We start from the raw sequence: 114,013 nt of genomic DNA on the forward strand, positions 1-114,013 counted from the left end.
GTGATTCTCTACCAGCCGTTACGGTGGGAGAACATTGCACGGACTCGTGTGAGGCTCGTCCTTCATGTCGCATCGTTGGAGAGGCCATGCCGCACCGCGAAAGACCGGCCGGGGTTGCGCCGCAGCGCGGGCGACGCCAGAACCCGGCGCTGACGGCCGGGCCTGTCCGGGCACCCGTCTTCCCTCGCGCGGAACAAGGATTCGGCCGCCATGCTCATTCAGGCTGCCTACGCTGCCCTCAGGCAGGTATTGTCGCCGCCTCTGCGCGCCATCCTGTGGAAGTCGCTCGCCCTGACGATCGGGCTTCTCATCCTGATCTGGGCCGGCCTCACCAAGGCGATCGACTGGTTCCTGGCGAACCATCATCTCTCGGCGAGTTATCCGTTCCTGGATACCCTGGCGGTCTTCTTCGCCGGCGCCGGCCTGTTCATCGGCCTCGCCTATGTCATGCCGGCGGTCTCGATCCTGGTCGCGGGCTACTTCCTCGACGACGCGGCGGCCATCGTGGAGCGCACCGATTTTCCCGGTGACGCCCCGGGCACGGCACTGCCGATCGGCTCGGCGATGCTCTACGCCTTGCGCTTCGCGGGGCTCGCCCTGCTGGTCAACCTCGTGGCGCTGATCCTGTTCTTCGTGCCGGGCGTGAACCTCGTGGCGTTCTTCCTCGCCAACACCTACCTGCTCGGACGCGAGTATTTCGAACTCGCCGCCGGGCGCTTCCGGCCCATGGCGGAAGCGGGGGAGATGCGCCGGCATTTCGGAATGACCACCATGACAGCCGGCGCCATGCTGGCGGGGCTGATGGTGGTGCCCGTCCTCAACCTGCTGACGCCGCTCTTCGGTATCGCCCTCATGGTGCATGTCCATAAGGGATTGAGCCGGAAGGCTACCTTGACCGGACCGGATCCGCGTAAGCGGCTCGGATAATGCCCCGTTCAGGGCAGGTCGTCGCCAAAATCTGAGGTCGAGATCGGAGTTGTAGGGCCTGCCCTTGGCCGAAGGCTCTCGGCTACTCAATGTTCCGACCTGCCTCGTCGACCACACAGATGGCGGTCTCTTCAAGGGGGACGTAAAATCCGGGAAGGGTGCGTCATGGCTGACCTTTCCTGATGTTGTGGCGATGCAACCTCGCCCACGATCCCACATCTCGATAGGAGCAGCCGCCTTCAGCGGACCCGCGGCCGGACCCCAATCACCGCGTCTGTCTAAGTAATGGCTTCGCGCGTCGGGATTGGCATGGGAATTTTGACGGTCATGTCACTTGCCTTGGATTCACTTCCCGGCCTTCGCCAGCTTGAGGAAGTTGCCGATGGTGCAAAGCATCGCTCATGCGCCCCAGATCTTGTCGAGGCCTCGGGGTAGGAACCGGCGCGAGCCTCGGGTCTGCTCGATCTACCCAAACACGCGCTCGACCACCTGCTTCCTGCGGCCGCCCGCCGCTTCAACCGCGCGGTCATCGCACGCATCGGGGACGTCTTCGTCAGCTTCCGGCGACCGGCCCCATCCGTCTCTCCGTGACACGCCCGCCCCGGAGCCAGATAGGAGGTGATCCGCGGCTCCTGCAGCCCGACGAGGTTCGCCTCCTTGGCATCGCCCGCATCCTCAATCGTGCAGCGACGACAGGAACTGGCGCAGCTCGGGCGTCTTCGGAGCGCCGAACACCTCCGCGGGCGGGCCGATCTCGTGGACCAGCCCTTGATGCATGAAGATCACCCGGTCGGCGACCTTGCGAGCGAAGTTCATCTCGTGGGTGACCATCAGGAGGGTCATGCCCTCCTCGGCCAGCGATTCCACCACCCGAAGGACTTCGCCGACGAGTTCGGGGTCCAGCGCGCTGGTGATCTCGTCGCAGAGCATGATCGCCGGGTCCATGGCCAGCGCCCGGGCGATGGCCACGCGCTGCTGCTGCCCGCCGGAGAGTTTGTCCGGCATCGCGTCGAACTTCTCCGCCAGACCCACGCGGGCGAGGAGCTGGCGGGCGCGGGCCTCGTTCTCGGGGCCCCCGCGCTTCTTCACGAGGTGCGGCGCCAGCATGACGTTGCGCCCCACCGAGAGGTGCGGGAACAGGTTGAAGTTCTGGAAGATCATGCCGACGCCCTGGCGAAGCTCACGCATGGCCTTGGCGTTGTCGTAGAGCAGGTGCTTCCCGTCGACGATCAGCGAGCCGTGCTGGAACACCTCCAGGCCGTTGATGCAGCGCAGGAGCGTGCTCTTGCCGGAGCCGCTCTTGCCGATGATCGCCAGCACCTCGCCGCGCGCCACGTCGAGGTCGATGCCGCGCAGGACCTCGTGGGTGCCGTAGGATTTGCGCAATGCCGTGATCCGCAGGATCGGGGCGCCGACCCGGGTGTGGGGCGTACCGGCGAGGCCGCCCGTCGGCAGCGGCTCGGGAACGGCATTCATGCGAGTTTCCTTTCGAGGACACGGGCATAGAGGCTGATGGGAAAGCACAGGGCGAAGTACATCGCCGCCACGCAGGCATAGGTCAGCATCGGCTCGTAAGTGACGTTGGCGATCATGCCGCCGGCCTTCGTGAGTTCCACGAAGCCGATCACCGAGGCGAGCGCCGTACCCTTCACCACCTGGACCAGGAAGCCCACCGTGGGCGCTACCGCGATCCGCAAGGCCTGGGGCAGGATGATGTGGCGAAACTGCTGGCCGAAGCTCAGCGCCAGACTGGCGGAGGCTTCCCACTGCCCGCGCGGGATCGCGGCGACACAGCCGCGCCAGATCTCGGTCAGGTAGGCGGAGGCGTAGAGGGTCAGCGCCACGCAGGCCGCGAGCCAGGCGGAGGTGTTCACCCCCACCATCGCAAGGCCGAAATACAGAAGGAACAGCTGCATCAGCAGGGGCGTGCCCTGGAAGAGCTGCACATAGGCGCCCACGCCGCGCTCGAGGACGCGTCGTCCCGAGAGCCGCAGGAGCAGGAGGCCAAGGCCGACGACCGTGCCCCCGAGGAAGGCGATCAGGGAGAGCGCCACGGTCCAGCGCGCGGCGAGGAGCAGGTTACGGACGATGTCCCAGAGCGTGAATTCCGGCATGGCGACCTCCCTAACGGCCGAACAGGAAGCGCGGCCCGGCCCAGTTGAGCAGGTTGCGTACGAGGATCGCGAGGGCGAGGTAGATCAGGGTGCCGACGATGTAGGCTTCGAAGGCCCGGAAGTTCCGGCTCTGAATCAGGTTGGTGGCGTAGCTCAGTTCCTCCGTCGAGATCTGGCCGCAGACGGCCGATCCCAGCATGACGATGACGATCTGGCTCACCAGGGCAGGCCAGACCTTCTTGAGGGCCGGGGGCAGCACCACCCGGGTGAAGACCTGCGCCCGGGTCAAAGCGAGGCTCTCGGCGGCCTCGATCTGCCCGCGCGGCGTCGCCTCGATGCCGGAGCGCAGGATCTCGGTGGCGTAGGCCCCGAGGTTGACGGTCATGGCGAGGATCGAGGCCAGGGCTGGCGAGAGCCGGATGCCGAGTTCCGGCAGGCCGAAGAAGATGAAGAACAGCTGCACGATGAAGGGCGTGTTGCGGATCAGCTCGACATAGGCGCCGGCGAGCCAGCGCAGCGGACGCGGCCCGCTGGCCCGCGCCCAGGCGCAGAGAATGCCGATCATTCCCCCCAGCAGGGTGGCGACCGCCGTCAGGCCGATGGTCCAGGCCGCCCCCCGGACGAGCAGGGGCCACTGGGCGAGGATGCTCGCGAAGTCGAGTTGCAGCGGCATGGACGGTCGGGGACCCCGGCAGGCGGCGTGAGCGAGAGCCGGCCCAGCGGGACGGCCCTCGGCGGACGGGCGAGTTTCAGAGCGGCAGGTTCTCTAGGGCGGGTTTTACAGGGGGAGGTCGCCGGTCCCGCGCTTCAGCCATTTCTGCGAGAGGGCTTCGAGGGTGCCGTCCGCCTTGGCGGCCAGGACGATCTCGTTGACCTTCTTCAAGAGGGCGTCCTCGCCCTTGGCGATGCCGACGAAGCAGGGGCTGTCACGTAGCAGCAGCTTGTACTCGATGCCGAGATTAGGGCTCTTGCGGCTGAGCACGCCGATATTCGAGACGCTGGTGGCGATGACCTGGGTCTGCCCGGCCGCGAAGGCGGCGGTGGTGGCGGCCTGATCCTCGAAGCGCTGGATCTGGGTGGAGGCGGGGGCGACCTTGCCCAGCATCTCGTCCTCCATGGCGCCGCGCGTCACCGCCACGGACTTGCCCGCGAGGTCGTCGAAGCTCTTGATGGGAAGGGATTTCAGCGCGAACACGCCCTGGTAGAAGGGCGCGTAGGCAGCGCTGAAATCGATGATCTTCACCCGCTCCTCGTTCTTGCCGAGCGTCGAGACGATGAGGTCGATCTTCTTCGTCTGGAGGTAGGGGATGCGGTTGGCGCTCACCACCGGCACCAGTTCCACCGTGGCGCCGAGCTTGGCCCCGATGAGGTTGGCGACATCGATGTCGAGGCCGATCGGCTTCAGGTCGAGGCCGACGAAGCCGTAGGGCGGGTAATCGGCCGGCACGCCGATCTTCACGACCTTGGACTTCTCGATCTGCGCGAGCGCCTCCTGGGCCTGAACGCTCCCCATCGACAGCAGGGCGGAACTCAGGCCGAGGGCGAGGAGGAGGCTGCGTTTGGTCAGGGACATCGGCAAATCAAACTCTCTTGGGGGAAACGAGCTTTCTTGCAGAGACCGCCGCTGCGAAGGCCGCCGTGGGGCCTCGGCGATTGCGGGGGCCTCTGCATTCGCGAGGCCTGTGCAATTCTTGTGCACTTGGCAGCGCGGTCGGGGGACAGGGCGTGACGAACGTCAAGCCGCGAGCCCGGACACGTCCTTCGCCGCCGCCCCGGTCAGCGCCGTGAGCAGTAGGTCGACGCCGTCGAGGAGGTCGGCGGTGTCCATGGTCTCATGCGGGTTGTGCGATCCGTTGGCGTTGCGCACGAACACCATCGCGGCGGGCACGCCGGACCCGGCGAAGACCGCGGCGTCGTGACCCGCCCCGCTCGGGACGCGCTCCACCGGCGCCCCCCGCGCCGCGCCGGCCGCCTCCAGCCGTGCGATCCAGCCCGCATCCATGGCGGCTGGGGCCGAGGTGAGGGCCGCGTCGAAGTCGAAGCTGACGCCCCGGCTCGCGGCGATGCCCCGGCAGGCCTCCTGGAACAGCTGGTCGAACCGCGCCAGCGTGTCCGAATCCTGGCTTCGGATCTCGAAGCTGAACGTCACTTCGCCGGGGATGACCGAGACGGCGTGCGACTGCACGGATGTCGTGCAGATGCCCGCCGTCATCACGAGGTCGACGCCCATCTGGAGCAGCACGCGCCAATGCTCGTCCATGCTCGACAGGAGTTCGGCCACCGCGAGGAGCGCGTCCTTGCGCAGCCAGCGGGGCACCGCCCCGGAATGCCCGGCCTCGCCGACGCAGCGAATGCGGTGACGGCGGATGTTGCCGCGGATGCCCGTGACCACCGCCGAGGGCCAGCCCCGCGCGATCATCACCGGCCCCTGCTCGATATGGAGTTCGAGATAGGCGGCGATCTCGTGCGGCCGCAGCAACGCTTCGCCCCGCGAGACCGCGTCGACATCGACGCCGCTGCGGGCCATGGCCTCGCCGAGGGTGCCTCGGCCGGCGCGATGGGGCAGGGCCAGGGCCGAGGCGGGCAGCCGGCCGAGGAGGGCCAGCGAGCCCGTATAGGCCTTGCCGTACCAGGCGCTCTCCTCCCCGCGCAGGGCCAGGACCCGCAGGGGCGGCGCCAGTCCGGCCCGGCCGCGCAGGCGGTCGAGCACCAGCAGGCCGGCGACGACCCCGGCGAGACCGTCGAAATTGCCGCCCTGCGGCACCGAATCGAGGTGCGAGCCGATCACGACCGGCGGCTCGGAGCGCGCATCCTCGGGCAGGCGCAGCCAAAGGTTCTGGAAGCGATCGCGCTCTGCCGCGAGGCCGAGTTCGGCGGCGAAGCCCTCGATGGCCCGCATCGCCGCCTCTTCGCCCGGGCCGTAGGCCTCGCGGGTGACGCCGAGCCCGTCCCGCGAGAGGTCCGCCACGGCGTCGAGGATGCGGTTCGCCAGGTGCTGGGGCCGGCTCACGCGCCGACTCCGCCATGGGCGAGGGACCACGCGACCGGGTCCGCCGTGAAGGCGTCGAGCATCGCTCGGGCCTCCGCGCTGAGGTCCCCGGCCTCCCGCAGAGCGGCGAGGAGGTCGCGCCACGTCGTGAGGGCGTGGAGGGCCAGGGCATGCTCGGCCCAGCGCGCGGCGGAATCGGGATAGATCCCGTAATCAACCACGACGAGGACGTCGGCGATCGCGGTTCCGGCCTCGCGCAGAGTCCGGGACGCCGCGATCTTGGAGCGGCCGTCCGTGGTGACATCGTCGACGAGGAGAAGGCGGGCCTCGTGGGGCAGGCGTCCTTCCAGGCGGGCTTCCTGGCCCCAGCCCATCGGCTTCTTGCGCAGGTAGAGAAGCGGCAGGCGCAGTCGCTCGGCGATCCAGGCCGCGAAGGCGATGCCGGAACTCTCCGCCCCAATGATCGCGTTGACGCCGCTCTCGGCGACAGTCCCGGCGAGGCGCGCGGCTGCGTGATCCATCGCCAGGGTCCGCAGGGCCACATCCGACATCAGCAGGCGGGTGTCGACATAGACCGGGCTCGCCCAGCCGGAGGTGTAGATGAAGGGCTGGCCGGTGGTGAGGCGCACGGCACCGACCTGCACCAGCGCCTGGGCCACCCGCGCGGAGGACGCGGCCGGCTGGAAGGTTGAGGACATCGCGACGTTTTCCGGGAGTGTCGGGGGAAGCGAGGCCGCAACCTAGGCAGGGGCTCGGGGCCCGAGAAGTTCAATCTCCGGCGTCGAGGCATCGCATTCCGCGACGGCTCGGCCGACCGTCGGCCCGCGATGGCGCCGGTTTTGCCTGCCGACACGGCGAACTTCGCCAATTCGGAAAACCCCTTCGTGCCGTCGCCGCGCCACTTCCTTCGCCAGCTCGATCTCGGGACGCTGGAGCTGTTCGTGCTGATCTGCGAGACCGGCAGCATCGCGCGGGCGGCCGAGCGCGGGCAGATCGCGGCCTCCGCCCTGAGCCGCCGGGTCGCCGAACTCGAAGCGGTGATCGGCCATCCGCTGCTGGCCCGCCATGCCCGTGGCGTCCGGCCGACCTTCCTCGGCGATCAGCTGCGCCAGCACGCCTTGACGATCCTGCTGAACGTGGAGCAGTTGCGCAGCGACCTCTCCGAATTCGCCGGCGGGGTGCGTGGGCGCGTCCGCCTCAGCGCCAGCGCCTCGGCGGTGGAGCAGTTCCTGCCCGGCGATATGGCCCGCTTCGCGCGGACGCATCCCGACATCCGCATCGACCTGCGTCAGCGCAGCAGCCGCAGCGTGGCGCAGGACGTGATCGAGGGCGAGGCGGATCTCGGCATCTGCGGCGCCTGCGAGCCCGGCCTTCCCTTGTCGGCGCGGCCCTACCGCACCGAGCGCCTCGTCCTGGTGATGCCGCAAGGGCATGCGCTGGGTGTCCGCAGCCACGTGGCCTACGCCGAATCCCTGGATTTCGAGCAGGTCGGCATGCGCGGCAGCAGCACGGTGCAGATCCACCTCAACCGGGTCGCCCGCGAGGCGCGGCGCGCCCTGCGTCAGCGGGTCGAGGTCGACAGCCTTTCGGCCATGTGCCGGATGATCGAATGCGGCATGGGCATCGGCGTGATGGCCGAAGGTGCCTTCCAGGCCCTGGGCGAGCGCCACCTGCACGCGGCCGAGCTCACCGATGCCTGGGCGGTGAGCGCCCTCAACCTCTATGCCGTCGATTTCGCAGCCCTGTCGGGGCCGGCAATGCGGTTCGTCGAGGGGCTTCTCGCGCCGGAAGCCGTCCCCGATACCAAGCTTCAGTGAGCCATGATCCATGAGTCAGGCTCGCTGAGGCCCTGCGGACGAAAGCCCCCACGCGGCCGCGTGGGTAAACTGCAATAATTCAAGCTCACGAGACAAGTGTTGTTGTAAATTAGCTCACATTTGCTTTCGAGTTTTTCTCGCGACGAATGCATGCTGTGATATGATTTACAACAGGGCCTTTATAATTTGTAATCTGTAAAATATTAATTAACATTTGGCTGATAAGGGCGCCTTTTATAAGTACAGATACGATAATTAGTGCGTATGCCGGTTTTTTGACTAGAACAGTCTGATGATTCGCAGTAGGGAGGGGCGCCCAGAAGGCATGGTGCCGACGACCCCATGTCCCCCAGGGCCTCGCATTGCATTGGCTCCCGATGTGGAGCCTTCCACGAACCTGAACGAAGGGCGGCCTCGCGATGCGGCGGAGCCGTGGGGATGAGTCATGACGCTGCCGAACTCGACGACCGACGTGACCGGCCTGAACAAGGCGACCGGCATCATCACGACGGCGAGCCGTGCCGGCACGTTGAAGGCGGGCGACACCGTCACCTTCACGCTGGAGGCGGAAACGGCCGTCGCTGTCACCGGCGCGCCGCGGCTGACCCTGAGCAACGGCGCAACCGCCACCTATGCCGGCCTCGACGGGGAAGGACGCGCGACCTTCACCTATACGATCGCGGCCGGGGAGGACGACGCGAGCCTCACCGTCACCGGCCTCGATCTCAACGGCGGATCGCTGGACAGGCCCGGCCTGCTCGACTTCGCGACGGCACCGAACGTCACGGTCGGCGGCGCGCCAGCGAGTGTGACGGTCGCCGACGTGAACGAGGATGGCAAGCTCGATATCCTTACCGCCAACAACAGCAGCAACACGGTTTCGGTGCGGCTGGGCGACGGGGCCGGCGGCTTCAGCGGCACGACCGACCTAGCAGGTCGCTGAAGAAGTCGGTGGTCGGCATGTCCTGAAGATGATTCACTCTGTCCGAGGCAAGAGTGGGGTCGGGCGATGCGCGGGCGTGAGGATTGGTCGGAGAGCCTGTTCAGCTACGTCCGCCTGGAGGAACGCGTTCCGACCGACCATCCCTTGCGGCCGATCCGGGCGCTGGCGGACGAGGTTCTGGCCGGACTGAACGAGCGTTTCGAGGCGCTGTATTCGAGGACGGGGCGGCCCTCGATCCCGCCGGAGATGTTGCTGCGGGCGACGCTGCTGCAGGCCTTCTTCTCCGTGCGGTCCGAGCGGATGCTGATGGAGCAGATCGACTATAATCTGCTGTTCCGGTGGTTCGTCGGGTTGGAGATGGACGCCGCCGTCTGGCATCCGACGGTGTTCACGCACAACCGCGACCGGCTGCTGGAGGCGGATGTCGCCCGCGCCTTCCTGTCGGGGTTACTCGCGCTGAAGCCGGTCGAGCGGCTCCTGTCGAGCGACCACTTTTCCGTCGATGGCACGCTGATCGAGGCCTGGGCGAGCATGAAGAGCTTCCGGCCCAAGGACGGCTCGGGCGAACCGCCGGGACCGGGCCGCAACGGCGAACGCGACTTCCGCAAGGAGACGCGCTCGAACGAGACCCATGCCTCGACCACCGATCCGGATGCCCGGCTCTATCGCAAGAGCGCCGGCCAGGAGAGCTGGCTGTGCTTCATGGGCCATGCCCTCATGGAGAACCGCAACGGGCTCGTGGTGGACGCGACGCTGACCCATGCCACGGGGACCGCCGAGCGCGAGGCGGCGCTGACGATGCTCGACCGGCGTCCGCGCCGGCATCGGATCACCCTGGGGACGGACAAGGCCTACGATGGCCGGGCCTTCGTCGGCGACCTGCGGGCGCGCCGCGTCACGCCCCACATCGCCATCAACGGGGCGGTGTCCAAATCCGGCAAGCCGCGCAAAACGGCCATCGGTGGTCGCACCACGCACCATCCCGGCTACGCGATCAGCTTGGCGTTGCCGCAAGCGCGTGGAGGAGGTCCTCGGCTGGATCAAGGTCCAGGCGGGGCTGGCCAAGGTGAAGGTCCGGTCGAAGCTCAAGGTCGAGGCGGTCTTCACCTTCGCGGCCGTCGCCTACAACCTCGTGCGCCTGCCCAGGCTACTGGCCAAGGCGACGGGATGAGGGGAAAGCCCGGGGCCGGGGCCCACCTCCTGAAACGGAGAGGCCGCCGAAGGTGACGAACCAACCCCCCTCGAAGGCGCCGGTCGCCGCCAAAACAGCCGACATCATCCATGACAAGATCCAAATCAGACTTCTTCAGCGGCCTGCTAGAGCCATGCTCGATCAGCTTGGATCATAGGGATCGTATCCAGCGGCGATGAGATAGTTGCGGCATTCGTCTTGTCGGAAGGCAGAGAAAGCCTCTCGAATGGCAATGGTCAGGTCGTCGGCGGTTCGCGCTGCGGCGGTCCGGAGGAGGGCTTTCACTTTAGCGAAGGCCTGCTCGATGGGGTTGAAGTCGCTTCGCGGTCCTTCGGTTCTGGACTGTAGGGCGGGAGGTAGAGAACCCGTGCGCCGACCGCCTCGATGGCCTCCCGCACCCCGGCGACCTTATGGGCGTTCAGGTTGTCGAGGATGACGGTATCGCCGGGTTTGAGCACCGGAGCCAGGGTGTCGGTGACGTAGGCCCGGAACCGCATACCATTCGTGGCTCCATCGAAGACGGTTCTGGCGATCAGGCCCGTGGCCCGCAGGGCGGCGGTGATGGTGGTGGTCTTGTAGTGCCCGTGAGGCACGGCGATCCGGCAGCGCTGGCCGCGCGGCGCGCGACCGTAGCGGCGGGCCATCTTGGTCGTGGCGGCCGTCTCGTCGAGGAAGACCAGGCGATCCGGATCGAGATCGGGTTGACGCTCGAACCAGTCCTCGCGTGCGGCCTTCACATCCAGCCGCTCCTGCTCGGCCGCGTGGACAGCCCCTTTTTACGGGTGATGCCATGCGGGGCGAAGAAGCGTGACAGGCTGCTCGTGCTTGCCCGGACGCCTCGTTCCGAGAGCCTGTCGCGCAGTTCACGCAGGAAGGATTGCGGATGCTCTTCGTTGATCCGAAGGATCAGGGTCGCCTGCGCTTCCAGGCGCTGCAAGTTGCGGTCGCCGCCCATGGGCTTGGGCGCGATCCGCCCGTCCTGCCGGTAACGCTCGTGCCAACGGATCGCGCTGGCTGCCCCGCCCCCGAAGCGTTTGGCAGCCTGACGCCGCGATGCGCCCGCTTCAATCGCGGCGACCACACGCTCGCGCAGATCGACTGACAGGGCTGAAAGCATGGCAATCCCCCCTCATAAGCCCGTCCAGTGACTCACACGCCAGCCAGATCGCCTACCCCAAACGATTCAAACCGCCAGGGCACGGCTCTAGCCGTCGGCTCGGAGCCTCGCAACGCGACGGTGGCCGACGTGAACGGCGACAACCGGCTCGACATCCTCGTTGCGAATAACGACGGCAGAACCGTCTCGGTGCTGCTCAACACCTCGACCACCGCGCTGTCCTTCGACCCGGCCAGTGTCTCCAGCGCGACCATGGGCGCCGATACCGACCTGGCCATAGACGCCACCGCTCTGTCCCTGACCTTCACGTAGACCGCGCTCGCCGACGGCACCGAGGACATCGCCTACACGGTGACCGAGGTGCAGTTGCTCGAGGGCTGGGCCGATGCGGGCGCCGTGATGCTGACCGTGTCGGGCCTGATCTCGTCCAGCGGCACGGTCACGGCGAACCCGGACGGCTCCTTCACCATCACGCCGGCGGCGAACGCCACGGGTCCTGTAACGCTGACCTACGGCGTCAGCGACGGTACCAACGCCCCGGCCCCCGGGCTCCTCACTTAACGATGCACATTTCTACGGGATGAGCCGATTTCACCCAGGCGGAGGAGTTTAAGCCGTATGACGCTGCGGGTCGTCCCAGTGCGTCATCGTTAGTTATTTGAGATCGGACGTCCGCATTGTGGCTCCTTCGGTGGGGCTATGAAATATTCGAATACCAAATGAAAGTGTGTATTCTTATACAAACTGAAATATTCTTTGATTTTCATGCTAATCTGATGTCAGATCAGTCTGAGATAAGAATATCGGCTATGGCGCTACCTAAATTTAAAGCAATAAACCTCGATCTCGCCTTTTCCCTTGAGAGACACCTTGCCGATATGGTTGATCGCGCTGCCGTCATGCACGCGGGCTGAGGCTTCCTCGGAGAGATGAACGGAACATCCGTCGCCGAGCGAACACAGACGAGCGGCCACGTTCACCGTGTCGCCCCAGAGATCGAAGGTGAACTTCGACCGCCCGACGATGCCGCCAACGACGGCGCCGATGTGAATTCCAGCCCGGATTCGCCATCCGGTGGAGCCATCACCAGCGATGGACACCATGTCCTGCGCGCAGCGGATCGCCGCGGTCACCGGATCGGTATGGGGCGATAACAAATTGGCGGTTGCCATGAAGGCGTCGCCGATCGTCTTGATTTTCTCCATGCCGTGCTTGTGCGCCACGACCTCGAACGCTTCGGCCAGACGCTGAACTTCGGCCACGACGTCTTCGGGGCCTTTGCTGTGGCACCACGCCGTGAAGCCGACGAGATCGATGAAGAGCACTGCGACATCGTGAAAAAGCCGCGGCTTGACCTGGCCGGTGCTCATCAGCTCGCTCACCGCCGCGACGGGCAGGATAGCGTGCAGCAGGTCGTCCGCTCGTTTCTGCTGGAGCTTGATGGTTTCCAGATGGGCCACTTCCCGGTCGTGCAGCCGCTTCCTGTCGAGGCAGGCACGGATCCGCGCTTCGAGCAGTACCGGCTCGAAGGGCTTGGGAAGGTAATCTTCGGCCCCCATCTCGATACAGCGTACGACGCTGCTGATCTCTGTCAGCGCCGAGATCATGACCACCGGGGTATGACGGAGCCGGTCGTTCGACTTTATGCTGTCCAATACGGCGTAGCCGTCCAGTATTGGCATCATCACGTCGAGCAGGACCAAATCGAACGGTTCGGTATTCAGGAGATCGAGCGCAGCGCATCCGTTGGTGGCCCGAACGCTCTCGTGTCCGAGAAGCTCGAGCTCCTGCTCCAGCAGATCAAGGTTGAAGGCTTCATCGTCGACGATGAGGATGCGTGCGGGGTCCACAGGTCTCGTTATCTCCAGGTCGCAGCCGCTTCAGGACCGGCTGCGTTCAATCGAGCCATTGATGTAGCTTGGCGAAAAGCAGGTCTTCATCGACAGGCTTCGTCATGAAATCGTCGCACCCCGCCATCTTGGCCTTTTCCTCGTCGCCGCTCATCGCGTTGGCCGTGATCGCGATGACGGGAATGTTTCCCGTCGCCGGGTTGGCCTTGATCCGACGCGTCGCCTCCCAGCCGTCGATGACGGGCAGGGAAAGATCCATGAGGATGAGATCCGGGATATGACTCGCGGCCATCGCGACGCCCGCACCACCATCGACGGCGATCAACAGCGCGTAGTCGTCCTCGAGGAGCTGGGTCAGCAGATCGCGAATGAGAGTACCATCTTCGACAATGAGGATGGTCTTCATCGCGCGAAACCTTCGTAGTCTACGAAGAGAAAGCCGGGGCGCTGCCCGGTGCTAGCAAGCCCTGTTTTTGTCCGGCTCGATTTTCCGGTGAGGACTCGGCAAATCCTGCGCCGATCCATGGCTCGCCGCCAGCCGATGCCGCTGCGCCCAACCAGACTGTTCATCGAACGCATTCTCGCTTCCACGGCGCGGATCATTGGGCGATCTCGGCGCCCTGGGTTTCCAGTAACGGCAATACCCGCCTGACCTCTCGGATGAGTGCGTCGCGGTCGAGACCCTGCTTGTCGATGAGCCCGCGCACGCGTTCCCGAAGCATGCCATGGTCGGCTGCGTTCAAGGATGCCGCCGTCAAGACGGCAACGGGGATCGTGCGGGCAACGGGATCGGCCTGCAGGTGATCGAGGAAGGTGAGGCCGTCCATGCCCGGCATCAGGAGATCCAGGAGAATGACGCTCGGGCGCGCCTGCGAGATCCGTTCGAGGCCCGCGACGCCGTCGCGCGCCCATTCGATCGTGCAGCGCTCGGTATCCAGCAACTGCCGGACGAGGTCGACCACGTTCGGGTCGTCATCGATCACGAGGATGCGTTCGCTGTCGGGGGCCGCGCGCCCAAGGGCGCCGATCAGTGACTCGCGCTCGAATGGTTTGACGATGTAGTCGCTGGCACCGAGGTGGAAGCCGAGCTCCTTCTGGTCGACGATCGAGATCAGGATTACGGGAATCTCACGCGTCAGAGGGTCGGTCTTGAGCGCATGCAGGACCTGCCACCCATCCGTTCCCGGCATCATGATATCGAGCGTGATGGCGCGCGGCTGAAGCTCCCGTGCCTTCCTCAGGCCGTCCTCGCCATTGGGGGCGCCGATTACGTCGTAGCCCGCGTCGAGCAGATTTTCCCTGAGGAGGTAGACGACGTTCGGGTCGTCATCGATGGCGAGCACGGTCCTGGACGAGGTCCGATTTACGGCTTCGGTCACAGGCGCCCGAGGGCTGGGTTGAGGTTCGACGTTGCCGTCGATACGCCGCGGAATGGTGAGGGTGAAGGTCGAGCCCTTACCCTCGTGGCTGTCCACGCCCACGTCGCCGCCGAGCATCCGGGCCAGTCGGTGGCTGATGGCGAGGCCGAGCCCGGTTCCACTATGTGTTCGGCTTGCGGAATTATCGACCTGTTGGAATTCCTCAAAGATCAGGGTCAGCGCCCCGCTCGGGATGCCGATGCCCGTATCGATCACCGCGAGTGCGATCCGGTCCCCGACCGCGCGTGCGCGCAGGGTCACCGAACCGGTTTCAGTGAACTTGATGGCGTTGCTGAGAAGGTTGATCAGGATCTGCCTCAGCTTCTCCTGATCGGTGCTGATCGTCTCCGGCAGGCCCTCAAAATCTTTGACCAGTCGCACGCGCTCGCTTTTGACCAGGGGCTCGACCGTACGGAGACAGAGGTCGAGGGTGGATTCGAGCGAGAATTCCGATGTCTTCACTTCCATCCGGCCCGCTTCGACCTTGGCGAGATCGAGGATGGTGTTGATCAGGGAGAGCAGATGCTCGGAACTCAGCAGGATCTTTTCCAAGTTTTCGAACTGCTTGATGGGCAGCACGTCCTTGGCGCGACGCATGATGAGCCGCGTGAAGCCGATGATGGCGTTGAGCGGCGTCCGCAATTCGTGGCTCATGTTGGCCAGGAAGCTGCTCTTGGATCTGCTGGCGTTCTCTGCCGCGTCCTTGGCCTCCCGCAGGTTCTCCTCGGCACGTTTGCGCTCGATCACCCGGCCGAGCTGCGCGCCGATATTGGCCATGACGTTGAGGAGCGCCCGGTTCGGTGCCTGCGCGTCAGCCGCGAAGAACTCCAGCACCGCAACGACCTCACGACCGATCGTGACGGGGAACCCAAAAGCCGCCCGGAACCCCTCCGCAGCGGCGGCACCGGCATGGGAATGGTCGGATTCCGCATCGAGATCGAGGACCCACATCGCTTCGCTGGATGCCAACACGCGTCCCGGCAGCCCTATGCCGACAGGAAGCGGCGTCTCCGAAGTGACGGCCTGGAAGCGCGCAAAGCGCTCCGGCGTATCGCAATGCCAGATGCCGGACGACACCAGGGTTTCGCTGCCGTCATTGGCAAGCATGTAGGCGTGCCCGAGCGGCCATCCGGTATGTGCCGAGATCCGACCCAGGCAGATCGGCAAGGCATCCTCGACGTTGAGCGCCTCGTTGGCCGCGGCTGCCGTGACCTGCAGGAGCTCGACGAGAGTCGTCTGCTCCCGAAGTGCGAATTCCGCCTCCTTGCGCTCGGTGATGTCGCTCCAGGATTCGACGACCTCGACAGGTTCGCCATGCGGTCCGCTGATCAGGCGCTGCTCGTCCCTTACCCAGCGATAGATACCGTCCTTTCGCCGAAACCGGTACTCGACGACGTGGTGGCCATTCGCGAGAAGATGGGGGAACTCGGCCAGAACTCGGTCCCGGTCGTCGGGATGAAGCCGCTCGAGCCAGAAATCGGGGCCCTCGAGATACTCGCTCGGCTCGTAGCCGAGAAGGTCCCGGACATTCTCACTGATGAATGTCGGTGCGTTGCGGCCGCCCACCTCGAAGCTGCAGATCATCGACGGTGAGGCGGTCAGGAGATAGGACACCGGAGCTGAGCGTCGAAGCAGTATCATTCGCGCGCGCCACATCACCGATCTGCTGCATGCATCAGGGGAGCGGACGCGGATCTACATCCTGCAAGGGTACCTGTTCTTCCTGAACGCGCAGATGATCTTGCGCCAAGCTACCGCTGACGTGGAAGCGACCGCCGATTTCCGTTTCCTGATTCTGGATTTCCGTGAATGTGTCGGACTGGACAGTTCCGCGCTGCTTGTCTTCCGCAAGATCGGGCAGTTCGCCGAGCAGGCGCGCTTCGACGTTTTGCTGGTCAATCTCAGCCCAATCGCTCATCAACAGATCGAACGTGACGGACTTCTCGTAGAGCCGCGAATACGGATCTTTCGCACCCGCGATGCGGCCATGCGGGCAGCGGAGACGGCTCTCTTGTCAGCGGCCGGGACCAGCGACGAAGGTGAGGCGACATCGTTTGCTCAGCACCTTGCCGATAGGCTCGGCTGCACGGTCGGGGCTGGCGAACTGGAACCGTATCTTAGTCTCCGCACCCTGGCGGCCGGCGAGGCGCTGATGCGTCAGGGTGAGCCCGCTGACGCTTTTTATTTCCTCGAACACGGCCTCATTTCCATCCGCCTGGAGATGCCCGGCCGCTCCAACCATCGTTTGCGCACGACCACAGCCGGCACTGTCATCGGCGAAATCGGCTTGGCCCAGGGGGGGCGACGCACCGCCACGGCGATCGCCGAAAGCCCCTGCCGCACCGTCGGCATCGATCGGGCCGCTCTGGCCCGCATGGAGCGTGAACGCCCTCACCTGGCGCTGTACGTTCAACGTTTTCTCATTCTGGAACTGGCCGACAAGATCGTCGACACCAATCGGCTGCTCGAAGCGGAGCTCTCTTGAGTCAATCAGGGGTGCTCATGAGACTTAACCCTGTCATGATCCTGCGGCCCCAAACAGGTTCGCGCCGTGCGCAGGTCTTTCCGGCACCTTGTGCCTGGAAAGAAGGGAAGAGCTGACAACCGCTCCACGAACGAAGGGATCGCGTCCGTCGAGCCGCTCGCTCGGACACGCACTCTCTGGGTGCCGCTATTTCCAACGCAGCTTCGGGAGCCGTCGAAGGGACAAGATCGTCGGTGAGCGTCGAGGTTCGAGTAATTCGAGGTGTCCCGGCGGGCCGAGAAGCAAGCGGTGCTCTGACATGGCCGCGTCATCGGCCTCGATGTCATGAACCGTGACGGCGACCCGAACCGGCGCGCGCGCCCCCTCCTCGATGACCTCGCGTCCTGCCAGTATCCAGAGTACGGCAAACGCGATCAGGGAGAGCAGACCTATGAGGGTCGCGTTCCAGTTCGGCACTTCCTGCACCATCAGCACAACGAGGCCACCAACGGCGATTGCCGAAGCATATCCTCTGGTTGCGTGCGGATTCCTCGCCATGATTGATGATCGCCGAAAGAAATCGCTTTCTCGTGAAGCAATTTCATCAATTTGTTGCTGTCGCGAGCTGAATCAACAGCTTGAGTGCGGATGCCGAAAACGCACGCTGTCAAGTCCGTCACGATCGGAATGCCATGTCGATGGATATGGTGCATGCCGAGCAGATCGTCCGCCGTCGCCACCGAGCCGATTGTACACAGAAGCATCGTCGAGCGCTGTAGGTAGGCACGAGAGATGTTGCGCCGGCCGGTTCTCGACTCTTCCAGCCCGGTGCGAAACACCCTGAAGACTTCCAGCCGGATTTCTGCGCTCGCCTCGACACCCCTGTGTTGTGCAGCTTGAACGACTAAGTTTCGCTTCTGAGATCATCGCTGAGCACTTGAATAGACAGCGGGACCACTCTTGGCGATCTCGCGTATCGTCTTTACTGCGGCTGTAGATGTTCGGCCATGAAATCGACGAACGCACGTAGTCTGGGCGTGATCTGCCGGCTGGCCGGCCACAGGACATGGAACTGATCGGTCCCGGTCAACCACTCGTCCAGGATGGACACGAGACGGCCATCGGCGATTTCGTCGCGGATCGCGAAGGGCGGCAGACAGGCGATGCCCATTCCCGCGCTCGCCAGTTCGATCAGGGGGTCGACCGCTGTCGCGCTCATCCGCTCGGGCAGGACGGGCTTCCCCTGGCCTGAAGCACGCACAAAGGGCCAGGGCCGCAGCTTTCCAGTGTCCGGCGAACGCTGATGAAGACAGTGATGCTCGTGCAGGTCGTCAGGGGTGAGCGGCACTCCATATTGCGCCAAGTAGTTGGGTGACGCGACGATTTTCAGGCGGAACCGTCCAAGATGGCGGCTCATCAACAAGCTGTCAGAGGGGTGCCCGGTCCGAATGACGGCGTCGAACCCTTCCTCCACGACGTCCACCAGCCGGTCCGTGAAATCCAGGTCGAGTTGAACCTCGGGCCAAGTGCGCATGAAATGAGCCATCACCGGCGTCAGCAACATGCCGACCAGCGGGAGACTCACACGCAACCGGCCCCTCGGGGTTCGATTGGACCGGGCCAGCTCGGCTTCGGCCGCCTCGATCTCCTCGAAGATGCGGTGGCAGCGTTCCAGGAACAATCGTCCTTCTTCGGTCAGGGTCATGTTGCGCGTGTTGCGATGGAACAGCCGCGCATCCAGCCGTTGCTCGAGCCGTGCCACCGCCTTGCCGACTGCCGAGGCTGACAGGCCGAGCTTGCGGCCCGCCGCGACGAAGCTGCCGGTTTCAGCCGACTGCACGAAGGCATCGAACGCCGTGAGCTTGTCCATGTCGTCACGGTTAAGCGAATTTCCTTCCGCAGTCACCGGAACGCTGGCCCGTCTTTCCGCAACCGTCCGGTCGCTATCCCCTGGACCTCGCAAAACCAGGGAAGCGAACATGATCCCCGCCTTCACGATTCAGCCGAGCCCGACCACCTTCATCGTCAACGTAATTCACGTTCACCCTGGCAAGCAGGAAGACGCGTTCCGGCTCATCCAGGATGTCGTTCACTATGTGGCCGAGCGGAAGCCCGGATTTCTATGGAGTAACCTTGCCAGGAGCACCGATGGACTGACCGTCGTGAATATCGAGGCGATATCAGATCCGAAAGATGTTGAGATCTTCTTCTCCGATCCGGTGTTCATCGACAAGTTTCAGGCGCTCGAAACTGTTTCGTCCAGCGAGTTTCACACCTACACGGTGGGCGACCTTGTACTTCCGAGGGCTTCGGCATGACGGCGCGAGCCGATCGGCTGCCGATGGCCGGGCTATGTGCTCTGGCGGTCGCAGGCTTCGTCACGATCCTGACCGAGGCCCTGCCGGCCGGACTTCTTCCGCAGATCGGGGGATCGCTGGGGGTGAGCGAGGCCATGGCCGGCCAATGGATCAGTGTCTACGCCTTGGGATCGCTCCTCGCTGCGATACCTTTGACCGCGGCGACGCGAAGCTGGCGCCGACGACCGCTTCTGCTTGGCTCCATCGTCGGGTTCATGATCGCCAACCTGATAACGGCCCTGACCGGGAGTTTCGCCGTCGCGATGGCGGCGCGTTTTGTCGGCGGGGTATCCGCCGGCCTGCTATGGGCGCTCCTCGCTGGCTATGCGGTTCGCATGGCACCGCCCCGTCTCGCGGGGCGAGCCATGGCCGTGGCGATGGCAGGAACGCCCGTGGCACTTTCTATCGGGGTACCTGCCGGTACGTTTCTGGGCATGCTCGCCGGCTGGCGGCTCACCTTCGGCCTGCTCAGCTTCATCGCGCTGCTACTGGTTGGCTGGATCATCGCAAAAGTTCCGGATTTCCCTGGCGAACCTGAAACGCAACGCCCATCGCTGACTCAAGTCTTTGCAGTGCCGGGCGTGCGGCCGGTACTGGCGGTGACGCTCTGCTTCGTGCTGGCCCATAATCTCCTCTACACCTACATCGCGCCCATCCTGGCCGACTACCGCATGACCGACCGGATCGACGATGTTCTACTAGTCTTCGGGGGGGCCGCACTCGTCAGTATCGGACTGACGGGGGTGCTGATCGACAGATGGCTGCGGGCTTTGCTTTTCGCCGCGATCGGATTGTTTATCGTCGCGGCCTTCACGCTTGCCGTTACGAGTGGAGCGTCCCTCGCGATCTATGGCGCCGTATTGATCTGGGGTCTGGCATTCGGCGGGTCGGCGACGGTTCTCCAGACTGCATCGGCACGTACGGCAGGCCCAGCGGCCGATGTGGCGCAGGCGATGATCGTCACGGCTTGGAATATCGCCATTTTCGGCGGAGCCGTCCTGGGCGGGATCATCCTCGAAACCGCCGGACCGAGCCGCTTGTCGTGGGCTGGAATCGCCCTGCTGGCCGGAGCCGTCGCAGCGGCATCGTGCATGGTGACCAAGCTGGAGCCGAACACATGACGGCGCCATCTTGGTCGTTGGGTGTGCCCCTCTCAATCACGAAGGATCGTCGTGACTTTGCTGTTCAGCGTTCGTCGGCACGGCGAGAATGCCCAGCACGACCACGAGCATGTCCTCGACATGGCCGGACGTACTTTCCTGGAAGACACCGTCGATGTCACGATGGACGCGATCGTCAGACGGGACGATGTCGATAACGCAAGCCTGTATCGCCCACCGGTTAGATTTCTGAAGGAAACGCCAACGTCGTCAGTGCCGGCATGTTCTTGTGAACAAGATTAGCCGTCACAGTTATGTGCGGCGGAGGAGCCGGTTTTTTCCGGCCTTCTCGATCACTCGGATTCGGTGATTGCGGATGTGATGAATTCCATCCTGCTTCGGTGGTGATACTGGGGGGCAGATTGGCAAGTGGTATTACCTGCGGCCCATTCGACGGGAACCAATATTGAGGCTCGGAATTATTCCTCCCGACACCGATCTTGGAGGGACGCCCCATGAAGTTTACTGCGATCGCCGGCGCGGCAATGGTTCTTGCTTTCACGGCCGGGACTACTCTGGCTGCACCATGCAATACCGGTTCAACCACCGATAAGAGCTCCAAGTCCGATACCGGCAGCAAGAATCTCGCTGGTGGCGAGCAGCCTGCATCCCCAGGCACCGTCGGCGCGATGAACAATGTCGGTGCCAACCAGGGCCTCGGCGATAAGCCGGGTGCGGGCGCTGCCGCCACCAAGGGAAATGAGGAGCCCGGCAGCAAGAATCTCGCAGGTGGCCAGCAGCCTGCCGCCCCGGGCACCGTTGGCGCAATGAACAATGCCGGCGAGAATCAGGCCGTCGGCAAGAAGGGCGACGATTGCTGATCGTCCATCCGCGATAATACCGACATCAGACCCGCCCGGTTCGCGCCGTGGCGGGTTTTTTGGATTGTCACGTGGTGAAGCCTGATCGTGGTTCAACCCGTCTGTATCACGCCCGGCAATGCCACGGGGTCGCAAGTGGCCGGGATCCGGTGCCGGATCAGGTTCGCATGGTCTGCTCAGAGGGGCAGCATCCCGGTCGATGCGTGGACCCGACTGCCACCGAAGATGACCTGCTGCTGCAAAGGGGGGCGGGACAGGCCGTAGATGAGGCGTGGTTCGGCGAAGGCGCTGACAGTGTCGAGGGCGGCACGATGCTCAGGCGATAAAGTAAGGTCGAGGGCCGCTACGTTGTCCTTCACCTGCGCCGGCCGGCTCACGCCCATCAGGGTCGAGGCCACGCCCGGCTGGCCTACGACCCATGCCAGGGCGATCCGTGCCGGGGGCTGGCCGATCTCGCTAGCGATCTGGCGCACTGCGTCCACGATGTCCCAATTGCGTGGCGTGAACAGGCTGTCCCCGAAGGGGTTGGCGCCATCGAGACGTCTGTCTTTGGCCGTCCGCTCCTGTCCAGCCTTGGCCGTGTCCGTTGGTAGCCCCGAGCCACGCGGGGAGCCCGCCTCGACGGAAGCACGTTCGTACTTGCCCGTGAGCAGCCCGTAGGCGAGGGGAGACCAGGGCACCATCCCCATGCCGAACTCGGCACCGAGCGGGATGTGCTCGTCCTCGACCTCCCGGTTCACGAGCGAGTAGAAATACTGCAACCCGATCGGTCCCGGCAGGCCACGCACGGAAGCGAGCGTCGCGAGCTTGGCCGCGTACCAGGCAGGTGTATTCGACAAGCCCCAGTAGCGAATCTTGCCCGACCGAACGAGGCCGGCCATCGTCTCGAGCAGTTCCTCAGCCGGCGTGAGTCCGTCCCAGACGTGCAGCCAGTACAAGTCGACATAATCCGTTCCCAGGCGGCGAAGCGATCCGTCGATTGCGGCGTGGACATGCTTGGCACCGCAGCCACCCGCATGCGGTGCGTTCCCAGCGGCGAAACCCGACTTGGTGGAGAGAACGATTTGGTCGCGCAGGCCCCGCTCGGCGACGAAGCGGCCGAGCATCGTCTCGCTGGCGCCGCTCGCGTAGATGTCGGCTGTGTCGACGAAGTTGCCGCCTTGCGCGACATAGGCATCGAACACTGCGCGGCTGCCGTCTTCGTCGAGGCCCCAGCGTGCCGTGCCGAAGGTCATGGTGCCCAGCGCCAGGGGGCTCACGGCCAGGCCCGAGCGGCCGAGCGTCCGATAATGCGTCAGATCCATTGTTGCACCTCGCTAATCACCGAGATGAGGATAGGGTCGTGGCAACCCGGCGATTAGCTCCGCTGGTCGGCATGGGTTCGTGAGCGGAATGCATCAATGCGGCGCGGCGATCTCGACGATCTGGCGGCCTTCGTGGCCGTGGCGCGCGTCTGCAGCTTCACCCGCGCGGCGGCCGAACTCGGCCTTTCGCCCTCGGCCCTCAGCCACGCGATTCGTGGATTGGAGACGCGTCTCGGTGTTCGCCTTCTCGCACGCACGACGCGGAGCGTCGCCCCGACGCCAGCCGGCGACCGGCTCCTGCGCACGATCAACCCGGCGCTGGAAGAGATCGCTCGGGGACTCGCGGCGCTCGCCGACTGGCGGAGCGAGCCTTCGGGTACCATCCGGCTCACCACGTTTTCCTACGCCGCCCGCACGATCCTCGAACCGTCGCTTCCCCAATTCCTCCTCGACCATCCGGCGATCTCCGTCGAGGTTCTCGTCGACGACCGTCTCGCCGATCTGGTCGCTGCCGGCTTCGACGCAGGGATCCGCTTCGGCGAAGCCGTGGAAGGCGACATGGTGGCGGTGCGCGTCGGCCCCGATCTCCGCACGGTGGTCGTCGGCACGCCGGATTACTTCGCACGCCATCCTCGGCCCGAGACCCCGGCCGATCTGGAGCACCACAATTGCGTCAGCTACCGTCTTATCGGCGGAGGCGGTCTCCTGCCATGGGAGTTCGCTCGGGACCGACGCGACATACGCGTGCGCGCAGGCGGCCAGTTCATCGTCAATGATGGCGCGCTGGCAGCCTCCGCGATACGTGCGGGCGCGGGCCTCGGCTACATGCTGGAGACGGATGTCGTAGAGGATGTGGCGGCCGGCCGGTTGATCCAGGTGCTGGACGATTGGTGCCCGCCATTTCCAGGCTGTCATCTCTACTTTCCCAACCGCCAGATCTCGCCCGCGCTTCGGGCATTGGTCGATAGGTTGCGGTGGAAGAATTCCGAACCACGCGATCCAGCGGAATGAGGGCGGTGCTGCCACGTCGCAGCGCCGGCCGGGGTCGGCTACGCGTTCTGCGCGGACAGCACATGAGCGACGATCGCGTTGGCGTGACCGTGACCCATTCCGTGCTCTTCCTTCAGCATCGACACCAGTTCCATGTGCTTGGCGGGAAGTCGGTCTCTCACCAATTGTTGCCAGTCACCGATCGGGCGTCCGTACTTCTTCTCGATGGATGGAAAGTAAGACGCAGGTCCCTTGGTGGCCTCGGTAGACATGTGAGCGTTTTTCCCACGCATTGACCGGTATCAGCTTCACCAAAAATCGCCTGGATCGCAACCTCTTCGCATGAGTCGGCGCGGCGGCGGGACCGCAAATGCCGGTACGGATTGCCCGGAGCCCGTCGGATTCAGTGCCGGGCGTCCGATGGGGACCATGCACTGGTCCTGCCACGGGACCGCCCTCGGCATCCAAGACGGCACGAATCCTCATGCGATCCTTATAAGATCGTCCTCGCGTCCCTCTCGAACCCTAATGCGGTTCCGAGCCACATCGGAGGGCGAGCGCGACCGGTCACGGCACCGGCGCGCCGAACCGAAACGGACGCTCCATGCTCGATCTCACCTTCATTGCCCTGGGCCTCGGCTTCTTCGGCCTGGCCGCCGGCTACGCCGGCCTCTGCGAACGCCTCTGAGGCCCCCGCCATGACCCTCGACCTGATGCTGGGCGCCCTCGTGACCCTAGGGCTGCTCGGATACCTCACCTACGCCCTCGTCCGCCCCGAGCGGTTCTGAAGGAATTCCCCGATGAGTCTCAACGGCTGGTTCCAGATCGCGCTGTTCTGCGCGGTCGTCGTCGCGCTTGCCCGTCCGCTTGGCGGCTACATGTCCCGTGTCTTCACGGGCGAGCGTACGCTGCTCTCGCCCGTGCTCTCACCCGTCGAGCGCGGACTCTACCGCGTCGCCGGCATCGATGCCGAGCAGGAGCAACACTGGCTGGCCTACGCGTCGGCAATGCTCGCCTTTCACGTCCTCGGCTTCCTGACCCTCTACGCGCTGCTGCGCGTCCAGGCGCTGCTGCCGTTCAACCCGGACGGACAAGCCGGCGTCGCGCCGGACCTCGCCTTCAACACCGCGACGAGCTTCGTCACCAACACCAACTGGCAATCCTATGGTGGCGAGACGACGCTGTCGTACCTCACGCAGATGCTGGGCCTGACGCACCAGAACTTCCTTTCGGCCGCCACCGGTATCGCGCTCGCCGTCGCGCTCGTGCGTGGCTTTTCACGGGCCTCGGCGAAAACCGTGGGCTCGTTCTGGGTCGATTTGACCCGCACGACCCTCTACCTGCTGCTCCCGCTCTGCATGGTGCTGACGCTGTTCTACGTCTGGCAGGGCATCCCCCAGACGCTTTCCGGCGCCGTCGAGGCGACCACTCTGGAGGGCGCGAAGCAGACCCTCGCGGTCGGCCCCGTGGCCAGCCAGGTCGCCATCAAGATGCTGGGCACCAATGGCGGCGGCTTCTTCAACGCCAACGCCGCGCATCCTTTCGAGAACCCCACCGCGCTCTCGAACTTCGTCCAGATGGTCTCGATCTTCGCCCTCGGTGCGGCGATGACCAATGTGTTCGGCCGCATGGTCGGTGACGAGCGCCAGGGTTGGGCCATCCTCGCCGCCATGGGCGCGCTGTTCCTGGCTGGAACCGCCATCGTCTACTGGGCCGAAAGCGCGGGCAGCCCCGTCCTCAACGGCCTCGGCCTCACCGGGGGCAACATGGAGGGCAAGGAGGTCCGCTTCGGGATTCTCGGCTCTTCACTATTCGCCGCCATCACCACGGCGGCCTCCTGTGGCGCGGTCAACGCGATGCATGACAGCTTCACGGCGCTCGGCGGCATGATCCCGCTGATCAACATGGAACTCGGCGAGATCATCGTCGGCGGCGTCGGTGCGGGTCTCTACGGCATCCTGGTCTTCGTCATCGTGACGATCTTCGTGGCCGGTCTCATGGTGGGCCGTACGCCGGAATATCTCGGCAAGAAGATCGAGGGCCGCGAGGTCAAGATGGCGATGCTCGCCATCCTGTGCCTGCCCCTGATGATGCTGGGCTTCACGGCGCTGGCCACCGTCGTCGCGGCCGGCCTCGCGGGGCCCGCCAATGCCGGACCGCACGGCTTTTCGGAGATCCTCTACGCCTTCACCTCGGCGGCGGCCAATAATGGCTCCGCTTTCGGCGGGCTCACGGCCAACACGACCTTCTACAACACCACCCTCGGCCTCGGCATGCTGTTCGGTCGCTTCTTCGTCATCATCCCGGCGCTGGCCATCTCGGGATCGCTGGCAGCCAAGAAGACCGTGCCGGCCTCGGCCGGGACCTTCCCGACCCATGGCGGCCTGTTCGTCGGACTGCTGGTGGGAGTGATCCTCATCGTTGGTGGACTGACCTTCTTCCCGGCGCTCGCTCTCGGACCGGTGGTGGAGCACCTCGCCGGCGGCCTCGGGCAGACATTTCCGGCGGGGGGCTGAGATGCGTCGCCTGTCGCTTCCCCACTCCGCGCCGAATCGATCCGTCGTCCGCCGGGCGCTCGCCCTGCACCGACCCCGTCCCCCGACCTGGAGCCGGGTTCAACGAGACCGCCACGACCTCCGCATTTCGGATGTGATCCTCGGCATGCTCGGCCTGATCCTCCTCGGCGCCCTCTGCATCATGGCAGGAGCCGACCTGCTGACCCGCGCGCTGGCACCCTGAGCTCCGCTCGACGGCGCCGCCCCCAAATGCCTCCCTATCGGACAACCGCAATGGCCCGCCCAAACTCCTCCAGCCTGTTCAGCGCCTCCCTCGTCGGGCCGGCACTCCTTGGCGCCCTGACCAAGCTCGATCCCCGCAGGATGATCCGCAACCCGGTCATGTTCGTGGTCGAGGTCGTGGCTGCCCTGACCACGATCCTCTTCGCTCGCGACGTTCTCACCAGCGGGGCCAACCTCGCCTTTTCCGGTCAGATCATCCTGTGGCTCTGGTTCACCCTGATCTTCGCCAATTTCGCCGAAGCCCTCGCGGAGGGGCGTGGTAAAGCGCAGGCGGACAGCCTGCGCCGCACCCGGACCGAGATGACGGCCAAGCGCCTCACCGGCTCCGGCCGCGAGGTCGAGACCGTTCCGGGCACGTCACTCAAGGTCGGTGATGTGGTGCTGGTGGAGGCGGGGGATCTGATCCCATCCGATGGCGAGGTCATAGCCGGCGTCGCCTCCGTCAACGAGGCGGCCATCACCGGCGAATCCGCCCCGGTCATCCGCGAATCCGGCGGCGACCGCTCGGCCGTCACCGGGGGCACTCAGGTGCTCTCCGACGAGATCCGCGTGCGCATCACCGCTGCCGCCGGCTCGACCTTCGTCGACCGCATGATCGCCCTGGTGGAGGGCGCCTCCCGCCAGAAGACCCCCAATGAGATCGCGCTCAACATCCTGCTCGCCGGCCTGACCCTCGTCTTTCTGTTCGCGGTGGCGAGCATCCCGAGTTTCGCGAGCTATGCCGGCGGCGCGATCCCGGTCATCGTTCTCGTCGCGCTGTTCGTCACGCTGATCCCGACGACGATCGGCGCGCTCCTCTCGGCCATCGGCATCGCCGGGATGGACCGGCTGGTCCGGTTCAATGTGCTCGCCATGTCGGGCCGTGCCGTGGAGGCGGCCGGTGACGTCGATACCCTGCTCCTCGACAAGACCGGGACCATCACTCTGGGCAACCGGCAAGCCACTGAGTTCCGACCCGTGCGCGGTGTTTCCGAACAGGATCTGGCCGACGCCGCCCAGCTCGCTTCGCTGGCGGACGAGACGCCCGAGGGCCGTTCCATCGTGGTGCTGGCCAAGGACAAGTACGGCATCCGCGCCCGCGACATGGGAAGCCTGAACGCCACCTTCGTGCCCTTCACCGCCCAAACGCGAATGAGCGGCGTCGATGTCGACGGTTCCTCGATCCGCAAGGGCGCGGTGGAGTCGATCATCGCCTCGGTGAGCCCTCAGCCCGTGGCCGCGCGCGGATCGAACACCGCCCTGGCCTACGCCCCCGGACCCGCCACCGACATCGTGCGTGAGATCCAGGCCATTGCCGACGACGTCGCGAAGGCCGGCGGGACACCGCTCGCTGTGGCACGCGACGGGCAGCTGCTCGGCGTCGTCTACCTGAAGGACATCGTGAAGGGCGGCATCCGCGAGCGCTTCGCCGAGTTGCGCCAGATGGGCATCCGAACGGTGATGATCACCGGCGACAACCCGATGACGGCGGCGGCCATCGCGGCCGAGGCCGGCGTGGACGATTTCCTGGCCCAGGCCACGCCAGAGGACAAGCTGGCCCTGATCCGCAAGGAACAGTCCCAGGGCAAGCTCGTGGCCATGTGCGGTGACGGAACCAACGACGCCCCGGCGCTTGCCCAGGCCGATGTCGGCGTTGCCATGAATACCGGTACGGTAGCGGCCCGCGAAGCCGGCAACATGGTCGACCTCGATTCCGATCCGACCAAGCTCATCGAGATCGTCGGCATCGGCAAGCAACTGCTGATGACGCGGGGCGCGCTGACCACGTTCTCCATCGCCAACGATGTCGCCAAGTACTTCGCTATCATCCCGGCGATGTTCCTCGTGCTCTACCCGCAGCTTGGGGCGCTCAACGTCATGCGGCTGGCCTCGCCCGAGAGCGCGATCCTGTCGGCGATCATCTTCAATGCGCTCATCATCGTCGTGCTGATCCCGCTGGCGCTGCGCGGTGTGTCCTACCGCGCGGTCGGAGCTGGCGCGCTTCTGCGGCGCAACCTCCTGATCTACGGCCTCGGCGGTATCCTGGTGCCGTTCATCGGCATCAAGGCCATCGATCTCGCCATCACCGCGCTTCACCTCGTCTGATCTCCCCGCACCTCGTCCGAGCAGCCAAGCCAACTCACGACAGGCATACGTCCATGTTGACCCAGCTTCGCCCCGCTTTCGTCCTGCTGATCGCCCTGACGGCACTTACGGGGCTCGCCTATCCCCTCGCGATGACCGGCCTCGCGGGGGCGATCTTCCCGGCTAAGGCCGCCGGCAGCCTGATCGAGCGCGACGGCAGGATCGTCGGCTCCAGCCTGATCGGACAGTCTTTCACGGGTGCCGGGTATTTTCACGGTCGGCCCTCGGCGACGAGCGCCGCCGACCCGGCCGATTCCACCAAGACTGTCCCGTCGCCCTACAATGCCGCGAATTCCTCGGGCTCGAACCTCGGTCCGACGAGCGCCGTCCTGGCGGAACGGGTCAAGGGTGACCTCGACGCTCTGAAGGACGGGAATCCCGGCCAGCCGGTACCGGTCGATCTCGTCACTGCGAGCGGTTCGGGCCTCGATCCGGACATCTCGCCGGACGCGGCCCAGTTCCAGGTTCCCCGCGTCGCCAGGGAGCGCGGCCTATCGGAGGACAGGGTGCGCTCCCTCGTGGAGGCTCAGATCCATGGCCGGCTCGTCGGCATCCTCGGCGAGCCGCGCGTGAACGTCCTTGCCCTCAACCTCGCCCTGGACGATCTGAAGCCAAGATAATCTTGCCGCGTCATTCTTTCCGCATGTCGGGCCGCCCATGCTGAAGCCTCATCGCGATCCGGACCGTCCCTCGCCCGAAGCGCTGCTCGAGGCCGTCCGCCGGGAAGAGGGACATCACGGCCGCCTCAAGGTGTTCCTCGGGGCGGCTCCTGGCGTCGGCAAGACCTACGAGATGCTGACCGTCGGACGTGCTCGGCTCAAGGCCGGGACGGACGTCGTCGTTGGCGTGGTCGAGACACATGGCCGGTCCGAGACCGAGACTCTCGTCGAGGGCTTCGAGGTGATGGCCCGGCATTCCATCGCGTATCACGGCACGATGCTGGATGAGATGGACCTCGACGCCTTGCTCCTGCGTCGGCCCGCCCTGGCCCTCGTGGACGAGCTCGCCCACACCAACGCGCCCGGCTCGCGCCATCCCAAGCGCTACCAGGACGTCGAGGAACTCCTCGACGCCGGCATCGACGTCTACACCACTCTCAACATCCAGCATGTCGAGAGCCTCAACGACGTCGTCGCCCAGATCACCCGCATCCGCGTGCGGGAAACCGTGCCGGACGGTGTCTTGGACCGGGCCGACGACATCGAGGTGGTCGATCTCAGCCCCGACGACCTGATCCAGCGTCTGCGCGACGGCAAAGTCTACGTGAAGGGGAACGCCGAGCGCGCGCTGAAACACTACTTTTCCCGGGGCAATCTTACGGCCCTGCGGGAACTCGCGCTCCGCCGCACCGCCGACCGGGTCGATGACGAACTTCTCAGCCACATGCGGGCCAATGCCATCGCGGGTCCGTGGGGCGCGGGCGAACGGGTCCTCGTCTGTATCAGTGAGGATCCGCGCTCGGCCGGCCTCGTGCGCCACGCCAAACGTCTCGCGGACCGGCTGCACGCGCCCTGGACCGCCATCACGGTCGAGGGCCCTCGAACCCTCTCCCTCGACGAGGCCGCGCGCGACCGCATCGCCGACACCCTGCGCCTCGCCGACCGCCTCGGCGGCGATGCCGTGACGATCCCGGGTGGCCGTCGCGTCGCCGACGACATCCTCGCCTATGCCCGCTCGGCGAACGTCAACCACATCATTCTCGGCAAGGCCGACCGCTCGCCCTTGTTCGAGCTGTTCCATGGCTCGGTGGTGCACGATATCGTCCGGCGCTCCGGCACGATCAGTATCCACGTCATCGCCGGCGAGGCGATCGAGCCAGGTCCGGTTCCGCCGAAGACGGTGGCGACGGCCCCGGCCGTGCGTGCCTTCAGTCCCGGCCACTATGTCCTCGCCCTGACCGCCACGGCTTTAGGGCTCGGGCTCGCGCTCGTTTTGCAACCCTATCTCGGCGTCGAGAATGCCGACCTCATTCTGTTGACCGCGGTGGTGGCGGTGGCGGTGCGCCTCGGGCTGGGGCCGTCGCTGGCCGCGGTGCTGGCCGCCTCGCTCTCCTACAACTTCTTCTTTCTCCCGCCGGTCTACACACTCACCATCGCCGACCCGACCAACGTCGCCGCGTTCCTGCTCTTTACGGTGGTGGCCGTGGTGGTCTCGAACCTCGCCTCGCAGACCCGCCGGGAGGCCAGGGTCTCGCAAGGGCGTGCCCGTGCAACGGAGCGACTCTACGGTTTCAGCCGCAAGCTCGCCGGCTGCGGAACCCTCGACGACGTGCTCTGGGCCACCTCGGCCCAGATCGCCGCCATGCTCAAGGTCCGCGTCGTGCTCCTGTTGCCCGAGAACGACGTCGTCTCGGTGCGCGCCGGCTTCCCACCCGAGGACAGGCTGGATGCGGCCGATTTCGGCGCGGCGAAATGGGCCTTCGACAACGAAAGGCCGGCGGGACGCGGCGCCGACACCCTGCCGGGCGCCAGGCGGCTCTTCCTGCCGATGCGCACGGGGCGCGGCATCGTCGGCGTGATCGGCCTCGATGCGGATCGCATCGGCCCCATCCTCACCCCGGAGGAACGACGCCTGTTCGACACTTTGGCCGATATGGCGGCGCTCGCCATCGAGCGCGTCCGCCTCGTGGAGGATCTCGACCGCGCCGAGCGCGCCGCCGAGACCGACCGCCTGCGCCAAGCACTGCTCACCTCGATCTCGCACGATCTGCGCACGCCGCTCGCTTCGGTGCTGGGGGCGGCCACGACCCTGCGCGACCTCGATGGGGCTTTGGCCCACGAGGCCAAGGCCGACCTGCTCACGACCGTCATCGCGGAATCGGAGCGTCTGAACCGCTTCATCGTCAACCTCCTCGACATGACACGGCTCGAGGCGGGAGCGGTCGCTGCCAACCTCACCCTGCAGGACGTCGCCGAGATCGTAGACACGGCCCTGCGTCGCCTCGGTCCCATTCTGGTAGGACACCGCGTCGTGCTGGATCTGCCGGCGGGTTTGCCGGCCCTGCGCCTCGACCCCGTCCTGTTCGAGCAGGTGCTGGTCAACCTCCTCGACAACGCCGCCAAATATGCCCCGGAGGAGTCCACCGTCACCGTCCGGGGCTCGACCGAGGGGGGGCGGGTTCACCTCGCGGTGCTCGACGAGGGCGACGGCCTGCCTGAGGTCGATGTCGAACGCGTGTTCGACAAGTTCTATCGCGTCCGCAAAGGCGACAGCGTAAGGGCGGGAACGGGGCTCGGCCTCCCCATCGCACGCGGTTTCGTCGAGGCCATGGGTGGCGCAATGACGGCGGGAAACCGCCGTGACCGCCTCGGCGCGATCTTTACCATCGTCCTGCCGGTGCCCGGACACAGCCGGGCGGATCTCGCCGCATGAGCCTGAACATCCTCGTCATCGACGACGAACCGCCGATCCGCAAATTGCTGCGCATGGGGCTCGCGACCCAGGGCTACGCGATCTTCGAGGCGCCGAACGCCCGCATCGCCCTCGACCTCCTGGCCAAGGAGGCGATCGACCTCATCATCCTCGACCTCGGGCTGCCGGACATGCGGGGGCACGACCTCTTGCGCCGCATTCGCGAAGACCATCGCGACCTGCCGGTGGTCGTCCTGTCGAGCCGCGATGACGAGCCGGGCAAGGTCGAAGCTCTGGATCTCGGGGCCGACGATTACGTGACGAAACCCTTCGGTATGGGCGAACTCCTCGCCCGCATCCGTGCGGCCCTTCGGCATCAGCTCGCCGTCCAGGGTGAGCGTGCCCTGTTCGAGGTCGATGGCCTCAGCGTCGATCTCGTGCGCCGCATCGTCCGGGTGCGCGGAGCGGAAGTGAAGCTCACCCCGCGCGAGTACGATTTCCTGCGCGTGCTGATCCAGCATGCCGGCAAGGCACTCACCCACGCCCAACTCATGAAGGAGGTTTCGACCTCGTCGGACCCGCAATACCTGCGCGTCTACATGCGCCAGCTTCGCCTCAAGCTGGAGGCCGATCCCGAGCGGCCGCGCATCCTCCTCACCGAGACCGGAATCGGCTACCGCCTGCGCGCGCCGGAGGACGATGCCCGGACCTGACATGCCCTGACGCAAGCACCGACGGCTGCGTGGGCGATGGGCATGCGTCGCCAACTTCACCTTTCGCCATGCATCGAAATCCGGGGATTCGCGTTCATGGACCGACCTGACAAAGGCGGGCGTGGTGAAGCGCGCGCCTTCATCGAGAGGAACCTTCCGGACCTATGGAGCGCGATTGCGTCGTTATCGGCATCCACGGTCTCGCGAACAAACCACCCGCAGATGAGAAAACGCGATGGTGGAAGGCGGCCATCGACGAGGGCCTCGTTCGCAACGAAGGCATCGCCGATCCCCACTTCGCGTTCGACTTCGTCTACTGGGCCGATCTTCGCTACGACGCGCCGCTGTCCGGGGATGGCAACCGCGAGCCGTACCGGCCTTACGAGGGGACGGGACCTCTACCACGCGGGGAGACCGCGCCGACGCTCACCACCAACGCCATGTTGGCGCCGGTCTATGCCGGGATCGACGCCGTCGAGGAGGCAACCGGCGTGACCCTCGTCGACGATGTCATTCTCGAACATCGCTTCGACGACCTCTGGCACTATCACGCCGAACAGGACTTCGCCCGTCGGGTTCGCACGCGGCTGATCGAACGCCTGAAGGCATTCAGCGCCCATCGCATCCTTCTTGTCGCCCATTCGATGGGGTCGGTCATCGCCTACGACGTCTTGCGGATGCTGGAACGGGACGAACCATCATTGAGGATCGACCACCTCGTCACGGCGGCGTCGCCATTGGGCCTGGCGAAGGTGAAGCTCAAATTCGAGGCCGAGCACGACACATTACGCGTGCCGAACAACGTCGCGGCTTGGACGAACCTCGCCGATGGAGAAGACGTCGTCGCCATCATGGGTGATCTGGCGACGGACTACTCACCAAACGAGACCGGCATCCGCATCGACGACCGGAGAGTCATGAATGCGTACCGGCGTCCCGGCGGGGAGCCGAACCACCATAAATCCTACGGTTACCTGCGCACGCCCGAATTTTCAGCCATCGTCTCGAATTTCGTTTCGCGTGAGCAACGGCCCGTCAGGAGCGCGGAATCCGTCTGAAAGCAGGGGGGATCGTCGCCGATCCGCCCCCAGGGTGCACTTTCGAAGCCTGGGTCTCTGCTGCAGGCGACGGGCGCCGCTCAGCGGCACGGCTCCGCCGCGGTCTCGCTCCAGCTCCGCAATGGGAAGGCTCGGTCATAGCCGAGATTGAAGAGGAAGGCGTAGACCACGTAGAAAGCCGCGATCGCGAGATCCATGAAGAAGGCTTGCGCGAGGCCGATCCCGAGATACCAGGCGATCGGCGGCAGCATGATCATGAGCAGACCTGCCTCGAACAGAACGGCGTGCCCCACTCGCAGGGGGAGGCTCTTTCGCGTGTGACCGGCGAGTCGTTGCATGGCTCGATCGAAACCGAGATTGTAGACGTAATTCCAGGCCGTTGCGATCACGGCGCTGCCCACGCCGATCATTCCCATATCGGAGGCGTGCAATCCGAACAGCACGGTACCGAACGGGATGATCAGCGCGAGCCCGAACATCTCGAACAGGAGGGCGTGGCGGATACGGTCGCGTGTGCTGCGCATGGTCATACCTTGAACAATCTCGTTGGTTGACCGCTTCCTATCTGCGATACCCAAAGCATCAAGTTGGTATGTATCTCGGATCCAGATAGATGGCCGTCTCACTCGACCAGCTTCAGGCCTTCGTGGCAGCGGCCGAGGCCGGGTCCTTCTCCGGCGCAGCCCGGACATTGCGAAAGGCGCAGTCGGCCATCAGCACCCAGGTGGCGAACCTGGAGACGGATCTGGGCGTGGCGTTATTCAGCCGGGCGGGCAGGAACCCGGTGCTCACACCGGCGGGAGAGCGGCTGCTGCTCGAAGCGCGCGTGGTGCTCGACAGGCGGGAGCATCTCATCGGCGTGGCGAGCAGCCTGGAGCGGCGGGTGGAGAACCGGCTGGTGGTCGCCATCGACGAACTCTACCCCGAACATGCGCTCGGCGCCCTCTTCGCCGATTTCGCGCGGCATTTCCCCTTCGTGGAACTGGAACTGCTCTTCCCGCTGATGGAGGATGTCAGCCGCATGGTTCAATCCGGAGCCGCCGATCTCGGTGTGATGTGGCGCCAGGAGGTCCTACCCACGGAACTGGGCTTCCAGACCATCGGCTGGGTACCGCTCAAGCTCGTCTGCGGATGCGATCACCCGCTGGCGAAAGCACGCGTGGAGTGGGAGGAACTGAAGCGCCACCGCCAGATCCTCGTCGCCGCGCGCAGCGACGGGCCGGAAAAGCGCCGCCTGCGGGTGGCCGCCGAGGTCTGGTGGGTGGAGAGCCATTGGGTGATCCTCGAACTGGTAAAACACGGGATCGGCTGGGCCTTCGTCACCGACCACGTCATCGCGGCGTCTCAGACCGCGCCGTACCTCGTCACGCCGGACCTGCAATTCGACAAAGGCGATTGGCCGATCGCCCTGGAACTGGTCTGGCACAAGCAGCGCCCCTGCGGCCCCGCTGCGGCTTGGCTGCGCGAGCGCTTCGCGGCGGAAAGGGTCGGCACCCTGTCGAACGGTAGCCAAGCAGGGTGAGGGACGGAATGCGAACTCGTCCCGGTGGAGGACGCCTTACAATCGCGGGGCAATCAGCCCTTCATGAGCGGGAACCGGACCGGTGGCACGAGACGGGTCAAGGCCGTTCCCATGCCGCGCGGACCGGGCCGGCCGCATTGTCCGGCTTCGCATCGCCGATGAAGATCACCACCGGACCGTGATCGGCCCGGCGCGGGTCGTAGAAATCGAGCAGGTTCGGGTGAAGGCGCTGGATATAGTCCGGGCGCACGCCTTCCCGTCGTAGCAGGTGGTCGATGACGACCTGATCGCCGTGCACGGCGTTCGGGACCGGTCCGCATGACCCCGCCTCCATCCAGCGCGCAGGGGCCGCCGTAAAGGCGGTGGAAAGGAAGTCCAGTTCGCCGCCCTCCCAGCGCATCAGGGCGCTGGAGAGACGGCCCTTGTGGAAATAATCCTCCATCGCGGCCAATCCCGGCGAGGCGAGGGCGTCGGCCGGCCCGGTGAAGACGGTGTCGAGGTCGCACAAAACCGTCGTTCCCTGCGTCAGGCCGGGGCGAAACGCCTCCATCTTCGCCCACCATGCTGGCCAATCGTGCCGGAGCGCCACGCGCTCTACACCGGCCATGGCGAGGGGAAGGTCCGTCAGGCAGAGTATCCTGTCGAAGGCCGGGGCGTGGCGGCGCACGCCGCGAGCGAGGCGCTCGACCCAGGTCGCGTCGTAACGGCCTCCGCCCTTCAGGACGGTGATCAGCGTGGTCATGTGGGAAACTCGGTCTTGTGAGGAGCCCGGCCCAGGGATGGGCGGTTCATTCGGAGGTGTGCAGGCGGAGCCGCCCGGCCGCCTCGGCCTCTGCGAACCACGCGCGTTCGGCGGCCCAGGGATGGCCGGGCCAGCCGGCAAAGCCGAAGCCATAGGCATCGACCGGCTCGGATTGTGGTCGCCGGCCGAGGAGGAGCGCTAGCGTCACGAGGAATCCGGTGCTGGGGTTCGGCCGTCCCGTGGTGCCAGGCGCGAGGCGACGCCGCCCCTCGCGGTGCAGATCTTCGGACAGCACGTGGACCGGTTTGCCGAGGGGAGACAGCAAGGCCAGCACCTCGCGGGTCCAGCACATCTGTTCAGGCCGGTTCTCCTCTGCGGCGAGCATCGGGAATGGCAGGATGAACGCTTCGGCGCACCGGACGACGGGGCGATCGAGGAAGCGCGGGTCGGCCAGCCATTCGCGCATCTGTCCACCGCGATTGACCAGGGCGAGGTGCGTGACCCGGAAGCCGGTGCTCCCGCCGAAACCCGCCGCGTTGTTGAAGCGCACGACAGAGGCGGCGGCGTCGATGGCGGCGGCGGCCTCGATTCCCGGCGCGTTGCCGACGATGGCGAGCGGCGAATCCGGTAACCGCAGCACGTCGCGGGAGAGGGGGGAGTCGACCTGGGTGTTCACTTGCGGCAGGGGTACGAGGAACAGCGGAGGTATGGCGTCGGACCCGCGCGGCAAGGTGCGAGCGGGGAGGGGGACCGATGATGCGTCGATGCTTTGTCTGTGGCGCCCCCATGCTGCAGCCGACCGACCGGCACCTCATCTATCCGGGTGGACGCCGCCGCGCCTTTCCGCTCGCCTGCGCGTCCTGCGGCCTCCTGCTGGCGGCGGATGCAGAGCGTCAGGGATGCCGCGCGGATCTCGCCGAGCGCCTTTCGGGCCCGATCTTCCTTCCCGACCCGGAGGGGGGCTACGGGTTGGATCTCTACACCCTGCGCAGTGCCGCGACCGGCTTCGGCCTTGGCGTTCGTGCGCTCGACGACGAGGGTCGGACCGACCTTCGGCATCCCCATAGCGACCGTGCCGCGCGGGCGAACCTCTACGCCCTCGACGGGGCGGCGGGAGTGCCGGTCTCCCTGGGCCTGCTCTGCCGGCCGCCCGAGCTCGACGCCGTCCTGGCTAACGTGGCGAGCCATGCGGGCTGGACCGACGATGTCGTGATCCTGCTCGACGCGCCGGCGCATCCGCCGCGAGCCGTGCCCAAGGCCGGATTTCCACCGAGTGCCGTGCGGGTGGGCGCCCGGCCCATGGACGGTGATTTCAGTACGCAGCGCAACGTCCTTCAGGATCTCGCCCGCAATCCCTGGATGCTACAGCTCGATGCCGACGAGAGCCTCACTGCCGATTCCGGCCAGCTCCTTCCGGCGCTGGCTGCCATGGCGGAGGCGGACGACGTCCTCTCCGTCGGCTTGGCGCGCCGGAACCGTGTCGACGGCATCCTCTCGGACGTCTACCCGGACGTGCAGTATCGGCTCAATCGCAAGTCCGTGCGCTATGCGGGCCGCGTGCATGAGCGGCCGGTCCTCGACGGCGGCTGGCCACGCAGCTTCATCGCCCTGCACGGGGCGATCGAGCACCGTCTGAGCCGGGCCCATGTCCTGGCGCGTTCACGGCGCTACGAGAGCCTGGACCCGGGACGCGGACGTCCCGAGGAGGAGGCCGCGCTGCTGCAGCCCTACCGGGAGTGAGGCCGCGCTGACCCGTGGGCCTGGGCCGCCGCGATGGCCCGGGCGTAGAGGTCGAGGGTATCTCTGGCGAGCACCTCCCGGCTGAAGCGGCCAGCCGCCGCCAGTGCGTTGGTCCGATAAGTGCGGCGCAGAGCCGGATCGGCCAGCAGCGGACGAACGACATCGGCCAGGGCCGGGCCGGTAGCCTCCTTGGCCAGCGGCCCGGCGCCGGGCCCGCCTACGAACCTGCGCGCGCTCGCGTCCTGCGCACAGGCCACCACCGGCCGGCCATAGGCGAGGGCCTCCTGATAGACGAGGCCGAAGCTCTCGTAGCGCGAGGGGGCGAGCACTGCGTGCGCCTCGGCATAGGCGTCGGCGAGGTCTTCCGCGGGCACCCGGCCGCGTGCGCGAATGCAGGCCCGCGCCGCTTCAGGAATGTCGGCCGGGAGATCCGTTGCCGGCACGCCGACGAGATCGAGCACGAAGGCGGGCACGGCGCCGCGCCTCGCTTCCTCGGCTAGGATCGCGACCGCAGCGAGAAGCGCGTCGAAGCCTTTCCGTGCTTCTGCCCGGCCGACGAAGAGCAGGCGTACCGGCCCTTCATCCTCCGGGTAGGGCGCGGCGCGCGCCGCTGCCGTGATCTCCGGCGGCAGGCTGAGGCCGATCACTGCCTCCGGCTGTCGGCCGGACAGGCCGTAGGCTCGGGCGATCACGGCCCCGTGCTCGACGGTGTTGGCGATCAACCCGGCGCTGCCGCGTCCCTGGCGGCGTTCGAGGGCATCGGCGGCTCTTCCGTCCAGGCCATCGCGCAACGAGCCGGCGGGCGGGCGCGTGAAAGCGGCGGGCGTCGAACTGCGCGTGACCAGCGGCAGGTCTCGGCGGCCGGTCAGCAGCGCGGCGGGGGCGTACCAGTTCGTTGCCTCCACGACGCCGAAGGGAGCTCGGGCATGGTCGGCGAGGATGGCATGGCGGAAGGCAAACGGCGCGGCGAGGTGCCCGGCCGAACCCCAGCGGCGCAGGCGGGCCAGCCCGCCGTCCGGCGGCAGGCCAATCCCCGCAACCGTCACGCCCTCGACCCGTTCGCGGCCGACGCGGTCGAGGGTGAAGACCGTGACGTCGACGCCGGCCTCGGCGAGGCTTTCGGCGATCTCCCGGGCGGCGGTCGAGAGACCGCTCGGTGCCGGCGGATAATCCCACGTGAGGAGCGCAACGCGCATCAGGCAGCAAGCAGGCGGCGATAGACGGCGAGGTAATCGGCCGCCATGCGCTCGGCGGTGAAGCGCGCCTCGAAGCGGCGGCGGATGACGGCGCGGTCGAGGCGGCCGATCCGGCCCAGGGCCTCCACCGCCTCGGCCTCGGAGGAGACGACGAAGCCGGTCACGCCGTCCTCGACGATCTCCGGCACCGAGCCGCGGTTCCAGGCGATCACTGGCGTGCCACAGGCCATCGCCTCGATCATCACGAGGCCGAAGGGCTCGGGCCAGTCGATGGGGAAGAGCAGAGCCCGCGCGCTTCCCAGGAGATCCGCCTTCCGGGAATCGTCCACGGGACCGAGATAGGTCGCGTCCTCGCCGAGGAGCGGGCGCACGTGGCGTTCGAAATAGTCGGGGTTGCCGACGTCGATCGTGCCGCCGAGCCGGATCGGCAGGCCGGCGGCGCGCGCGACACGGATGGCGGTGTCCGGCCGCTTCTGGTCGGTCATCCGACCGACGAAGGCGACATGGTCGCCGGGCTGCGTCTGCAAGCCGTAGCGGTCCCGCGCGATGCCGTGATGGACGATCCCGGCCCGGTTGGAGGCCGGAATACCCGCCTCTTGTGCCGCCGAGATCGCCGCGACCGGCAGGTCGGGAAACCCTGCGAAGAACAGCGCCCGGTCGAGCTCGTCCACCCGCCAGTGGATTGTGGTCAGGCTGTGCCGCCGGCGGGCTCCGAGGAGCGCCGCATGCGAGAAATCGCCGTGGCAATGGATGATGTCGAACTCGTCCATCCGCAGCCGCAGCGCCTCCAATTGCAGCGCATCGAGCGCCGCAGGGACGCCGGGTGCAACGCGACCGTGACGGCTTTCGAGGGCCGCCAGACTGGGATGGTCGCCGATGCGTGGTAAGTCTGTCGCACTGTCGGACGGCGCGAACAGCGTTATTTCGACGCTGAGGTTTCGTAGTGCCGTGCTGAGGTCATGAATGACCCGCTCCGTGCCACCGTGATGCTCGGGAGGAACAGGGAAAATGTTCGGGGCGACTTGGGCGACGCGAATCACGGAGCGGACCTCAACTACAGAATTTGCTTGTCTCAGCGCGCTTACAACGCTGTCGGCCTGATGTTTATCTTGCATATCGCCCTTCAGGGCTGCCTGCGCGGCGGCGGAGTGGTGTTTGGGCTCACCGCCGATACCGGCGGCCATATCCGCTACCTGCTCGATCTCGTGGCGGCCTCGTCACAGGATCCCGGCATCGACAGGATCGTCATGGCGACACGTCTGTTCGACGGCACGCATGGGCCGGATTACGCCGTGCCCGAAGAGCGCATCTCCGACAAGGTGGAGCTCGTGCGGCTCGCGAGCGCGTCCCCCGTCTATCGCGCCAAGGAGGAGATGCACGAGGAGGTGGCGAGCTTCGCCCAGAGCCTCATGGACTGGATCGCACGGCAGCCTCGGGCGCCGGACATGATCCATGCCCATTACGCCGATGCCGCCTCGGTCGCGAGGCTCGTCGAGGACGAACTCGGGATTCCCTTCGTGTTCACCGCCCATTCGCTCGGGCGGGTCAAGGCATCGATGTTGGGTGTAGGAGCGGAGACCTCCGCCGATCTCGCCCACCGCATCGCTGCAGAAGAGGAGGCGCTGGCTAGCGCCAGTCTCGTCATCGCCTCGTCCCGGGACGAGGCGGAAGTGCAATATGCCGGATACGTCGCCTACGATCCCGGACGCATCCGGGTCCTGCCACCGGGCAGCGATCTCGCACGGTTCGCGTCTGCCGTGCCCCTTTCGCGGGTCGATGCCACCATCGACCGCTTTCTGCAGGATCCCGGGAAGCCCGCCCTGTTGGCACTCGCCCGGCCGGTGGCGCGCAAGAATCTGGCGGCGCTGCTGCGGGCCTATGGCGAAAGCCCGGCCCTGCAGTCCCGCGCCAACCTCGTCCTCATGGCCGGCACGCGCGAGGACATCGATGCGCTCGACGGCGACATGGCCGCCACCCTGCGTGAGATTCTGGTGCTGATCGACCGCTACGATCTCTACGGACGCGTCGCCTATCCGAAGACTCACGACCCGGAGGATGTGCCGGCGATCTACGCCTATGCCCGCGTGCGCGGCGGCCTGTTCGTCAATCCCGCCCTCAACGAGCCGTTCGGTCTGACATTGTTGGAAGCCTCGGCGTCGGGGTTGCCGCTGGTCGCCACCGATAGCGGCGGTCCCAACGACATCGTCGAGACCTGCGGCAACGGTCTCCTCGTCGATCCGCGCGCGCCCGACGCGATCGCGGCCGCGTGCCTGCGCATCCTCGGCGAGCCCGACCTCTACGCGCGGTGTGTGGCGGGAGGCGCGCACGCGGCCGCCGCCTATGACTGGGATCAGCATGCGGCGCGCTACCACGACCTACTGCGGGCACTCCTGGCGCCCGAGCCGCCCATGGCGGAGCCAAGGCAATTGCTGATCTGCGATATCGACAACACGCTGGTGGGTTGCGAGGCGGCGCTCGGCATCTTCCGGCGCTGGCGCAGCTGGCAGGCAGGTTTGGCCTTCGGTGTCGCCACCGGTCGCTCCTTTCACAGCGCCATGGCGATCCTCGAGCAGCAGGCCAGTCCGCGCCCGCAGGTGATGATCACCTCGGTGGGGTCCGAGATCTACCATCTCGACCCCAACGGCGTGACCTACACGGCCGATCTGGCTTGGCGCGACGCCGTCTCGACCGGGTGGGACCGTGCCGGCATGCAGGCGGTGCTCAGCAGTCTCGATGGGCTCGTGCCCCAGGGGGGGCTGGAGCAGCGCGGGCACAAGCTGAGCTATTTCGGGGATGCCGCGGCGGCTGAGGCGGTACGAAACCGCCTCGCGCAAGCGGACCTCCGCGCCAACGTGATCCACAGCCATGGACGCTACCTCGATGTCCTGCCGGTGGCGGCATCCAAGGGCACCGCGGTGCGCCATGTCCGCGCCCTCTACGGCTTGCCGGAGAGAGCCGTGTTCGTGGCGGGCGATTCCGGAAACGACGTGGAGATGCTGCGCGCCGAGGCGCAGGCCATCATCGTCGCCAATTATTCCGACGACCTGGCGAGCCATGCGGCCCTGAAGCATTCCTACGTCGCCCGGACCTCGCACGCCCGTGGCATCATCGAAGGCGTCGGCCATTTCCGCAGGATGCTGGTCGATGCGGGCTGAGCCTTTGGACCGGCCTTCCGCGAGCGTGCTCACGCTCGTGCGCGGCCGGGCCGACCGCCTGCGCAATCTGATGCGTGGATTGACCCGGCAGTCCGTGCGGCCACATGAGCTCGTGATCGCCTGGATGCAGCCAGAACCGGAGGCGGACTTGCCCGATCCGGGCTGCCCCGTGCGCCATATTCTCGTGGCCGGGGAGCCGATGCCGCTGGCCGCCGCCCGCAACCGCGCAGCCGAGGCCGCCACCGGAGACCTGCTGGTTTTCCTCGACGTGGACTGCATTGCCTCGCCCGGCCTCGTCGGTGCCTATCGCCGGGCCGCATCGGAGACGGACGGCCTCTTCCTCGGCGAGGTGCTTTATCTGCCGCCGGGGTTGGATGCGGAGACGGCTTCCGACGACGCGGCTTTGGCCCGACACGGCCGGGCACATCCGGCACGGCCGGCGGTCCCGCGAACGGGCCTGCGCCGGGAGCCCGATCCCGGCCAACTCTGGGGCCTGTCCTTCGCGCTGCCGGCCCGCGCCTGGCGCGCCGTCGGCGGCATGGACGAGGCCTATGCCGGCTATGGCGGCGAGGAGACCGACCTCGCCACCCGCCTCGACGCTTCCGGTCTCCCGACGTTCTGGGTCGCGGGGGCGCGCGCCTATCATCAGCACCACCCGGTCCACGTGCCGCCGCTGCAGCATTTCGAGCCCATCCTCGCCAATGCCACCCGCTTCCGCCGGGCGCATGGACGCTGGTGCATGACCTACTGGCTCGGTCAGTTTGAGGCCGCCGGATTGATCGCCTGGGACGCGGACTCCCCCGAAATCCGGGTCATCCGCCATCCGAGTACCGCCGAAATCGCCGCCGCCCTGCGGCCCGACGCCCTTTACTCCTGACGAAATGCGACCCGTGACATCGATCAAGAAGCCCATCGCGTTCTTCGTCCACCACCAGGGACGCGGCCATGCCAACCGCACGATGGCGTTGGCGGCCGAGTTCGCACGCGACCGGCCCGTCTCTGTGCTCACCGCCGGCCCGCAGCTGTTCGAGGGGTTTTCCCGCGATATCGAGATCGTGACGCTGCCGAACATGATCGGCGCCGAGGTACCGACCGCGCGACTCTATGCGGAGCCGACGCCGCAGGTGATGCACTGCGTGCCCCTCGGCCTCACCGAGATGCGCCGGACCATGCGGCGGATCCTCGACCATCTCGACGAACGTGACGTCGGCCTGTTCGTGGTCGACGTCTCCGCAGAGATCGCGCTGCTCGCGCGCATCGCCAGCGTTCCGGCGGTGCAGATTCGCATGCACGGGGACCGCTCCGACATTGGCCATCTGGGCGCCTACGAGGCCTGTGTCGGCATGCTGGCCCCGTTCGACGAACGCATGGAACAGGACGACTACCCGGCTCAGCTGCGGGCCAAGACTTTCTACAGCGGCGGCCTTTGCACCAGCGTCGACGGAGTCCTGGGCCGCGCCGAGGCACGTGCGAAGCTCGGCCTCGACCCCGACCGCGAGATCGTCGTCGCGGTCACGGGGGGAGGGGGCAGTGGCACCCCCTACGCCCCCCTGACGGTGGCCGCACGCGCCGCGCCCGAAGCCCTTTGGCTGACTCTCGGGCCCACCCACCGCGAGGGGCACGAGACGGATTTCTCCAACCTGCGCGAACTCGGCTGGGTACCCTCGGTGACCGATTATCTCGCCGCGGCCGACATCGTCGTGGCGTCGGCGGGCGACAACACGATCCACGAGGTCGCGCGCGTCGGCGGGCGCCTGATCGTCATGCCGGAATGGCGCTACTTCGGTGAGCAGACCCGCAAAGCCGAGGCCCTGGTCCGGCTTGGTGCCGCCGTCCAGGCCCCGGTCTGGCCAGGCGACCTCAAGGGCTGGCGCGATCTCCTCGACCGGGCTCGCGCCCTCGACCCCGGTCCCTTGCGCAGCCTTTACGCGCCGGACGCCGCCCGTCGTGCCGCCGGCTGGCTCGAAGGGCTGACCGACGAACTCTGGCAGGGCGCAGCGGAGCGTCCCGCGCTCACCGTCGTTGCCGCAGGCTGAATGCCCCTCGACCCCATCGTTGAAACCCGCCCGGAGCCAGACCGACCGATGTCCACCGTTTCCGTCGTGACCCTGGCCAAGGGACGGCCCGCGCACCTGCGCAACGTGCTGCGGGGCTTGGAGCGCCAGACGCAGAGGCCCGCCGAGTTCATCATCGCGGTGATGCAGGACATGCCCTACGACCTGCCCGAGGTCGGCTTCCCGGTCCGCCAGATCCTGGTGCCGGGTACGGATCTGCCGCTGGCGGCGGCCCGCAACCGGGGCGTCGCGGAAGCCAGCGGGGACGCGGTGATCTTCCTCGACGTCGACTGCATCCCGGCCCCCGAACTCGTCGCCGACTATGCAAGAGGCCTCGCCGAACTCGACGGCCTGCTGATGGGTGAGGTGCTCCACCTGCCCGAGCACGCCACTGCGGGCGACTGGACCATCGCGGATTTTGCAGCGGTCGCGGAGAAGCATTCCGACCGCCGGGGCCCCCCGGCCTCCGGCCTCGAAATCTGTCCCGATTATCGCTGCTTCTGGTCCCTCAATTTCGCTATCCGGCGCGCCACCTTCCTGGCCACCGGCGGCTTCGACGAGCGCTATACCGGCTATGGCGGCGAGGACACGGATTTCGGCAAGATCCTCGACCAGGGTGGGATTCCCATCGCCTGGATGAAGGGCGGCCTCGCCTATCACCAGTACCATCCGCACCACATGCCACCTGTCCACCATCTCGACAGTGTGGTGCGCAACGCCGAACTGTTCGAGGCCAAGTGGGGCTACCGGACGATGGGCCACTGGCTCTACGCCTTCAAGGTGATGGGCCTGATCGACGACACTCCCGACCAGCCGATCCGCATCCTGCGCCGGCCGGAGCCCGGTGATTTCGCACTCACCGGCCAGCAGAGCCATCAGCCCTACAGCAATTCGGCCTCCGTCATCCGATACCTCGAAGCCCAGTCGGCCACGGCTCTCACCGCGTGAGGATCGCGCTCCTCGCCCATCTGCGCCATCCGGTGGCGGCCCCCTTCGCGGGTGGAATGGAAGCCCATTGCTGGACCCTCGCCGAGGGGCTGATGGCGCGGGGACACGAGGTGGTGCTGTTCGCCGCCGGGGACAGCGACCCGCGCTTCGTGATCGATTCGGTGATTCCGGTGCATCACGAGCGCAGCTTCCCCGGCCTGGAGCACCGGGGCGATTCCGGGCTCAAGGCTCATGTGGATGCCGGCTACGCCGCTGCCTGCGACCGGATCGCGGCCGGCGGCTTCGACGTGCTGCACAACAACTCGCTGAGCCGCCTGCCCCTGGAGCGTCGGCGCTTGGCGGCGGTGCCGACTGTGACGTCGCTCCACGTCCCGCCCTACGACGCCCTGCGCTGGTTCGTGCAGGAGAGCCTCGTGCCGGGACATCGGATCACCGTCACGTCGGAGGCCCAGCGCAAGGTCTGGTGGCCCGGTGCGCCACCGGAGAATGTGTCCGTCCTCCATAACGGCATTGATCCTCGCGCCTGGCCTTATCGTGATCGGGGTGATGGCAGCGCCGTCTGGTCCGGGCGCATCGCGCCCATCAAGGGCACTCATCTCGCCGTCGCGGCGGCGCAGCGCGCCGGCCTCCCCCTGACGTTGTTCGGTCCGATCGAGGATCGGGAATACTGGGACGCGCGGGTCGCCCCGCAGCTCGGCGGCGCCATCCGCTACGGCGGCCACCTCTGCGGCGACACGCTTGCGAAGGAGATCGGCCGCGCCTCCGTCTTCCTGTTCACGCCCTGCTGGGACGAGCCCTTCGGCCTCGTGGTGATCGAGGCCATGGCCTGCGGCGTGCCGGTGGCCGGGATCATGATGGGAGCCGCCGCGGAGGTCGTGGGCGAGGCCGGATATCTCGTGCCGCCGGACGACATTTCTGCGCTCGCCGTCGCGATCGGTGAGGCCCTCACGATCCCGCGCGAGGTCCCGCACGCCCGTGTCATGCGCCTGTTCACCCGCGATCTCTGGCTGGAACGCTGCGAGGCCCTCTACGCGCAGGCGCAAGTGCAGGCGCAGGTGAAGCACCCCTGAGTTCCCTCGCCCCTCCGGATGCCCGCCCCGAGGATGGGCGCAACCTCATCGTGAGCCGCCCATGAGCCCCATTCCCTGGACCCGCCTCGCCGTCATCGACGCCCTCTGGCACGGCCGCGATCCCTTCGCGGACCCGCCGGATGACCTGCGGCCCCTCGATCTCCAGGGCTGGCGCAGCGTCCATCCCTATCTCGACGAAGCCGTCATCGAATTCCGGCCTCACGTGGTCGTGGAGATAGGAGCCTGGAAGGGCGCGAGCACACTGCATCTGGCCAGGACCATGGCGGCGCATGGCGTCGAGGGAACCGTCATCGCGGTGGATACCTGGCTCGGCGCCGTCGACCATTGGGCGGATTCGGGTCTGTTCGCCGAACTCGCCACCGAACACGGCTATCCGAGCCTTTACCGGAGCTTCCTGGCCAATGTCCTGCGCGAGGGGCTGGCGGACCGGGTCGTACCGCTTCCACTGGACTCGGTGAACGCTGCGGAACTGATGCGCCTGCGCAACGTCGCTGCCGACGTCATCCATCTGGATGCCGGCCACGAAGAGTCTTCCGTGGCGGCGGACCTTCGGGCGTGGTGGCCGGTTCTGCGCCCGGGCGGCCTGTTCGTCGCCGACGATTATGACCGCCTGGGCGGGAGCTTCCCCGGGGTCACGCGGGCGGTCGACGCCTTCTGCGCGGAAGCCAGCGTAAAGGGGCCCTGGTCGCAGGAGGGGAAGTGCAAGTTCCTCAAGCCGGTCTGAAACCTAGGCCGGGTGCATCGGCACCTCGGACGCCATCGCTTCAGAAGGCATAGCGGACTTGGCAATAGGGCATCAGCTCGGCCAGATGATCCTTGAAACGCGCGATCCACCGCCCTTTCCAGCCGCTTCGATAGCGCAGGTTGTCGCCGCCACCCTGTGACCGTTTTCCCTCCTGGATATCGGGCCGCCAGAGCAGGTCCTCCGCGCGGGGATGCCAGTTCAGGTTGACGGCATGGAGATCCGCATTGTGCGTGAGCAGGATGATCTCGGCCTTGAGCTGCGCCTTCGCCGCCGCCCCGATCCCGTCATCGATGGCGGTGAACAGTTCTCGCCAATCGGCCTCCCAGCCTTCGTAGAGGATGACCGGCGAGAAGTTCACATGGACTTCGAACCCTGCCGCCACGAAGTCGTCGATGGCGGCGATGCGCTCACGCATCGGGGCCGTGCGCACATCCACCACCTTTGCGATCCGTTCGGGCATCAGGGAGAAGCGGATCCGGGTCTTGCCCTGTGGATCGTAGGTCAGCAGTTCCCGGTTCACGGCCTTGGTGGCGAAGGAGGCCTTGGCATTCGGGAGATCCCGGAACAGCCCGACCATGTCGCGAACGTTGTCCGATAGGCTCGCATCCACGGAAAGATCGCCATTCTCGCCGAGATCGTAGACCCAATGGTCGGCATCCACCGTATCCGGCTCGGGAAGCCGTCCTTGGCGCGCGGCATGGCGGGCGATGGCGGCGCAGACCTGCTCGACATTGACGAAGAGGGAGATCGGGTTGGCGAAACCCTTGCGACGGGGGACGTAGCAATAGGCGCAGGCCATGGCGCAGCCATTCGAGGTGGAGGGCGCGATGAAATGGGCGCTGCGCCCATTCGGCCGCATCGTCAGGCCCTTCTTCACCCCGAGCACCAAGGTCGAGCGCTTGATCCGCAGCCAGTCCTCCGCCGAGCCTTCGTTGCCGTGCAGGGAGGGGATGTTCCAGTGCGACGGCACCTCGATCCGCTCGGCGTCGGGGAAGCGGTCGAGGATGGCGAGGCCGCGCGGGAAATTCGAAACCGCAGGCTCGTGGTAGATCGTCCTGATATCCAGAATGTCGCGGGAAAGGGCCATGCGGTATCCTGCGGCGCGCGTTCGCCCCGTGTCACGTAAGATAGGGCTCTGGGGCCCGGAGGGGATGACCCTCGCCGTCGATCCGGTCGTCGCGCCGCCCGTGTTTCGGGGCTCGATCGAGTCCAGCGGGCGAGTGGCAGGCCATCGCGGGGGAGCGAACGTCGCGCGGCGGAAATCCGAGGCGGGGATTGGCCGCCGGGCCCGAAGGGCCACCCTATCGTTAACAGATAATTAACCTCGCCCTCTTTGCGGCGGTGTCGAAACATGCGCTCAAGACGCGTCCGTCACGGGAGGTGAAACTATTGCCTTGGTTGCCGCGTATCTCGGGCATGATCTGCTTCGACACGCTCATCGATCAGCTGGAATTGGAAAAGCAGGCCCTTGCGCGGGAGATGGCGCATCGCGGACCCGCGCCTTACACCCTCATCGACATGCTGATCGCGCTCGACCAGAAAATTTGCGCCTTGAGAATCCTGAGTGAAGACCGCTGACGCCGCTTTGGCCGATGCGAAGTCTCCTGGGTTTGCGGTCAGGCAGGACAGGACGTTTCTGACGAGTCTCCTATTGCGTTGACTCCCCTGGGGAGAGACCGATCCATCACCGGGAGTTCGTGACCAGATTCAAGCGGCAGCGCTTTGTTTCCGGGTGGATGCGAACTCGAACGCCTCCAAGGCCGGGAGGGGCCTGCTCAGAAGATAGCCCTGAGCTTCCGTGCATCCTTCGCGACGAATGCAGGACAGTTGAACGTCGTTCTCGACCCCTTCCGCCGTGATGCTCGCTCCCATGCGTCCGCCAAGTCCGACGATGGCGCGGACGATGGCGGCGGTGTCCGCATCGGCGATCTCGGAAACGAACGACCGGTCGATCTTGATCTTGTCGAAGGGAAATCGACGCAGGTAGTTGAGGGATGAGTAGCCGGTGCCGAAATCGTCCAGCGCGATGCGGATCCCGAGCTCACGAAGCCGGTGAAGGCAAGCCGTCACGCTGTCCGCGTCACCGATGAGCACGCTCTCGGTGATCTCCAGCTCCAGGCGGTCCGGCCTCAGACCGGACGCGGCCAAAGCCGATACGACGCAATGCTCCAGGCCGGGCGTCGTGAATTGCGCTGCCGAGACGTTCACCGCCACCCGGAGGTCGCCTGGCCAAGCCGCCGCTTCGCGGCAGGCTTCCCGCAGGGCCCAGCTGCCGAGGGGAACGATCAGGCCGGTCTCCTCGGCCAATGGGATGAAATCAGCCGGCGAAACCAAGCCTTTGACGGGGTGACGCCAGCGCATCAGGGCCTCGAAGCCGCTGGTCGTGTCGGTGGCAAGCTCGATAATCGGTTGATAGTACAATTCGAACTGACCCAGCCGCACGGCTTCGCGCAGATCGAGTTCGAGAACGTTGCGCGCGGCGATCGCCGCATCCATGCCGGGCTCATAGAAGCGGAACGTGTTCCGTCCGGCCGCCTTGGCGCGGTAAAGGGCGATGTCGGCATTCTTGAACAACTGATCCGGGTCGCCGCCATCCTGCGGCCCGACAGCGATGCCGATGCTGACGCCGACACTGACGGAGCGGCCGCCGAGGTCGAAGGGCGATTGCAGCGCCTCGATCACCTGCTGCGCCGTGGTGGTGGCAGTCTGAAGGAGATCGGGTTCTCTCAGCACGATGGCAAATTCGTCGCCGCCCAATCGCGCAACGGTGTCGCCCTCGTGAATGACCGACGTCAACCGCTCGGCGACGGCGCGAAGGAGGCTGTCTCCTGCCGGATGGCCGAGGCTGTCATTGACCGCTTTGAAGCGGTCGAGGTCGCAGGCGAGGACGGCGAAGATGTGCCCGCGTCGTTGGGCATTGTCCATTTCCCGGCCGAGCCGGTCCCGGAACAGCGCGCGGTTGGGCAGGCCGGTCAGCACATCATGCGTGGCCAGATGTTCGAGCTGATGTTCCGCATGCTTGCGTTCCGCGATGTCGATATGGGTGCCGACCATGCGCAGCGGGCGTCCGGTTGCGTCGCGTGTCACCACCTTGCCGCGCGATAAGATCCAGGTATGGCCCCCGTCCTTCTTCCGCATGCGAAGTTCGCATTCGAAAATCGGCGTTCGCCCGCCGATATGGTCGAGGAGGCGCCGGCGGACGGTCACGACATCGACGGGATGCGTTAGCTGTTCGCACGCCTCGATATGCCCCTCGATTTCACCGGGTTCGTAGCCGAGCATGCTCTGCCAACGGTCCGAGAGCCACACCTTGCCCGTCGGGAGGTCCCAGTCCCAAAGGCCGTCGCTGCCGCTGTCCAGGGCGAAAGCGAGCCTTTCTTCGCTGGATCGTAACGCCGTTTCCGCGGCCTTGCGGTCGGTGACGTCGCGTAACGACGACACGTAGCCGATGGGCTTGGACGAGCCGGGCAGGCGCGTGACCTTGAGGCACGCTTCGATCCATACCCAGGAGCCGTCCTGCCGACGATAGCGCTGGGTCGTGATGGCTCCCTCGATCCGGCCCTCGACTAGGTCGGAGAGAACATGTCGGTGTTGGGCGACATCCTCGGGATGGACGAAATCGATGGGCCGGGTGCCGATGATGTCTTCGGGAGGATAACCGAGCACCGCCACCGACGCGGGCGAGACATAACGGCGGATGGTATCGAGGTCGGACCAGATGATGACGTCTTTGGTGTTCTCCGCGAGAAGCCGATAAGCGGCTTCGCTCGTGCGCAAGGCTTGGTTGGCCCGGCGCATGCGGTCGACGAACAGGGCGAGTCCCGCGAAACCGACAATCGTCAGCATGGTCGCGGCAATGCCCGACGCCAGCGCGAAACGCGGCAGGCTCGACGCAATCTCGGGCGCGGCCATGTTCGGGATCAGCTCGGCTGCGCCCATGGCGGCGAAATGCACGCCCGCGACGGAAATCGTCAGGAGCGTCGCCGCCACGGTGGTGGCGTATCGAAGCGTGTCGCGTGCAAAAATCACGAAGGCGATGGCCGTCAGCGACCAGCCGATGAGCAGCGCCGTGGCGAGGAGCGGCCAGTTCATCACAGGGGTAGCGGCGACCTGCAGGCTCGCCATCCCCGCGAGATGCATCCCCGTCATGCTGATGCCCAGGATCACCGCGGCCGCGACAGCCACCGCGGGGGCTGCGCTCCATCGGGACAAGGCGAGCGCCACCAGCGAACCGAGGATGCCGACGAGAAGGGAAACGAGGGTGAGCGTCAGATCGTAGCCGGTCGCGAGGCCTGGATCATAGCCGAGCATCCCGATGAAGTGGGTGCTCCACATGCCGGCACCGGCCGAGAAACCAGCCGCGAACAGCCAGGCCCATGTCTCGAAGCCCTGGCTTCGAAAGACGTGGCGAACGAGCCGCAGAGCGGTGTGACTCGACACCCAACATACGAGGATGGCCAGTGGTACGACCCACCAGTGATGCTCCTCGGTCATGCACAAAAATGCACGATACATCCAACGACAGCCTTTCGCCAATTAGGGGCGAGCCTGCCGGGGTACGGTTTAAAAAACTCGGAACTTTTGCCTTAAGTTATAATAGAGGTCTGATCGAGACGGGGATTTCCTCAATAAAGCCGCGACTTCCTGGCTCGCCGCCGACCTGTTCAGATGCCGGGTGCCGGCGACCGGTGCTCACGGAGAGCGAGCCTTGCCCCAGGCTTCGGGAAACCGGACCCGCTACTTCCAGCCGCCACCGGGCAGGCGGCCGTGATAGGGCGTGTTGCGACAATGCCCCCACGGCCCGCGCCAGTAACCGGGAGGGCAGCCATTGCCGGCCCGTGCCTGATACCAGCCGCCCGGCAGGCGTCCGACATAAGGCGTCGAGCGGCAATGGCCCCATGGGCCACGCCACGCTCCCGGGCCGCAGCCTCCGGCAACGCCCAGCACCGGAGCCTCACTCGCAAGATTTGAGGCGATGGGAAAGGCCATCGCAGGCACCGATGCCAAACTGCAGATAGCGACCAGGGCGGGAATGCATGGCTTCATCGTAATGATCCTCACATGGCGAGGGGATTACGCATGGTGAACTCGCATTTTTTCAAGCAGAATCACGAATGATAGTTAGCGAAACCTAGTGATTAACTATACATTCATCCATTGATGTAGTCGATACGAGCGTCGTTACGCAGACGACCTTCTCGTTCGGGCGTCGAAATCCCCGCTCCGCGCATCGTTATGCGTCGCTTCAAGGGCGTGGCGAGGAAGAATCGAGCCCGGAGCCCGAAACGCATCGGTTCCACTGTCGCGGACACGGTCGTATCCACGATGCTGTTGTTCTCGCGCGCCTACCGGCCGACCGAAATGAAGCGTTTCGCATCGGTCATCCCGGTCGAGACGGGATTCATGGGCCGGCTCGGATGCAATTCCGGTCCGGTCCATGGGATGGCACGCGCCACGTTCTTTGCCGGTTGAAGGCGCGGTCTAGAACAGGAAGTTGTCGGCGCTCAGCGACTGTGTTGGAGCAAGAAGCCGAGCATCCGCCTTTGTGGCGCGATGGCATCTCTTGAATGGCGTCCTGACGTCCCTGCATTTGGTTCGTGCCATTGCCAGGGAAGGGGGCGTCAGAACGGCAGAGCCGATCCGAAAGGACGCGCCGGCCCTCGGGGTCACGGCATAGCGTTCTCCAGAATGCCATTCCGGGCGGTCATCCGCACCCGGTCCGCCGCATCGTCGGCCTGGGCGAATTGCGCATTGTAGAGGCGTCGGTATGCCCCGTTCGCCGAGAGAAGCGCCTCGTGCCGTCCCTGCTCCACGATGCCATCCGGGCCGACCACGACGATCCGGTCCGCCTTGCGGATCGTGGCAAGCCGGTGGGCGATGACGAGGGTGGTGCGGCCCTCGGAGAGTTCCACGAGGGAGCCCTGGATCGCCTGTTCGGTCTCGCTGTCGAGGGCCGAGGTGGCCTCATCCAGGATCAGGATCGGCGGATTCTTGAGAAACACGCGGGCAATGGCGAGGCGCTGTTTCTGGCCACCCGAGAGTTTGACGCCGCGTTCGCCGACGACGGTGTCGAGGCCGTTGGGCAGGCCCTCGATCAGGGCGGTGAGCTTGGCCCGCTCCGCGGCCTGCGCGATCTCCGCCTCGGTGGCGTCGAGCCGGCCATAGGCGATGTTCTCGCGGATCGTGCCCGCGAACAGGAAGACGTCCTGCTGCACGATGCCGATCTGCCGGCGCAGGGAGGCCAGGGTGAGGTCGCGGATGTCGATGCCGTCGACGGTGATGCGCCCGCTCTCTACCTCGTAAAACCGCGGAATGAGGGAGCACAACGTCGTCTTGCCGGCCCCGGACGGGCCGACGAAAGCGACGGTCTCCCCGGCCGCGATGTCAAGATCGAGCCCCGACAGGACGGGCCGGCCGGCGGTGTAGCCGAAACTCACCTCCTCGAAGCGGATGTCGCCCTTCAGCGCCGGCACGGAGACGGCGCCGGGGCGGTCGACGATGTCGGGTTCGGTGGCGAGCAGCTCGGCGTAGCGCCGGAAGCCCGCGACCCCCTTCGGGTAGGTCTCCACGACGGCGCCGATCTTCTCGAGCGGCCTGTAGAAGACGCCCACCAGCAGCAGGAACCCGATGAACCCACCGGGCGAGAGCTCGCCGCGCACGACGAAGGCCGCGCCGCCCAGCAGCACGACGATCTGGACGAGCCGCATGCCGAGATAATTGATCGACAGGCTGGCCGCCATGATCCGGTAGGCTTCGAGCTTGGTCTCGCGGTACTTCCGGTTGTCGGAGGCGAACAGGCGCCGCTCGTGCGGCTCGTTGGCGAAAGCCTGCACCACGCGGATGCCGCCGACATTCTCCTCGATCCGGGCATTGAAGGCGGCGACACGACCGTATTGCGTCTGCCAGTTCCGCGTCATGCGACCGCCGTAGCGGAGGGTGACGAAGGCGATCACCGGAAGGATGGCGGCGGTCAGGAAGGCCAGCGGCGGGTGGACGTAGACCATCAGCGCGAAGGCGCCCACCAAGGTCATCACCGCGATGAAGAGGTCCTCCGGGCCGTGATGGGCGACTTCGCCGATCTCCTCCAAATCCTTGGTGACGCGGGCCACGAGGTGGCCGGTCTTCTGATTGTCGAAATAGCGGAACGAGAGCTTCTGCAGATGGTCGAAGGCACGGCGACGCATCTCCGTCTCGATATTGATGCCGAGCACGTGCCCCCAATAGGTCACCACCACCATGAGGCCGGCATTGGCCACGTAGATCAGGCCGAGGCCGAGGGCGGCGAGCACGATCAACTGCCAATCCTGCCGTGGCAGCAGCACATCGACGAAGGCCTTCACGGCCATGGGGAAGCCCAGTTCGAGCAGGCCCGACAGGACCGCGCAGCCGAAATCGACAAGGAACAGGGTCCGGTGCGGGCGGTAATAAGCGAGGAAGTCCTTCAGCATGATGCTTTCGTCAGGTGATCGACGGGGCAGAGGGCACCGCAGGAAGGGACGCCGGGTATGCGGTAGCGCATACAGCAAACCCGCCGCCGCCGCTCCTCGCCGCCTCGGAAAGCCTGGGCCAGCGGGCAGCGGCCGAACGCATCGCCACCGCAACGGCCGAGGCACGCTTCGGCCCGCGAGAAGGCCGGAACCGCGTCACGGCTCAACTCGCGCAGGGCGAAATCGGCGGTCACGCCGGCATTGCACCAGAGGACATGGCGGGAGAGGCCGTAATGAGTCTGGCACAGGTCGAAGAACGGTCGCAGATGCTCTTCGATCAGGGGATCGAGCCCGGGCTCCGGGCCTGCGCGCCGGTCGTCCTCCTCCGCCACGATGAAGCGGGAGACGATGCCGTTCTCGTCGAGTTCGAAGCCGACCTGGTCGAACCCGATCGGCAGGGCACGGCCGAGGCGGCTGAGCGCGGTGAAGTAGGGGATGATCAGGGCGGGGAGGTAGTACTGCGTCCAGAGCGAGACGAGGGCGCGGCGGTCGGCGGTCTCGAAGCCTTCGCCTGATGCCCTGCCGAACCCGTCCACCACCTCGTCGAACCTGGCCTTGCTGGTGAGGATCGAGAGCGGCCGGGTGCCGGACCCGGACGGCGCCGTGGCGATCCGGCAGCCGAAGGCCGACAGCGACGGTGGAACCAGGGCGGCGAGTTGATCGATCATGCGACCCCCGCGACCCGATCGGCATCGAGGGTCCGGCGAATCGTCGCGCGCAGAGCGGCGAAGGCGACGGTGTAGAACAGGATCGCGGCGGTAAAGTAGCCCGGCCAGCCCACATGCGCCGCGAGCGCCGGCGCGGCGACGCGCAGGGGCATCGCGGCAAAGAATGCCGCCCCGAACAGGAGCGCGTAATCGGTGGCGGGGCGAGGCCCCTGCGCCCAGCGATAGATCATGTTGAACACCGGCACTCCGAGCCCTCCGCCGCCGACGATTCCGAGGATCGTCGCGGCTATGGCGAGCGTGGCCGAACCGATGGCAGCGCTGGCAATCATCAACCCGCCGCCGGCGATCACGCCCAGCGCGGAGACCGTGATGAGCCGCAGGGTCCCGACCCGTCGCACTAGGACGCCCGAGACCAGGGCCATGACGAGGTTGATGACAGGCGAGAGAGAACCGGTGACGAATCCGACCTCCCGCAACGGCGCCCCGAGATCCAGCAGGGCGAGGTTGTTCAGGCCGGAGAGGGCGAACATGGCGGCGAAATACAGGCCCAGGACCAGGATGCGTGGCGCCAGGAGGCGCAGGCGTTCGAACGGGGCTGCCACGCGCTCCGCTTCAGCGGCATCTCGGCGGAGCCGGACTTCCGGGTAGCGCAGCATCGGCAGCAGGCAGAGGAGGTTGAGGCCGGCGATGCCCAGCACGGCGGCCTGCCAGCCGACCGTATCGTAGTACCCGACCAGTAGCCCCGCGCCGGCGATTCCGCCCAGCGACGCACCGGAGAGTTTGGCCGACGCCACGAAGGGCCGCCGGTCCGCCGGCACCGTCTCGACCACCAAAGCTTCGAGGGCGATGTCCATGGTGGCGACGCAGAAGCAGGTCGCCACCGCGAGGCCGAGGAGGAGACCGAGCGGCCACGCCTCGCCCAGGCTCAGCACCAGCAGCAATGCGATGGTCGCGCCCTGCATCAGCGCGATCCAGCCGATGCGATGCGGCAGGCCGGGCAGGCGCAGCCTGTCGATGGCGACGGCCCAGAGAAACGTCAGACCGACGGGCAAGTTGATGAGTTGCAACAGCCCGATTTCGGCGAGTTCGACGCCGCGTGCCCGCAGGATCAGCGGGGCGCCGCTGGCCAGGAAGCCGAGCGTGGTCCCGAAGGTGATGTAGAGGCTGAAGAACGGCAGCAGGGGCCGCGCCCGGCGCCACCCTCTGGACGCTCCCTCGAACCAGATCCCGCTCATGCGATCCGCGCCACCCGGCCCGGTTGCCCGTCGAGGATAGGCATGAACCCTAGGAACCATCCTCCTGCGCCGGACACGCCGGCTTCTCCGAAAAGGCACTTTACCGGCCTCGAATGACGCGGCGATCGATCCGCGAACCGGTGCGCGACGTGACAGGGCCTCCCTTCGGGCATCCGGAGCCTCCCTGCTTCACGCGGCGAGTATAGTTTTTAAACAGTCTAATCTACTGTAAACATTGGACTTTCTTTGGGATTATGACGTGTCCGGTCTTCATGCAAGGTCCGTTTGGACGCAGTGCCGCCGGCCTTCGCTTCTCTTGCTCTGCGTCTGGCTTCTATTGCCCCGGCATGGTGAGGATGAGCGGCCCGCTGCGCGAGGCGATGACCGTATGCTCGTATTGCACGGTGAGGGCCTTCGGCTGGCTGTAAAGGGTCCAGGGATCGTCGCCATCCTCGGCGAACTCCGCGCCGAGGGACAGGAACGGCTCGACGGTAAAGACCAGCCCCTCCTGCATGATCCGTCGCTCGGAGGCGTCGGGCCAGGTGGCGATCTCGGTCGGCTCCTCGTGCAATGACAGTCCCACGCCGTGGCTCGCGAGGTTGCGGACCAGGGTGTAGCCGTTCTTCCGCGCGAAGGCCCCGACGGCCCGTCCGATATCGGCCAGGGGCTTGCCGGCGCCGACCTGGCGCAATCCCGTCCACATCGCCCGGCGCCCGTCCCTGCACAGTCGCTCCACCGCCCGCGTCACCGGCGGCACGGCGAAGGACGCGCCCGTATCGGCGAAGTAGCCGTCTTTCTCGGCGGACACGTCGATATTGACGAGATCGCCCGGATTGATCCTGCGGTCGCCGGGAATGCCGTGCGCGATCTCCTCGTTGACGCTGATGCAGGTGGCTCCGGGAAAGGCGTAGACCAGTTCCGGTGCCGGGCGAGCTCCGGCCGCCTCCATGATCCGCCGCCCGATCCCGTCGAGTTCGCGGGTGGTCATGCCGGGCTCGATGGCCTTACCCATCGCCTCGAGGGTGTCGGCGACGATGCGCCCGATCTGCTTCAGGCCGGCAAGCTCGTCGTCGTTCGACACCGTCATGTCGTCTTTCCTTCATGGCACCGGAGGCGGCTCCGCCCGCGCGGTTCTGCCATTCTCCGCGAGCCCGGCAAAGCCTGGGTTGCCCCACACGCAAATCACCTCACACGGGTCCGATATGCATATGAGGGCCGGCACCCCGCTCAGGCGGCGAAAGCGCCGCGCGAGCGCAGGGCCGCGATCTCCTCCGTCGAGAGGCCGAATTCCGAGAGCACGTCCTCGGTATGCTCGCCGAGAAGCGGCGCGTGCCTGCGGGCGCGTTGCGGCGTGCCGGTGAGCTTCACGGGGAAACCGATATTCGGCACCGTGCCCTCGATCGGATGGGGTACCTCGATGCGCATCTCCCGGTGACGGCCATGCTCGCTCTCGAACGCTTCCGGATAGGTGTTCATGCGGCCGGCCGGAATGCCGGCTTCGAGGAGCAGGGACACCCATTCCTCGGCGGTCCTGGCGGCAAAGCTCCGCTCCAACTCCTCGATCAGTTCCTCGCGGTTGGCGAGCCGCGCGGGAATGTCGACGAAGCGGCTATCCTCGAAGAGTTCGGCGCGGCCGAGTACATCACAGAGTAGGCGCCAGAGCTTCTGGTTCGTGGCCCCCATGACGAAGTAGCCATCGGAGGCGCGCACCGCCTGGTAGGGGGCGCTCATGCGGTTGGAGGTGCCGAGCGGCTGCGGGATCCGGCCCGTCCCCCAATATTCCGACACGTCCCAGATCGAGAAGGCCAAGGCCGCGTCGAAGAGCGAGGCATCGATATACTGGCCCTCGCCGCTGGCCTGCCGGCCGATATAGGCGGAAAGGATTGCGTAGACGGTGAACAACGCGCAGCCGATATCGGCGACCGGCACGCCGGCCTTGACCGGCGGGCCGCCTGGATGGCCGGTCACGCTCATCACCCCCGACATCGCCTGCGCCATCAGGTCGTAGCCGGGGCGCTTCGCCCAGGGGCCCGACTGGCCGAAGCCCGAGATGCTCGCATAGATGAGTCCTGGATTGCGGGCGCGCATCGCCTCGTATCCAAGGCCGAGGCGCGCCATCACGCCGGGCCGGTAATTCTCGACCAGCACGTCCGCAGTGGCGGCCATATCGAGAAGAAGGTCACGCCCCGCATCGGATTTGAGGTTCAGGGCAACGCTGCGCTTGTTCCGGTTCATGTTGAGGAAGCCCATGCTGTCGGGCCCCTTCATCTTGAACCCCATGGCGCCGCGCGTCTGGTCGCCCGTGCCCGGCGGCTCGATCTTGATGACATCCGCTCCGAGATCGGCGAGCAGCATGCTGCAGAACGGCCCCGCCATCACCTGCGTCACGTCGAGAACCCGGATGCCCGCGAGGGGGAGGGGACGGGGGCCATCGTGCACGGAGTGATCCATCGTGCTCGTTTCCTGTTTTGCGCTGGGGCCGGGCGTAGCCCGCCGGTGGTGGCGTTACGCGAGGAGGACACGAATCGCCGTGAGCATCTCCTCGCCCCGCTTGCGGGGAGAGGGCCGCGACGACCTCGTCGTCGGCGCGGCTAGGCGGCAGCCGAAGGTGAGGGGGCGGTTCCGGGGGAGTCTCGTCCGGCGACGCCCCCTCACCCTCGCTCCGCTCGTCACAGGCACGACGGGGTGCCTGTGACCCTCTCCCCGCGTGCGGGGAGAGGGGAATGCGCTCTCGCTTCGGCTCGAGTCGGCGAAGTTAGGATCGCACTACTCCGCCGGCACGGCCCGCCCGAGCGGTACCACCGGTTCCTCTTCGAACGGCCGTTCCGGGTGCATGGTGAAGGCGAGGCCCGCGCCCAGGAGGCAGAGGCCGATGGAGCCGACGAAGGGCAGGGTCCAGCTCCCCGTCATGTCCACGATCATTCCGAATACGATCGGCGAGATGATCGCCGCCACCGCCGAGCCTGTGTTCATGAGGCCCGCCGCCGTGCCCGAATATTTCGGTGCGATGTCCATCGGCACCGACCAGATCGGGCCGATAACCAGTTCGGCGAAGAAGAAGCCGGAGCTGAGCAGCAACGCCACCAAGGTCAGGTCCCTGGTGAAGAACACGCCGGTGAGGCTCGCCGCCGCGCCGAGGAAGCCGACCACGATGACGCTGAGCCGGGCGAGCTTGAGATCGCCGGTGCGCTTCAGGATGCGGTCGCTGAACACGCCGCCCAGGGTGTCGCCGACGACGCCCGCGAAGAACACGCCCGACGCGAACAGGGCCGAGTTCTTCAGATCGAGCCCATAATTGAGCTTGAAGAAGCTCGGGAGCCAGCCGAGGAACAGCCACAGGGTCCAGCCGTAACAGAAATAGGTCAGCGTCACCGGCAGCATGCGCCGGGTGAGGCGGCCCCAAGGCACGTTCTGCTTGGCGCCGACCTTGCTCGGAGGTGGCAGGACCGCGAGTTCCTCCGGGGTGATCGCCGGGTGTTCTTTCGGATCGTCGCGAAAGTACCAGAACCAGACGACGACCCAGGCGAAGCTCGCCACGCCTAGGATGACGAAGCCGAGGCGCCAGCCGAACTGGTAGATCAGGAAGGCCACGATGGGCGGCGCCACCGCGTTGCCCAGTCGCGCGAAGGCATGCGTGATGCCCTGCGCGAAGCCACGCTTGCCCGGCGCGGTCCAGTTCTGCATGGCGCGGGTGGCGGTGGGGAAGGTGGCTCCCTCACCGAAGCCGAGGAGCACCCGGGCGAGGAACAGGCTGATGAGGCCGCCCACCATTCCGGTCAGGATCGTCGCCGAGGCCCAGATCAGGCCGCAGACGAGGAGCGTACGCCTCGCGCCGAACTTGTCACCTACCGAGCCGCCGATGACTTGGAAGATGGCATAGGGATAGGCGAAGGCGGACAGGATCAGGCCGAACTGAGTGTTCGACATCCCGAGATCTTTCATGATCTCGCCGCCCGCCGTGGCGATGTTCACCCGGTCGAGATAGGTGACGAAATACATCAGGCAGAGCAGGAACAGCACCATGTTCGACGCTGAGACGCGTCTTTTGGCTGGCGTCATCGGGGTTTCCTCGGGTTGAGCGCGCCACCCGCCCCGGTTTGATCACCGGTTGTTTGTGGGATCACGCGTGGTTGGTATGATCGGCGCGGCTCTCCTCCCTACAGGGGGGAGGGGACCTGCTACTCAATCGTCGATACCGGAGCGCAGGGCGTCCATGGCCGCCAGCACGCCGCCGCGCGTGTGCGGGACGCCGCCGGCCTTGAGGCCCATTTCGACGCCCGACAGCGCCGCCATCAGCATCAGGTCGTTGCATTCGCCGAGATGGCCGATGCGGAAGACCTTGCCCGCCACCTTAGCGAGGCCGGTGCCAAGGGAGAGGTCGTAGTTCTCGAGGATCAGATTGCGCAGGGCATCCGCGTCATGGCCCTCCGGCATCACCACGGCGGTGAGCACGGGCGAGTATTCGGACGGCTCCTGGCACAGTACCTCCAGGCCCCAGCCCTCGACGGCGGCGCGGGTGGCGGCGGCGAGACGCTGATGGCGGGCGAAAACCTGGGCCAAGCCTTCCTCCATCAACATGGCGATGGCTTCGCGCAGGCCGTAGAGCAGGTTCGTGGCGGGCGTATAAGGGAAGTAGCAGCCGGCATTCGGCTTCAGCATGTCCTCCCAATCCCAATAGGAGCGCGGTAGCGTCGCCGTCTTCGCTGCGGCCAGCGCCTTGTCCGACACAGCGACGAGGCCGAGACCCGGCGGCAGCATCAAGCCCTTCTGCGAGCAACTCACAGCGACGTCGACGCCCCATTCGTCATGGGCGTATTCGGCCGAGCCGAGACCCGAGATCGTGTCGACGAGGAAGAGAGCAGGGTGGTTCGCCCGGTCGATGGCTTTGCGGATGTCCGCGATCCGGCTCGTGGCTCCGGTGGAGGTCTCGTTGTGGACCACCATTACGGCCTTGATCGACTTAGCGCGGTCCTCGGCCAGGATCGCCTCGACCTGCGCCGGATCGACCCCGCGGCGCCAGTCGCCGGGGACGAACTCCACTTCGATGCCCCAGCGCGCCGCCATCTGTCGCCATAGGGTGGCGAAATGGCCCGTCTCGAACATCAATACCCGGTCGCCCGCCGAGAGCGTATTGACGATGGCGGATTCCCAAGCGCCTGTGCCGGAACCCGGATAGATGATCACCGGCGAGCGCGTCTGGAAGACGGCCTGGGCGCCTTCCAGCACCGCCTTGCCAAGCCCGGCGAAATCGGGACCGCGATGGTCGATTACGGGCATGTCCATGGCCCGTAGGACGCGCTCGGGTACCGGACTGGGGCCCGGAATATGCAGGAAATGGCGTCCGGTCCGTGTCGTCATCGAGATCTCCGCGATGGCCCGTCGAGGGAAAGCTGTACCCCGGATCGATGCTTCAAGAGGTAACGGGGCGGAAAATTGCATTCATTTTTTGAGAGGGCAAGAACTATTATGCGGACATCCATCCTCGACCTCCGCGCTTTCGGCTGCTAAGTTCGCATTATGGTGCTTGACCCTGTCACAGAGCCGGAGGCCGATGCCGGCCTCGCCGCGATCGACGGAGCGCGTTTCCCCGCGTTCCCATCACTGGTGAAATCTCTTCACGGCGAGCTCCTGGCCCGCCTGCGGGACTACATTGTCGAGGGTAATCTCGCCGCTGGCGCACGGGTGCCGGAGCGCATGCTCTGCGAGCATTTCGGCATCTCGCGCACGCCCTTGCGAGAGGCGCTGAAGGTGCTGGCCTCCGAGGGGTTGATCGAGCTTCTGCCGAACCGGGGCGCGCGGGTGCGCCAGCTCGGCGCCGAGGAACTGGTGGACCTGTTCGACGTGATGGGTGGTCTCGAGGCCTTGGCCGGGCGCCTAGCCTGCGAAAAGATCACGCCGGAAGCCTATGCGGAGATCGAGCGTCTCCATCACGAGATGTACAGCAGCTACATGCGGCGCGATCTGCATGGCTATTTTGCCTGCAATCAGGCGATTCACGACCGGATCGTTCAGGCGGCCGATAACGAGCCGTTGCGGACGAGCTACGCCAACTTCGCGGGGCGCCTGCGCCGTGTGCGCTACTCCGCCAATCTGGACGAGAACCGAGACCGCTGGGGCGAGGCGATGCGCGAGCACGAGGAAATTCTCGATGCGTTGCGCCGGCGCGCCGGCAGCGAGCTTAGCGATATTTTGTTCAGGCACCTGCGAAACAAGCGCCGCGCGGCGGAAGGGCGGGAGACGGCGCCTCCGCCGGACGATGCCTCCGCCGCGTCGTGATGGCGGTTCAGCGGCGCTCGCCGTGAAATCGCTCTGCTTGGGCCTGGATCACTTCCGCCGCTTCCAGGATTCCGGCCCGGTTGACGTCGAGATGGGTGGTCGCGCGGATCTGGTGCTGCCCGATGGCGCGGATGCGGATACCCTCGGCGAGGCAGGCTTCGGCAAAGGCCGTTGCGGTGATGCCCAGCGGCTCCACCGAGAAGCACAGGATGTTGGACTGGGCCGCATCGGGCGCGATGGCGAGGCCGGGCGCGCCAGCGATACGGGCCTTCAACTCACCGGCATTGGCATTGTCGAGTTCCAGCTGGTCCACATGGTGGTCGAGGGCGTAGAGGCCGGCCGCAGCGAGGATGCCCGACTGACGCATGGCGCCACCGAGCCGGTACTTCCACCGCCACGCCTCGACGATAAAGTGCGACGAGCCGCACAGAACGGCGCCGACCGGGCAACCGAGGCCCTTGCTCAGGTCGATCCAGGCGCTGTCGAAGCCTTTGGCATAATCTCTGGCGGAGATGTCGGTAGCGGCCACCGCGTTGAGCAGGCGCGCCCCGTCGATATGCGCCTTCATGCCCTTGTGATGGGCGAGGTCGCGGATGCGGCGCATGTCGATGAGCGGCCAGACCGAGCCGCCGGAAAAGCTCGTGGTCTGCTCCACCGAGACCAGGGCCGAGCGCGGCGCCGTGCGGGCGGGCGGGCGGATCGCCGCCTCGAACGCCTCGGGCGTATAGAGACCGGCCGGAGTGGCCAGAGCCTTCACCGAGACGCCGCCAATGGCCGCCGAGCCGGCGGCCTCGGTGTTGTAGATATGGGACTGATCGTCGACCACGATCTCGTCGCCGGGGCGGGTCTGGACCAGGATCGAGACGAGGTTGCACATCGTGCCCGAGGGCATGAACACCCCCGCTTCCATGCCGAGCAGGTCAGCGACGCGCTCGCACAAGGCAAGGGTCGTCGGATCGGAATCGGATTGCTCGTCGCCGACCTCCGCGCGTGCCATGGCGTCGCGCATGCCGGGCGTTGGCCGCGTCTGCGTATCGCTATACAAATCGATCATCTGCCGGCCCTGTTTTGCATGCAATCCGTGCGGGCCATTCTAGCCGGTCGGGACGATCCCGCCACCCTACCGGAACCTGCATCGCTTTGAAGCCGGCCGACGGCACTCCCACGAGGACGATGGATCATGACCGCAACGGCTGAGCCCGCCACCGGCCCGAACCGCGCCCCTTCGCCCGTCGCCGGGCCGGGGCCGGTCAGTCCGCGCGCCGCCAACCGCCAGGGCGCCGGCCTTCCGCGCCGCCTCGCCGAAGCCCTCGCCGGCGAGGCGAAGTTCGATGCCTTCACCCGGGGGCGCTATTCCAACGACGCCTCGATCTACCAGATCATGCCGGCGGGGGTGGTCCTGCCCCGCAGCGCCGCCGACATCGCAGCGACCCTGAAGATCGCGGCCGAGCACGATGTGCCGGTGATCCTACGCGGCGGCGGCACCTCCCAGAACGGCCAGCCCATCGGGCGCGGCCTCGTGGTCGATTGCTCGCGCCATTTCAACGGGATCATTGCCTACGACGCGCAAGCCGGAACGATCACCGTCGAGCCCGGCATGGTGCTGGAACGGTTGAACACGCGGGTGAAGGCCGACGGCTGGTTCTTTCCCGTGGAGCCCTCCACCGCCACCCGCTGCACCATAGGCGGCATGGCCGGCAACAATTCCTGCGGCGCCCGCTCCCTGCGCTTTGGCAAGATGAGCGACAACGTGCTCGGTATGGAAGCTCTGTTCCATGACGGCGAGCCCTTCGGCTTCGGTCTCACCGGCAACGAGGCGACGGGCGTCACCGGCTCGCGGCGGGCCGGCGAGCTCGCCGCCGCCATGCGGGCCCTGGCCGAATCCGAGCGCGACGAGATCCTGCGCATGTACCCGCGCGTGCAGCGCCGGGTCGGCGGATACAATCTCGATGCGCTGATCGAGGCGAGGCCGAACCTCGCCCATCTCCTCGTCGGCTCGGAGGGCACGCTGGCGGCCACCACCAGCGTGACGTTGAAGCTGTCGCGCCTCCCGACGCACCGGGTCATGGGCGTCTGCCACTTCCCGTCGTTCCGCTCCGCCATGGAGACGACGAAGGCCATCGTCGATCTCGATCCCGTGGCGGTTGAGCTCGTAGACAACAACGTGCTGGTGCTCGGGGCCGACATCCCGATGTTCCGGGCGACGCTGGCCGACATCACCCGTGGCACGCCGAACTGTCTGCTCCTGGTGGAATTCGCCGGCGACGACCGGGACGCACTCCTGGCCGATCTTCGGCGTCTCGACGCGTGCATGGCCGATAACGGCCATGTGGACGCCGTGGTGGAGGTGCCAGAGCCGATCCGCCAGAAATCGGTCTGGGAGGTACGCGAGGCCTGCCTCAACATCATGATGTCGATGAAGGGGGATGCGAAGCCCGTCTCCTTCATCGAGGATTGCGCGGTGCCGCTGGAGCATCTCGCCGACTACACCGACGCGGTGACGGAGGTGTTCACCCGCCACGGCACGCGCGGCACCTGGTACGCCCATGCCTCCGTCGGCTGTCTGCATGTGCGCCCGATCCTCGACATGAAGCAGGGCGGGGACGTCGCCAAGATGCGCGCCATCGCGGAGGCCGCGAGCGAACAGGTCCGCCGCTTCAAGGGCTCCTATTCGGGCGAGCATGGCGACGGCATCTCGCGCTCGGAATACATCGCGCCGATGTTCGGCGAACGCCTGACCCGCGCCTTCGAACAGGTGAAGGACACGTTCGACCCGGAGAACCGGCTCAACCCCGGCAAGATCGTCCGGCCGCTTAAGATGGACGACCGTTCGCTGATGCGGTTCCAGCCGGGCTATTCCGTGAGCCAGCCGGCGAAGACCGCCCTCGACTGGTCGGAATGGGGCGGCTTCGGCGGCGCCGTCGAGATGTGCAACAACAACGGCACCTGCCGGAAGCTCGCGGGCGGGGCGATGTGCCCGTCCTACAGGGCGACGAAAGACGAGCAGCACCTCACCCGTGGCCGGGCGAACTCCCTGCGGTTGGCGATTTCGGGCCAACTCGGTAAGGACGCCTTCACCAGCCCCGAGATGAAGCGGACCCTGGATCTCTGCGTCTCGTGTAAGGCCTGCCGCCGCGAATGCCCCACCGGCATCGACATGGCGAAGATGAAGGTCGAGTTCCTGCACCATTACCATGCCCGCCACGGCCTACCCCTGAAGGAGCGGCTGGTGGCGGCCCTGCCGCTCTATGCCGGCACCGCCGCCTGGCTGGCACCGCTCCTCAACCTGCGCGACCGGGTGCCTGCCTTGGCGAAACTGTCGGAACGGGTGGCCGGGCTCTCTGCGCGTCGTACTCTGCCGCGCTGGCGCAGGCCCTGGGTCGAGCAGGGCGAGCCGGCGCATCCCGGCGACGTGACCGGGGATTTCCGCGACATCGTGCTGTTCGGCGACACGTTCAACCGCGCCTTCGAGCGGGAGAACCTGGAGGCGGCCGAGCGTGTGCTGATCGCCGCCGGTTACCGTCTGCATCGGGTCTTCCCCAACCGTGGACGCCGCCCCCTCTGCTGCGGCCGCACCTATCTCGCCTCCGGTCAAACCGACCGGGCCCGCGAGGAGGCCCGCCGCACGCTCACCACCCTACTGCCCTTCATCCGGGCGGGCGCGCGGATCGTCGGGCTCGAACCCTCCTGCCTGCTGACCTTCCGGGACGAGTTCGCGTCCCTGCTCCCCGGCCCGGAGGCGGGGGAGCTGAGCAAAGCGAGCCTGCTGTTCGAGGAGCTGCTCGCCGTCGATCTCGATGCCGGGCGGATCGCCCTGCCTCTGGCGGACCAGGGCGGACGCGTCGCTCATCTGCACGGCCATTGCCACCAGAAGGCTTTCGCCGCCATGGGCGCGGTGGAGACGGTGCTGCGCGCGGTGCCGGGGCTCGACGTGCGGGTCATCGAGTCGAGCTGCTGCGGCATGGCGGGCGTTTTCGGATACGGCGCGGAGACCATCGACGTGTCGCTCGCCATGGCCGAACTCTCGCTGTTCCCGGCCCTGCGCAAGGCCGGCCCGGACGATCTCGTCGTGGCCGACGGCACCAGCTGCCGCCACCAGATCCATGACGGTCTCGGGCTCGAAGCGCTCCATGTCGCGCGGGTCCTCGACCGGGCGATGGCGGCGTCGACCGAACGTCACTGACGGCCGGGCCGGGCCGGGTCGCTGGTCATGGTCGCGTGGGCGTGATGGATGGTATCGAGAAAGGCGGGTCGCCGTCACCTGGTGGAATCCGCCTCGCTCAGGGGACAACATGACCGACCTGAAGCAGAACAAAGCGAATGTGATCGCCTTCTATCGGTTGATGTTCGACGAGTGCCGGCCGCGAGAAGCCATCGAGCGTTATGCCGGGGACGACTACATCCAGCACAACCCGCATGTGGCGAACGGCAAGGATGGCTTCATCGCCTATTTCGAGCGCATGGCGCGCGAATGGCCGGGCAAGCGCGTGGAGGTGAAGCGGGCGGTCGCCGAGGGGGATCTCGTGGTGCTGCATTGCCTGCAACACTGGCCGGGCGACCACGATTATGCGGCCATCGATATCTTCCGGCTCGATGACGGCGGTAGGATCGTCGAGCACTGGGACGTGCTGCAGATCCTGCCGAATTCTTCCGCCAATCCGAACGGGATGTTCTGAGCGGCCGGATCGCTCACCTCCTCGGCTATGTCCCCATCCGGCCCCAATCGGCTGTCCGCGCAGCGAGGCCGCCTGACAGGCTCAACGAAATCCCGGTCGCCGCGAACGTGTCCCTACAGCGTTTGAGGGATGTGACAGCTTCGATCGCCCCCGGGATGAACGTCAGCGATTGGAGCCGGGCTGGCACGATCGAGCGATCGCCTTACGCGACCGGGCATTCCTGTCGGCGGGTGAGGTCTGACATGCGGCCTCCCGGCGAGGAGGAAGCGCACCGACCCGCTGCATCGTCCGGTTCCTGACGACGGGTCCGTCAAGGTCAGGCATGTCCGGCTGCCTTGGCGCTGCACGTTCTGGACGGTGCGGGGGGAGGGGGGCGAAGTGCCCACGATCGCTGTCCTATCCGCTCTCGCCGGGGCGCCTCGTTCCTCTTCCGGAATGGCCGTCTTACGGGCCTTGGCGGTATCGTCGCCGCGCGGATGGAGACCGCTGGATCAGCCTCCTCGCATCCGCCACCTCGAAGGGGCTGCCGGGGGATCGGCCGGCCAGGTGCGGAACTATATCGCCTGAGAAAATGTAATTCTTGTCTACTGAGTATAGTAATGAAATATCCATATTTTGGCTGATAGACAAAATTTATCACTGATGGGTGTTGATATGAAACTTGGAAACTTCAAAATATTTCACAAGGTTTGCATGGTCATCGCACTCATCGGTGTGATCGTCGGCGGCTGCGTCTGGTACGCCCAGTCTCGCATGGCAGCAATCGATAATGCCTATAGCTCGTTCCTTGCACGCGAAACACGCGCCGTTGCAAACTTACGCCGGGTAAACCGGCTCATCGCCGAACTCAACTACAATATCGTCAGGCTCATCGTCGAAACGGACGAAAAGCAGATGAACGTTGCGATAGGCAACTTCGATGCTGCCAGCGCGAAGATCAAAACCGATTTAAAAGCCATTGCCGAGCAAGCACCCTCGTTTTCGGCGCGCGTATCAGAACAAGCGTCCATGGTTGAAGACTATGATCAGAAGATCATCCACGTGCGCGATTTGGCAAGAAACAATGAGAACGCCAAGGCTCTGGACGTTTTTCATGAGTCGATCGATCCCGTATATAGTAAGATGATTGAATTCGGCGCTAAATTAGCCACCGACCTGGAGAATTTCGTTGCCACAGAATCCGACGGTCTGACAGCGCAGACCAACACGACCCGCTACACCTTGATCTTTGCCAGTGCCTTTGGGGTGATCCTCGGGATGTTCGCGGCCATCGCCGTCGTGATCATCGGTGTCACCCGTCCGATCGGGCGCCTCACCGACATTATGGGCCGGCTGGCCTTGGGCGATGTCACCACGGAGGTCACCCTCCAGGACCGCCGCGACGAGGTGGGAACGATGGCCGGCGCGGTGCAGGTGTTCAAGGACGGCATGATCCAGGCGCGAGTCCTGGAAGCCGAGACCGTCCAGGCCCGTCTGGCGGCCGAAGAGCAGCGCAAGCTCGGGATGCTCCAGATGGCGGATTCCTTCGAGGCGGCGATCGGTGGGATCGTCGGGATGGTCTCGTCCTCGGCCACGGAATTGCAGGCGACGGCGCAGACCATGACCTCCACCGCCACCGAGACCGCGAGCCAATCCACCACCGTGGCCGCCGCCGCCGAGGAAGCCGCCACCAACGTCAACACGGTCGCCGCCGCCGCCGAGGAACTCGGCGTCTCGGTCCAGGAGATCGCCCGCCAGGTGAGCGGGTCGGCCGATCTCGCCCAGCGTGCCGTCGTGGAGGCCGATCAGAGCGGGGTCCTCGTCCAGACCCTGAGCCAGGCCGCTGCCCGCATCGGCGACGTCGTCGTCCTGATCTCGAACATCGCGAGCCAGACGAACCTGCTGGCGCTCAACGCCACGATCGAGGCGGCCCGCGCCGGAGAGGCCGGACGCGGCTTCGCGGTGGTGGCCACGGAGGTGAAGGAACTGGCGGGCCAGACCGCGCGGGCGACGCAGGAGATCTCGGAGCAGATCACCCAGATGCAGGGGGCGACCGGGCAGGCGGTCTCGGCGATCGCCACCATCACCACGCGCATTCGCGACATCGACGCCGTGGCCACGACGATCGCCGCGGCGGTGGAGGAGCAGGGAGCCGCGACCCAGGAGATCGTCCGCAACGTGTCCCAGGCCGCGACGGGCACCAGCGAAGTGACGAGCAACATCTCCGGCGTGGCCAGCGCCGCCGAGGAGACCGGAGCCGCGGCCAACCAGGTCCTGGCCTCCGCATCGGAACTCTCGCATCAATCCGAGCACCTCACCGCCGAGGTCAAGCGGTTCCTCGCGACCGTCCGGGCCGCCTGAGGCAGGCCCGACGAGCAGGTACGGTCCGGCGGGTGCGGGGCTCGGCGGACCAAGAAACGGGGATTCCGGAGATGAGGCTCCTGTATCTCCGGGCCTGGGGGCGATCGGCAAGCGAGCCCGGGAATACTGTCTTGACAGCGGCGCTCGCCGGCTCGACCTCTCCTTGAGACGGCGAGCCGCCTCTGATCGAGTTTTCAAACCCATGGCAACAGATCCGTCACCGGCCGGCGCCGGTCGTTCCAGGCTGGGATTGCGAGGTTCCCGCCAAATCGCCTCCGGGTGGGCCGGTGGCCGGGCATGAGTACCTTCCTGTCTGCCTTAGCCGGTGGTGCCCTGATCGGGACCTCCGCCGCCCTGCTCCTCATCCTCAACGGTCGCATCGCCGGAATCAGCGGCATCGCCGCCGGGGCAATGATGCCGTTGAGCCGGGACACGCCGTGGCGTTGGGCCTTTCTCGCCGGCCTGCTCCTCGGCCCGGTCCTGTATCGCCTCGCCTTCGGTGCATGGCCCGTCGTGCAGCTCGACGCGCCGTGGAGCCTGGTCGTCCTCGGCGGCCTCCTCGTCGGCTACGGGACGCGGCTCGGCGGGGGCTGCACCAGCGGCCACGGCGTCTGCGGCCTCGCCCGGCTGTCGCCCCGCTCCATCGCGGCCGTGGCGACCTTCATGGTCGCCGCCGCCGCGACGGTGTTCCTCGTCCGCCACGGAGGATGGTGATGGAAACCCTGCGCGCCTCGGTGGGGCTGCTTGCTGGCCTCCTCTTCGGATTCGGCCTCGCTCTGTCGGGCATGATGGACCCGGCGCGCGTTCTCGGCTTCCTCGACGTGGCCGGTGCCTGGGACCCCAGCCTCGCCTTCGTGCTGGCCGGCGCGGTCGCCGTCTCGGCGCTCGGCTACCTGCTCGTGTCGCGGATACGCAAACCCGTTCTCGCGCAGCATTTCGAGATTCCCCGCAACCGCCCGATCACGGCGAGCCTCATCGCGGGCGCCGTTCTGTTCGGCATCGGCTGGGGCCTCGTCGGTCTCTGCCCCGGCCCGGCGCTGGCGGGCCTGACGCTGGGCCTGCCTCAGGTCATTGGGTTCGTTGCCGCGATGGTTGTGGGGATGCTGCTCCACCGCTTCACCGCTGCGGCATCCGGCAGGTGAGACGCACATGCATTCGGCCCGGTCGGAGAACCGACCGGGCCGAATGATGTCGCATCGCGTTCTCGGATCCCGACGCTACCGGCGCGGCAGGCTGTGGAGCCCCTTCAGGAAGGCGTCGACGTCCGCGCGGGTGTTGTAGAAGGCCAGCGAGGCGCGCACCGACTGGTCGACGCCGAAGCGGCGCAGGGCCGGCAGGGCGCAATGGTGGCCCGAGCGCACGGCGATGCCGCGGGCGTCGAGGTGCTTGGCCACCGCCTCGTTCTCATGCCCGTCGATGACGAAGGACATGACGCTGGCCTTCTGTCGCGCGGTCCCGATCAGGCGCAGGCCCTTCACCTCGGCGAGCCCGGCTTGCGCGTATTCGAGCAGGTCGTGCTCGTAGGCCGCGATGCCGGGAAGGCCGACGCTCTCGAGGTAGTCCAGGGCTGCGCCGAGCCCGACCGCTCCCGCGATGTCCGGCGTGCCCGCCTCGAACTTCTCGGGAACGCCCTTGTAGACCGTCTTCGAGAAGGTGACGTCCTCGATCATGTGGCCGCCGCCCTGCCACGGAGGCATCGCCTCCAGCAGCGCGCGCTTGCCGTAGAGGGCGCCGATGCCCGTCGGCCCGAACACCTTGTGCCCGGAGAAGACGAGGAAGTCGGCGTCCAGCGCCTGCACGTCCAGGGGGATGTGCGGCGACGATTGCGCCGCATCCACCAGCACAGGCACCCCGTAGGCATGCGACAGGGCGATGATCTCACGGACCGGGTTGATGGTGCCCAGAGCGTTGGCCACATGGGTGATCGAGACGATCTTGGTGCGGCCCGACAGGAGGGTCGCGAACTGCTCGAAGATGATCTCGCCGCGATCGTCCACGGGAATCACGCGCAGGGTCGCCCCGGTCGCCTGGGTGAGGAGCTGCCAGGGGACGATGTTGGCGTGATGCTCGATGGTCGAGACGATGATCTCGTCGCCCGGGCCGATATTGGCGCGACCGTAGGAGTTGGCGACGAGGTTGATCGCTTCCGTGGTGCCCCGGAGGAAGATGATCTCGTCCGTCGAGGCGGCGTTGATGAAGCGACGCACCTTCTCGCGCCCGCCCTCGAACAAGTCCGTGGAGCGCGCCGCAAGGGTGTGAGCGGCCCGGTGAATGTTCGAGTTGTGGCGGGCGTAGAACTCGGACGTCGCGTCGATGACGCTCTGCGGCTTGTGGGTGGTGGCCGCATTGTCGAGCCAGACCAGCGGATGCCCGTTGATGCTCTGGTGCAGGGCCGGGAAGTCCTTGCGCACCCGCTCCACGTCGAAGGGGGCCGCCACCGGGCTGGAGCCCTGCGACGAGACATGGGGCGCATGGCCTGGGCGAGGCTCGTGGCGAGTCGACGGGGCGGGCGCGGCGTTGCCCGTCCGGCTGCGGTCGGTCAGGAAGTAGTACTCGCCCGACGAGAACGGCTCGTCGGCGATCTCCACCTTCCCACCTGCATTCGGAGAAGTCCGGCCGGCGCGGGAGACCGTCTCCTGCGAGGCGTCCAGACGCGAGGCGTTCTGGCCCCGATGACCGGGCGCTTCCGGCACCAGGGACGGCGCGAACCCATGCGCGAAGGCATTGGCGCGCGGGTGGTCCTTGGCGATCGTGGCGTGGAGATCGTGGCCGCCGGGGAGGAAGGCGGCGACATCGGCGACGCTCGGCACGAAGAACTCGGGCAGGCCCCCACGGGGAGCCTGGGCCTCGGGATGGACCGAGGGAAACGCCGAAGGCTGCGCGAAGCCCGGACCGGTGAGGCCGGGAAGGCCGACCGGAGGTGCACCGAACGAGCGGGCGGCCAGCGCCGAGGCGTCGGGCTGAAGGCCCGACGGCGCTGAGCCCGAGGGGATCGACGGCGTGCCGAGATCCGCTTTGGGGGCGAAGGCCTGGGGGGCGATCGGGTGGCCGAAGCCCTGGGGCGCATTCTCCAGGGCCTGCGGCAGCTGTGGGGTGGCCTGCGGCGCTTGCGGCGTCTGCGGCAGGGTGGGGGTCAGGGGCGCGGACGCCGCCTGACCCTGACCGTAGATCTCGCGGGCGAGGCGCCCGACGAGATCCGCATGCGCCGTGTCGCCGAACACCCCCGTAGGGAGACTGCCCGTGGGGAGGCCCGGCGCGTTAGGCGTAGTCATGGTAGTTGCCCAGCAGCACGTTATCGAGGCGTGCGATGGCGTCTTCCACCAGCACCGCGGCCGAGAAGTAGCGGGTCACGAGGTGCGAGGCGATGGAATGGTCGTTGGTGCCCATGTAGCGCACCGACAGGCCGGTCTCGATCTCGCCGGTGACGCCGGACTTCTGCAGGCCGACCACGCCCTGTTCGCCTTCGCCGACGCGGAGCAGCAGGATCGAGGTGGTCTGGGCGCCGGTCACCGGGGCGATGTCGATGGGAAGCTTGTCGCTCGGCACGATCGGTACGCCGCGCCAGGTGAGGAAGGGCGAGCCGAACAGGTGGATCACCACCGGGGGCACGCCGCGACGGGTGGCTTCACGACCGAAGGCCGCGATGGCGCGAGGGTGGGCCACGAAGAAGGCGGGCTTCTTCCAGACCAGGGTCAGCAACTCGTCGAGATCGTCCGGGGTGGGCGGGCCGCCACGGGTGGGGATGCGCTGGCGCTGGCTGACTTCGTGGAGGAGGCCGAACTCGGAATTGTTGAACAACTCCCACTCTTCCCGCTCCTTCACGGCATCGACCGTGAGGCGGATCTGCTCGCGCAGCTGGTCGATCTCGTTGGAGTAGAGATCGGTGACGCGGGTATGGGTGTGGAGGATCGTCTGGATCGTGGAGAGGTGGTACTCGCGCGGGTTCACTTCGTAATCGACGAAGGTCGTGGGCAGGCGCGGCTCGCCGGTATGGACCGCCAGAAGCTCGATTCCCTGCTCGCCCTCGCTGTTGGTGTGGCCCTTGAGGCGGTCACGCTCTTCCACGAACTGGGAGATGCGCGAGCGGATGCCCTCGTCCTCGATGGCGGAGCGATCGAGGGTGAGGAGCGTCACCGCCGAGAGCGCCTTCACGGCGGGGGCGGGGGCGTTCTCGCTCACGAGGTCGCTGTCGCCGAAATAGTCGCCACCGGTGGCAAGGCCCTGGCGCAGGCGGTTCTTGAACGGGCCCGACAGGGTCAGCTCGACGGTGCCCTCGGCCACGACGGTGAGGCTGCGGCCGGTAGAGCCTTCCTCGGCGATGACGTCGCCCGCCTTGTGCTGGGAGACGGTGAACTTGGAGGCGAGGGCCGACAACTCGTTGTCGCCGAGACGGCTGAACAGCGGGACGCTGCGCAGGGAGGCCGGGCGGACGGTGCGGGTGCCGCCGTCAGTGGCGAGTTCGATGCGGCCGGGCTTGGCCAGCACCACCGCGCGGCGGTTGACCCGGTAGACGCCGCCGGCGACGTCGACGAAGGGCAGCAGGCGATGGAACTAGCGTGGCGTATTGGCCGCGTTCTGGACCGAAGTGACGGTCGCCGTCGCGAGATTGCGTGCCGCCGAGGCGCTCACGCTCAGACCGGGTCCACTCATCGGGGTTTATCTCCGTATTCCGGCGGGAGGCAGCGATCAGCCGCGACGCGGCAAGACCGCATCGGAACCGCACCAGTCGCGCGTCCGCTTTCGCCATTGAATGATCTTGGGCTGATCTTGCCCATAATCCGCTGCATCAGACAAAGCGTCGCTGCAGGGATGGGTTGTGTCTAACTCTTGTTACAGAAACGGGTCAACGGAATTAATTTCTATATTTTTTGGGTATCTTAGATCAGATATTCTATTCGCTGACTTATATGACAATGCTGATCTCTCGTTCGCCAAATCGAGAGATTTTTAATCCACCCCGAGGGGGTTCAACGAAAACCAAGAGCTGAAAAATCGTTTCGCTAGATCCCGTCGCCGAAGAACTGATCCATGCTTTGTGCGGGATCTTCGGCCGTGACGATCCGTGAGACGACGCGGGCCGGCACGCCCGCCACAGTGGTGTGGGCGGGAACGTCGTGCAGCACCACAGCGGCGGCGGCGACCTTCGCGCCTTCGCCGACGCGGATGTTGCCCAGCACCTTGGCTCCGACGCTGAGCAGAACCCCGCGTTCGATCTTGGGGTGCCGGTCGCCGCTCTCCTTGCCGTTGCCCCCGAGGGTAACCGATTGCAGGATCGAGACGTCATCGGCGATCACCGTGGTCTCGCCGATGACGACCCCGGTGGCGTGGTCGATGAACACCCCCGAGCCGATTCGCGCGGCCGGGTGGATATCGGCTCCGAACACCTCGGAGATTCGGCTCTGGATATGCAGCGCGAGGGTGACGCGGCCCTGGTGCCAGAGCCAATGGGCGACGCGGTAGCCCTCCAGGGCGGCAAGGCCCTTGTAGAACAGAAAGGGGTCGAGGTAGCGCCGGCAGGTGGGGTCGCGCTCGCGGATGGCGACGAGGTCGCGCACCGCATGGTCGCCCGCGTAAGGATCGGCCTGGAAAGCCGAGAGGCAGAGGTCACGGGTGGAAAGGCGGGCGAGATCACCGTCGCCGAGGCGGTGGGCGAGCCTATAGGCGAAGGCGTGGATCAGGCTCGGCTGGTCGAGGACCGTGGCCTGGATGATCCCGGCATAGAGCGGCTCCTCGATCAGCGCGGCCTCGGCCTCGGCGCGCATGGCGCTCCAGACGTCGGATTCGGCCGTGGTCCGGCTCACATTGCGCAGAGGCGGGCGCAGGATGTTGCTGTTCGGATGATCGCCGGAACGGCGCGAGGCTTGGGCACCGGCAGTCATATGTCTCGCGTCCTGGGCGGGCTCGGACGAGCCCTGTCATGATCGAAGAGTTAGAGATCAGCCGACGCGCTGGAACAGCGTGGCGATGTAGCCCACGAGCAGGCCGTGGCCTTCGAAGTGGACGTCCACGGCCTGGGCGCCACCGGCCGCGGGAAAAACATCCACAATGCGTCCGGTGGCATGGCGCCAGATTCCGAGTGCTTCGGCGACATCGAGCCTCGCAAACACGACCTGATCTCCGAGAACCATCACTCGCTCCTACGGGCGTCGTCTTCTATGTGGGAGGACCGTCATCCGGCCGGCCTCGGCCTCGAGGGGCGGCGGCAGAGACGGGATCTGGATTTATGGACCGCTAGCAGCGCCCGCGACGCTGCCGTAGTTTCGCTCCGTCCGGCGCCCGCCTTGCCGGCCGCTCTGCAGCGGCGGCGACGTTCATCGCTGCCGGACAGGCGTTGATATCGGCGGGGGGGGACTCAAAGTGGCTCGGCACGGATATCCCATCGAAGCTCAGCGCCCGGACACGATAGTCCTGGCAAGCATTTCGCGGAGAAACGATGTTCTCTACGGCTTGGATGTAGTGTGCCTATTCTGACCCTCCCGGGTCAACGAGAGGGATTTTCAAAGTCCAGGTGCTTCTGGAAAGATCCTCCCCCATCCTCATCAAGCTGGAGCAGGCTTGTGCTTTTAGAGCCCGAGACGATGTCTGGACCAACCGCCGGCCCCAGCGCGCCGGGCCCCGGAGTCAGATGCCGCTGAACCAATTGTAGCCCTGATCCTCCCAATAGCCGCCGGGATCATCATTGGTCGCGAAGACCGATACGATGTGTTTGGGGCTCTTGAAGCCGAGCTTCGTCGGCACGCGCACGCGGAGGGGATAGCCATATTCGAGGGGCAGCGGCACACCGCCGAAATCCAGTGCCAGGACGGTCTGCGGGTGGAGGGCGCTCGGCATGTCGAGGCTGCCGTAATAGCGGTCGGCACATTTGAAGCCGACATACTTCGCGGTGAGGTCGGCACCGACCCGTTCGAGAAAAGACCTCAACGGTACGCCGCTCCACTGGCCGATCTGGCTCCAGCCCTCGATGCAGATATGCCGGGTGATCTGGCTCTCCTGCGGCAGGGCGCGCAGCCTTCGTAGAGTCCAGGGTGTCTTGTCGGCCACGAGGCCGCCGACATCGAGCTTCCACGTCGCCTCGTCGATCTCGGGGATGTTGTCCGGTGGGTAGTAGGCGTTGAAGCGGAACGGCGTGTCGATCATGCTCGCCGGATAGGTCGGCGCGAGGGTGTTCGGATCGAACAGCCAGGCCTGGACCCGGTCGTTGGCCCGCGACATCGCCCAGAGCGCCCGGTCGATCACCGTGCCGTTGGCCCCGGTGGAGAGGTCGCAGCCCGAGAGCAGCGACAGGGCGCCGAGCGACAGGCCGGAGCGTAGGAACAGGCGGCGCTCCAGCTTCACCAGTTCCGGCTGGATCTCGCGGCGGAGCCCGCTCAGGCGTTTCGCCTCGTTCTCATCACGGCTCATGAGCGTGCCTCCACCGGATCGACGGGGATACGGCCGCGGCCGGTGATCATTGCCACGAGGGTCCGCGGCACCAGGATCACCAGTGCGAGATGGAGCAGGATGAAGCCGACGAGGCCGGACATGGCGAGGAAATGGACGCGCCGTGCCGCTTCATAGCCGCCGAAGAGATTGGCCAGCCCCTGCAGTTGGACCGGCTTCCATAAGGCGAGCCCCGAGGCGAGGAGCAGGATGCCGAGGAGGAACGCCACCAGATAGGCGAGCCTTTGCACTGCGTTGTACTGGCCGATCCGGTGGGTCAGGCGCAGCTTCAGGGCGGCCGTGGCATCGCGCCAGAACGCCGCCGGGCTCACCGGCAGGAACGAACGCGCGAAGTGACGGGAGAGTAGGCCGTAGAGCGCGTAGATGAGGCCGTTCAGGGCGAACAGCCACATGGCGGCGAAGTGCCAGGCGAGCGCCCCGCCGAGCCATCCGCCGAGAGCCGCCCATTTCGGGAATACGAAGGGGAAGAGCGGAGAGGCATTATAGATCGCCCACCCGCTGAACAGCATACAGAACACCGCGATCGCGTTGATCCAATGTGTCACGCGCACAAGGAGGGGGTGGATCACCACAACGCGCGAGTGGCCGGCGGCAGACGGTGACATCGCGTGTTCGACCTTTGACATGCATCTCGAACGGCGTTTCGCGTACCCCGCCCACTCCCATTTGCTCCGCCGGTACCCTTCCCCATAGAGAGGGGAGGGCACAACGCCGTCACATCGATGGAACGGTCCCGTTGCGGCCGACGATCAGGATCACGGCGGAGGGCTTTCCATCGGCGCCCTTCTTGGTGAAGGCGACGACCTTCGCCCCGTCGACGACGATGGATTTGTCGCCCGGATCGACCTGGGTCACCGGCACGTCTTCCGGTACGGTCACCTTCTTCTCCCCGCCCTGATACTTGACCAGCAGGCTACGACCCTCGGTGCCGGAGATCGTTCCGATGGCGCCGTTGGTCATGGTTGAGTTGGAGCCGAGATCCCACGGATAATGGCCGTCGGCCGTGCCGCGCAGGGACGAGGCGAAGACGGTGACCTGCAGCGCCTTCTGCGTTCCATCCGGCTGCGGGATCGCCGCAGTGCCGATGTAACTGTCGGGCTTGATGTCGGAGAGCCTGCCGGTGGAAGCCGCCAGCACCTTTATATCCGGCGCCATGCTCACCGTCAGCGACTCCCCGACGCGCGGCTTGATGGTGACGACCGCCCCGTCGACCTTCTCGATGGTCCCGCGATAGCGCGTGATGTCATCGGCCCGCGCGGCGGTGGCCGTCATGGCGAGCGTCAAAGTGAGCGTCGTCAGAAAGGACTTGAGCATGGCGTGCCCTCAGGCGTGGGAGTTCGGCGTCGTTGTACCCGAGGCAGGCGGCAGGAATCACACCTCGGTGCCGGGGCTGCACCGATGCCCCGGACGATCAAAGTCGCGCTGAGGCGCGGGTCACATCGGCGGGACGGTGCCGTTCTCGCCGACGATCAACCGGTCGGCCACGACCGCGCCGGTTGCATCCGCCTTGGTGATCGCCACCACGCGGGCGCCGACCTTGATGACGGACTTGTCCGACGGGTTCAGGGCGACGATCGGCACGTCCTCGGGAACAGTGATGGTCTTCTCGCCGCCCTTATAGGTCACGGTGATCGTGCGGCCGGCAGTGCCCGTGAGCGCGCCCACTGCGCCGTTCGTCATCGTGTTTTCCTTCTCGAGATCCCACGGATAATGACCGTCGCCGGTCCCGCGCATGCTCGGAGCGAAGACCGCGACTTCGAGGGCCTTGAGGGTCCCGTCGGCCTGAGGCGTCGCGGCGGTGCCGACATAGCTGTCGGGCTTGATGTCGCCGATCTCGGCCTTGCTGGCTGCCGCTACCTTCATCGCATCGGCGAACTTGACCGATACGGACTGTCCGATCCGGGGCTTGATCGTCACATGGTCGCCCTCGACGGCCTCGATCGTGCCCCGTACGCGAACCACCGCGGGATCGGCGAGGACGGAGTAAGTCGTTGCCGGCAGGCCCGAGAGGAGGCCGAGGCACAGCGTGCCGACCGTGATGATCCGTCGTGTCATGAAATGCCTCGCGGTGGAGCCGTCCCGGTTCTCTGAACCGGGCCGAACGCTTCCCCCATTGCGGCGGAAAGCGCTTCGACAACGCGCAGGGTGGCATCGGGTTCGTATGCGCACAAATCAATTGCGCGCTATCAGGGGGCGACCGATGCTGTCAGTGCGCCATCAGCATCGGCATGGTGGCATGGGCGAGGACATGGCTGGTTGCCCCCCCGAAGATCATCTGGCGCAGGCGGCTCTGCGTGTAGGCGCCCTTGATCAGAAGATCGCAGCCGAAATCCCGAGCCTCATTGAGAAAGATCTCTCCGGGTGTGCGCCGACCCTCGGAGAAGGCCTTGTGGTCTGCGAAAATTCCCTCGCAGGCGAGCGCCTTGGCCAGATCCTCCGCGCTCGGACCCGGTACCATGCCGCCCTCCGCGCTGATGATGCGGATGCGGGACGCTTTCCGCAGGAATGGCATGGCGAAGGCCACCGCCCGGGCGGTCTCGCTCGACCCGTTCCAGGCGATGAGGATCGCGTCGCCGACACTCGTCGGAGGCGTGGGCGGCGCCAGCAGGATCGGCCGGCCGCTCTCGAACAACGCCGTTTCGAACGTCGTCATGCGCGGCGCGCCGTCACCCGTGCCCGGGCGCCCGACCACGGTGGCGGTGAACAGACGGGCGTGATGGCCGAGGAATGCATCGCCCGCCGGTACGTCCGGCCGCCAGCGGTAGCGTGTTCCGGCGCTGGCCACGAATTCCGGGGTGCACGGACCCTCGGTAGCGACGGGAATACCGGCGTCGACGAGGAAATCGACGAAGCGCTTCCCAGCGGCCTCGGCCTCGGCCTTGTCGGCTTCTTCGTCGCGCAGCCATGTCATGCCGCCGACCATGTCCACTGGCACGTATTCGGCGAGCGCCGGCCGCAGGGAAATTCCCTCGATCAAGCTGCCGAATCGACGTCCGACCAGAAGCGTCGTGGCGAATACCGAGGGCAGGGCGTCATGGATCGCCACCGGAACGAGCAGGGTCTTCATCGCCGGGAGCCTCCATCCACATCAACGTCGTCGGGGCGGCAGGCTAGAGCGGTTTCGCGTTCGGGAAAACTCCGCCTCCCCGTGAACCCACGCTTTTTCTGCGGCGTAGGGGAAGATGGCGCGCCGTGGGGGGCTCATCGTAGGTGCCGGATGTATCGATAAAGCTTGGCTATAAGACGGTGTGCATCTTGGGTCTATGATGATGAATGTCAGTAGAATGCCCGCATGCGGAACGACATTTGTTTGGAACCCAACGGTTGACGTATCGTTGTCCGCCAAACGTGGCGTTGTTGGTCATGCCGATCTGCATAACTGCGATCCGGACCGCCGCCCAGACGTTTTCAGATCCTATCCAGAGGTTCTCATCATGAACAAGTACGTTGCGTTCTCCGCTATTGCCGTCGCCATGGCGACCCCCGCCGCCGCACAGACCATGTCCGGTGATTTCCGTCTGCAGGCGATGCAGGCCAATGCGTTCGAGGTTCAGTCCAGCCAGATCGCGCTGTCGAAGAGCCGCAACCCTCAGGTGATCCGTTTCGCCCGTGACGCCGTGCGCGACCACCGCGCCGCCAACGTGGCCCTGGCCGGCGGCGAGCGCACCTTTGCCGGTAACGGCGGCCCCGGTGGTCTGATCGGCGCCCCGCTGGCGATTGCCGGCGGTGCAGTCGGCGCGGCCACGGGCGCTGCCACCGGCGTCGTCGCCGGTACGCTGAGCGGCGGCCCGGTCGGTGCCGTCGAGGGAATCGGTAGCGGCGCGAGCCGTGGCGCTGCCGCTGGTAGCCAGGCTTTCAACGGCGACGTCGACACCACCGCCGGTACCACCATGGTCCCGGTCAGCCCCGAGCAGCAGGCCATGCTCGCGGAACTCGCCGCTGCCCCGGCCGGTCCGCGCTTCGACCGCCTCTACGGCCAGGTCCAGGTAAAGTCGCACGAGATGTCGATCGGCATGTACCAGTCCTATGCACAGACAGGCACGAACCCTGCGCTTCGCGCCCATGCCGAGCAGGCGCTTCCGGTGCTGCAGCAGCATTACCAGATGGCGCAGCGTCTTCCCGGCGCTCGCTGAAGTCTCGGGACCCGTCGCCGTCCTTCGGGGCGGCGGCGCTATCCTTTGCAACGAGAAACGCCGGGCTGGCGAGGCCCGGCGTTTCTTCGTGAATCGACTTGGCTGATCGACTTGGCTGAAACGACCGCCCCCGTATCCATTCAGATACGGGGGCGAATCTGTTCAGACTTCGCTGCTATGCATCAGGGAGGCGGGCGTCATCGGCTTCCCCCCACCATCGACGGCGGGCTCGAAATCTCCCGTCTCGGGATTGCGCAGGCGAAGCTCGCCATGAGCGATGCCGAAATGTGCGCCATGAAGCGCCAAGCGGCCGTCGGCGACCCGCTCGCGGACGAAGGGGAACGTCAGCAGATTCTCGAGGCTCTGAGCCACGGTCGCGTATTCGAGGCGGGTCAGGTGATCCGGCCCCTTCTGAACCTTGAGCTTCTCCTCGGCTCCCTTCACCAGGGATACCCATTTGCCGATGAAGTCGCTCGTGGATAGCGGGCCCGGCGGGTTGGCGTAGGCCTTGATGCCGCCGCAGGTGGCGTGGCCCAGCACGACGATGTGCTTCACTTCCAGAGCCTGTACGGCGAATTCGATGGCCGCCGATGTGCCATGATACTCGCCGCCCTCCTCGAAGGGGGGAACGAGGTTCGCCACGTTGCGGATGATGAAGAGTTCGCCCGGTCCGGTATCGAAGATGACCTCCGGCGAAACGCGGCTGTCACAGCAGCCGATCAGCAGGACTTCCGGGTTCTGGCCTTTGGCCAGTGCCGCGTAGCGTTTGGCCTCGTCCGACAAGCGTCCATCGAGGAACGACCGGTATCCTGTGGTCAGCTTTTCTGGAAACATGCGTTTGCCTTCCTTGAGCGTTGTTGTTGAGGGCAGCCGTAGCGGCCCGGTTATCGACACGTAGCTTTGACGGCCACGGCCCGTGCCATACTTGGTTCCGACGCTTGGCCTAGCCCAGCTTCCGGTGGCTGGCCCGGTGCGGGTTCACACCTTATGCCAAGCCAGCATGACAGGTGGATCGGGCCGCTCACCGTTCGCGATGCGTCTGGCGATGCGAGCGAGGCCCGCCGGCTCGATCCGTTCGCCGGTGGCGTCCAACTCGTCGAGCGTCCACCAGCGCGTACCGAGGACCGTGCTGTCCTCGGTTTCGGCGAGGCGTGTGGTATCCACTTCGTCATTCGGCAAACGCACCACGAAATAGCGTTCGCGGGCATCGCGCAGCAGCGGGAACAGCAAGAACGGCCCATTGCAGGCGGCAACCTGTGGGCCGATCTCGGCATCGAAAACCCCGATTTCCTCGCCCAGTTCCCGGAGGCAGGCTTCCGCGTGGCTTTCGCCGGGTTCCAAACCCCCACCCGGCATGAACCAGAAGGTTCTATCCTCCGGCTTCGAGGGATCGATCGGCCGTTGCGCCTCGTACGCGATCAGGAGCAGCCGGTCCTGCGGGTCGAAGACCAGGGCACGTGCTGCGTCGCGAAGGGGAGCGGCGAGAATCTCCTCCCTGCGAAACCCATGAATGAGAGTCTCTTCGTTTGAAGAGCGTCCGGGTACTTCGGTCGTCGGAAGGTGAATCATGATCAAGGTTTAACAGGGAATCGGACCATGACCAGCGGGAGCCCAGATCACCACGGGCAGACCGTGCCGGTCGCGTCCCGGCGGATCGGGCAGGGGGATGGCGCGTCCGAGAAAGATGTCGCGGGCCACCACCAAAGCGGCGAGGGCGTCGAGGTGGTCGTCGGCCCCTATGCCCCGTGGTCGCGCCGCATCCACCAGCGAGGCGGGAAGGCCGGCGTTTCGCAAAAGCGCGCGGCGTTCCGCCAGCCCCACCTGCCGCTCGGGTCCCTTCTTGGCGGATGTGAGGGGCCGGTCACCGTTGAGGCGGCGAAACGCCACCTCCGGGTGAACCTCGTGGATCACGCGGCGGGCTTCAAGTCGCGAGAGAAGGAGGTCATCGACCTCGCGGATGTAGCGGGTGATGTTCCAGCATTGAATGGAGGGCGCGAAGGGCGGTGTGCTGGCGGCGCGGGACAGGGCCTTGGCCTCCTCGTAGCTGCCGGCATGAACCGCCGCACGCGGCGGCACCGGGAAGACGCTCGATCTCCCGCCCGCGAGATAGGCCCTGGCCGCGCTGTCGGCCACGCGACCCCTACCTTCAATATGGTCGGGCAAGCCGATCGGCACGTCGATCCCGATGCAGACCGGCGCCTCCGGACCGTCGAGGAGGTCGGCGACGCGGGTGAACCGCATCGCGCGGTAGCGGCCGGGATCATCCAGATCGAGGAGGACGCCCGCCCAGGCGCCTCGGCAGCCATCGAGCCCGGCGATCCAGCGCGTCACGCGAACCGTGGCGGCTCTGGCGGGTTGACGCTGCTCAAGGACGGCGCCCCACGAGGGCCGTCGCGTCCGGCCAGGAAACGCCGCCGCCGGCGGTGCGCATCACAGGATCGTCTCATGGATATCGCCGTCGACAAGGTCACCGAGATCATTCTCCGGGTCAGGGCGCTGGACGTGAAGGAAGGACCGACCGATCCCGATTCGGGGTCCAACCCGATCGATGACGGCGCCACCGACGTCCTCACGTCGAGCGCCGACGATGCCACGGAATCGGAGATCCGCTCCATGATCAACGGCCTCAACGACGACGAGCGGGCCAACCTCCTGGCTCTTCTCTATGTCGGGCGTGGCGACATGGAAGCCGAAGAATGGGGGGAGGCGGTCCGCTTCGCCCGCGAACGCGAAGCCGTTGGCGAAGGCGCCCTGCGCGAGATCATGGGCTCGCCCGATGCCGGTGACCTCCTCGACGAAGGCCTCGCTGCCCTCGGCATCAGCCAGGACATCCCCGACGCGTAGGGCGTCCCCGGCCGCCGCACTCTGCCACGGCTCAGCCGGGTAGTGTGCGGCGCGCAGTCGGTGCGGGCCTTCGTGGCGCCCGCGCAACGTCCCCCGGCTTTCGCCACGATACCCTGAAATCCACAGCGTTAACCTTTTCTTAACCCGCCGATTGCCGTTCCCCCGTGGCCGTGAGACTTTCGTTAACAACAGATTAACGGGACGAGCGGCGGCCATGCGGATCGCGATTTCGAAGTTCCACGATGCGGTCGTCTCCCTTAGGCGGGCGATTGGGCGTTTGAGCCTGGTTTCGGGTGTCGCGTTCGCGTCCCTCGCCGCCGTGCCGGACGTCGCTTCCGCTCAGACGCTGGCCTCTCTCCCCAATGTGCCAAGCGCCATCTCGACCGCCGGCGCAGCCCGCCCCATCAGCGCCTGGGTCACGTTCTGCGAGACTTATCCCGCTGAATGCGCGGTCAATGCCGCCGAGCCGGCCACGATCACGCTGACCCCAGGGATCTGGAACACCATCGTCTCGGTGAACCGCCGCGTGAACAAGTCCATCCGCGCCGTCACCGACATGGAGCAACTCGGCGTCGCCGACCGCTGGGACCTCGCGGAATCCGGCGCTGGCGATTGCGAGGATTTTCAGCTTCTGAAGCGCAAGTTTCTCGCCGAGGCCGGCCTGCCGCGCCGGGCCATGCGGATGACCGTGGTCATCGACGAGAAGGGGGAGGGACATGCCGTCCTGACCTTGATCACCGACCGCGGCGATCTCGTCCTCGACAACAAGACCAACAATGTCCTTCCCTGGCGCCAGACCGGCTACACCTTCATCAAGCGCGAAAGCCAGAGCTCCATGGCCTGGGTTTCCCTCGGCCGCGCCGCGTCGCCGGTGACGACGGCCAACAGATAGAGAGCATGGTCCCGGATGCGGCGGCATCCCGTCGAGGGATCGCTTCAAAGGCGATGAATTAGCGACTTGTTAAGCTTGGATGGGCGAGGGTGACCGGGTTCGGGAAACTCTCCTCATGACAAAGCTGAGCCGCGTGTCCGCAGTCATCCTGCTGGCTGCCCTGGTCCCGTTGTCCTGCATATCCCAGGCGTTGGCCGAGAATCCTCATGTCTCAACTCAGGATTCCGAAGTCGCCACCCTGCATTCGTCCTGGCGCGGATGCCTTCAACGCCATTTCGGCCTGCAAACCGTCCTGACGAGCCGGACGTTCGCCGCTGAATCCGCCGTGAAATCCTGCCGCGGCAGTGAAGCGGCGTATCTCGCCGCCCTGTCCACCTCTCCCCTGCTGGGCGACGAGGATGTGTCGCGGGTCCGCCCGGCCCTGATCCAGCGCGCCAAGGGCTGGCTTCTCCAGAAGGCCAGCGTGACTCGTCCCCTCTGAGCCCGAGCCGCGCGATCGACGCCTCTCCGCGTGACCGCTGGGTCCACTGCGGATTGATACAAGGTTCCGTCAGGCCGCTTTCGGTCCGGTTCTTCCTTCCATCCGCATGCTCGTGACGAGGGCGGCCAGCGCCTCGGCTGACATGGACCGGCCATAAAGATAGCCTTGCCCCTCGCGGCAGCCCATCATGCGCAGCATCATATCCTGCTCGATCGTCTCGATTCCCTCGGCGATGACGTCGAGGCCAAAGCTCTGAGCCATGCCGAGTACCGCCCGCACGATCTCGGCGTCATGGCGGTCGGTGAGGATGTCGCGGATGAAGCCACGGTCGATCTTCAGCCGTGTCAGCGGGAAGCGCTTGAGCGAGCTCAGCGAGGCATACCCGGTGCCGAAATCGTCGAACGCGATGGAGACCCCGTGACGGTGCAAGTCGCGCAACGGGTTCAGCAGGGTGTCGTCGGCCTGTAGGGCGATCCGTTCCGTCACCTCGATCTCGAGGAGGCTCGGTGGCACGGCGTGACGCTCGAGCGCAGCGATCACCTCGCCCGCCAGCCGGCCTTTCCTCAATTGAGCGCCGAACAGGTTCACGGCGATCCGTAGGGGTGGGAGGCCGAGAGAGCGCCAGATGGCGGATTGCCGGCACACATCGTCGACGATCCAGTGGCCGACGGAGGCCGCGAGGGGATGGGCTTCGAGGGCGTCGATGAAGGTGGCAGGTAACAGCAGGCCGCGGCTGGGATGCGCCCACCGCAGCAGGGCTTCCGCACCGATGATCCGACCGGAATCCAGATCGACCTGCGGCTGGTAGTGCAGCACCAGTTCGGAATGCTCCACTGCCCGGGTCAGTTCGTCGTGCAGCGCCCGGCGGGCGACGACCGCGCTACGCATGGATTGTTCGAACAGACGGAAGCAGCGCCGCCCGTCCCGCTTGGCCTGATAGAGCGCCAGATCCGCATCGGCGATCAACTCGTCGCGGGCGGCGCCGGGACCGCCAATCGCCGCTCCGATGCTGAGGCCTACATGGAAGACGTGTCCCGCCACAGGGAACGGGGTCTGGAAGATCTCGAGGATTCTCGCGGAGAGGGTTTCCGCTTTCAGCGGGTTGCCCTGTCCCGGCAGGAGAAGAGCGAATTCGTCCCCGCCGAAACGCGCCACCGTGATTTCGGGCGTGACGCAGGACGACAGCCGTATCGCGACAGCCTGGAGTAACGCGTCTCCGACGGCGTGCCCAAGACTGTCGTTGACTTCCTTGAAGCCGTCGAGATCGAGCAGCATCACCGTGGCGTAGCGGTCCGTCGAGAGGCTTCCATCCAGGCGCTCGTCGAATAGAGCACGGTTGGTGAGGCCGGTCAGCTTGTCGTGATGGGCCAGCTGGAGCAGTTTGGCGTCGCGGGCGCGCCACTCGCTGATGTCGCGGATGAGCGCTCCCATCCCGATCCCGCCGGGCTCCTGCCAGAGCGACATCGAGAATTCGATGGGGAACGTGCTGCCATCGCGATGAAGGGCCATCAACTCGATGGTGCGGCCGGCGAGATGTGACGCGTTCCCGGCGGCGATCCGTCGAAATCCCGCCGCGTGAGCGGCCCGGAGCGGTTCGGGAATGATGATTTCGATGGGCCGCCCGAGCATCTCGCCCGCACCATGCCCGAACAGGATCTCAGCCGCGGGATTGCAGAAGGCGATCGTACCCGCGCCATCGACGACCAACAGGGCATATTCGGCAGCCTTGGCGAACCCGAACACCGTGGCGTTGGCCGATTGCGTCCGATGGTTTTCCAGTCTGTCCATCACGAGGCCGGCGAAGTCCGCGAGCCTGTCCTGGTCTGCTTCGTCGAACTCTGCATGCGGCTCGGTATCGAGCACGCAGAGTGAGCCGATCCGGTGGCCGTCGCCTGTAATCAGAGGGGCGCCCGCGTGGAAGCGGACATCCGGCAGATCGCGAAAGAGGCCGCCATCCCGGTGGCCCGGCGTGCCGTCACCCTCGTTGACGACCACGACATCGGAACGCGCGATGATCCGTTCGCAGGGAAGGCCATGTCGCGGCATCCGCTGCAGGTCGACGCCGATCCGGGCTACGAGCCACGAGAACTCCTCGTCGATGAGAGAAACCCAAGCGATCGGCATCCTGAGGCTCGACGCGGTCAATCTGACGATGCGGTCGAGGCCGGCATCGGAGCCAGCACCGATCATGCCGCAGGAACGCAGGGCGGCGAGCCTCGCGGCTTCCTGTGTCGGGCAGTGTCGGTCATCGATTGCGGCGGGTGCCGATGGTCTCGGGAACATGGCGTCGGCACCGATCATGAGCGGTTTCCACCAGCGTACGCTATCAAATGCTAACGGACCTTCCAACGCATCGGGTGGTATCGACGTCGGCGGCCTCGTCAAAGAGCAGTTTCGGGAGATCGGGTGAGGATGACGGGAAGTTTTGGCGCACGGGTCTTTTCGCCTGGCCCACATGACCCCCCAGGTCGAAACGGACCACGCGATATGAACTTAAATGCCGAACCCGACGACGGTTCCGCCGGAGCTTGGCTTTGTGTTCGACCCACCGCTAATGCGCTGCCACCATTGCTCTAGCGCTTTTCGCCCGTGGTGGGGCGGGGCTAAAAATAACTGAGATTATATTAAAATCTGTTAACCTTCGAGGAATTTGGCGTCACCACAATCCGCCGGGGCGACTTGAATGATAACTATTGTTCATCCAGTTTTCGTTCAGCGGAGGTCAATCATGGCGCATTCGATCTACGTCCGAAGAATTGGCAGTGACGGCGAAAGCTCCTGGAAGACGCTGGCCCATGCCATTCAGACCCGGAGCGAAGCGGTTTTGCTCGCTCGAAGATTGGCATCCTCGTATCCGGAATCCGGGGCGAATCCGTTCAAGCGAGTATTTTGGTTTCGAGACCGGACCGGGCTGCACGAAATCCGAGCGGCCCCCGAGCATCAGGTCTCGGGCGGTCCCGCCGCAGTGTGAGAGCTTGAAACCGGAGAGGGCGAGCGGTATCGCCGGCCGTGCATCACGCCACGGCTACAGGGAAATCGACGCCCCATGACCGACATCCGTCCGCGTCGCAGCGTCCTTGCCATGCCCGGTTCCAATCCGCGGGTTCTGGAAAAGGCGCGCGGCCTGCCCACCGACGTGGTGATGATCGACCTCGAAGACGGCGTCGCACCCGAGATGAAGGCGGAGGGACGGGACGCCGTCGCCGCCACCGTGGCCTCCCGGCCCTATGGCCGGCGCGAGGTCGCGGTGCGGATCAACAGCCTCGACACCCAATGGGGCGAGGCCGACCTCGCCCGCATCGCGCCGGCGGGACCGGACGCGATCGTGATTCCGAAAGTCTCCGGCCCCGATGCCCTCGTGTCGATCGGCTCTCGCCTGCGCCGGCTCGGAGCGCCGGACCATACCCGCGTCTGGGCCATGATCGAGACGCCTCTGGCCATCCTGCACATTAACGAGATCGCCAGCGCCGCCCGCGACGTGGATACGCGCCTGTCATGCCTGCTCGTCGGGCCGAACGACCTCGCCAAGACCAGTCGAGTCCGGCTCGGAGTGCCGGGCCGTCCGGCCCTGATGCCCTGGCTGATGAACGTGGTCATGGCGGCACGGGCCTACGAAATCGACGTGATCGACGGCATCTACAATGCATTCCGAGACGAGAGCGGATTCCGCACCGAATGCGAGCAGGGTCGCGATAGCGGGTTCGACGGCAAGATGCTGATCCATCCCGGCCAGATCGCCACCGCCAACGAACTGTTCGGCCCCTCGGAGGATGAGATCGAGGAGGCGCGCGCGATCATCGCTGTCTTCGCTGAGCCGGAGAACCGGACGCGCGGGGCCATCGCGTTCCGTGGCCGGATGATCGAGCGGCTCCATGCGGTAGAGGCGTCCCGCATCGTCGCGCTCGCCGACGTCATCGCGGCACGGGCGGCGTGAGCGGCGAGTCCGCCGCCCCGACAGTCGGTCTGCGCATCCGCGACAACCGCCTACGGGAATGGGGTTTTCCGCGCTGGGGGTCGTCAGTGGCGGCGGGGCTCGACCTGCATGCCTGTCTCGACGAGCCCCTGCTCCTTACCCCTCAGGCTCCCCCCGTCCTAATCGCTGCGGGGTTCAGCGTACTGATCCGCGACCCGAACTGGTGCGGCCTGATCTTTCCGCGCTCCGGGCTCGGTCATCGCGAGGGGCTGGTGCTGGGCAACGGGACCGGCGTCATCGACGCGGATTACGAGGGGCCTCTGATGGTCTCGGCCTGGAACCGCAACGCCGACCCGAGGGCGACCATCGTCATCCATCCCGGTGACAGGATCGCGCAACTGGTCTTCACCCGCGTGACACGGCCGGACTTCACTATCGTCGACGCGCTCGATCCAGACGAATCCGAACCCCCATCCGGGCGCGGAGAAAGTGGATTCGGATCGACCGGCCGGCGCTAGAGCTGCGCCCGACCACGTTGGGTCGGGGCACATCTCCAGGCCTTTGTTCTGCCGCGCTCTTTTTCGCCGAACCGGCACCCACTTCGGCGGAGAGCGCTCAAGAAGCGACACGGGAGGCGGGCCGCGAAGTCAGAGAACTGAGGCGCGATCCTCAGCCGCAATTTCCGTCTATGAGCCTTGTATCCGTGCTTCCGGCGATGGAACGTGCGTCCGTCGCGGACTCGCCCGCGTGCGTTCCGTCTTCCGGATCGTCCGGCAGCCGCCGCTGCTTTCGAAGGTCGGGAGAGACCGTGTTCTGATGCCTGCCATGCCCGCATCCGTAGAGACGGCTTCGGCCCTTATCGCCATCGTCTGCGCCTCTGCGCCGGTCCATCTCGTCCTGAACCTGCGAAGTCTCGATTGCGCCATCCGGCTGGTCACCGGGGCGAAGGCCGCCGCGAGCGACGAACTGTTCCAACCGGCCGATCTCGTCATCGTGATGCACGATCCCGACAGCGGAATCGATGGTCCGGCGGTGATCCGGGACTTGCGCACCTACGGGGGGCACGCCCGCACGGCAATCCTGTTTCTCGGGTCTTCCCCGGCCCTGCGGCGTCCGGCTGTCGAGGCCGGCGCCACCGACGTAATGACTGGTCCCATCGATCCACTCGACCTTCAGATCCGGGTCTGCAACCTGCTCGAACTCGCGCTGGCTCGCCAGGTCCTCGACCGGCAATCGGATGCGATGAGCCGCGACGTCGACCGTGCCGGCGCCGAGGCTGCCTCACGGGAACGCGAGATCATCCGCCGCCTGATGCTGGCGGCCGAGTTCCGCGACGATCAGGCGGGGGACCACCTCACGCGGGTCGCCGGCTGCGCTATCGCCATCGCCGAGGGCCTCGGATTGTCGGAGGGAGACGCCAACGATATCGCCCTGGCCTCGACCATGCACGACATCGGCAAGATCAGCATCCCCGACAGCATCCTGATGAAGCCGGGACCGCTGAGCCACAGCGAGCGCGAGGAGATGAAGCACCACGCGATCCGCGGCTATCGCATGCTGTACGACAGCCCCTCGCATCTGCTGCAACTCGCCTCCGACATCGCCTTGACCCATCACGAGCGCTGGGATGGCGGCGGTTATCCGCAGGGGCTCAGCACGACGCAGATCCCCCTGGCAGGCCGCATCGTCGCCGTCGCCGACGTGTTCGATGCGCTGATTTCGGAGCGGGTCTACAAGAAGGCCTGGACTCCCGAGGCGGCGCGCCGGCACCTCGAAGAGCATGCCGGAACCCATTTCGATCCGGATTGCGTCGCCGCCTTCGTGTCCCGCTGGGAGGACATTCTCGGGTTGGTGGAGAGCAACCCGCCCGAACCGGCCAGCGTCTGAGCCGGGTGGAGGATCAGGCGTCGGCGACGCCGGCCTCGTCTTGTGCCTGAAGCACGTCGGGCCGGGGCATCGAGATGATGTTGTAGCCGGAATCGACGAAATGGACCTCGCCGGTGACGCCTCCGGAAAGGTCCGAGAGCAGATACACCGCAGATCCGCCCACTTCCTCGAGGGTCACCGTGCGCCGCAGGGGAGCGTGGGCGCGCTGGTGATTGAACATCAGGCGCGCATCGGCGATGCCGGCGCCGGCCAGAGTCCGCATCGGGCCCGCCGAGAGGGCATTGACGCGGATTCCCTCCGGGCCGAGATCGCCCGCGAGATAGCGCACGGACGCTTCCAGTGCGGCCTTGGCGACCCCCATGACGTTGTAGTTCGGCATAATCCGGGTCGAACCGCCATAGGTCAGCGTCAGCATCGCGCCACCCTTGCGCATCCGCTTGGCCGCGCGCTGCGCGATCTCCGTGAAGGAGAAACAGGAGATGACCATGGTTCGCGAGAAATTCTCGCGGCTGGTCACGTCGACATAGCGGCCCTTGAGCTGGCCCTTGTCGGAAAAGCCGATGGCGTGGACCACGAAATCGATCCCGTCGGTGAAGCGTTCGTCCAGGGTAGCGAATAGCGCGTCCACACTGGCGATGTCCTCCACGTCACAGGGGACCACGATATCGGAGCCGAGGGAGGCCGCCAGCGGCTTCACGCGGCGGCCGAGAGCTTCCCCCTGATAGGTGAACGCGAGTTGGGCCCCGTGCTCATGCAGGGACTTGGCGATGCCCCAGGCGATGGAATGATCGTTGGCGACCCCTAGAATCAGGCCGCGCTTGCCTGCCATCAAACCCGTCATCCGTATCCTCGCATCCCTCGCGCCGAAATGTCAGACAGTTCCGGCCATTGCGAGGACGCTTAGCGCGGGCATCGATGAACTGTCCAATCCCACCGCGAACCGGGACTCGGGTTCCGGCCTCGTACGGATCGACTATCGCGTTGGGCTTGTGAGGAGGGAGAGCGATCAGAAATAGCCGCGCGTCTCGTCGAGTGCGGTGTCGAAGAGCGCCTGCTTAGCCCGAATGCAGGCCGTGGCCGCGACACCGAGGCCAGTCAGCGCACTCAAGGAAATCAGGATCATCACCATCACAGACTTTCGGCTCCATCCCGGAAACGCGAAGTCGAATTCGCGGTTCCGAGAAAATGGCCGATATATGGACAGTATGACCCAAGTAGAGCTTGATAAGCTTAGCCGTTCAAGCGTCGATATGCTTCAGAACCAGAGTGGAATTGGTTCCACCGAAGCCGAAGGAATTCGACACGACGTGACCGAGCTGAACGTTGTCGCGGCGCTGCCTGAGGATCGGCATGTCGGCGAAAGCCGGATCGAGTTCGTCGATATGGGCGCTCTCGCAGATGAAGCCGTTCTGCATCATCAGGAGAGAATAGATCGCCTCATGGACGCCTGTGGCTCCCAGCGAATGACCGGTCAGCGACTTGGTGCCCGAGATCGGTGGGCAATCGTCACCGCGCCCGAAGACCTCGCGGATCGCCTCGATCTCCTTGAGATCGCCCACCGGCGTCGCGGTGGCATGGGGGTTGATGTAGTCGATCTTCGCGCCCCTGAGCCCTTCCATCGCCTGCCTCATGCAGCGCACGGCGCCTTCGCCGGAGGGGGCCACCATATCGTGGCCGTCGGAGGTCGCCCCGTAGCCCGCGAGCTCGCCGTAGATGCGAGCGCCGCGTGCCTTGGCATGCTCCAGTTCTTCCAGAACGAGGACGCCGGCACCGCCCGCGATCACGAAACCGTCGCGGTTGACATCATAGGCACGGGAGGCGCGGGCAGGGGTGTCGTTGTAGCGCGAAGACATGGCGCCCATGGCGTCGAACAGGACGGAAAGCGTCCAGTCCAGATCCTCGCAGCCGCCGGCGAAAATAATGTCCTGACGCCCGCCCTGAATCACCTCGGCGGCGTTGCCGATGCAGTGGTTGGACGTCGCGCAGGCGGACGAAATCGAATAGTTCACGCCCTTGATCTTGAAGAAAGTCGCGAGCGTCGCCGAGGCCGTCGAGCACATCGCCTTGGGGACGGCGAAGGGGCCGACGCGCTTGGGGCCCTTTTCCCGGGCGAGGTTGGCGGATTCGACGATCGCCTTCGTCGAGGGCCCGCCGGAGCCCATGATGATTCCGGTGCGGTCGTTGGAAATGTCACCGGCCTCCAAGCCGGCGTCACTGATCGCCTGATCCATGGCGATGTGGTTCCAGGCCGTGCCGCCGCCATGGAAGCGCATGGCGCGCCGGTCGACGATCCCCTCAGGATCGATGCTCGGTCGTCCCTCGACCTGGCTGCGGAAGCCGAGTTCGGCATAGGAGGCCGAGTGGCCGATGCCCGACCTGGCCTCGCGCAGGGAGGCAAGGACTTCCTGGGTGTTGTTGCCGATGGACGAGACGATGCCCATCCCGGTGATCACGACACGCCGCATGGAAACGCTCTTCTCTTTCGCCGAAGCGCCGTCGCACCGACGCGTGTCAGGTAGGATGATGTCGGGGCATTCTCAACCACCGCGATGGCGGCCGGCCCCGAGATGCACCGGCAGCGGGGTTAGCTTTGTGCCTGGAACAGGGCAACCCTCAGATCCTTGGCGTCGTAGATCCGGGCGCCGTCCGCCTCCAGCCAGCCATCGGCGATGCCGAGAACGAGCTTGCCTTGGCGCACGCGCTTGATGTCGATGCCGTAGACGACCTTGCTCACGGTGGGCAGCACCTGGTCGCTGAACTTCACTTCTCCGACGCCGAGCGCCCGGCCGCGCCCTGGGGCGCCGAGCCATCCGAGATGGAAGCCCACGAGTTGCCAGAGAGCATCGAGGCCAAGACAGCCGGGCATGACCGGGTCGTTCTTGAAGTGACAACCGAAGAACCAGAGGTCCGGCCGCACGTCGAATTCCGCCAGGACATGACCCTTGCCGAAGGCGCCGCCCTCGGTCCCGATCGAGGTGATGCGGTCGAACATCAGCATTGGCGGCAAGGGAAGCTGCGCGTTTCCGGCACCGAACAGCTCGCCCCGACCGCAGGCCAGCAACTCCTCGTGGGAGTAGTGGGAGGCGCGGGGGGCGGTCTGTGCTGAACCGGCGGCGGCGGACGATTCGGGATCGGAAGACATGATCGGTGTGTCGGTCCTTGGTGGAGGGCGCGATCGAAACGCCGGACATCGCCCTCGAAACATCGGACGCGCATGGCCATCGAGGGCCACGACACGATCCGAGCTCGCGAGCGGCGCTTCGTTAACACAGCGGCTTTGCGCCTCAAAACACCTCGTTTTCGGCGTGTTCAATGGAATGACTTTAAACAAGCCTCATGTTCACACCGCGTGGCCACCCATCAACCAGCTCGGGTTGCGACGAGGGGGGAGGTTCGTATAGAGTTCCCGCTGTATTGTGTTATTTACGTGAGATGTCAGTACCGCCGATGTCCAACTCGCTGCCGCTGCAAGCCATGCTGAACGCTCGTGGCGCTCCCCTCGATGCCGCTTCGGCTGCCGGTCGTCGGGGATGTCCCCTGTCCGACCTGCGCGACCGTCTGCGCCGCTCCGGTCTCCGTCCGACCCGCCAGCGGCTTTCGCTCGGCTGGCTCCTGTTCGGGCGCGGCGACCGCCATCTCACGGCGGAAATGCTCTATGACGAGGCCATGCGCGCCAAGGTGCCGGTCTCGCTGGCAACGGTCTACAATACGCTGCACCAGTTCACCGAGGCTGGCCTGCTGCGCCAGTTGGCTCTCGATGGGTCGAAGGCCTATTTCGACACCAACCCGAGCGAGCACCACCACTTCTTCCTGGAAGACGAGGGACAGGTGCTGGACATGCCCGATTGCGGCATCACCGTCGATTCGCTCCCAGATGCGCCCGAAGGCATGGAGATCGCCGGGGTCGAGGTTATCGTCCGCCTGCGCCGCCGGCACGGTGCGCGTCAGTCCTGAACCTCTACGACCTCCTGCCCGCCATCATGAAAAAGGCCCGGCTCAGCCGGGCCTTTTTCATATCCGCCGAACTGCGCGTTCCCGCTCAGTCAATCTTCTCGTTGGGGTAGACCCCCCAGAGGCGGTCCTGGCGGATATAGCCGTCCACGTCGCCGCTCTTCTGGGGCAGTGCGACGATGACCCGGCACCAGCTTCCGGTGCAGCTCTTGACGCTGCCAATGACGCCGGGCTGGAGCTTCGCCTCCACGCTCGCCCCCTCTTCCGCCCGCGCATGGAGCGGGATCGCAGAATCTCCTCCCTTGGCTGCCATGACGATGGAGGTACGCCGGCCGGATAGGAGGGAGTGCAGCACCCAGCCCTCGGTCCCCTCGGAATCCCGGATACGGCGCCAGGTCTCGAACTCGGCGACGATCTCGATGGGCAGGCCTGCACGCTGGAACACCCATAGTGTGCGGTGATCCTTCGAAGGTCCCTCGCGCAGGTTGACGCGATCCGTCTTGAGGCTCGCGTAGCGGGGTAGGGGCAGGCCCGTCGCGGGGCCGCGATTCGCATCGCCCGCGCCTGCAGGGGCTGCGATCGCCCTCGAAGGCAGCGCCGCCCATGAGGAGGCCAGCGTCAGGCAGGTGAAGAACAGGAATCCAGGCAGGCGCATCATCGGTCTTCCCAAAGGTTCGCGATCGTCATTTTCCCGGACGGCCATGTCTCCATGATCGTCATGGCCACGATCGGCATCGTGAATCCTCGTCTAGCGATCCCCGCGCGATGCTTCGGGCGCGGGGGTACGTTGTGTTCCGTGCCCTCTCTGGTAGAGAAGCCTCGGGAACCGGCAGCCAAGGCGTCGGAGCTATGGGACCTGTCTGGCCGATGCGTGGTTAATGCGAGGTCAAGCCTCGGCATGAACTCCGGCTCACGGCAGAGACCGGCCTAGCAGAAACGTTCGCGGAGGGTGCATGTCGTCGTTGAAGCGCAAGCCACTCGTTGTGGTCACGCGTCGCCTGCCTGAGGTGGTCGAGGCACGCATGCGCGAATTGTTCGATATTCGCCTCAGCCCCGATGACAAGCCGATGAGCAGCGAGGCGCTGGCCGCCGCTTTGCGCGAAGCCGATGTCCTCGTTCCCACCGTCACGGACAAGATCGATTCCGGTCTCCTCGCCCAGGCCGGCCCGAACCTTCGCCTGATCGCGAATTTCGGCAATGGCGTCGACCATATCGACGTGGCGGTTGCACTGGAGCGCGGCATCACCGTCACCAATACCCCCGGCGTCCTCACCGAGGACACGGCCGACATGACGATGGCGCTGATCCTCGCCGTGGCGCGCCGCGTGGCCGAAGGCGCCCGGATCATTCCGGACGACAATTGGGACGAAGGCTGGTCCCCGACCTGGATGCTCGGCCGCCGCATCACCGGCAAGCGCCTCGGTATCGTCGGCATGGGGCGGATCGGTCAGGCCTTGGCTCGCCGCGCGAAGGCGTTCGGCCTGCAGATCCATTATCACAACCGGCGCAAGGCACCGGCGCAGATCGAGCGAGAGCTCGACGCGACCTATTGGGAATCCCTCGACCAGATGCTGGCGCGGGTGGACATCGTCTCGGTCAATTGCCCCCACACGCCCGCGACCTACCACCTCCTCTCGGCCCGCCGTCTGAAGCTGCTGAAGCCGGAGGCGATCGTGGTGAACACGGCCCGCGGCGAGGTGATCGACGAGACGGCCCTCGCACGCCTGATCGAAGCGGGCGAGATATCCGCCGCCGGCCTCGACGTGTTCGAGCAGGAGCCGGCCGTGAGCCCGCGCCTCGTCAAGCTGGCGCGTTCCGGCAAGGTCGTGCTCCTGCCTCACATGGGCTCGGCGACGCATGAGAGCCGGACCGATATGGGCGAGAAGGTCATCATCAACATCAAGACCTTCATGGATGGACATCGTCCGCCGGACCGGATTCTGCCCAGCATGCTCTGACGTCGCCGCCTCCGGCCCGGAGCCGGGTTTGCACGAGGCTTGCTAGTTTATCGATCTATGTGCATCGGCAGACCCAAGCCGTAGGAACGGTGCCATGTCCGATACGTTGACCGGCGCCGATAGATATCGTCGGGCGAGCGTCGCGCAGCGGTTAGAGTAGGAGCACCATGGCCGCGGAGACACAGTCGACCGAGGCAAACATCGACGAGGCCGTGCCGTGCGACGATTTCCGTCGCTTCGCGGATTTCGTGCCTCTGATGATGTGGCGCTCCGATACCGAGGGCGGGGCGATCCATCACAACGAATGCTGGCTCGACTTCACCGGCCGGTCCCGCGACGACGAGCTCGGTCATGGCTGGCGGCGTGGCTTGCATCCGGACGATTTCGACCGGCACGCGGCGCTGGTCGAAGAGGCCTTCGCATCGCGCGCGCCGTACTCCATCGAGTTTCGCCTGCGCCGCCATGACGGTGCCTATCGGTGGCTGCTGAATAACGCCCGCCCCCTCACCGAGAACGGGACGTTCCAGGGCTACCTCGCCTCGTGCTTCGACATCACCGACCGCAAGCGCGCCGAGGAGCATGCCGAACACGCGCTCGTCGAGAAGGAGGCCCTTCTCGCGGAAGTGTATCACCGCGTCAGAAACAACCTCCAGGTGATGGTGAGCCTGATCGGCCTTTACGGCCGCGCCGCGCCGGCACCTTGCCGCGGCAGCTTCGAGGCGCTCGGCCAGCGCGTCCGTGCGATCGCCCTCGTCCAGCAGCATCTGCATGAGGCGCCACATATCGCCTCCATCGACCTGCGCGATTACCTTCACCGGCTCGCCTCCGGCCTCGGCCAGTTGCGGCGGGCCGGGCGGATCAGCGTGACGGTGGGGGGGCGCGGCACCAGCCTCGTCGAGCCGAGGACAGCCAACGCATTGGGCATGATCGTCGCCGAGGTCGTCGCCGAATGCCTCGACGCCACGTCCGATTCCGTGTCCTGCACGATCTCGATCACCATCGATGCCACGGCTGGCGCTCCGGTTCGACTCACCATCGTTTCCGGCGGCGATCAGCCGGCGGCCAGCGTGGCGGATGTGCCCAATCTTGGCCCCCGGCTGGTGGCGGCCTATGCCGCACAGGCCGAGATCGCGGTGCGAGGCACCGGAACGCATTCGGATCCGATGGAGCTTCAACTGCCCGAAGCTCTGGTCCATCCCTCGGAATAACGGACTTTCGCGCCAGCGAGGGTCGCTTGGGTGGCCCCCGCTTCCTATATGGCTGCAACGGGCCGCGCCTTCACAGCGCGCCGTGTCGGCATTCGTAAGAGTTCAGCCCGCCATTATGCTTCCGCCCATCGAAACGATCATCGACAATTTCGAAATCCTCGACGACGGGCCGGACCAGCTCGAGTATCTGATGGAACTCGGCCGTGCCTTGCCGCCCTTCCCTGATGAACTGCTCACCGAGCAGAATCGCGTCCATGGCTGCGAAAGCCAGGTTTGGGTCGATTCTAACATCGATCATTCGCAGCAGCCTCCGCGTCTGCATTTGAGAGGAACCAGTGACTCGTTCATCACCAAGGGATTGATCGCCCTGGTGATGGCCTTGCACGATGGAAAGACGCCGAAAGAGATCGCCCAAGTCGACGTTTTCCAGGTCTTCAAGCAGATCGGCCTTGGTGCCCACCTGACGTCGAAGCGCTCCAACGGAGTTCGGGCCATGGCCGAGCGTATTCACCGGGATGCCGCGCAACTGGCCGCCTGAGCCCTTCAGGCGCGGTCACGCCATAGGCGCAGGCGTGACTGGCTAGGCCCTACTGCTTCCCGCTCCAGCCCGTAATGCTCCGCCAGCCGCGCCAGGGCGATACGGATGACGACCTTGGCCGAACGCGCCGGCCAACGGCGCTCGGCTTCAATCATCTCCAGGCCTTTCACGAAGCCGCAGAGATCGATCAATAATCCGGACAGGTCGCTGCCTACCGCACTGAGTGCCGCGCGGACTCGCTGCCGGGCCGCCAGCATGGCGTCCGACCCAGCCGAGGGATCGCGCGGGCCCCCACCATCCACCTTGACCCCGCTCCAATCCGAACCCATCCGGGGCATCAATGCCCCCATGGTCATGTCGCGTCGCAGCCGCTCGCCCGCCTCGAAACAGGCGGCGTCGATCAGGGGCGTCCCGTCCCGATCCCGCCGCCGGGCCATCCAGGCAAGTGGACTTTCCGATGTGTCGCGAACCGGTCGGCTCGGTTCCCCGCGGCCTTCGAGATCGAGATGCTGTGCGAGATAGGGGGTGTCCCGGCCGGCCCGTTCCCGCCGTAGCCTGGCCCGGCCCGCGGCGCTGATGGTCAGCCTGGCACGACGCCCGTCCGCCTGTTCGGCGAGATCGCAGGACAGGAGGGTCTGACCGGCCTGCGCGAGGTAGCGCCCGCGACTTACCGAGATCCCGTCGCCACCGTTGCGGACGATGATGTCTCCCTCGGTCAAAGGGTCCGCCAACGCGTAGGCCCCCTCCGCGTCGAGGGCCGTGAGAAGGCGGGCCGCGTCGCGGCCGAGTTCCGTCGGAACACTGACCGACACTAGTCGCCGGCTGGTGCTGCGAGTTTGGCCGATCCGGGATATGTTCATGATATGTTCCCTAGCACGTGACAGCGGGTGCCGCGTTGGCTCAGGGAAGAATAAAGGAAAAATGTCCTAGCGCAAGCGGCTTTTGTTCAGCGTCGCTCACGGGCGCGAACGATCCCCGCTCCTGCGGAACGGGAAAAGGCCGGGCTGCGAGATTTCGCGAATGCCCGGCCGGTCGATTTACGCTGCTTCGTCGTAGGTCCCGTTGCGGGTCTGGCCGAGCCCGATCGCCTTGGCGAGGTCCGAACGAGCCTTGGCGTAGTTCGGGGCGACCATCGGGTAGTCCGACGGCAAGCCCCACTTCGCACGGTACTGTTCCGGGCTCATATCGTACTTCGCGCGAAGGTGGCGCTTGAGCGATTTGAATACGCGGCCGTCCTCGAGGCAGATGATGTGGTCGGCAGTCACCGACTTCTTGACGGGAACGGCAGGCTGCTGCGGGGCGGCTGCGACTTTGGCCTCGGTTTCACCGCTCGCGACCTGGGTCAGCGAGGCGTGGATCTTTGTAATGAGCTGTGCGAGCTCACCGACAGGCACAGGATTGTTGCTCACATAGGCCGAGACGATGTCGACCGTCAGTTCAACGAAGTCGGCCGAATTCTCAATGTCGCTCATTGTCTAAACGGTTCCCTTAAGCACGATGCCGGTAACAGTCTGTTAAGTATGCGGGCGAGGAGCCAAGAGGCGTTTTGGCAAACCACGGCATTGACTTTCGGCATCGTGGCGTCACGCAGCGGTGTTCCATGATGATGGGCGATGGTAATCGCCATGTCAGTCATTTTATGATAATCAAGTTGGCCCTGCAAGACATAAGTCAAACCTCTGGATATGCCGAATCAAGATTTTTGAACAATAGTTCAATTCAGCGTGATCATGCATTGGCGCAAGTTTGACGTCACTTATGCACGCATGATCAGACGCATTCTGATTCCGCGCATTCCCGATCGGTTGACCGGTCTGGCACAGTTCGGCCGAAGACGGCAGGAAAAGACTTTCCGCTCCACCTTGCCCACAGCGTTCAGCTGGGACACATGCAGACATCGAAGGCGATCACGAGCCGAATTGATCGCCGCTACGCTATTCAGCCGACGATGTTTGGCAACCTTGCAGGTGTATCCATGGACAATCTTTTCCACCTGGAAAGCAAGTCGCCTGTCCCTGACGTGCGCCCGCACACATTCACGGTGCATGGCCGATCAATTTCCGACAATTATGCTTGGCTAAAAGCCGAGAACTGGCGCGACGTCCTGAAGGATCCTACTGCCCTTCCATCGGATATCCGCGAACATCTCAATGCTGAGAATGCTTATACGGAAGCCGCGCTCGGCGATCTCGAGCCCTTGCGGAAGACGCTGGTAGCGGAGATGCGCGGGCGCATCCGCGAGGACGATAGCGGCGTACCCGAGCCGGACGGTGCATTCGCCTATTACACCCGGCATCGCGAGGGTGGGCAGCATCCCCTCGTCTGCCGCCGGCCGCGCACGGTGGTGGTGATCCCCGGTCATGGGGCGGAGACGGCCGGTACGGGTGGGGCTGAGGAGGGCGAAGTCGTCCTGCTCGATGGTGACGAGGAGGGCAGGGGACTCGCCTTCTTCGAGCTCGCGGCGGCGGTGCATTCGGACGACCATGCTCGCCTTGCCTGGAGCGCGGATTCCAAGGGGTCCGAGCTTCACACGATCCGCGTCCGCGATCTCGGCACGGGACAGGATCTTCCGGACCGCGTTGAATCGACCACCGGCGAGGTGGTCTGGGCAGCGGATGGGCTGTCGTTCCATTACGTGGCCGTCGACGAGAACCATCGTCCCGCCCGTGTCATGTATCACGTGGTCGGGACGGACCAGTCCGCCGACAGCATGCTCTATGAGGAGCGCGATTCTGGCTTCTTCGTCCATATCGAGACGACGCAGTCGCGCGATTACCTGGCCATCACGGCAAGCGACCACGAAACCTCGGAAGTGCATCTCCTCGATCGCCGGTCGCCGGATGCAATACTGCTATGCGTTCAGCCGCGGGAGCCGCTGCTCATCTACTCCGTGGAGAATTGGGGGAACCACCTCTTCATTCTAACCAATGCGGACGGGGCTGAGGACTTCAAGATCGTCACCACCCGCATCGGTGCGTCGGGCCGCGCCAATTGGACCGATCTGATTCCACACCGGCGCGGTGTGATGATCCGCCACCAGCATGTCATCGCCCAGCATCTCGTGCGTCTCGAGATCGAGAATGCGCGGCCCCGCATCGTCGTCCGCGATACGCAGGGCAACGAGCACATCGTGGCCTTCGCCGAGGAAGCCTATTCCCTCGGCCTCCAGCCGGGCCATGAATTCGAGACGGCGGTGATCCGGTTCACCTATTCGTCGATGACGACGCCGGCCGAGACCTACGACTACGATTGTTCGACCCGCGCCCGTCAGTTGCGCAAGCGCCAGACCATCCCCAGCGGGCACGATCCCGCCGCCTATGTGACACGCCGGATTTTCGCCACGGCACCGGACGGAGAGAGCGTGCCTATCTCGCTCCTCCACCGTCGTGACCTCGTCCTCGACGGCTCGTCTCCGCTGCTACTCTATGGCTATGGCTCCTATGGCACCCTGATGCCGGCCGCGTTCCGCACCAACCTGCTGTCGCTGGTGGATCGCGGCTTCGTCTACGCCATCGCCCATGTGCGCGGCGGAACGGAGAAGGGCTGGCACTGGTACATGGACGGCAAGCGGGCCAAGAAGCCCAACACCTTCTCGGACTTCGTCGCCTGCGGTCGCGCTTTGGCGGACGCCGGATACACGACGTCGGGGCGCATCGTCGCCCATGGCGGATCGGCTGGCGGGATGCTGATGGGGGCTGTGGCCAACCTCGCGCCGGACCTCTTCGCCGGGATCGTCGCCGACGTGCCCTTCGTCGACGTGCTCAACACCATGCTCGACGGCGACCTGCCGCTGACCCCGCCGGAATGGCCGGAATGGGGCAATCCGGGCGCGAGCGTCGAGGATTTCGAGAGCATCCTGTCCTACTCGCCCTACGACAACGTCTCGGCGCAGAACTACCCGGCGATCCTGGCGCTCGGCGGACTCACCGACCCGCGCGTGACCTATTGGGAGCCGGCGAAATGGGTGGCGCGCCTGCGCGCCACGATGATTGGCGGAGGCCCCGTCCTGATGCGGATCAACATGGAAGCCGGCCATGGCGGGGCGGCGGGACGCTTCGACCGGCTGGAAGAAGTGGCGCTGATCTATGCCTTCGCCCTCCGGGCGGTGGGGCTGGCTGGTGGCAGCGAGAAACCGCAGCCGTGACGGCCTTCGTCCGAACCGCTGCCGCCGCCGGGTGCCTCCTGGCGACGCTGGTGCCGGGCGCGGCAGCGGACAGGGCGGTGGCCCTCGAGGTTCCCCCCGATCTCGCCAAGGATCTGTCGGCGATGCCGCGGATCGCCAACCCCGTCGACGACGCCGAGCGGCGGATCAACGCCGCCGTTCAGCGCCTAGACGGAGCGGCGCGTAAAGCCGCGGCCGAGTGTCTGGCGCAGGGAGGCAAACATGCCGATTACGCCCGGCATATCGACGTGACTATGCGGGGCCCCCGCTTCCTCAGCTACACGATGACGGACAGCGCCTTCTGCGGCGGCGCACACCCCAATACCGGCACCTCGGCGATCGTCTACGACCTCGTTTCCGGTGCTCCCGTCGATTGGACCGCGCTGCTTCCGCCCGCTCTCACCGGCAAGGTCGCGCTCCAGACCGAGATGGATGGAAGCAGGATGGTGTCCCTGTCCTCCAAGCGGCTCTTCGACCTCTACCTCAAGGCTTATCGCCCCAGGACCGGTCAGGCGAAGGCGGATGCCGACGACGACGAGTGCCGGGAGGCGGTATCGACGCCAGATGGCGATGAGCCGCCTGCGATGACTGTCTGGCTCGATGCGAAGGCGGGTGGCCTCGCAGTCCAGTTCGACCTCGCCCATGTCGTCCAGGCCTGCGCCGACGTGGAGGTCATTCCCCTCGCTACCCTCAAAGCCGAGGGCGCCAATGCCGTGCTGACCGACGCAATCGTGGCGGCCCGGGCCGCGCTGCCTGTTCCTTGATCGTCTTCGTTCCTGAAACCGGCCGCGATCAGGGCTGCGGTGCGGGCGGTTCGACAGCTCGGCCTGGAAGGACATCCGGGGCCGGTGCGCCATCGGCGGAGCGGCGAGCGGCATCGTCTAGGCTCGGTGCGAGTGCGCGAATGCGCGCCTGACGGGCGGCCTCCTCGGCGGCCGCCTTCTCCGCCGCAGCTTTGTCGGCCGCCGCCTTGATGGCAGCGGCTCGGGCCTTGTCCATCTCGATCCTGGCGCGACGCCGCTGGCGCTCGATTTGATCGGCCTCGAACACTTCGATCTTATCGAGTTCGCGCTGCAGGACTACGGCGGCGAGGCCGGTGGTCAGGGGCCCGGTATCGACACTGCGGTCGGGCTTCGCGAGCGGGCCGGAATAGGAGAGCTGTATCGAGGGAATCCCTCCGGTCCAGCCCTTCGGAGCGCCGCCACCCGTCAATGTCCCGCGTGCATCGAACCGCCCCGTCGTCAGGTCGACGGAGAGGGTGCCGGCCCAGCGCGGTCCGCCGAGATCGAAGGTGAGAGGCGCGGCGCGCAGTGAGCCGCCCGAGAGGGTCGCGGATGCCTTCACCGTTCCCTTCACTGCCATCGGCGCGGCGGCGAGTTCCTCGGCCACCAGGGCCTGGAGCCGTCCCTCCCGGAGCGGATCGTCTTCCGCGAGCGCCTTGGCCAAAGCGCGCTCGATCCCGCCCGGATCGCCGCCGGGAAGCACCAGATCGGTAAGGCTGAGATCGCCGCTTCCGCCCAGATTGTTCGCCATGTTCGCGAGGCTCTGGCCCGAAGCGCCGAAGCGAAGGGTTGCGCTGGCCCGGCCGGAGATCGGTCCCGGACCGACGAGGTCCGCGATGGAGGCGTCGCTCAGGCTGCCTTCCCCGGAGATCGCTGCCGCGCCACCCTGCCGGGACAACGTGATGTTGCCGACGAGGCGTCCCCCGGCGAGACGTCCGTTGACGTCGCGAATCGTGAGGACGCCGTTGTCGAGCCGGGCACCGAAAGCCGCCCCTTCGGCGGTGAAGCGCCGGCCGAGATCGAGCTTATCCACCCTGACGTCGAGGTCGATGGGCGGTCTGACAGCCGGCGCTGCGCCGAACCGTGCGCCGTCTCCGGCTTCCGGTTTCTTCGCGTCGGGCGGGACGATCAGGGAAGCGGCGAGCCAGGGCAGCGAGAGCCGGCCGAGCGCGACGCTGCCGAAGATGTCGCCGGCGGGCGATCGGTTGATATTGGCGAGAACCGTGGCCCCCGCGATCCGCCCGGTGACGTCGGCATGGGCATCGCGTCCGGCCCGCGACAGACCGAGGAGCAGTTCCGCCGGCATCGGCGAGGGTAGGGCATCCGTGCTCCCGGCGAGAATGAGGAAGGGCGCGAGATCCGGCGTCTTCAAAAGGATCTCGCCGGCTTCCGGCGGGGTCTGGCCCGGACCGGGCACGACCGGCTTCACCGTTGCGAGCGTGAGGTCGGCGATGGTGCCGGAGATATCGAGGCCGAGGGCCGGAACCGAGCCGTCGGGCGCGGGCTGACCGCGTGCTCCGCTGATGTGCAGGGCGGCCGGCTTGCGCAGGGCGGCCATGTCCTCGCGCTCGAACCAACGTCCGGCGAGCGGCGTCGTCAGATCGAGGGACAGGCTGTCGATACGCCCGCCCCGCGAGAGCAGGTCGAGGCCGAGGCTGCCGCCTGCGGCTGTTCCGTTGGCGCTGGTGCGCAGGGTGTCGGCGGCACCCGCCTCGCGCTCCAGGGTCACGGCGAGGTCGAGGCTGCCCGCTCGCAGGAAGCCGGGGATCATCCGAGCCTCGGCGATCCACGTCCGGTCGAGAAGGGCGATGAGGGGGGCGGCCACCGGCGCCCACATCCGGCCCGCGATACGGCCTGACCCATCCGGCGCAATCCGGCCCGACAGCTTGGCGTTGGCGCCGGCGAGGTCGGTGACGTCGAGGCTGCCGACGTTCAGGCTCGCTCCGTCCGACTGGATGCTGGCGGCGATGGTTCCGTTGCCCGAATGGGCCCCGGCCGGCCCGTAGCGCACGTCCCGCGCTTGGATCGTCAGGCCGAGGTCGTGGTCGTGAAGGCCGGACAAGGCGCTGCCGAAGGAAGGCAGAGCGGCGACATCGATGCCCTGCGCCGAAAGCTGAGCATCGAAGCGCCCGCGCGCGCCCGATTCGGCCTGGGTATAGCGGGCGTTGCCGGTGATCCGCGCCTCGCCGAGGGAGAGCCGGAGGTTTCGCAGTGACGAGGACGGGCTCGCCGTCGAGACGTCCGTGGATGCCTGAATCGGGCGCCCGTCCATCACCGCGACAGCCGGGCCGCCGAGGCCGAACTTGCGCAGGTACCGCCCGAACCCGTCGGAGGCAGCGGCGTCCAGGGAGACGTTGCCCGTGAAGCGCAGGGCCGGTTGCGTATCGACCTCTCCGGACGCGGTGAGGGCGGTGTTGCCCGGCGCCGTCACCGAGAAGCGCCGAAGCGCGAGGCCTCCCGTCCGGTCGAACGTGCCGGACAGCTGGAGATTCGTCCATTCGTCGAGGCCGAGTCCGATGCTTTCGAGGGCGAGGTCCAGATCGACCATCATCGGAAGTTCGGATCCGGCGCGGGGCATCCCGCGCGCCAGCATGGCCTGACCGGCCGTTGAAATCAGGAAGGCATCGAGGTCGAGGCGGCGCGCCTCCAGGGTCAGTGCTGCCCGCCAGGAGCGCAGATCGATTCGTCCGGTTCCGGCCAGTCGCATGGCCTGACCGCCAGGATCGATTTCGGCCTTCACGTCGGAGAACCGCACCACCGGTCCCCGCGCCTTGAACGTGCCGCCCAGGGAGAACGGCAGGTAGGCGCCCGCCACCTGAACCGGCGGCCCGACCACGACCCGCGCCGATCCTTCGGCCTTCGGAATCATCGCACGCAGCTGGCTACCCTGTGCGGGAGCCTCGCCGGGCACAGGTTCCAGTCGGATACGAGTGTCGGCCTCGAAGCGCGGACGGGTATCGCCGCCGCCGGAGAACTTCACGGCGACGCTGCCGTCCTCGGCGGGTTCGCCGGTGGCGATCCGGAAGGCGACCGCGCCGCTCGTCCCCTCGATCCGCCAGGGGCCTAGGAGCCGGGGCGCCGAGAGATGCACGGTCTCGGCCCGCACCTGATCGGTGCGGCCGCTCTGCGGCACGAAGGTCGTGAGGATGACCTGTCCGATGGACAGGTCCTCGATGGCGAGATCCTGGTCGGCGAGCGTCTGATAGAGATCGGCGGGAAGGCGGACCGCATCGTCGTCGCTGATCGGGAGCTTGATTTCCGCTCGCCCGATCCGCGTCTCGGTGAAGCGGACCTCACCCGTCAGCAGCGGCGTGAGACCGATTTCGGCCTTGACGAGCGAAAGATCCAATGCCGGCTTGTCGGCCTGTCCGCCGATGCGCAGCCGATCGATGCTCAGTTGCGGCGAGGGGAGGAGCCTGACGGCGATCCGTCCTTCGGTCCGCGCGTCGAGACCGAGCGACCTGCCGATCGTCCGGTCCACCAATGTGCGGTAGCTCTCCCAAGCCACGAAGGGCGGGACCGCCAGGGCCGCGACGAGGATCAGGATGACGGCGCCCGCCAGCGCGGTCAGGATGTCTCGCACCGTCTTGGTTTCCGCCTCGCTCCGGCCCGGTCTCCGGGACTGCCATGGGGCGGGCACGTCGTCTCACCGGACGTCATGCCCGGTCGTGCCCCCACCCTGTGCGGCATAGCACAAGGTGACCGGTTCCGCGCCAGAGGCGTTTCTCGCAGTCAACAGCTGCCGGGCATGCCTTCCGGAGCGGATCCGGTCAGCGACGTGGCGTCAGTCCCGAGCCGATCGGGGCCGGACGGGTGACTTCGTTGCGCTGCATCTGCATGCGGATCTGATTGTTCTCGAATTGCTGCTGATGCCGGACGCCGCGAATCTCGCTTTGGGTCGCAAGGCGGTCGTTGGTTTCGTTCAGCGATCGCGTGCCGGGTGACTGAGCCAGGGCGGGGGATAGACTAAGGCCGGCGACAACGGTCAGCATCGAGATGGCGTATAGGGCGGTACGCATGGAACGTCCTCTGGTGATGATGTTCACGGTATGGTGAGACGACGCCCGACAGGAAACCGTGGTTCCCCTCCCGGCCACCCATCTGGGGCCGACCTTTTGTCCCAACCCTCGACGTCGTTCGCGTTTTGGTCCAGGGAAGCAACATGAAACAGCATCCCGACGCGACGACGGCCCCTGTGCCGGCGCCGGCCTCCGGCGTAGCGGCCGAGGCCGCGCAGACCTCTATCGCCGCGCGCGCCATGGCCTCCCTCAGGCCACAGGGTTCGCCTTATCTCGAAGGGCTGAATCCCGAGCAGCGCCGCGCAGTCGAGACGACGGAAGGGCCGGTCCTCGTCCTCGCTGGTGCAGGCACCGGCAAGACGCGGGTGCTCACCACGCGAATCGCCCATCTGGTCTCGACCGGCAAGGCCCGGCCTTACGACATCCTGTCGGTGACCTTCACCAACAAGGCCGCCCGCGAGATGAAGCACCGGATCGGTGCCCTCATCGGCCCGGCCGGCGAGGGGATGCCCTGGCTCGGCACCTTCCATTCCATCGGCACCAAGATCCTGCGCCGGCACGCCGAGATGGTGGGGCTGAAATCGGATTTCACCATCCTGGGGATGGACGACCAGCTGCGCCTGATGAAGCAGGTCATCGTCGACCAGAACATCGACGAGAAGCGCTGGCCCGCCCGCGCCCTGTCCTCGGCCATCGACGGGTGGAAGAACCGCGGCCTCCTGCCGGAGCAGGTCCCCCCCGGCGAGGCGGGGGCCTTCGCCTTCGGCAAGGGCGGCGCGCTCTACACCGCCTATCAGGCCCGGCTCCTGACGTTGAACGCCGCCGATTTCGGCGACTTGCTGCTGCTCTGCCTCAAGCTGTGGCGCGAGAACCCGGACGTGCTGGCGAATTACCAGCAGCGCTTCCGCTACATCCTGGTCGACGAGTACCAGGACACCAACGTCGCCCAGTATCTCTGGCTGCGCCTGCTGGCGCAGGGGCACCGCAACGTCGCCTGTGTGGGCGACGACGACCAGTCGATCTATGGCTGGCGCGGGGCGGAGGTCGACAACATCCTGCGCTTCGAACACGATTTCCCCGGTGCGGCCGTGGTGCGGCTCGAGCGCAACTACCGCTCCACCGGTCATATTCTCTCCGCCGCATCCGGGCTCATCGCCAAGAACGAAGGCCGCCTCGGCAAGACCCTGCGCACCGAAGACGTGGCCGGCGAGAAGGTGACGGTGTCGGGCGCCTGGGATTCGGAGGAAGAGGCGCGCCAACTCGGCGAATCGATCGAGAGCCTGCAGGCCAAGCAGCATCCGCTTTCGGAGATCGCCGTGCTCGTGCGCATCTCGGCCCAGATGCGCGAGATCGAGGACCGCTTCGTCCAGCTCGGTCTGCCCTACCGCGTCATCGGTGGACCACGATTCTACGAACGTGCCGAAATTCGCGATGCGCTGGCCTATCTGCGCGTCACCATGAACCCGGCCGACGACCTCGCTTTCGAGCGCATCTTCAACACCCCGAAGAGGGGCCTGGGCGACGCCACCCTGCAGATCCTCCACGGCTATTCGCGTTCGCAGCGCGTGCCGCTGCTCCAGGCCGCCCGCAGCCTGATCGAGACCGACGAGTTGAAGCCGCGCGCCCGCTCGGGCGTCCGCGCTTTGGTCGAGAGCTTTTCGCGATGGGCGCGGATGGTCGGTACCCAGCCGCATTCGGAGGTGGCCCAGACCATTCTGGAGGAATCCGGCTACACCGAGATGTGGCAGAAGGATAAGTCCGCGGATGCCGCCGGGCGCCTGGAGAACCTCAAGGAGTTCGTGCGCTCCATGGAGGAATTCCCCGACATGGCTGCCTTCCTCGAACATGTCTCCCTCGTGATGGAGGCGAGCGAGCAGGAAGGGGCGGACCGGGTCTCCCTGATGACCCTGCATGCGGCCAAGGGGCTCGAATTCGACACCGTGTTCCTGCCCGGCTGGGAGGACGGATTGTTCCCGAACCAGCGGGCGCTCGACGAGAGCGGCCGCGCCGGGCTGGAGGAGGAGCGCCGTCTCGCCCATGTGGGCCTGACCCGTGCCCGAAAACGCGCCAAGCTGTCCTTTGCGGTGAACCGGCGCATCCATGGGCTGTGGTCCTCGACGGTGCCGAGCCGGTTCATCGACGAGTTGCCCGCAGACGCCGTCGACGTGATCGACGCCCCTGCGCATTTCTCCGCCGGCGCCTCGCGCTTCGACCGCAACCCGGCGCCGTTCGGTTCCTCCTACGCGACGCCGGGCTGGCAGCGGGCGCAAGCCAACACTGCCGGCAACCAGGAGTTCGGAGGCGGGAATCGGCAAGCTTTCGGACGGTCCTCGCCGCCCGGACGAGGCAATGGTGGCCCTCGCCAGATCGAAGGCGAGCTCGTCGCGAAGTCGACGGGTGCGCCGTCTGCGTTTTCGGATGGTATGCGAGTCTTCCACACCAAGTTCGGCCCCGGCAACGTGGCAGCCGTCGACGGTAACAAGCTGACCGTTGACTTCGATAAGGCCGGCCGCAAGATGGTTCTCGACAGCTTCATCCAGCCCGGCTGAAGCACCCTGCCGGCTCCACGCTCGATAAGCGATGTGGTCCGGCCGGTTCAGCCCTTCAGCAGGGCAGGAGTGTCATGGTCGAGATGGATGCGCCGACATCCCGCCCTCTCCATCCGCATGACCCGCCTCAACTGTCGCCGCCGAGTCTTCCGAGAGATATTCGGCCACACACTCAAGAATTCGCGCTGTCACGCCCCTGTCGCGACGGGAGCGGCATGGTGCGTGCGTAGGTGATTCGTGGGTCGCGCATGCGGGGCCCGCATCATCTTCGAGGCCAGTCGTCCACAGGCGTCGTGGCGACATCCGGAACTGAAAGACCTGCTCTCGAATTGGCGTAGTGTTGATAAAAAGTAGCCGTGCAGGAAAAGTTATCGAGGTTAAAAGACGTCAGCAGGTCGAAGATCAGTTAAACCCTAGTTGGCAAGTCCAGTTGGAGTGTTGATCGATGAAAAGACGGCGCACGCGACTTGAGCTGGTAGAAGACCGCCCGGTGCGGCTGCACCGCACCCGGTTCGACGACGAGCGTAACCTGGCCCCGATCCAACCGCTCACGGAGCGACAGGCCGAGTATTTGGACGCTCTCGCCGTCAACAAGCAGGTCATCGTTCTCGGCCCGGCCGGTACCGGTAAGACCTACATTGCTGGAACCCGCGCCGCGGATCAGCTTCGCCAGCGCCGCATCTCCAAGGTCATCATCACCCGCCCCAACGTCCCCGCTGGCCGCTCGCTCGGGTTCTTCCCAGGCAGCTTAGAGGAAAAAATCGCGCCTTGGGTGACCCCGCTCACCGAGACCATGAAGGAGCGAATGGGCGACGCCGCCTACGAGATCGCCATGAAGACCGGCGACATCGAGGTGGTCCCCTTCGAAGTGATGCGCGGACGCACCTTCAAGAACTGCCTCGTGATCCTCGACGAGGCGCAGAACACCACCACCGCCGAAATCAAGATGTTCCTCACCCGGATCGGCGACGATTGCCAGGTCATCATCAATGGCGACGTGTCCCAGACCGACCTGCGCGAGACGTCGGGCCTCAGAACTGTGATCCATCTCGTCAAAAGCCGCATGATGCCGATCCCGATCGTCGAATTCACCCTCGACGATATCGTCCGTTCGGGCATTTGCGCGGAATGGGTACGGGCCTTCGAGGAAACGAAACTCTGACTTGAGTGTTATCAGCGGCGGGTCGAACCGGACCCGCCGCACGTCTCGGCGTGCGGCAATCATCTCCCCGGCGCCAGCGGGGGAGATCAATCCGAGCGCAGAGCTCGGGTCAAAGAGAACGGAAACGCCCGATGAGAAAATTGATCTTCGCGCTCGCCATGGTCGGAAGCCTCGGCGCAGCCGGCCTCGCCACGAGCGCTTCGGCCGCCCCCGGCGCCCCGATGGGTGTGACCTCCTCCGAGACCGTCACTCCCGTGCGTATGCACCATGCTGAGCGCCGCATGCATCGTCGGATGCACCGCCGTCACCACATGCGCATGCACCGCCACCACATGCGTCACCGGATGATGCATCACCGCCGCATGCACCGGATGTGATCGCAGCAGCGATGTGAATGTGAAAGGGCCCCAATCGGGGCCCTTTTTTGTGCGACGATCGTTTTAGAGAGTGCTGCCGTTCAGAGCTTCGGTGTCGCCGCCGTGGCTTTCACCGATGTTTCCTTGAGCGCGGCATCCTTGGCCGGAGGCGTCTTGGCAACAGGTGACGGCGCACCGCTCGTCGGGGCCTTGCCGGCTTTCACGGGGTCGACGGCGATCTTGGCCTTCTGTCCCACGGCGCCGGTCACTGTCGGAACCGTGATCGCATGACCAGTATGGGGCGCTTTGCCAGCCTTCGGTGCCGTCTGGATCGTTTCCGGCGCGGATGCGACGGCTGGGATCGTGGCGGCATTGGCCGATGGGGTCGCGGGCGTCGGTGAAGCCTTCGCGGTGAAGAGGCTGCCGAGAACCTTGGTGTAGGCAGGTGAATCCGCGTCGGCATCGGCCACCATGATGCGCGCCGTCGCTGCCGGCTTCTGCGGTTCGGGCGCCGCATCCGTCTTCGCGACGATGCTGCCGGACTTGGTCTTGTCGGCCCCCGGCTTGAGGGCGGCCGCAGCGGCCTTGGTCGGGATCGGAGCTTCGGCGGCGGCAAGCATCACCGGCCGTCCCTTGGCATCCACCTCGACCTCGCGCTCGCCGGCCGCCAGGCTCTCGGGCCGGCTCACCTCACCGAGATGATGACGCGCATATTCCTTGGGGTCGTAGGGAGCCTCCGGCTCTTCCTTCTTCGTCAAATTCGCGAAGGCCATCGTCGAGGCGGGCGGCTGCGGCCGGAAGACCGGATTCTGGCCGCCATCGTCATAGACGACACGCGTCGCGGGCGTGCCCTTGGCGACGAGCTCGGCAATGTCGTGGTTGTCCCGCGCCCGTTTCTCGGCAACGAGCGTATCCACCTTCGGCGAGCACGAGCCAGCCGCCACATCCTGTCCGCCGAAGACGTAGCGTGTGCCGCAGACGTTCACGCGCGGCTCTTCGCGCAGGGCCTCGAAATAATCCGAGCCTTCCTTCAGGTTCTTCCAGAACGGCGCGTTCGGGTCGTTGCGGTACTTGGCGAAATTCGTCGCCGTCATCCGGAACGGGTAGGATTGGAACTGGAACGCGCGCTGCCCGCCGGCGAAGGAATCGCGGGCCAGGGCGTAGATCTCGCCCATCGATTCGTCGGTCATGGCGAAACAGCCCGAGGACGAGCAGGTGCCGTGCACCATGATGTAGTTGCCCGTCCGCCCGTTGGCCCGGTCGTACGTGTTCGGGTAGCCGGTATCGAAAGAGAGATAATAGGACGAGTTCGGGTTCATTTGCCCCGGTGTCACCGTGTAGAAACCCTCAGGGGCCTGCCGGTCTCCCTGCTTGGTCTTGGGGCCGAGCTGGCCCGACCAGCGGCAGATCGGGAAGGTCTTGAGCAGCGCGTATTGGCCGTTCGCGCCACGCTTCCATACCTCCATCTCCGCTTCCTTCTTGAAAGCGCGGATCAGGATGGGGTCGTTCGTCGCCATGCCCTTCTGCGCCATGAGCGCCAGGGTTTTCGCGGGGACGGGAGTCAGGGCCCGCAACGGGACGCCGCCGCCCATCGAGCCGTCCTGGCAAGCGGTGAGGGAGAGAGCGAGCGCAACGATACCGGCAGCCGTAGCCAGGCGTAGAGCCAGCGGGCGCAAAGCCATGGGGAACCCCGTCCTCATTCATGCGCTCGCGGGATCTCGCCCGTCGAACGCCACTCCCCAACCCAATAGCGTCGTTAAACTTACCCGGTTGTTACCGCAAGAAGACGCAAATGGCCGGCTCGTGAGGATGTGGATTTCGGTGGCTTCCTCATTGTGGGCAACACCTTGCCGCAAAGTGTCGTCGAGCATCGACTTTCAGGCATGCCAGTCGGAGAGCAATCGACTTGATTCCGCTGGTATTTCTCTGTGCGATGCGTCCCGGACCCGTCGTCGTAGTGGGGCTTCACGAACAGTCCCGAGGCGGGATTTAACAAACTCTTCAACGGTTCCGCATGAGGTCTGCGCTAAAACGACGCATCAGAGTTTGCGGCCGATATCGAGGAACTTCGCGGCCCGGCGGTCGCGAATCTCGTCGGGGCTCAGACCATCGAATTCGGCCAGTGCCTTGGCTACGGCCTTGCCCGTATTGGCGATGGCTGCCTCGCGGCCACGATGGGCACCGCCTGTCGCCTCCGGGATGATGCCGTCGATGATGCCAAGGCGCAGCAGATCCTGCGCAGTGATCTTCATGGCGGTGGCCGCATCCGCCGCACGGCCCTGGTCGCGCCAGAGGATCGAGGCCGCACCCTCGGGCGAAATCACACCGTAGATCGCATGTTCGAGCATGAGTACGC

The 114,013-nt window shown here is 66.1% G+C and carries 102 protein-coding genes and 5 pseudogenes (1 of these 107 cut by a window edge); 51 read left to right on the plus strand and 56 right to left on the minus strand.

The genetic code is table 11. The features are described from left to right. Positions 1-210: 210 nt before the first annotated feature. Positions 211-927 carry a sulfate transporter family protein gene (locus IPV08_RS00005; RefSeq protein WP_207409842.1) on the plus strand — a complete coding sequence of 239 codons (717 nt, stop codon included), beginning with the start codon at positions 211-213 and terminating at the stop codon, positions 925-927. Between the two features lie 399 nt (positions 928-1,326). On the opposite strand, the pseudogene IPV08_RS24395 reads toward IPV08_RS00005, so the two are convergent. From IPV08_RS24395 to IPV08_RS00035, 7 genes and pseudogenes are all read right to left on the minus strand, one after another. Then, positions 1,327-1,601 (minus strand): annotated as a pseudogene (locus tag IPV08_RS24395) (IS5/IS1182 family transposase); the annotation flags it as partial. 1 nt (position 1,602) lies between these two features. Continuing rightward, a complete protein-coding gene (locus IPV08_RS00010; RefSeq protein WP_056427772.1) occupies positions 1,603-2,403 on the minus strand; it encodes an amino acid ABC transporter ATP-binding protein in 801 nt (266 codons plus the stop codon). Then, positions 2,400-3,041, minus strand: a complete 642-nt coding sequence (locus IPV08_RS00015) for an amino acid ABC transporter permease (protein WP_207409844.1) — start codon at positions 3,039-3,041, stop codon at positions 2,400-2,402. Before IPV08_RS00015 ends, IPV08_RS00010 begins: the two co-directional genes overlap by 4 nt. Positions 3,042-3,051: 10 nt before the next feature. Further along, on the minus strand, positions 3,052-3,714 hold the full coding sequence (locus IPV08_RS00020; RefSeq protein ID WP_207409846.1) for an amino acid ABC transporter permease: 663 nt from the start codon (positions 3,712-3,714) through the stop codon (positions 3,052-3,054). A gap of 105 nt (positions 3,715-3,819) precedes the next feature. Continuing rightward, positions 3,820-4,614, minus strand: a complete 795-nt coding sequence (locus tag IPV08_RS00025; RefSeq protein ID WP_246747694.1) for a transporter substrate-binding domain-containing protein — start codon at positions 4,612-4,614, stop codon at positions 3,820-3,822. Positions 4,615-4,776: 162 nt separating this feature from the next. Then, positions 4,777-6,051: a hydantoinase/carbamoylase family amidase gene (locus IPV08_RS00030; protein WP_207409848.1), complete on the minus strand. Its 1,275-nt coding sequence runs from the start codon at positions 6,049-6,051 to the stop codon at positions 4,777-4,779. Further along, positions 6,048-6,728, minus strand: coding sequence for a phosphoribosyltransferase family protein (locus tag IPV08_RS00035; RefSeq protein ID WP_207409850.1), 681 nt, complete (start codon positions 6,726-6,728; stop codon positions 6,048-6,050). The genes IPV08_RS00030 and IPV08_RS00035 overlap by 4 nt, the downstream gene beginning before the upstream one ends. 186 nt (positions 6,729-6,914) lie before the next feature. Here IPV08_RS00035 and IPV08_RS00040 point away from each other — a divergent pair, with 186 nt between their 5' ends. From IPV08_RS00040 to IPV08_RS00050, 3 genes and pseudogenes are all read left to right on the plus strand, one after another. Next, positions 6,915-7,847, plus strand: coding sequence for a LysR substrate-binding domain-containing protein (locus tag IPV08_RS00040; protein WP_207409851.1), 933 nt, complete (start codon positions 6,915-6,917; stop codon positions 7,845-7,847). Positions 7,848-8,292: 445 nt separating this feature from the next. Beyond that, entirely contained in the window at positions 8,293-8,790 is a 498-nt protein-coding gene (locus tag IPV08_RS00045; RefSeq protein WP_207409853.1) for a VCBS repeat-containing protein, read from the plus strand. A 66-nt stretch (positions 8,791-8,856) separates the two neighbouring features. After that, positions 8,857-9,961 (plus strand): annotated as a pseudogene (locus tag IPV08_RS00050) (IS5 family transposase). 162 nt (positions 9,962-10,123) lie between these two features. Here IPV08_RS00050 and IPV08_RS00055 read toward each other — a convergent pair. Then, positions 10,124-11,099, minus strand: a pseudogene (locus tag IPV08_RS00055) (IS630 family transposase). 120 nt (positions 11,100-11,219) lie between these two features. Here IPV08_RS00055 and IPV08_RS00060 point away from each other — a divergent pair. Together IPV08_RS00060 and IPV08_RS00065 are read left to right on the plus strand one after the other, a co-directional pair. After that, positions 11,220-11,411 (plus strand): hypothetical protein, encoded by a 192-nt coding sequence (locus tag IPV08_RS00060; protein ID WP_207409855.1) that lies wholly within the window; start codon positions 11,220-11,222, stop codon positions 11,409-11,411. 15 nt (positions 11,412-11,426) lie between these two features. Continuing rightward, positions 11,427-11,660 (plus strand): annotated as a pseudogene (locus IPV08_RS00065) (cadherin-like domain-containing protein); the annotation flags it as partial. Positions 11,661-11,914: 254 nt separating this feature from the next. Here IPV08_RS00065 and IPV08_RS00070 read toward each other — a convergent pair. The 3 genes from IPV08_RS00070 to IPV08_RS00080 form a co-directional block, all read right to left on the minus strand. Next, positions 11,915-12,949: an adenylate/guanylate cyclase domain-containing protein gene (locus IPV08_RS00070; RefSeq protein WP_207409857.1), complete on the minus strand. Its 1,035-nt coding sequence runs from the start codon at positions 12,947-12,949 to the stop codon at positions 11,915-11,917. A 46-nt stretch (positions 12,950-12,995) separates the two neighbouring features. After that, the gene (locus IPV08_RS00075; protein WP_207409859.1) at positions 12,996-13,355 is read right to left on the minus strand and encodes a response regulator; all 360 of its coding nucleotides are present in this window, start codon (positions 13,353-13,355) and stop codon (positions 12,996-12,998) included. A 193-nt stretch (positions 13,356-13,548) separates the two neighbouring features. Beyond that, positions 13,549-15,981, minus strand: coding sequence for a response regulator (locus tag IPV08_RS00080; protein WP_348646049.1), 2,433 nt, complete (start codon positions 15,979-15,981; stop codon positions 13,549-13,551). A gap of 79 nt (positions 15,982-16,060) precedes the next feature. On the opposite strand from IPV08_RS00080, the gene IPV08_RS00085 reads away from it, so the two are divergent. Continuing rightward, a complete protein-coding gene (locus tag IPV08_RS00085) occupies positions 16,061-16,852 on the plus strand; it encodes a cyclic nucleotide-binding domain-containing protein (RefSeq protein WP_348646058.1) in 792 nt (263 codons plus the stop codon). 186 nt (positions 16,853-17,038) lie between these two features. Here the strand turns inward: IPV08_RS00085 and IPV08_RS00090 are convergent, their stop codons facing one another. From IPV08_RS00090 to IPV08_RS00100, 3 genes are all read right to left on the minus strand, one after another. Beyond that, positions 17,039-17,326: a hypothetical protein gene (locus IPV08_RS00090; protein ID WP_207409863.1), complete on the minus strand. Its 288-nt coding sequence runs from the start codon at positions 17,324-17,326 to the stop codon at positions 17,039-17,041. Next, positions 17,320-17,670: a hypothetical protein gene (locus tag IPV08_RS00095; RefSeq protein WP_207409865.1), complete on the minus strand. Its 351-nt coding sequence runs from the start codon at positions 17,668-17,670 to the stop codon at positions 17,320-17,322. The genes IPV08_RS00090 and IPV08_RS00095 overlap by 7 nt, the downstream gene beginning before the upstream one ends. 143 nt (positions 17,671-17,813) lie before the next feature. Continuing rightward, the gene (locus IPV08_RS00100) at positions 17,814-18,701 is read right to left on the minus strand and encodes a LysR family transcriptional regulator (protein WP_207409867.1); all 888 of its coding nucleotides are present in this window, start codon (positions 18,699-18,701) and stop codon (positions 17,814-17,816) included. A gap of 109 nt (positions 18,702-18,810) precedes the next feature. Between IPV08_RS00100 and IPV08_RS00105 the strand changes: the two genes are divergently transcribed. From IPV08_RS00105 to IPV08_RS00115, 3 genes are all read left to right on the plus strand, one after another. Further along, entirely contained in the window at positions 18,811-19,149 is a 339-nt protein-coding gene (locus tag IPV08_RS00105; RefSeq protein WP_207409869.1) for an antibiotic biosynthesis monooxygenase, read from the plus strand. Beyond that, complete coding sequence (locus IPV08_RS00110; protein ID WP_246747697.1) at positions 19,146-20,309, plus strand: MFS transporter; 1,164 nt, start codon at positions 19,146-19,148, stop codon at positions 20,307-20,309. The genes IPV08_RS00105 and IPV08_RS00110 overlap by 4 nt, the downstream gene beginning before the upstream one ends. Positions 20,310-20,803: 494 nt before the next feature. Continuing rightward, complete coding sequence (locus tag IPV08_RS00115) at positions 20,804-21,169, plus strand: exopolysaccharide production protein YjbE (RefSeq protein WP_207409871.1); 366 nt, start codon at positions 20,804-20,806, stop codon at positions 21,167-21,169. 176 nt (positions 21,170-21,345) lie between these two features. Here IPV08_RS00115 and IPV08_RS00120 read toward each other — a convergent pair whose 3' ends face one another. Further along, on the minus strand, positions 21,346-22,473 hold the full coding sequence (locus IPV08_RS00120; RefSeq protein WP_207409873.1) for an aldo/keto reductase: 1,128 nt from the start codon (positions 22,471-22,473) through the stop codon (positions 21,346-21,348). A gap of 96 nt (positions 22,474-22,569) precedes the next feature. Between IPV08_RS00120 and IPV08_RS00125 the strand changes: the two genes are divergently transcribed. Beyond that, the gene (locus IPV08_RS00125) at positions 22,570-23,484 is read left to right on the plus strand and encodes a LysR family transcriptional regulator (RefSeq protein WP_207409875.1); all 915 of its coding nucleotides are present in this window, start codon (positions 22,570-22,572) and stop codon (positions 23,482-23,484) included. A gap of 38 nt (positions 23,485-23,522) precedes the next feature. Here the strand turns inward: IPV08_RS00125 and IPV08_RS00130 are convergent, their stop codons facing one another. Next, positions 23,523-23,735, minus strand: coding sequence for a DUF4287 domain-containing protein (locus tag IPV08_RS00130; protein WP_207409877.1), 213 nt, complete (start codon positions 23,733-23,735; stop codon positions 23,523-23,525). A 426-nt stretch (positions 23,736-24,161) separates the two neighbouring features. On the opposite strand from IPV08_RS00130, the gene IPV08_RS00135 reads away from it, so the two are divergent. The 8 genes from IPV08_RS00135 (at position 24,162) to IPV08_RS00170 (ending at position 33,507) form a co-directional block, all read left to right on the plus strand. After that, positions 24,162-24,251, plus strand: coding sequence for a K(+)-transporting ATPase subunit F (locus tag IPV08_RS00135; RefSeq protein ID WP_056423457.1), 90 nt, complete (start codon positions 24,162-24,164; stop codon positions 24,249-24,251). A gap of 12 nt (positions 24,252-24,263) precedes the next feature. Further along, a complete protein-coding gene (kdpA, locus tag IPV08_RS00140) occupies positions 24,264-25,979 on the plus strand; it encodes a potassium-transporting ATPase subunit KdpA (RefSeq protein ID WP_207409879.1) in 1,716 nt (571 codons plus the stop codon). Between the two features lies 1 nt (position 25,980). Further along, on the plus strand, positions 25,981-26,202 hold the full coding sequence (locus IPV08_RS00145; RefSeq protein WP_207409881.1) for a hypothetical protein: 222 nt from the start codon (positions 25,981-25,983) through the stop codon (positions 26,200-26,202). 50 nt (positions 26,203-26,252) lie between these two features. Beyond that, positions 26,253-28,346 carry a potassium-transporting ATPase subunit KdpB gene (gene kdpB, locus IPV08_RS00150; RefSeq protein ID WP_207409883.1) on the plus strand — a complete coding sequence of 698 codons (2,094 nt, stop codon included), beginning with the start codon at positions 26,253-26,255 and terminating at the stop codon, positions 28,344-28,346. A gap of 53 nt (positions 28,347-28,399) precedes the next feature. After that, positions 28,400-29,005, plus strand: coding sequence for a K(+)-transporting ATPase subunit C (locus tag IPV08_RS00155; RefSeq protein ID WP_207409885.1), 606 nt, complete (start codon positions 28,400-28,402; stop codon positions 29,003-29,005). Between the two features lie 37 nt (positions 29,006-29,042). After that, on the plus strand, positions 29,043-31,757 hold the full coding sequence (locus IPV08_RS00160; RefSeq protein WP_207409887.1) for a sensor histidine kinase KdpD: 2,715 nt from the start codon (positions 29,043-29,045) through the stop codon (positions 31,755-31,757). Next, entirely contained in the window at positions 31,754-32,449 is a 696-nt protein-coding gene (locus IPV08_RS00165; RefSeq protein WP_207409889.1) for a response regulator transcription factor, read from the plus strand. Before IPV08_RS00160 ends, IPV08_RS00165 begins: the two co-directional genes overlap by 4 nt. Before the next feature lie 164 nt (positions 32,450-32,613). Then, positions 32,614-33,507 (plus strand): hypothetical protein, encoded by an 894-nt coding sequence (locus IPV08_RS00170; protein ID WP_207409892.1) that lies wholly within the window; start codon positions 32,614-32,616, stop codon positions 33,505-33,507. An 80-nt stretch (positions 33,508-33,587) separates the two neighbouring features. On the opposite strand, the gene IPV08_RS00175 is transcribed toward IPV08_RS00170, so the two are convergent. After that, on the minus strand, positions 33,588-34,031 hold the full coding sequence (locus tag IPV08_RS00175; protein WP_207410370.1) for a PACE efflux transporter: 444 nt from the start codon (positions 34,029-34,031) through the stop codon (positions 33,588-33,590). 89 nt (positions 34,032-34,120) lie between these two features. Between IPV08_RS00175 and IPV08_RS00180 the strand changes: the two genes are divergently transcribed. Beyond that, on the plus strand, positions 34,121-35,029 hold the full coding sequence (locus IPV08_RS00180) for a LysR family transcriptional regulator (RefSeq protein WP_207409894.1): 909 nt from the start codon (positions 34,121-34,123) through the stop codon (positions 35,027-35,029). Positions 35,030-35,126: 97 nt separating this feature from the next. Here the strand turns inward: IPV08_RS00180 and IPV08_RS00185 are convergent, their stop codons facing one another. Together IPV08_RS00185 and IPV08_RS00190 are read right to left on the minus strand one after the other, a co-directional pair. Then, a complete protein-coding gene (locus tag IPV08_RS00185; RefSeq protein ID WP_207409896.1) occupies positions 35,127-35,771 on the minus strand; it encodes a hypothetical protein in 645 nt (214 codons plus the stop codon). Positions 35,772-35,817: 46 nt separating this feature from the next. Next, on the minus strand, positions 35,818-36,447 hold the full coding sequence (locus IPV08_RS00190; RefSeq protein ID WP_207410372.1) for a hypothetical protein: 630 nt from the start codon (positions 36,445-36,447) through the stop codon (positions 35,818-35,820). 80 nt (positions 36,448-36,527) lie between these two features. Here IPV08_RS00190 and IPV08_RS00195 point away from each other — a divergent pair, with 80 nt between their 5' ends. Then, positions 36,528-37,511 (plus strand): hypothetical protein, encoded by a 984-nt coding sequence (locus tag IPV08_RS00195; RefSeq protein WP_207410374.1) that lies wholly within the window; start codon positions 36,528-36,530, stop codon positions 37,509-37,511. Here the strand turns inward: IPV08_RS00195 and IPV08_RS00200 are convergent. Further along, on the minus strand, positions 37,499-38,707 hold the full coding sequence (locus IPV08_RS00200) for a glycosyltransferase family 4 protein (RefSeq protein WP_207409898.1): 1,209 nt from the start codon (positions 38,705-38,707) through the stop codon (positions 37,499-37,501). The genes IPV08_RS00195 and IPV08_RS00200 overlap by 13 nt on opposite strands. Then, positions 38,707-39,747, minus strand: coding sequence for a glycosyltransferase (locus IPV08_RS00205; protein ID WP_207409900.1), 1,041 nt, complete (start codon positions 39,745-39,747; stop codon positions 38,707-38,709). Before IPV08_RS00205 ends, IPV08_RS00200 begins: the two co-directional genes overlap by 1 nt. 60 nt (positions 39,748-39,807) lie before the next feature. Here IPV08_RS00205 and IPV08_RS00210 point away from each other — a divergent pair, with 60 nt between their 5' ends. The 6 genes from IPV08_RS00210 to IPV08_RS00235 all read left to right on the plus strand — a co-directional run bounded on the left by IPV08_RS00210 (position 39,808) and on the right by IPV08_RS00235 (position 46,679). Then, positions 39,808-41,862, plus strand: a complete 2,055-nt coding sequence (locus IPV08_RS00210) for an HAD-IIB family hydrolase (protein WP_207409901.1) — start codon at positions 39,808-39,810, stop codon at positions 41,860-41,862. After that, entirely contained in the window at positions 41,852-42,739 is an 888-nt protein-coding gene (locus IPV08_RS00215; RefSeq protein WP_207409909.1) for a galactosyltransferase-related protein, read from the plus strand. Before IPV08_RS00210 ends, IPV08_RS00215 begins: the two co-directional genes overlap by 11 nt. Before the next feature lie 22 nt (positions 42,740-42,761). Then, positions 42,762-43,898, plus strand: coding sequence for a glycosyltransferase (locus IPV08_RS00220; RefSeq protein WP_207410376.1), 1,137 nt, complete (start codon positions 42,762-42,764; stop codon positions 43,896-43,898). A gap of 48 nt (positions 43,899-43,946) precedes the next feature. Further along, entirely contained in the window at positions 43,947-44,864 is a 918-nt protein-coding gene (locus IPV08_RS00225; protein WP_207409910.1) for a galactosyltransferase-related protein, read from the plus strand. After that, positions 44,861-45,934 (plus strand): glycosyltransferase, encoded by a 1,074-nt coding sequence (locus tag IPV08_RS00230; protein WP_207409911.1) that lies wholly within the window; start codon positions 44,861-44,863, stop codon positions 45,932-45,934. Before IPV08_RS00225 ends, IPV08_RS00230 begins: the two co-directional genes overlap by 4 nt. Before the next feature lie 61 nt (positions 45,935-45,995). After that, positions 45,996-46,679: a class I SAM-dependent methyltransferase gene (locus tag IPV08_RS00235; protein ID WP_207409912.1), complete on the plus strand. Its 684-nt coding sequence runs from the start codon at positions 45,996-45,998 to the stop codon at positions 46,677-46,679. Between the two features lie 40 nt (positions 46,680-46,719). Here the strand turns inward: IPV08_RS00235 and IPV08_RS00240 are convergent, their stop codons facing one another. After that, positions 46,720-47,787 (minus strand): spore photoproduct lyase family protein, encoded by a 1,068-nt coding sequence (locus tag IPV08_RS00240; protein WP_207409913.1) that lies wholly within the window; start codon positions 47,785-47,787, stop codon positions 46,720-46,722. A gap of 302 nt (positions 47,788-48,089) precedes the next feature. On the opposite strand from IPV08_RS00240, the gene IPV08_RS00245 reads away from it, so the two are divergent. Further along, the gene (locus IPV08_RS00245) at positions 48,090-48,278 is read left to right on the plus strand and encodes a hypothetical protein (RefSeq protein WP_156467658.1); all 189 of its coding nucleotides are present in this window, start codon (positions 48,090-48,092) and stop codon (positions 48,276-48,278) included. Positions 48,279-48,407: 129 nt separating this feature from the next. Here the strand turns inward: IPV08_RS00245 and IPV08_RS00250 are convergent, their stop codons facing one another. The 9 genes from IPV08_RS00250 to IPV08_RS00290 all read right to left on the minus strand — a co-directional run bounded on the left by IPV08_RS00250 (position 48,408) and on the right by IPV08_RS00290 (position 61,448). Beyond that, a complete protein-coding gene (locus IPV08_RS00250; protein ID WP_348646050.1) occupies positions 48,408-51,140 on the minus strand; it encodes an EAL domain-containing protein in 2,733 nt (910 codons plus the stop codon). A gap of 297 nt (positions 51,141-51,437) precedes the next feature. Beyond that, positions 51,438-51,689: a hypothetical protein gene (locus IPV08_RS00255; protein WP_207409914.1), complete on the minus strand. Its 252-nt coding sequence runs from the start codon at positions 51,687-51,689 to the stop codon at positions 51,438-51,440. A gap of 677 nt (positions 51,690-52,366) precedes the next feature. Further along, positions 52,367-54,148 carry an ABC transporter ATP-binding protein gene (locus IPV08_RS00260; RefSeq protein ID WP_207409915.1) on the minus strand — a complete coding sequence of 594 codons (1,782 nt, stop codon included), beginning with the start codon at positions 54,146-54,148 and terminating at the stop codon, positions 52,367-52,369. Further along, complete coding sequence (fhuF, locus tag IPV08_RS00265) at positions 54,142-54,855, minus strand: siderophore-iron reductase FhuF (protein ID WP_207409916.1); 714 nt, start codon at positions 54,853-54,855, stop codon at positions 54,142-54,144. Before fhuF ends, IPV08_RS00260 begins: the two co-directional genes overlap by 7 nt. Then, positions 54,852-56,090, minus strand: coding sequence for an MFS transporter (locus IPV08_RS00270; protein ID WP_207409917.1), 1,239 nt, complete (start codon positions 56,088-56,090; stop codon positions 54,852-54,854). Before IPV08_RS00270 ends, fhuF begins: the two co-directional genes overlap by 4 nt. Before the next feature lie 334 nt (positions 56,091-56,424). Next, positions 56,425-57,177, minus strand: coding sequence for a type I methionyl aminopeptidase (gene map / locus IPV08_RS00275; protein WP_207409918.1), 753 nt, complete (start codon positions 57,175-57,177; stop codon positions 56,425-56,427). 140 nt (positions 57,178-57,317) lie between these two features. Further along, complete coding sequence (locus IPV08_RS00280; RefSeq protein WP_207409919.1) at positions 57,318-58,541, minus strand: CoA transferase; 1,224 nt, start codon at positions 58,539-58,541, stop codon at positions 57,318-57,320. Between the two features lie 315 nt (positions 58,542-58,856). Then, positions 58,857-60,149 carry an MFS transporter gene (locus tag IPV08_RS00285; RefSeq protein ID WP_056423520.1) on the minus strand — a complete coding sequence of 431 codons (1,293 nt, stop codon included), beginning with the start codon at positions 60,147-60,149 and terminating at the stop codon, positions 58,857-58,859. Between the two features lie 123 nt (positions 60,150-60,272). Beyond that, on the minus strand, positions 60,273-61,448 hold the full coding sequence (locus IPV08_RS00290) for an aminotransferase class V-fold PLP-dependent enzyme (RefSeq protein WP_207409920.1): 1,176 nt from the start codon (positions 61,446-61,448) through the stop codon (positions 60,273-60,275). Between the two features lie 159 nt (positions 61,449-61,607). Between IPV08_RS00290 and IPV08_RS00295 the strand changes: the two genes are divergently transcribed. Further along, complete coding sequence (locus tag IPV08_RS00295) at positions 61,608-62,366, plus strand: GntR family transcriptional regulator (RefSeq protein ID WP_156467659.1); 759 nt, start codon at positions 61,608-61,610, stop codon at positions 62,364-62,366. Between the two features lie 7 nt (positions 62,367-62,373). On the opposite strand, the gene IPV08_RS00300 is transcribed toward IPV08_RS00295, so the two are convergent. Beyond that, entirely contained in the window at positions 62,374-63,420 is a 1,047-nt protein-coding gene (locus tag IPV08_RS00300) for a threonine aldolase family protein (protein ID WP_207409921.1), read from the minus strand. 126 nt (positions 63,421-63,546) lie between these two features. Between IPV08_RS00300 and IPV08_RS00305 the strand changes: the two genes are divergently transcribed. The 5 genes from IPV08_RS00305 to IPV08_RS00325 all read left to right on the plus strand — a co-directional run bounded on the left by IPV08_RS00305 (position 63,547) and on the right by IPV08_RS00325 (position 70,524). After that, the gene (locus IPV08_RS00305) at positions 63,547-66,549 is read left to right on the plus strand and encodes an FAD-binding and (Fe-S)-binding domain-containing protein (RefSeq protein WP_207409923.1); all 3,003 of its coding nucleotides are present in this window, start codon (positions 63,547-63,549) and stop codon (positions 66,547-66,549) included. 109 nt (positions 66,550-66,658) lie between these two features. Next, the gene (locus IPV08_RS00310; RefSeq protein ID WP_207409925.1) at positions 66,659-67,042 is read left to right on the plus strand and encodes a nuclear transport factor 2 family protein; all 384 of its coding nucleotides are present in this window, start codon (positions 66,659-66,661) and stop codon (positions 67,040-67,042) included. Positions 67,043-67,696: 654 nt separating this feature from the next. Beyond that, positions 67,697-69,382, plus strand: coding sequence for a methyl-accepting chemotaxis protein (locus tag IPV08_RS00315; protein WP_207409927.1), 1,686 nt, complete (start codon positions 67,697-67,699; stop codon positions 69,380-69,382). A 297-nt stretch (positions 69,383-69,679) separates the two neighbouring features. After that, on the plus strand, positions 69,680-70,096 hold the full coding sequence (locus IPV08_RS00320; protein ID WP_207409929.1) for a YeeE/YedE thiosulfate transporter family protein: 417 nt from the start codon (positions 69,680-69,682) through the stop codon (positions 70,094-70,096). Further along, positions 70,096-70,524, plus strand: a complete 429-nt coding sequence (locus IPV08_RS00325) for a DUF6691 family protein (RefSeq protein WP_207409931.1) — start codon at positions 70,096-70,098, stop codon at positions 70,522-70,524. Before IPV08_RS00320 ends, IPV08_RS00325 begins: the two co-directional genes overlap by 1 nt. A gap of 75 nt (positions 70,525-70,599) precedes the next feature. Here IPV08_RS00325 and IPV08_RS00330 read toward each other — a convergent pair whose 3' ends face one another. The 9 genes and pseudogenes from IPV08_RS00330 to IPV08_RS00370 form a co-directional block, all read right to left on the minus strand. Continuing rightward, on the minus strand, positions 70,600-72,654 hold the full coding sequence (locus tag IPV08_RS00330) for a family 2A encapsulin nanocompartment cargo protein cysteine desulfurase (RefSeq protein ID WP_207409940.1): 2,055 nt from the start codon (positions 72,652-72,654) through the stop codon (positions 70,600-70,602). Then, positions 72,641-74,032: pseudogene (locus IPV08_RS00335) on the minus strand (family 2B encapsulin nanocompartment shell protein). The gene IPV08_RS00330 and the pseudogene IPV08_RS00335 overlap by 14 nt, the downstream one beginning before the upstream one ends. A gap of 350 nt (positions 74,033-74,382) precedes the next feature. After that, positions 74,383-75,261, minus strand: coding sequence for a serine O-acetyltransferase (gene cysE / locus IPV08_RS00340; protein ID WP_207409942.1), 879 nt, complete (start codon positions 75,259-75,261; stop codon positions 74,383-74,385). A 57-nt stretch (positions 75,262-75,318) separates the two neighbouring features. Next, positions 75,319-75,510: a hypothetical protein gene (locus tag IPV08_RS00345; RefSeq protein ID WP_056423545.1), complete on the minus strand. Its 192-nt coding sequence runs from the start codon at positions 75,508-75,510 to the stop codon at positions 75,319-75,321. 493 nt (positions 75,511-76,003) lie between these two features. Continuing rightward, positions 76,004-76,783 (minus strand): molybdopterin-dependent oxidoreductase, encoded by a 780-nt coding sequence (locus IPV08_RS00350; protein ID WP_207409950.1) that lies wholly within the window; start codon positions 76,781-76,783, stop codon positions 76,004-76,006. Then, positions 76,780-77,427 (minus strand): cytochrome b/b6 domain-containing protein, encoded by a 648-nt coding sequence (locus tag IPV08_RS00355; protein ID WP_246747699.1) that lies wholly within the window; start codon positions 77,425-77,427, stop codon positions 76,780-76,782. The genes IPV08_RS00350 and IPV08_RS00355 overlap by 4 nt, the downstream gene beginning before the upstream one ends. Positions 77,428-77,536: 109 nt before the next feature. Beyond that, the gene (locus IPV08_RS00360; protein ID WP_207409954.1) at positions 77,537-78,136 is read right to left on the minus strand and encodes a hypothetical protein; all 600 of its coding nucleotides are present in this window, start codon (positions 78,134-78,136) and stop codon (positions 77,537-77,539) included. 120 nt (positions 78,137-78,256) lie between these two features. Further along, complete coding sequence (locus IPV08_RS00365; RefSeq protein ID WP_207409956.1) at positions 78,257-78,877, minus strand: hypothetical protein; 621 nt, start codon at positions 78,875-78,877, stop codon at positions 78,257-78,259. 151 nt (positions 78,878-79,028) lie between these two features. Next, positions 79,029-79,889, minus strand: a complete 861-nt coding sequence (locus IPV08_RS00370; protein ID WP_207409958.1) for a universal stress protein — start codon at positions 79,887-79,889, stop codon at positions 79,029-79,031. A gap of 364 nt (positions 79,890-80,253) precedes the next feature. On the opposite strand from IPV08_RS00370, the gene IPV08_RS00375 reads away from it, so the two are divergent. After that, positions 80,254-80,955 (plus strand): DUF4142 domain-containing protein, encoded by a 702-nt coding sequence (locus tag IPV08_RS00375; protein ID WP_207410380.1) that lies wholly within the window; start codon positions 80,254-80,256, stop codon positions 80,953-80,955. A gap of 162 nt (positions 80,956-81,117) precedes the next feature. Here the strand turns inward: IPV08_RS00375 and IPV08_RS00380 are convergent, their stop codons facing one another. From IPV08_RS00380 to IPV08_RS00390, 3 genes are all read right to left on the minus strand, one after another. Next, a complete protein-coding gene (locus IPV08_RS00380) occupies positions 81,118-81,789 on the minus strand; it encodes a carbonic anhydrase (RefSeq protein WP_056423555.1) in 672 nt (223 codons plus the stop codon). Between the two features lie 144 nt (positions 81,790-81,933). After that, complete coding sequence (locus tag IPV08_RS00385) at positions 81,934-82,524, minus strand: NUDIX domain-containing protein (protein ID WP_082469881.1); 591 nt, start codon at positions 82,522-82,524, stop codon at positions 81,934-81,936. Positions 82,525-82,533: 9 nt separating this feature from the next. After that, positions 82,534-83,286: a DUF429 domain-containing protein gene (locus IPV08_RS00390; RefSeq protein WP_207409960.1), complete on the minus strand. Its 753-nt coding sequence runs from the start codon at positions 83,284-83,286 to the stop codon at positions 82,534-82,536. A gap of 114 nt (positions 83,287-83,400) precedes the next feature. Between IPV08_RS00390 and IPV08_RS00395 the strand changes: the two genes are divergently transcribed. The 3 genes from IPV08_RS00395 to IPV08_RS00405 all read left to right on the plus strand — a co-directional run bounded on the left by IPV08_RS00395 (position 83,401) and on the right by IPV08_RS00405 (position 85,172). After that, the gene (locus IPV08_RS00395; RefSeq protein ID WP_056423558.1) at positions 83,401-83,799 is read left to right on the plus strand and encodes a DUF3775 domain-containing protein; all 399 of its coding nucleotides are present in this window, start codon (positions 83,401-83,403) and stop codon (positions 83,797-83,799) included. A 214-nt stretch (positions 83,800-84,013) separates the two neighbouring features. Next, a complete protein-coding gene (locus IPV08_RS00400) occupies positions 84,014-84,691 on the plus strand; it encodes a transglutaminase-like cysteine peptidase (RefSeq protein WP_207409961.1) in 678 nt (225 codons plus the stop codon). A gap of 115 nt (positions 84,692-84,806) precedes the next feature. Then, the gene (locus IPV08_RS00405; RefSeq protein ID WP_207409963.1) at positions 84,807-85,172 is read left to right on the plus strand and encodes a hypothetical protein; all 366 of its coding nucleotides are present in this window, start codon (positions 84,807-84,809) and stop codon (positions 85,170-85,172) included. 69 nt (positions 85,173-85,241) lie between these two features. Here IPV08_RS00405 and IPV08_RS00410 read toward each other — a convergent pair whose 3' ends face one another. Continuing rightward, positions 85,242-87,473 carry an EAL domain-containing protein gene (locus IPV08_RS00410; protein ID WP_207409965.1) on the minus strand — a complete coding sequence of 744 codons (2,232 nt, stop codon included), beginning with the start codon at positions 87,471-87,473 and terminating at the stop codon, positions 85,242-85,244. Between the two features lie 427 nt (positions 87,474-87,900). Here IPV08_RS00410 and IPV08_RS00415 point away from each other — a divergent pair, with 427 nt between their 5' ends. The 4 genes from IPV08_RS00415 (at position 87,901) to IPV08_RS00430 (ending at position 90,972) form a co-directional block, all read left to right on the plus strand. Beyond that, positions 87,901-88,143 (plus strand): hypothetical protein, encoded by a 243-nt coding sequence (locus IPV08_RS00415; protein WP_207409967.1) that lies wholly within the window; start codon positions 87,901-87,903, stop codon positions 88,141-88,143. A gap of 75 nt (positions 88,144-88,218) precedes the next feature. Further along, positions 88,219-89,106 (plus strand): CoA ester lyase, encoded by an 888-nt coding sequence (locus IPV08_RS00420; RefSeq protein WP_207409969.1) that lies wholly within the window; start codon positions 88,219-88,221, stop codon positions 89,104-89,106. Further along, positions 89,103-89,603 carry a dUTP diphosphatase gene (gene dut / locus IPV08_RS00425; protein ID WP_207409971.1) on the plus strand — a complete coding sequence of 167 codons (501 nt, stop codon included), beginning with the start codon at positions 89,103-89,105 and terminating at the stop codon, positions 89,601-89,603. The genes IPV08_RS00420 and dut overlap by 4 nt, the downstream gene beginning before the upstream one ends. Positions 89,604-89,910: 307 nt before the next feature. After that, complete coding sequence (locus tag IPV08_RS00430; protein ID WP_207409973.1) at positions 89,911-90,972, plus strand: HD domain-containing phosphohydrolase; 1,062 nt, start codon at positions 89,911-89,913, stop codon at positions 90,970-90,972. 13 nt (positions 90,973-90,985) lie between these two features. Here the strand turns inward: IPV08_RS00430 and fabI are convergent, their stop codons facing one another. The 4 genes from fabI to fabA form a co-directional block, all read right to left on the minus strand. Further along, the gene (gene fabI / locus IPV08_RS00435; RefSeq protein WP_056423568.1) at positions 90,986-91,813 is read right to left on the minus strand and encodes an enoyl-ACP reductase FabI; all 828 of its coding nucleotides are present in this window, start codon (positions 91,811-91,813) and stop codon (positions 90,986-90,988) included. Positions 91,814-91,978: 165 nt separating this feature from the next. Next, a complete protein-coding gene (locus IPV08_RS24860; protein ID WP_281435301.1) occupies positions 91,979-92,101 on the minus strand; it encodes a hypothetical protein in 123 nt (40 codons plus the stop codon). Positions 92,102-92,210: 109 nt separating this feature from the next. Beyond that, entirely contained in the window at positions 92,211-93,437 is a 1,227-nt protein-coding gene (gene fabB / locus IPV08_RS00440) for a beta-ketoacyl-ACP synthase I (RefSeq protein ID WP_207409981.1), read from the minus strand. 119 nt (positions 93,438-93,556) lie between these two features. Beyond that, positions 93,557-94,114, minus strand: a complete 558-nt coding sequence (gene fabA, locus IPV08_RS00445) for a 3-hydroxyacyl-[acyl-carrier-protein] dehydratase FabA (protein ID WP_056423573.1) — start codon at positions 94,112-94,114, stop codon at positions 93,557-93,559. Positions 94,115-94,419: 305 nt separating this feature from the next. Here fabA and irr point away from each other — a divergent pair, with 305 nt between their 5' ends. Further along, a complete protein-coding gene (gene irr, locus IPV08_RS00450; protein ID WP_056423575.1) occupies positions 94,420-94,926 on the plus strand; it encodes a Fur family transcriptional regulator Irr in 507 nt (168 codons plus the stop codon). Between the two features lie 85 nt (positions 94,927-95,011). On the opposite strand, the gene IPV08_RS00455 is transcribed toward irr, so the two are convergent. Beyond that, entirely contained in the window at positions 95,012-95,581 is a 570-nt protein-coding gene (locus IPV08_RS00455) for an SH3 domain-containing protein (protein ID WP_156467660.1), read from the minus strand. Between the two features lie 295 nt (positions 95,582-95,876). Here IPV08_RS00455 and IPV08_RS00460 point away from each other — a divergent pair, with 295 nt between their 5' ends. The 3 genes from IPV08_RS00460 to IPV08_RS00470 all read left to right on the plus strand — a co-directional run bounded on the left by IPV08_RS00460 (position 95,877) and on the right by IPV08_RS00470 (position 98,627). Then, positions 95,877-96,881, plus strand: a complete 1,005-nt coding sequence (locus tag IPV08_RS00460) for a D-glycerate dehydrogenase (RefSeq protein WP_056423577.1) — start codon at positions 95,877-95,879, stop codon at positions 96,879-96,881. A gap of 167 nt (positions 96,882-97,048) precedes the next feature. Continuing rightward, on the plus strand, positions 97,049-98,089 hold the full coding sequence (locus IPV08_RS00465; RefSeq protein WP_056423579.1) for a PAS domain S-box protein: 1,041 nt from the start codon (positions 97,049-97,051) through the stop codon (positions 98,087-98,089). A gap of 115 nt (positions 98,090-98,204) precedes the next feature. Continuing rightward, positions 98,205-98,627 (plus strand): SufE family protein, encoded by a 423-nt coding sequence (locus IPV08_RS00470; RefSeq protein ID WP_207409983.1) that lies wholly within the window; start codon positions 98,205-98,207, stop codon positions 98,625-98,627. Between the two features lie 5 nt (positions 98,628-98,632). Here IPV08_RS00470 and IPV08_RS00475 read toward each other — a convergent pair whose 3' ends face one another. Both IPV08_RS00475 and IPV08_RS00480 read right to left on the minus strand, forming a co-directional pair. Beyond that, on the minus strand, positions 98,633-99,487 hold the full coding sequence (locus IPV08_RS00475) for a DUF6456 domain-containing protein (protein WP_210348135.1): 855 nt from the start codon (positions 99,485-99,487) through the stop codon (positions 98,633-98,635). A gap of 177 nt (positions 99,488-99,664) precedes the next feature. Then, a complete protein-coding gene (locus IPV08_RS00480; protein WP_056423588.1) occupies positions 99,665-100,099 on the minus strand; it encodes a MucR family transcriptional regulator in 435 nt (144 codons plus the stop codon). 503 nt (positions 100,100-100,602) lie between these two features. On the opposite strand from IPV08_RS00480, the gene IPV08_RS00485 reads away from it, so the two are divergent. Together IPV08_RS00485 and IPV08_RS00490 are read left to right on the plus strand one after the other, a co-directional pair. Further along, on the plus strand, positions 100,603-102,771 hold the full coding sequence (locus tag IPV08_RS00485; protein ID WP_207409985.1) for a S9 family peptidase: 2,169 nt from the start codon (positions 100,603-100,605) through the stop codon (positions 102,769-102,771). After that, positions 102,768-103,553 carry a hypothetical protein gene (locus IPV08_RS00490; protein WP_207409988.1) on the plus strand — a complete coding sequence of 262 codons (786 nt, stop codon included), beginning with the start codon at positions 102,768-102,770 and terminating at the stop codon, positions 103,551-103,553. The genes IPV08_RS00485 and IPV08_RS00490 overlap by 4 nt, the downstream gene beginning before the upstream one ends. 28 nt (positions 103,554-103,581) lie before the next feature. Here the strand turns inward: IPV08_RS00490 and IPV08_RS25005 are convergent, their stop codons facing one another. Further along, a complete protein-coding gene (locus tag IPV08_RS25005; protein WP_207409994.1) occupies positions 103,582-107,154 on the minus strand; it encodes an AsmA family protein in 3,573 nt (1,190 codons plus the stop codon). A 187-nt stretch (positions 107,155-107,341) separates the two neighbouring features. Further along, positions 107,342-107,563: a hypothetical protein gene (locus IPV08_RS00500; RefSeq protein ID WP_246747700.1), complete on the minus strand. Its 222-nt coding sequence runs from the start codon at positions 107,561-107,563 to the stop codon at positions 107,342-107,344. 170 nt (positions 107,564-107,733) lie between these two features. Here IPV08_RS00500 and IPV08_RS00505 point away from each other — a divergent pair, with 170 nt between their 5' ends. The 3 genes from IPV08_RS00505 to IPV08_RS00515 all read left to right on the plus strand — a co-directional run bounded on the left by IPV08_RS00505 (position 107,734) and on the right by IPV08_RS00515 (position 111,678). Further along, positions 107,734-110,139, plus strand: coding sequence for a UvrD-helicase domain-containing protein (locus tag IPV08_RS00505; RefSeq protein ID WP_207410004.1), 2,406 nt, complete (start codon positions 107,734-107,736; stop codon positions 110,137-110,139). 445 nt (positions 110,140-110,584) lie between these two features. Then, positions 110,585-111,301: a PhoH family protein gene (locus tag IPV08_RS00510; RefSeq protein WP_056423599.1), complete on the plus strand. Its 717-nt coding sequence runs from the start codon at positions 110,585-110,587 to the stop codon at positions 111,299-111,301. Between the two features lie 131 nt (positions 111,302-111,432). After that, on the plus strand, positions 111,433-111,678 hold the full coding sequence (locus tag IPV08_RS00515; RefSeq protein WP_056423601.1) for a hypothetical protein: 246 nt from the start codon (positions 111,433-111,435) through the stop codon (positions 111,676-111,678). A gap of 80 nt (positions 111,679-111,758) precedes the next feature. Here the strand turns inward: IPV08_RS00515 and IPV08_RS00520 are convergent, their stop codons facing one another. Both IPV08_RS00520 and IPV08_RS00525 read right to left on the minus strand, forming a co-directional pair. After that, entirely contained in the window at positions 111,759-113,324 is a 1,566-nt protein-coding gene (locus IPV08_RS00520) for a murein L,D-transpeptidase family protein (protein WP_207410386.1), read from the minus strand. A 372-nt stretch (positions 113,325-113,696) separates the two neighbouring features. Next, a protein-coding gene (locus IPV08_RS00525; protein ID WP_207410007.1) for an acetyl-CoA carboxylase carboxyltransferase subunit alpha crosses the window boundary here: on the minus strand, positions 113,697-114,013 show its end. It continues 646 nt past the right edge of the window; the window shows 317 of its 963 coding nt (coding positions 647-963); the start codon falls outside the window, past its right edge — the gene reads right to left on this strand; its stop codon occupies positions 113,697-113,699.

This window comes from Methylobacterium sp. SD274 (assembly GCF_017355285.1).
Taxonomy (GTDB): domain Bacteria; phylum Pseudomonadota; class Alphaproteobacteria; order Rhizobiales; family Beijerinckiaceae; genus Methylobacterium.

Excerpts from the sequence above, each read along its gene's own strand:
- IPV08_RS00120 (WP_207409873.1), bottom strand. The coding sequence starts at position 22,473 with ATGGATCTGACGCATTATCGGACGCTCGGCCGCTCGGGCCTGGCCGTG.
- kdpB (WP_207409883.1), top strand. The coding sequence starts at position 26,253 with ATGGCCCGCCCAAACTCCTCCAGCCTGTTCAGCGCCTCCCTCGTCGGG.
- IPV08_RS00280 (WP_207409919.1), bottom strand. The coding sequence starts at position 58,541 with ATGGATCACTCCGTGCACGATGGCCCCCGTCCCCTCCCCCTCGCGGGC.
- IPV08_RS00510 (WP_056423599.1), top strand. The coding sequence starts at position 110,585 with ATGAAAAGACGGCGCACGCGACTTGAGCTGGTAGAAGACCGCCCGGTG.
- IPV08_RS00100 (WP_207409867.1), bottom strand. The coding sequence starts at position 18,701 with ATGGACAAGCTCACGGCGTTCGATGCCTTCGTGCAGTCGGCTGAAACC.
- IPV08_RS00135 (WP_056423457.1), top strand. The coding sequence starts at position 24,162 with ATGACCCTCGACCTGATGCTGGGCGCCCTCGTGACCCTAGGGCTGCTC.
- IPV08_RS00475 (WP_210348135.1), bottom strand. The coding sequence starts at position 99,487 with ATGAACATATCCCGGATCGGCCAAACTCGCAGCACCAGCCGGCGACTA.
- map (WP_207409918.1), bottom strand. The coding sequence starts at position 57,177 with ATGACGGTGTCGAACGACGACGAGCTTGCCGGCCTGAAGCAGATCGGG.
- IPV08_RS00400 (WP_207409961.1), top strand. The coding sequence starts at position 84,014 with ATGCGGATCGCGATTTCGAAGTTCCACGATGCGGTCGTCTCCCTTAGG.
- IPV08_RS00180 (WP_207409894.1), top strand. The coding sequence starts at position 34,121 with ATGGCCGTCTCACTCGACCAGCTTCAGGCCTTCGTGGCAGCGGCCGAG.
- fabI (WP_056423568.1), bottom strand. The coding sequence starts at position 91,813 with ATGACGGGTTTGATGGCAGGCAAGCGCGGCCTGATTCTAGGGGTCGCC.
- IPV08_RS00325 (WP_207409931.1), top strand. The coding sequence starts at position 70,096 with ATGGAAACCCTGCGCGCCTCGGTGGGGCTGCTTGCTGGCCTCCTCTTC.
- IPV08_RS00355 (WP_246747699.1), bottom strand. The coding sequence starts at position 77,427 with ATGTCACCGTCTGCCGCCGGCCACTCGCGCGTTGTGGTGATCCACCCC.
- IPV08_RS00515 (WP_056423601.1), top strand. The coding sequence starts at position 111,433 with ATGAGAAAATTGATCTTCGCGCTCGCCATGGTCGGAAGCCTCGGCGCA.
- IPV08_RS00300 (WP_207409921.1), bottom strand. The coding sequence starts at position 63,420 with ATGATCGATTTGTATAGCGATACGCAGACGCGGCCAACGCCCGGCATG.
- IPV08_RS00235 (WP_207409912.1), top strand. The coding sequence starts at position 45,996 with ATGAGCCCCATTCCCTGGACCCGCCTCGCCGTCATCGACGCCCTCTGG.
- IPV08_RS00210 (WP_207409901.1), top strand. The coding sequence starts at position 39,808 with ATGTTTATCTTGCATATCGCCCTTCAGGGCTGCCTGCGCGGCGGCGGA.
- IPV08_RS00145 (WP_207409881.1), top strand. The coding sequence starts at position 25,981 with ATGCGTCGCCTGTCGCTTCCCCACTCCGCGCCGAATCGATCCGTCGTC.
- IPV08_RS00025 (WP_246747694.1), bottom strand. The coding sequence starts at position 4,614 with ATGTCCCTGACCAAACGCAGCCTCCTCCTCGCCCTCGGCCTGAGTTCC.
- IPV08_RS00175 (WP_207410370.1), bottom strand. The coding sequence starts at position 34,031 with ATGCGCAGCACACGCGACCGTATCCGCCACGCCCTCCTGTTCGAGATG.
- IPV08_RS00035 (WP_207409850.1), bottom strand. The coding sequence starts at position 6,728 with ATGTCCTCAACCTTCCAGCCGGCCGCGTCCTCCGCGCGGGTGGCCCAG.
- IPV08_RS00200 (WP_207409898.1), bottom strand. The coding sequence starts at position 38,707 with ATGCGCGTTGCGCTCCTCACGTGGGATTATCCGCCGGCACCGAGCGGT.
- IPV08_RS00115 (WP_207409871.1), top strand. The coding sequence starts at position 20,804 with ATGAAGTTTACTGCGATCGCCGGCGCGGCAATGGTTCTTGCTTTCACG.
- IPV08_RS00410 (WP_207409965.1), bottom strand. The coding sequence starts at position 87,473 with ATGATCGGTGCCGACGCCATGTTCCCGAGACCATCGGCACCCGCCGCA.
- cysE (WP_207409942.1), bottom strand. The coding sequence starts at position 75,261 with ATGACTGCCGGTGCCCAAGCCTCGCGCCGTTCCGGCGATCATCCGAAC.
- IPV08_RS00350 (WP_207409950.1), bottom strand. The coding sequence starts at position 76,783 with ATGAGCCGTGATGAGAACGAGGCGAAACGCCTGAGCGGGCTCCGCCGC.
- IPV08_RS00455 (WP_156467660.1), bottom strand. The coding sequence starts at position 95,581 with ATGATGCGCCTGCCTGGATTCCTGTTCTTCACCTGCCTGACGCTGGCC.
- IPV08_RS00330 (WP_207409940.1), bottom strand. The coding sequence starts at position 72,654 with ATGACTACGCCTAACGCGCCGGGCCTCCCCACGGGCAGTCTCCCTACG.
- IPV08_RS00470 (WP_207409983.1), top strand. The coding sequence starts at position 98,205 with ATGCTTCCGCCCATCGAAACGATCATCGACAATTTCGAAATCCTCGAC.
- IPV08_RS00500 (WP_246747700.1), bottom strand. The coding sequence starts at position 107,563 with ATGCTGACCGTTGTCGCCGGCCTTAGTCTATCCCCCGCCCTGGCTCAG.
- IPV08_RS00165 (WP_207409889.1), top strand. The coding sequence starts at position 31,754 with ATGAGCCTGAACATCCTCGTCATCGACGACGAACCGCCGATCCGCAAA.
- IPV08_RS00105 (WP_207409869.1), top strand. The coding sequence starts at position 18,811 with ATGATCCCCGCCTTCACGATTCAGCCGAGCCCGACCACCTTCATCGTC.
- IPV08_RS00015 (WP_207409844.1), bottom strand. The coding sequence starts at position 3,041 with ATGCCGGAATTCACGCTCTGGGACATCGTCCGTAACCTGCTCCTCGCC.
- IPV08_RS00370 (WP_207409958.1), bottom strand. The coding sequence starts at position 79,889 with ATGAAGACCCTGCTCGTTCCGGTGGCGATCCATGACGCCCTGCCCTCG.
- IPV08_RS00160 (WP_207409887.1), top strand. The coding sequence starts at position 29,043 with ATGCTGAAGCCTCATCGCGATCCGGACCGTCCCTCGCCCGAAGCGCTG.
- IPV08_RS00195 (WP_207410374.1), top strand. The coding sequence starts at position 36,528 with ATGCGTCGATGCTTTGTCTGTGGCGCCCCCATGCTGCAGCCGACCGAC.
- IPV08_RS00405 (WP_207409963.1), top strand. The coding sequence starts at position 84,807 with ATGACAAAGCTGAGCCGCGTGTCCGCAGTCATCCTGCTGGCTGCCCTG.
- IPV08_RS00125 (WP_207409875.1), top strand. The coding sequence starts at position 22,570 with ATGCGGCGCGGCGATCTCGACGATCTGGCGGCCTTCGTGGCCGTGGCG.
- fabB (WP_207409981.1), bottom strand. The coding sequence starts at position 93,437 with ATGCGGCGTGTCGTGATCACCGGGATGGGCATCGTCTCGTCCATCGGC.
- IPV08_RS00045 (WP_207409853.1), top strand. The coding sequence starts at position 8,293 with ATGACGCTGCCGAACTCGACGACCGACGTGACCGGCCTGAACAAGGCG.
- IPV08_RS00290 (WP_207409920.1), bottom strand. The coding sequence starts at position 61,448 with ATGACGACACGGACCGGACGCCATTTCCTGCATATTCCGGGCCCCAGT.
- IPV08_RS00110 (WP_246747697.1), top strand. The coding sequence starts at position 19,146 with ATGACGGCGCGAGCCGATCGGCTGCCGATGGCCGGGCTATGTGCTCTG.
- IPV08_RS00385 (WP_082469881.1), bottom strand. The coding sequence starts at position 82,524 with ATGATTCACCTTCCGACGACCGAAGTACCCGGACGCTCTTCAAACGAA.
- IPV08_RS00505 (WP_207410004.1), top strand. The coding sequence starts at position 107,734 with ATGAAACAGCATCCCGACGCGACGACGGCCCCTGTGCCGGCGCCGGCC.
- IPV08_RS00255 (WP_207409914.1), bottom strand. The coding sequence starts at position 51,689 with ATGGCCTTTCCCATCGCCTCAAATCTTGCGAGTGAGGCTCCGGTGCTG.
- fabA (WP_056423573.1), bottom strand. The coding sequence starts at position 94,114 with ATGTCTTCCGATCCCGAATCGTCCGCCGCCGCCGGTTCAGCACAGACC.
- kdpA (WP_207409879.1), top strand. The coding sequence starts at position 24,264 with ATGAGTCTCAACGGCTGGTTCCAGATCGCGCTGTTCTGCGCGGTCGTC.
- IPV08_RS00315 (WP_207409927.1), top strand. The coding sequence starts at position 67,697 with ATGAAACTTGGAAACTTCAAAATATTTCACAAGGTTTGCATGGTCATC.
- IPV08_RS00415 (WP_207409967.1), top strand. The coding sequence starts at position 87,901 with ATGGCGCATTCGATCTACGTCCGAAGAATTGGCAGTGACGGCGAAAGC.
- fhuF (WP_207409916.1), bottom strand. The coding sequence starts at position 54,855 with ATGATCGATCAACTCGCCGCCCTGGTTCCACCGTCGCTGTCGGCCTTC.
- IPV08_RS00465 (WP_056423579.1), top strand. The coding sequence starts at position 97,049 with ATGGCCGCGGAGACACAGTCGACCGAGGCAAACATCGACGAGGCCGTG.
- IPV08_RS00295 (WP_156467659.1), top strand. The coding sequence starts at position 61,608 with ATGGTGCTTGACCCTGTCACAGAGCCGGAGGCCGATGCCGGCCTCGCC.
- IPV08_RS00270 (WP_207409917.1), bottom strand. The coding sequence starts at position 56,090 with ATGAGCGGGATCTGGTTCGAGGGAGCGTCCAGAGGGTGGCGCCGGGCG.
- IPV08_RS00185 (WP_207409896.1), bottom strand. The coding sequence starts at position 35,771 with ATGACCACGCTGATCACCGTCCTGAAGGGCGGAGGCCGTTACGACGCG.
- IPV08_RS00380 (WP_056423555.1), bottom strand. The coding sequence starts at position 81,789 with ATGTTTCCAGAAAAGCTGACCACAGGATACCGGTCGTTCCTCGATGGA.
- IPV08_RS00360 (WP_207409954.1), bottom strand. The coding sequence starts at position 78,136 with ATGCTCAAGTCCTTTCTGACGACGCTCACTTTGACGCTCGCCATGACG.
- IPV08_RS00395 (WP_056423558.1), top strand. The coding sequence starts at position 83,401 with ATGGATATCGCCGTCGACAAGGTCACCGAGATCATTCTCCGGGTCAGG.
- IPV08_RS00130 (WP_207409877.1), bottom strand. The coding sequence starts at position 23,735 with ATGTCTACCGAGGCCACCAAGGGACCTGCGTCTTACTTTCCATCCATC.
- IPV08_RS00215 (WP_207409909.1), top strand. The coding sequence starts at position 41,852 with ATGCGGGCTGAGCCTTTGGACCGGCCTTCCGCGAGCGTGCTCACGCTC.
- IPV08_RS00010 (WP_056427772.1), bottom strand. The coding sequence starts at position 2,403 with ATGAATGCCGTTCCCGAGCCGCTGCCGACGGGCGGCCTCGCCGGTACG.
- IPV08_RS00225 (WP_207409910.1), top strand. The coding sequence starts at position 43,947 with ATGTCCACCGTTTCCGTCGTGACCCTGGCCAAGGGACGGCCCGCGCAC.
- IPV08_RS00020 (WP_207409846.1), bottom strand. The coding sequence starts at position 3,714 with ATGCCGCTGCAACTCGACTTCGCGAGCATCCTCGCCCAGTGGCCCCTG.
- IPV08_RS00420 (WP_207409969.1), top strand. The coding sequence starts at position 88,219 with ATGACCGACATCCGTCCGCGTCGCAGCGTCCTTGCCATGCCCGGTTCC.
- IPV08_RS00480 (WP_056423588.1), bottom strand. The coding sequence starts at position 100,099 with ATGAGCGACATTGAGAATTCGGCCGACTTCGTTGAACTGACGGTCGAC.
- IPV08_RS00485 (WP_207409985.1), top strand. The coding sequence starts at position 100,603 with ATGGACAATCTTTTCCACCTGGAAAGCAAGTCGCCTGTCCCTGACGTG.
- IPV08_RS00260 (WP_207409915.1), bottom strand. The coding sequence starts at position 54,148 with ATGCTGAAGGACTTCCTCGCTTATTACCGCCCGCACCGGACCCTGTTC.
- IPV08_RS00320 (WP_207409929.1), top strand. The coding sequence starts at position 69,680 with ATGAGTACCTTCCTGTCTGCCTTAGCCGGTGGTGCCCTGATCGGGACC.
- IPV08_RS00075 (WP_207409859.1), bottom strand. The coding sequence starts at position 13,355 with ATGAAGACCATCCTCATTGTCGAAGATGGTACTCTCATTCGCGATCTG.
- IPV08_RS00285 (WP_056423520.1), bottom strand. The coding sequence starts at position 60,149 with ATGACGCCAGCCAAAAGACGCGTCTCAGCGTCGAACATGGTGCTGTTC.
- IPV08_RS00240 (WP_207409913.1), bottom strand. The coding sequence starts at position 47,787 with ATGGCCCTTTCCCGCGACATTCTGGATATCAGGACGATCTACCACGAG.
- irr (WP_056423575.1), top strand. The coding sequence starts at position 94,420 with ATGTCCAACTCGCTGCCGCTGCAAGCCATGCTGAACGCTCGTGGCGCT.
- IPV08_RS00155 (WP_207409885.1), top strand. The coding sequence starts at position 28,400 with ATGTTGACCCAGCTTCGCCCCGCTTTCGTCCTGCTGATCGCCCTGACG.
- IPV08_RS00170 (WP_207409892.1), top strand. The coding sequence starts at position 32,614 with ATGGAGCGCGATTGCGTCGTTATCGGCATCCACGGTCTCGCGAACAAA.
- IPV08_RS00310 (WP_207409925.1), top strand. The coding sequence starts at position 66,659 with ATGACCGACCTGAAGCAGAACAAAGCGAATGTGATCGCCTTCTATCGG.
- IPV08_RS00305 (WP_207409923.1), top strand. The coding sequence starts at position 63,547 with ATGACCGCAACGGCTGAGCCCGCCACCGGCCCGAACCGCGCCCCTTCG.
- IPV08_RS00365 (WP_207409956.1), bottom strand. The coding sequence starts at position 78,877 with ATGACACGACGGATCATCACGGTCGGCACGCTGTGCCTCGGCCTCCTC.
- IPV08_RS00005 (WP_207409842.1), top strand. The coding sequence starts at position 211 with ATGCTCATTCAGGCTGCCTACGCTGCCCTCAGGCAGGTATTGTCGCCG.
- IPV08_RS00430 (WP_207409973.1), top strand. The coding sequence starts at position 89,911 with ATGCCCGCATCCGTAGAGACGGCTTCGGCCCTTATCGCCATCGTCTGC.
- IPV08_RS24860 (WP_281435301.1), bottom strand. The coding sequence starts at position 92,101 with ATGGTGATGATCCTGATTTCCTTGAGTGCGCTGACTGGCCTCGGTGTC.
- IPV08_RS00460 (WP_056423577.1), top strand. The coding sequence starts at position 95,877 with ATGTCGTCGTTGAAGCGCAAGCCACTCGTTGTGGTCACGCGTCGCCTG.
- IPV08_RS00345 (WP_056423545.1), bottom strand. The coding sequence starts at position 75,510 with ATGGTTCTCGGAGATCAGGTCGTGTTTGCGAGGCTCGATGTCGCCGAA.